This window comes from uncultured Clostridium sp., assembly GCF_963515715.1.
In the GTDB taxonomy this organism is placed as follows: domain Bacteria; phylum Bacillota; class Clostridia; order Clostridiales; family Clostridiaceae; genus Clostridium_AW.
Map to the genome: position 1 here is coordinate 1 of NZ_CAUPZS010000016.1, position 92,227 is coordinate 92,227.

Consider the following 92,227-nt stretch of genomic DNA (forward strand, 5'->3'; position numbering starts at 1 on the left):
AAAAACGTAGCATTTGTCAAGAAGACAGCTAACTGGAAAGACAATAAATATGGGAATCATGTATGGATATATGAAAAAGATAAGGGGCAATGTTACCCATTAACAACTAGGGATATAGAAAGTACGTACCCATTATGGTCTCCAAATTCTAGAGATATCGCATATCTTAGCCCAGTTGGTGACGAGGATAATAAGAAAAACCAGATATTTATTAAGTCAATAGATGGTTCTAGTGGGGTTCAAATTACTAATGAAAAAGAAGGGGTAAGTAAATTCAAATGGGATCCTACTGGCAAGGGTTTTTATTATGTTGCACAGTGTAAAGAATCTGAGGTGATAAAGAAACGCAAGGAACTATATGGAGATTTCCATCATATAGGTAAGGAATACCAGAATAATTGTTTATATTACATTGAAATAGAAAAAGTGATACAAAATGATAAAGATGAACACGAAAATAGTGTTGTTTGTCAACTAACTGATGGTAAAGACTTTCATATCTATGAATTTGATATTTCAAATGATGGGAAAAAGGTTGTATTTATGGCTACACCAAGCCCAGACGGGGAAGATTATATTAATGGAGATCTATATATACTATATATTAAAGCTGGAGAACTACAAAAGATGAATATAGACAAGTTGTTGGGAGGGAGCGTTTGCTTTTCTCCTGAAGGTAGTAAAATATGTTACTCAGCAAGCATAAGGGAGAAGGATTACTATAAGACCTATATAGAAGACAGTACACTAGAGATATATGATATTAACAGTAGAGAGCTAATTCAACCTTTAACGGATTTTGATAGTACGGTAATTCCATTACGGTGGACAGCTAAAGGAATTTTAATTAGATGGCAGAATAAAACTAATTATCTTATTGGGTTGCTATCTGAGAATGGCAATGTGGAAATGTTCAGCGAAAAAGTAAATAGCTTTATAATGGATGCTTCTATAACAAAGGATGGAAATCATATATCCTATAATAAGGCTATAATAAATGAAACCTTTGAAATCTATTTAGACGATAAAAAGATAACGAATGAAAATAGCTTTTTTAAAGGAAAGCTTAAAAGTAAAAAGGAGATAATTTCATGGCAAAGTAGTGATGGTCTTGAAATAGAGGGAGTTTTATCTACCCCAGTAGAGTTAGACGAAAATAAAAGATACCCCTTATTAGTGGTAATCCATGGTGGTCCGGCCTGGGCATCCTTTCCAATGTTTTTAGACTATTTTAATGAGAAATATCCTATTGAACAGTTTGTCGAAAAAGGATTTATAGTTTTAGAACCAAACTACAGGGGAAGTTCTGGTTATGGTAATGAATTCTTAAAAGCAAACTATAGAAAACTGGGAATTGGTGACTACAATGATGTTATATCTGGAGTGGATAAACTAGTTGACAAGGGGATTGCAGATAAGGATAGAGTAGGGGTTATGGGATGGAGCCAAGGAGGATATATATCAGCTTTCTGTTCTACATATAGTGATAGATTTAAGGCTATTTCAGTGGGAGGTGGAATTAGTGATTGGATTACCTATTATGTAAATACAGATATACCTCAATCTATTAGGATTTATTTAGGAGATAATCCATGGAATGATCCAGAGATATATACCAAAACTTCACCAATGACATACATTAAATCAGCCTGCACTCCCACTTTGATACAACATGGTGAAAAGGATGAAGGGGTTCCAGTTCCAAATGCATATGAGCTATATCAAGGCCTAAGGGATATGGAAGTTGATACAGAATTAATTATATTTAAAGGAATGGCATATAGTTCTGATCAGCCAGGAATTAATGTGGCTATTATGAAGCAGAATTTGATGTGGTTTTCACACTATATTCTTGGAGAAAGTATGAAAGATTTTAGGGTTTTATGATTAATAAATAGATATCTTCACAGGATACATAAGGATGAAACAGTCTTCATAAGGAAGCTCTTTTTTTCTTATTTAGCCTGTGATTGTAGCTCTATGATTTCCATGTGAATTTCCCCTGTATAATACTCTAGCAACTACATTGACTTATAATTTTATAGCAACGTTATGGCATTAAGCTCCCTTTACCTTTTTAGGGGTACGGAAACGATTCGTGTAAAAACTGCAATAGGATAAAAACGTGGCTCAGACATGGAAAATTACATATTTGCCACGTTTTCTTCTTATAAAAGATTAATTAGACCTAGAAGGCAAAGTAAAGATAAGAAATGGATACTTCAGTACAGCTGATTTATCTACGGGACAAAAAAAGATATATTAAATAAAATGATCAAACTTTTTAACACCTACAAAAAAATTTTATAGGTTTGTAAAAAAGTTAAACCCTTTAGAAGAAAATTGAATCAAAATAATAACTAGAGATATACTATGCTTAGAGAAGTATAGTATATAAATGATAAAAGAATATAAAAGCGTAAAGACTATACATTCTCATTTATTTAGAGAGTGTGTAGTCTTTATTTTTTAGTGATATATTAAATTACTCCCAAATAATAAACCCAATTCCAAAGCCACATAGTTGATTTAGGCATAATTCTGTATTCATGCGTGGTTTATTAATTCACAGAGTTTATTTGATACAAAAAATAAACAATATTTATAATATTACAAAAAACATTTATTTTTGTAGCGTATAATACAAAAATAAATTTTATATTTTGGTATTATATAATATAAAAATACAAAGGGGAGATTTGATAAAGTGATAAAGTTAATTGGTATTTTAATTATTTTGATAGGTTTTATTATGAAACTAGATACTATTGCAGTTGTTGTTTTTGCAGGAATTGCTACGGGGCTTGTATCTGGAATGTCATTTAATGATGTTATGACAACACTTGGAAGGGCATTTGTAGAAAATAGATATATGTCAATATTTATTATTTCTCTACCTGTTATAGGACTCTTAGAGAGATATGGTCTTCGTGAAAGAGCAGCTTATTTAATTAGTAAACTTAAGTCTGCAACTGTAGGAAGATTGACATCACTATATTTAGTAATAAGAACAGTTGCAGCAATGTTTGGTATAAGAATAGGAGGTCATGTTCAATTTATAAGACCACTTATATTACCAATGGCAATGGGTGCTGGAGAAAGTAGATATGGAAAAATTGACAAAGAAGATATTGAAACCATAAAGGGTCTTGAAGGTTCTGTTGAAAATTATGGTAATTTCTTTGGTCAGAATTTCTTTGTTGCATCTAGTGGAGTTCTTTTAATTGTTGGTGTTATGAAGGAGCAAGGATATATAGTTGAAGCAGTTGATGTTGCTAAAGCTTCATTGCCTATTGCACTAGCTATAATGGTTATAGGTACTATACAATTTCTATATTATGATAAGAAATTTGATAAAAAATATAAATCACAACCAAAATCTCAAGATGATAAACAATAGGTTAGGAGGGTGAAGTTATGTTAAAGGATTCGTTAACAGAGATAATGTATATTTTAATTGGTATGGTCTGCTTTTTTTCAGTATATGTAACTATAAAAGATAAAAACCACCCTTCAAAGCTTCCTACTGCACTTTTCTGGGGTATTCTAGCATTCATCTTCACATTTAGTAGGATTGGACTCATATGGGGGAATAAAGACATATTTATAAATGATACAATCATAGGATATCTTGTTTTACTAATGTCTATAATTTCAGCACTTAAACTTGTAAAATATAATAAATTTAGTGAATCATCTAAGGAATTTAAAGAAAAAAATGCTAATTTAATAGGAAATAAGATATTTATACCTGCAGTAGCCCTTGCAATAGTTGCTTTTATTGTGGCGCAATTTTGGACACAACAGATTGGTTCACTTGTAGCTTTGGGAGTTTCAGTTGTAGTAGCCTTAATACTTGCACTTGTAATTACCAGAGGAAAAGTTAGTGAAATGGCTGAAGATGGTAGGAGACTTCTTGAAATCGTAGGGCCTGTAAGTATTCTTCCACAACTTCTTGCAGCACTTGGTTCTGTTTTTGCAGTAGCTGGAGTTGGAGATGTAATTGCTAATGGAATAAAGACAGTTATTCCACAGGGAAATATACTTCTTGGAGTTATTGCATACTGTGTGGGAATGGCAGTATTCACTATGATTATGGGTAATGCATTTGCCGCATTTGCGGTTATAACTGCAGGTATTGGAGTACCATTTGTATTTGCTCAAGGTGCAAACCCAGCTATAGCTTCAACTCTTGCACTTAGTGCAGGATATTGTGGAACATTGTTAACTCCTATGGCTGCAAATTTCAATATAGTTCCAACAGCTATACTTGAAATAGAAGATAGAAAGTATGGACTTATTAAGTATCAAGCTCCAGTATCAATAGCAATACTTATTATTCATATTATTCTAATGTATTTTTGGGCTTTTTAAAATTATAGGAATTTAATTTCCTTTGGTTATATTTTCGGAGGTGAATGGAATGAAAGTATTAATAACAGGATTTGACCCATTTGGAGGAGAGAAAATAAATCCATCTTTTGAAGCGGTTAAAAAAATTGATGATAAAGTATCAGGTGCTGAAATTATAAAAGCGGAAATACCAACAGTATTTAAAAAATCCATTGAAGAAGTTGAAAGATTAATTACTAATCATAAACCTGATATAGTTATTTGTGTTGGTCAGGCAGGTGGAAGATTTGATATATCAGTTGAAAGAGTGGCAATAAATATTGATGATGCACGTATTGAAGATAATGAAGGAAACCAGCCTGTTGATAAAAAAGTTTTTGAAGATGGAGAGAATGCTTATTTTTCAAATCTACCTATAAAGGCAATGGTATCAGAGATGAGGAGTAATAACATTCCAGCATCTTTGTCTAATACAGCAGGGACTTTTGTTTGTAATCATACAATGTATGGATTACTTTATTTAATCAATAAAAAGTATCCAAATATAAAAGGTGGGTTTATTCATGTTCCTTATATTGCTGAACAGGTTATAACAAAACAAAACACACCATTTATGGATCTTGATAAAATTGGTGAAGGGTTAACTTTTGCAATAAAAGCAGCAGTGGAAAATAAGGAAGATTTAAATATTACATTAGGCAAAATATGTTAGGAGGCGATCGTATGACAAAAAAAGTTTTTGTTTATGGAAGCTTAATGGAGAATTTTTTTAACTATGATAAGTACCTTGTAGGAAAGGTATTAAAAAGGCAACCTGCAAGGGTAAAAGGTAAACTTTATCATTTAGTTAATAAAGGATACCCAGCTATGATAAAAGGAAACGACTTTGTATATGGCGAGCTAATTGAAGTTATGGATTGGGAAAATAATGTTAAGGACTTAGATGATTTAGAAAATTACTATGGAGAAGGAAATTCTAATAATGAGTATAACAGAGTATCAATTGAAGTAGAAATTTTAGAGGATAATTCTAAAGAAATTGCCCTCACATATATGTATAATTATAAAGAAGAACAGGAATTAAAAGATGAACTGTATCTTCCTAATGGAAATTGGAGATTATACAAAGAAGCGGCAGATAATTAATTTAGACTAAATTTAGGTAATTAACAAACCAAATAGTTTAAAGGAATATATTAATACAGTTGTAGAAGAATAAAGTTATGTAGTATAGTTATCCACATTGATTTAAAAAATTTATCCCCATTGTTGATAAAAAACAATCAGTAATGGGGATTATTTTTTAAACGTGAAACAAAAGCTAAATACACCATTATCGGAAAGAGGGTTAAAAGATACTAAACAAGTTATAAAGTTCCTAACCTATACAAAAGATAATGTTTAAGTTTTTTTGTCCTTCATTGGTTATGGTTAATGACCTTGAATTAGGATTTGGAGAAATCCATTCTTTTTCTAGAAAAAGTAGGTATAAGGCATTTCCTAAACTTCCAGACAAGTGATACTGTCTTTCACTCCAATCTATGCAAGAGGTACAAAAGTTTCTTTTTTTACATTTTAAACTATCTATATGAATCCCTAAGTTATTAAAAAAACCTTCTCCTTCTAACGTTAAAGTTAATTCTCCATTTTCATCTAGTATATATTTTTTCTGTATTAAGAAGTTAAAAATTTGTATACCTAGTTCACCAGCAATATGGTCGTAACAGGTTCTGGATCGTTTTAATTGTTTCATTTCACTATTTTGATTAAAAGATTTAATTTCTTTTCGAGGAGCAATAGACATAAAGTTTTCCATAATGGCTGCTATTTCTTTTTTCTTTAATCGATAATATTTAAATCTACCAGTTTTACTTGATTCTACCCAATCTAACTCTAAAAATTTAGCTAAATGATATGACGTAGTATTAGGTTTTACTTTAGCGTATTTAGAAATTTCATTTACTGTATGAAATCTTCCGTCCATTAGAACCGTTAATATATCCACCCTAGATTGGTCTGCTAAAATTTTTGTTGCTTTGACGATATCTGGTACTCCTGATGACATAAGTATCCCTCCTTGTGAGTTTATTATAATATGTCCATATCTCAATGACCATAGATATATTTAGAATATATAATAGCTTTTATAGAGATAGTAGAGGAGGAGTAAGGATGAAGAGAGAAAGTACAATGGTTTTACCATATGCTTGGGATGTAATGAGTGCTAGAATTTTTGAACGAAAAGGATTTTCACATATTGCTACAACTAGTGCAGGTATTGCATTATCTCGTGGCTATGAGGATGGCGAGAAAATTCCTGTAGATGATATGTTAGAGACAGTGAAAAGTATTATAAATGCTGTAAAAATTCCTGTTATTGTTGATATTGAATCAGGGTATGGTGATTCTGTTGAGAAAGTATTAGAAATAGTGAAAACACTTATTTCATTTGGGGCAGCAGGAATTAATATTGAAGATGGCACTAATAAATTAGAACAACCATTACACAGTATTGAATTTCAAGTAGAAAAAATTAAAGCGATAAGAAAGTATGTTAATCAGCAAAATATGTCATTTATCATAAATGGTAGAACGGATGTTTATTGGTTAGGGATCAATGATTATAAAGAAGCATTAAATCGATCTATTTTATATTATGAAGCAGGAGCAGATAATATATTTATCCCAGGCGCTTCAACTTATGAGTTGATTTTAAAATTAAAGAGGGATCTACCTTGTCCATTAAATATTTTAGTGGCAGAAGGAACACCTTCATTAGAAGAGTTATCTAATATAGGAGTGGAAGTATTAAGTTTAGGTTCAGCCCAATATAGGGCAACTGTTTCTAATTTAGAAAATACTTGTGACGATATAGTAAAGCACCAAAGTTTAAAAACAATTACGGAAGAAGTTATTTCCTATAAGGCTATTTCAGACTATGTAAAGGTAGGTAAATAAGGAATAATATCAAGTGATTCTTAGCTTCAGCTGGAGTTTGCTTAAAAGGAATACTTACTCCAACTGAAGCTTAGAAGAACTTATCCAGGGACGTAGCATCCGTTATGCACAGCATAAGAACTCTAAATCGCTGAAGCTCAAGAGTTCTAATATCTCCCACTTGTAGAAAAGCGATGGGAGTATTACGGATGGTAGTCATCGGATAAAAGAACTAATACTGTTCATATAGTTTTTCCAAAACCATTCATTGCATAAACTGCACCATAAAGTTTTTCTTTAAATATATTTCCTTCATGAAGTATTATAGAAGTTACACCAGTATTAACATCCTCAGATTTTAATGTAGCATGTCCAATTTTTAGTGAATAATAGGAAATGCATATTAAATTTGGTTAATTTTATGTAATTAGATATGATACAATAATAATTGTAAATTGATAATATACTTACATTCATATCAGTATTATATGATAAATAATTAATTAATGCTGGGCATTGAAGGTAATTATAGAAATTATTTATCATCAAGGATAGAGAGGAGAGACAAGATATGAACGATACAACTATTTGGGCTATCATAATGGGACTAGCAGCATTAATGATAGGTATATCAAGCAATGTTAGTCAATTGCGAAAGGATATTGCACGTATAAATATAACCTTAGATAAGATTGCTAAAGAAATTGGAGTGCCTGATACAGTTAAAGAGAATATAGATATTGAATTAAAAAGTCTTATTTCACAAGGCAAAAAGATTGAAGCAATTAAAAGGTATAGAATAGTTACTGGCGTTGGCTTAAAAGAAGCGAAAGAATATGTTGATTCTTTAGTTGAACATCAATTTAAATTATAGGACATGAAATGGAACGGAAAGAGATTATTGAAATAAAGAGAGAAAATCAGGAGAAAAAACCTGACCTTCTCTCTTGTTTTTAAGAGAATAACTATATATTATTATCCGAAAAGAGCTAAAAGTACTCCAGCAGCAACTGCTGAGCCTATAACCCCTGCCACATTAGGACCCATTGCATGCATAAGAAGATAATTTGAAGTATTTTCCTTTTGACCTTCAATTTGAGAAACTCTTGCAGCCATTGGAACTGCTGAAACTCCGGCAGAACCTATAAGAGGATTGATTTTTCCACCAGATAAAAAGTACATAAGCTTTCCTAAAAGCAAACCACCTATTGTACTGAATGCAAATGCAAGAAGTCCAAGAGCTATAATTTTTAAGGTCTCCGGTGTTAAGAATGTCTCTGCTTTAGCAGTGGCTCCTACTGTAGTGCCAAGAAAAATGGTAACTATATTGATCAATTCGTTTTGTGCTGTAGTAGAAAGTCTTTCAACAACCCCAGACTCCCTAAATAGATTTCCCATCATCAACATTCCTATAAGAGGCGCTACAGAAGGAAGCAATAAGACTGTAAGTACCGTTACAACTATAGGAAATACTATCTTCTCAACTTTGGATACTTCTCTAAGTTGTTCCATTTTCACTTCTCTCTCCTTCTTTGTAGTGAGTAATCTCATTAAAGGAGGTTGTATAAGTGGTATTAGAGCCATATAAGAATAGGCGGCAATTGCTATTGCTGGAAGTAACTCTGGAGCGAGTCTTGTTGTTAAATATATTGCAGTAGGGCCATCTGCACCGCCAATAATACCTATTGAAGATGCAGCTTGAGGGGAGAAACCTAGTGCAATTGCGATAATAAAAGCCGCAACAACACCGAATTGGGCAGCCGCACCTAAAAACAAACTCGAAGGTCTAGCGATAAGAGGACCAAAGTCTGTCATTGTACCAATTCCTAGAAATATTAAAGAAGGATAAATTCCTAATTTAACACCTGAATATAAATAATAAAGTAATCCCCCTGGTTCCGAAGAATTTGCTAGTGGACTAGACATTATCCCTGTAGAAGGTAAATTAGCTAGGAGAACCCCAAAAGATATAGGCAAAAGTAAAAGGGGTTCAAACTCTTTTTTGATTGCTAGATATATCAAGACAAAAGCAATAATAATCATTACTAATTGTCGCCATGTTAGTGCTGCAAAACCAGATTCATTTAACAATTTTATAATTGTATCTCTAAATGAAAAAGACATATATATCCTCCTCCCTACTATTCAATCACGGCAAGAACATCATTTGTATCAACAGAGGCTCCCTTTATAACTCGAATTTCTTTAATAATTCCGCCCTTAGGGGCTGTAATTTCATTTTCCATTTTCATAGCTTCAAGTATAAATAAAGTATCACCTTTTTTAGCACTATCTCCTGGATTTACTTTTATATCTATAATTGTGCCAGGCATTGGAGATTTTAATAATTCACTTATTATGCTTGTATCTTTAACTGGCTGTTGTGCATTATTAACAGTGACTTCTTCTCCAGTACTGCCTATTACCTCAACTTCATATCTTTTGTTATCAACAGTAATGATATATTTCATTTCAGTGTTACCTCCCTATAAAATAATAATGTAATTTATAAATCAAGTGGTTTTATAGATTTGATTTTAAGTGAATTTAAAGGAGTATTAGAGGCATAGCTTATTGAAGCTATAATAATTGCAACAGTTTTTTCATCAACATTTGAAAAATCAGTTCCAGTAGTTGATAATTCTAGAGTATTTTCATCTGGAGTAATGATATTTAAGGCTTTTTTATCTTTAAGAGAATTAAAGAAACTGGATTGTAAACTTAAAAAAAGACTTAATGCTATAAGAACAATAAAAACTATAGCCATAACAAATAAAGCCACTAATATGCTCTCATGTATTGACATAAGAATCCCCCTTTCCATATATAAACTTTCAAATTATTAATCTGATTTAAATAATGAACCATCGGTTTAATATATTTATATGCTCGCAGATGGAAAATATATTGCTTATATGAAAATAAGATAATTAAATATATTTACATAATTCGGCATTAGCGTATTAGTGTAAAGTAAAGCGTGGGTTTATTACATGGATAGGAATTGTAAATTTTTCCATATTGGAGTAAACTATCATATAACGGGATTTTTAAGATAAGATATGTGCAAATTAAAGGGGGAATAAAGAAGGCAATGTCAAAAGAACAGAATAATATCAATAACAGTTTAGATAAAGCATTGGAGCTTTTAGAGTATTTTACTAGAGAATGTCCTATTAGGGGATTAAGTGAAATTAGTAGAGATTCATCTATTCCTAAGGCTACAGTGTATAGATTGCTTAGTACCTTTGAGAAAAATGGATTTTTACAAAAAGTTGATATTCAGGGACAACAAAATCAATATAAACTAGGTATGAAATTTTTTGAACTAGGAATGCTTGTATCTGAATCAATAGAGTTGAAAGAAGTTGCACTTCAGTTAATGAAAAAATTAAGAGATTTACTTAATGAAGATGTCCAATTAATTATGCGAGATGAAAATCATGCCATTTATATTGAGAAATTAAACTGTACTCATCCTGTAAGGCTATTTACAAGGATAGGAAGAACGGCACCTTTAAGTGGTGGAGCTTGTGCAAGAGCCATATTATCTTTTTTAGATGATGAGGATATAAATGAAATTTTAAATAAGGAGCCTTTAGTAAAGTATACGGAAACCACTATTGTTGATAAAGAAGAACTATGGAAGAAGATAGAGGAAAGTAGAAGTCAAGGCTATACTATTAGCTTCGGAGAATTAGAACCCCAGACCGTTTCAGTAGGAGTACCCATATTTGATTATTATGGAAAAGTTGCGGCTTCTATTAGTGTTGCAGGGCCGGAGCAACGATTTAATGATAATTCATTACCTTTGATTATAAAAGAAACACAAAAAACTGCTCAAGAAATATCTAAGATTTTAGGATATAATCCCAAATAAAAGTTTAACAAATAATTTGTAATTTTAAAATATCTAAAGAGCTAAAAAAATACTTTAGCTCTTTTTATATATAAATTATTAAAATTTAGTGAATATTTCCCTGTTGTAATATCATAAGCATAAATAAACCATCGGTTTAATATTTAAAAAGGTGATTATTAAGGGGGAGGTTAAAATGCTTAAGGTTGATTTGAACAGTGATTTAGGAGAAAGTTTTGGAAATTACAAGATAGGATTAGATGAAGAAGTGATAAAATATGTTACCTCAGTGAATATTGCTTGCGGATGGCATGCTGGAGATCCTGAGGTTATGGAAAAGACTATTGAAATAGCGAAAGAAAATGGAGTGGCAGTAGGAGCTCATCCTGGTTTTCTAGATTTAATGGGATTTGGGAGGAGAAATATTTCAGTAAATCCACGTGAGATGAAAGCTTATATAAAATATCAATTAGGAGCACTTATGGCATTTGCAAAAGCTAAAGGAGAGAAAATACAACATGTAAAGCCTCATGGAGCTATGTATAATATGGCTGCAAAAGATTCAGCACTGGCAATAGCAACAGCTGAAGCTATATATGAAGTGGACGAGGATATTATTTTATTAGGGCTTGCTAATAGTGAGCTAATTAAAGCAGGAAAACATGTAGGCTTAAAGGTTGCTAACGAAGTGTTTGCTGATAGGGCATATAACGCTGATGGAACATTAGTAGCAAGATCACAAAAAGGTGCTGTTATTCATGATGCTGATATTGCTATATCTAGGGTTATAAGAATGGTAAAGGAGAAAAAGGTTACATCAATAACTGGTGAGGATGTTGAGATAAATGCTCAGTCAATATGTGTACATGGGGATAATCCGGAAGCTGTGAAATTTGTTAAAAAAATTAAAACAAAGCTTCAAGAAGAAGGCATTGAAGTGACAGCAATTTCAAACTTTATAGAATAGAAGGAGGTAACCATGGACACAAAAAGAGAGGAAGTAGCAAAGAATTCAAAGATAAAGTTTACTAATATAAATGCTCTTATAGGTGCTGCAACTATTATGGCAACTTCGGCTATAGGACCAGGGTTTTTAACTCAAACGGCTCAATTTACAGGTGAATTTGCTGCAAGTTTTGCATTTGTAATATTATTATCTATTATTCTTGATATTGGCGCTCAAGTAAATGTGTGGAGAGTTATTGGTGTGTCCGGTATGAGAGGACAAGATATTGCAAATAAGGTTGTACCTGGGCTTGGCTATTTTGTTGCTTTTATAGTTGCACTAGGAGGGTTAGCCTTTAATATTGGGAATGTTGGTGGTGCAGCTTTAGGATTAAATGTTCTTTGTGGACTTAATGTAAAATATGGTGCTATTATTTGTGGACTGATAGGGAGTATGATTTTTTTATCTAAAGAAGCAGGCGCGCTAGTAGATAAATTGACAAGAACTTTAGTTATATTAATGATTATCATTGTAGCTTATGTGGCAATTAAGACACAGCCTCCTGTTGGAGAAGCACTTTTTAGAAGTGTTGCCCCTAAAAATCCTAAAGGCTTGTTACTGCCGATTGTTACCTTACTTGGAGGAACAGTAGGTGGATATATTACCTTTTCAGGTGGACATAAATTAATTGATTCTGGTATTACAGGAATAGATAATGTTAAAAAAATTACAAATGCTGCTGTTCTTGGTATTGTTATTGCATCAATTATGAGGGTTTTAGTATTTTTAGCAGTGTTAGGTGTCGTAAGCAAAGGAATTGCATTGGATCCTTCGAATCCTGCAGCTTCTGCCTTTAAAAGTGGAGCAGGAATGGTAGGTTATAAACTATTTGGTGTTGTATTATTATCAGCAAGCATTAATACGGTAATAGGAGCGGCTTATACATCCGTTTCTTTTTTAAAGACACTTCACCCATTTATAGAGAAATATGAAAAATACTTTATTGTAGGATTTATTGTTTTTTCCACAATGATTGTGGCATTCGTAGGAAAACCTGCAAATCTACTTATTTTAGCAGGAGCTCTTAATGGATTAATATTGCCAATTACTATAGGTGTAATGTTAGTAGCTTCTAGAAGGAAGGATATTATGGGAGAGTATGAACATCCTACTTGGCTGTTATTGTTTGGTATATTGATAGTTGTTATTGCTGGATATGCAGGAGTAATGTCTTTATCAAATATATTTTAGAAAATAAATATTTAGGAGGCAATAAAATGTATACGGAAACAAAGTATTTAACAGCTGGAGATAAAGCTTTAACCATCGAATATGGTAATGAAATATCTGAAGATATAAGTAATAAGGTAAGATCAATGATGGTTGCCTTGGAATCAAACGAAATAGAAGGAATAATAGAAGTTGTTCCTACCTATCGTTCTTTAATGATTCATTACGATGCTTTAATTATAGGATATGATGATTTAATAAAGGAATTAAAGTTATTGGAAGACAAACTTGAGGATATTTCTTTACCAGAGCCTGAAGTTATTGAAATACCTACAGTGTATGGAGGAGAATATGGACCGGATATTGAAAATGTTGCCAAGCATAATGGAATAACTGTAGAGGAAGTAATAAAAATACACAGTTCTAAAGAATATCTTATTTATATGTTAGGTTTTACACCTGGATTTCCTTACCTTGGAGGGATGGATGAAAAGATTGCTACACCAAGATTAAAGGAACCAAGAACAAAAATTGATAAAGGATCTGTAGGAATTGCAGGAAGCCAAACGGGAATATATCCTATTGATAGCCCAGGGGGATGGCAATTGATCGGTAGAACACCCTTAAAACTTTATGAACCTAATAGAGAAGTTCCAATACTTTTAAAAGCAGGTAACTATATTAAATTTGTACCTATTTCTAAAAATCAGTATAAAACTATAGAGAAAGCTGTAAATAATGGAACTTATAAATATAAGACTTATATCAAAGAAAGGGGGAAGAGGGCATAATGGGAGAGATAAAAATTAAAAATCATGGACTCTTAACATTGATACAAGACAATGGAAGATATGGTTATCAGCAATTTGGTGTCCCTGTTTCAGGAGTTATGGATAGTTTTTCTCATAGAATAGCTAATATTTTATTAGGAAATAATGAAAATGAGGCCCTCTTAGAAGCGACTATATTAGGACCTGAAATAGAATTTATGGACGACTCTTTAATTGCTATTACAGGGGGAGATTTAGACCCGGTTTTAAACGGTGAACCCATATCTATGTGGGAAAGTGTATATGTAAAAAAAGGAGATATATTAGCTTTTAATGGTATTAAAAATGGGTGTAGAAGTTATATAGGATTTGCAGGTGGTATACAAGTTGAAAAAGTTATGGGAAGTAGGTCTACTTATGTTAAAGCTAAGATTGGAGGACTTCATGGAAAGAGCTTAAAATCAGGAGATGTTTTTAAAATAGGTGATTTAAAAGAGGGCTTAACTTCTATTGAGTATAGAAAATTGCCTGATGAATATATTCCTACCTATCCAAAAGATTTTGAGGTAAGGGTTGTTTTAGGACCTCAAGATGATTATTTTACACAAAAGGGATTGGATAAATTTTTATCTACTGCATATAAGGTTACTAATGAATGTGATCGTATGGGATATAGACTAGAAGGAGAAGCAATTGAACATATCAATGGTGGAGATATTATATCTGATGGTATTAATTTTGGTGCTATTCAAATTCCAAGCCATGGACAGCCAATTATTATGATGGTAGACAGACAAACTATTGGTGGATATACAAAAATTGCAAATGTTATTTCTATAGATCTTCCTAAAATAGCACAAGCAAAACCTGGCGACTCTATTAGATTTAAAAAGATAAGCATTTATGAAGCTCAGGAATTACTTAAAAAAATGGAAGAAAGTATTACTACTATTAAAAAAACTTGCATTAATAAAAATATTGTTAAAACTAGTAAACTTCTATTAAAGGTAAGTGGTGAAGAATATAATGTAAAAGTAGAAGAATTAGGGTAAATATTAATGAGGGTAGAGTTTAGATAAACAAAATCTAAACTCTACCCTTTTTTATTATTTTGCATTAAGTACTTCATTTGAAATGTATAAGAGTATTTTAAAATTATTTATTTTGAATATTGAAAACGACACTGATATCGTTTATAATGGTATATAATACATCTAAAGAATTATATTATGGTTTATTTTGAGATTGAATAAAATAAGTTAATATTTTCAGCTTTAGCCTTTAGTAAAAGTATATAAAAAAGGAGGTGAAGGCAATTATGTCACCAAAAGTAAGTGATGAGTATAAAAAGGAAAAGAAAATTCAATTATTGCAAGCGGCCAGAGGAGTATTTATTAAAAAAGGATATATACATGCTACAATGCAAGATATTATGGATGAAGCTGGAGTATCAAGAGGTGCACTTTATGCCTATTTTAATAATATTGATCATGTTTTTATGGAGGCTCTTAGATTTGATGATGAGGAAATGTTATATTTTTTTGAACCAGATGATAAATCTTTGATGTGGAGTCAATTAACTAAATGGATAAAAAAACAGGAAAAAAGTATAGAGGCAATTAATAACTCTCTTTTACTTGCTAGAGCAGAGTTTTTTCTTTCATCAAATTACATAAAAGATAAGGATAATTTTCCCTATATAAAAGAGCGTTATGAGATAACTGTGAGGGCAATAAGTGCTGTTATTCAAAAGGGAACAGATAAAGGTGAGTTTCAGCCTCGCATACCTCCAGAATCTATAGCACGTTATTTTATATCCTCTTTGAATGGCTTAATGTTAGATACGTTTCAACTAGGTTCAAAGGTAACAAATGTTCAGGAACAGCTTACAACTTTGATTTTTTCATTAGAAAAAATGCTTTGTCCTATAAAAGAAGAATAATTATATAAAGGAGTGATTGATATGCTATTTGAATCTTCAAAAATTAAGCTTAGAAAAATGACTTCAGATGATGCAGAACTTTATCATAAGTGGAGAAATGATATGGAAGTCATGGTGTCTACCAATCCTTTTTTAGATATGTATCATATGGAAGAGACAAAGGAATTTGTAAATCAGGTGATATTAGGTTCTGACTCTTCTAAAAGTTACATAATTCTTGAAAAGAAAATAGAAATACCAATAGGGATCATCTCATTAACAAACATTGATTATAAAAATCGTAATGCTGAATGTATAGTTGATATTGGAGAGAAGGATTACTGGGGAAAGGGTTATGCTACGGAGTCAATGAGATTGTTACTTGATTATGGGTTTCTTGAAATGAACCTACGCAGGGTATACCTTAGAGTGTTTTCTTTTAATGAAAAAGCCATAAAATTGTATGAAAAAATAGGATTTCAATACGAGGGAAAGTCTCGACAGAGTTTATTTAGAAAAGGTATTTGGCATGATATTATTCATATGGGTATTCTAAAGGAGGAATATATAGATGAATCTATCAGATATTCAAGACAAGATAAATAAATTTACTGAGGATAAACTTATAAATTCAAGAGTTGATGTTAGAATAATCTTCTAACTAATAATAATTAGCCATTGACAACTAATCTTGACTATTTTGGTTTTTTTTGTTAGTGTATAGTTAGTAAGGTATATTGAATTAATTATAAAAATATATCTGTAACTAAAGTCTGGAGGATGAGTATTATGGGGATTTTAGCTAATGAAATAAATTTTGATAGTCTAATAACAAACTTGGGAAATTGTTGTTTAACGGAAGAAAAGTGTAAGAGTTGTAGTAAAGATGGATGTTTAATAGCCTATTCAAAAGAGGGTGTGAAGAACTGCTTGAAGAATAGTGTTAGTTATGTGGAAAATGGATGTGAAAACATTCCCTTAGTGGACACTAAAGTATATGATGAAAATAATTTAATTATTGCTATAGCAGATATTCTTAATCAATGTAGAAGTTGTAGAGAAAATCATTTTGATAATTGTGTAATAAATGTTTTAAGAAATTGTTATGAGGTAGCTTTGGTTGGGGAAGTTCAAAGGTATAAAGGGAGCACATTGATTTATTTAAGTGATATAAAGAATCTTAATCCAGAGATAGGAGCCAAGATAATGGATAAATATAATATGCTTAAATAATTATAGTAACATAATAACAATCCACACTGTTGATAAAAAAATATCGACAATGTGGATTGTTTTATTTAAAATATAATATTAAGTAGTGATTGAAGGTGAAATAGATGAGAGTAAAGAAAGTAGGTATTATTTCAGATACCCATGGACTTTTAAGAGGGGAATTTCTTGAAGAACTTAAAGATGTTCAATTGATAATCCATGCTGGGGATATTGATAAAGAAGAAGTGTTATCAGAGTTAAACAAGATTTGTTCTGTGGTGGCTGTAAGGGGTAATTGCGATAAGGGTAAGCTAAAAAAAGAGTTGCCTTTCTCAGATATAGTAGAGGTAGAAGGTAAATATATATATGTTGTCCATGATATTAACACTATGGACATTGACCCTAAAACTGCGGGTATTGATATAGTCATATTTGGACATTCTCATAAAGCCTATGAAGGAGAAAAGGATAATATACTATATATAAATCCAGGGGGAGCGGGACCTAGAAGATTTAAATTACCTATAAGTATGGCAATTTTAACTTTTGAGAATGATAAACATACAGTTAATTTTAAATATTTATAAAGCATATGTATTATTTTAGTATTTACTATGCCTATACATTTCCTTATAGTAAAACTATAATAGATATATAGGAGGAATAATACATGGAGTTTAAGTTAAAAAGATTTAAAGATTTAAATGTAGATGAAATATACAAGATACTAGAAATACGAAATAAAGTTTTTATTGTAGAGCAGAATTGCCCTTATCAAGATTGTGATGGCAAAGATAAAAGTTCATATCATTTATTTCTAGAAGAAAAGGGAGAAATAATTGCATATTTAAGAATATTAGATAAAGGTGTTTCCTATGATCAGATATCAATAGGGAGGGTATTGGTCAATGAAAGCTATCGTGGAAGTGGAATAGCAAGAGAGTTAGTATTAAAAGCTATTAATTTTATAGAAGAAAGCTTAAAGGAAAAGGAAATCAAGATTTATGCTCAAAGCTATTTAATTAATTTCTATAAAAGTCTTGGGTTTAAAGAAGTGTCGAAGGAATATTTAGAGGGTGATATTCCTCATATAGATATGTTATATAGAAAATAAGGCAATACTTAAAAATAATAGTTAACTTATGAAGGAGGAATTGTTTAGACTATGATAAAAAATATAAAAAAAGCAAACATAGTAAGTAGTAAAATTAAAAATACAAATATAAAATCAAAACCACATATTCATGGTGGCAATTATGTGGGAGAGAAGAAAGATGGTAAAATGCATGGAGAAGGTACTTATTTCTATAATGATGGAAGTAAATATGTAGGACAGTGGAAAGATGATAAGATGCATGGACAAGGAACACATACTTGGACATATGGGGAAAAATATATTGGTGAATGGGCAAATGACATAAAACATGGCCATGGTATATACACTTGGGATGACGGAGAAAGTTATGTAGGTCATTGGGAAAATGACATGAAATGTGGATATGGTATATATACTTGGGAAAATGGTGAAATTTACATAGGCGAGTGGAAAAACGACCAAAGACATGGAGAGGGTACTTTTATTTGGAATGATGGTGGAAAGTATATAGGTCAATGGGAGAATGATGAAAGACAAGGAAAAGGTATGCTTATAGAACCTAATGGAGAAACCTTCATGGGAGAATTTAAGAATGGACGTATGATATAAACTCAATATTTTAAAGTAAAGGTCGTAAATGAGATGCAAGATTATACATTTTATTTACGGCTTTTGTATATACAGTATGGAAAAGGAGTAAAATTTATATGGAGAAAAGAATTGTGGTGGTTGTAAAAGGTATAATTAAATTTAAAAATAAATTATTAATCGTAAAACGTTCAGACAATGATGATGTGTGCCCTGGAGAATGGGAGTTCCCAGGTGGTAAAATAGATTTTGGTGAAAGACCAGAAGATGCACTCATAAGAGAAATAGGCGAAGAAGTAGGATTAGCTATAAAAATTGAAGGTATATTATATACTTGGACTACCATGCTTAATAAATACAAACAATATATAGGATTAAACTATTTTTGTATTAGTGAGAGTGACCATGTTACAATTTCCTTTGAGCATTCCGATTATAAATGGGTAGATGAAAAAGAAATTAAGGAATATATAAAGGATGAAGACATATTAAACAAGTTAAGAAAAATAGATTTAGATAACAATAAAATTTAATATCAATGAAAAAAGTGTTGACATTTGCAAGCTATAAGCATAAAATGTTAATGTAATTAAATAGAGCCTCGGTAGGTGAGGTTACTACAAGGATATGGGTTGCTGCCGTAAAAGGATGGAAACATTCTGAACTGGTTAGCAGGTTTGGCCGAAGAAAGAAGGCTTAATCTAATGCAACTACACTGCCTTGCAGAGCCAAAGCTTGAACGGGAAAGTGTGTTTTTAATGCCTTCGTCATGTTCGAGCTTGATGGAGGCTTTTTATATTTTAAAGATAATCGGAGGTGAAAAGAATGGAGCCTGACGCCAGTAGTATTGGCAGTGAAGGGAAATATATATGTTATATAAAAAATAAAATATTTAATATTAAACTCTGTTCTTTTTTTCTAAGGGTTTAATCAAAGCTATTATATACAACTTATTTTCATTTTATATATAACTTTTCTTAGTTTTCAAATCTATATTACCTTCACTGTTTCTTTGGTAAATTAATTCTCAAATTAATTTAAATTAAATAGTTATTTAGTTTAAAAGGTTAAAAAATATATTGAATAACCTTTAGTTTCCTGTTGCCATTTTTAAATACATGTATCTTACAAGGGTTAATAGGAAATAAATATACTAGATAGTATTAAGTGAAATAATTTGCAGTATTAATGTCTTTATTTTAAAAGAAAATGGAGGTGTAGTTATGGTATTAAAGAAATTAACTAATTCAATTGATAATAGAATTATTGATCCTATATTAAGAAAATTAAATACTTCTCTTAATGGTTTAACTGAAGAAGAAGTAGAAAATAGAATAGATAAATATGGATATAATGAGGTAGGTAGTGAAGCAAAAGAGTCAACATTTATTAAGTTGCTTGAAAATTTAAAGAATCCTCTAGTTATATTATTAGCTGTACTTGCCTTAGTATCATATATAACAGGAGATTCAATAGCTGCAGCAGTGATGGCTTTTATGGTTATCTTAGGGGTAGTGTTAAAATTTGTTCAAGAAGTAAGAGCAGATAATTCAATAGAAAAATTAAAATCTATGGTCAGCACAACAGCTACTGTTATAAGAGATGGAGTTCAAAAGGAAGTTCCTCTTAGAATGATTGTCCCTGGTGATATTATCCATTTAGCATCGGGAGATATGATACCTGCTGATGTACAGCTTATAACATCAAAGGATTTGTTTGTTAACCAATCAGCACTTACAGGAGAATCTCTTCCTGTAGAAAAAAATATTGTAGATGGCAAATGGAATACTCCACTGGAAAATCCTAATCTATGCTTCATGGGTACTAATGTAGAAAGTGGAACAGCTATTGCAGTAGTGTTAACTACAGGAGGGCAAACATATTTTGGTCAATTAAGTAGCAAGATGACTAATGAAAGAACTATGACAAGCTTTGATAAAGGGGTAAATGAATATACATGGCTCATGATAAGATTTATATTCATCATGGTACCAGTAGTATTTATTATTAATGGTATTACAAAAGGAAATTGGTTTGAAGCATTCCTATTTGGTATTGCAGTAGCCGTAGGACTTACACCAGAAATGCTTCCTATGATTGTTACAGTCAACTTATCTAAAGGTGCTTTAGCTATGGCTAAAAAGAAAGTAGTAGTAAAAAAATTAAATGCAATACAAAATTTTGGAGCCATGGATATTCTTTGTACAGATAAGACAGGAACAATAACTTGTGGAAAAGTTGTGCTCCAAAAGCATGTAAATATTTATGGTAGCGACTCAGAAAGAGTTTTAAAATACGGTTATATTAATAGTTTTTATCAAACAGGTTTAAGAAATGTTATGGATACAGCTATTCTTCAACATAAGGGCAGAGGAGAAGATTATTTTAATATTGAAGAAAAATATGAAAAATTAGATGAGATTCCATTTGATTTCATAAGAAAGAGAATGTCAGTTGTAGTAAGAAATAAAAGAATGGAAGATGTATTAATTTGCAAGGGTGCTGTAGAAGAAGTATTGAGTTTGTGTAATAAGTATGAAACTAAAGAAGGTACTGAGCCTTTTATGGGTAAAATGACAGATAAAATTGAGAATATGATAAAAGAATTAAATTCAGAAGGTTTTAGAGTTATTGCGGTAGCCTATAGATTATTTGATGATATAAAAAGAGAATACTCTGTAGCTGACGAAAGTAACCTAACATTACTTGGGTTTATGGCTTTCTTGGATCCACCAAAAGAGACATCAGCAGAAGCTATTGATAAATTTCATCAATATAACGTAGAAGTGAAAGTGCTTACTGGAGATAATGAAATAGTAACTAAAAAGATTTGTGAAGAAGTTAATCTACCTGTAGATGAAATACTTCTTGGAAGTAAAATAGATGAAATGTCTGATGAGGAATTAAGTGAAGCAGCAGAAAAAACTTCTGTATTTGCAAAGCTTTCTCCTATGCATAAAGAAAGAATAATAAAAGCATTGCAGAGTAGAGAACATGTAGTTGGATTCATGGGTGATGGTATAAATGATGCACCAGCACTTAAAGTATCAGATATAGGGATCTCTGTAGATACAGCGGTTGATATTGCTAAAGAATCTTCAGATATCATACTTCTAGAAAATAACCTACTTGTTCTTGAAGAAGGGGTATTAGAAGGAAGAAAGGTATTTGGCAATATAGTAAAATATATAAAGATGACTGCAAGTTCAAATTTTGGAAATATGTTTAGTGTTCTTGGAGCAAGTATATTCGTTCCATTTTTGCCTATGATGCCAATTCAAGTTTTAACTAATAATTTACTATATGATGTTTCACAAATTGCAATACCTACGGATTCGGTAGATGAGGAATGGATAGCTAAGCCAAGAAAATGGGCAGTAGATGAAATAAAAAGATATATTATTCATATAGGACCAATTAGTTCTATATTTGATTACACCACATATTTTATAATGCTATATGTGTTTAACGCTTGGAGTAATCCTGCTTTATTTCAAACAGGGTGGTTTTTAGAATCACTATTTACTCAAACATTGATAATTCATGTAATAAGGACAAATAAAATACCATTTATTCAAAGTAAGGCTAGCAAACCTCTTATGATAACATCCTTATTAGTAGTTTTATTAGGTACGCTCTTAGTTAATTCTCCAATTGCAAGTGCTTTTGGGTTTACTAAATTACCGATATTATATTACCCATTATTAGCACTCACATTGTTTTGCTATATACTTTTAACACAGATAGTAAAAATGTGGTATATAAAAAAATATAATATTGAATAAATTAAAAGTGAATTTAAATAATTTTAGAGAAATTTTAATGAAATCCTTTATTAAAATTTCTCTTTTCTATTGTAATCTCCACACAATATTCATAAAGAAGTTATAAAATAACTTATGACAACTGAAGATAAACATTTATATTCTAGACTTAAAGAATCAAAGGATTCATTTTTAAGAAAAATAACATTCATTTAAGAAGGATACTACTAGCATAATTGATGCTATAGTAAAGAGAATAAATAAAGAAGACGATGAATTATGTAATCTAATAAGCCTATAAAGAATAAAAAAAACCTTCTTTCGACATAAAAAGAAGTTTTTTTTACTTTAATTTAATAATTATGCAAATTATTATTAATATACAAGTTATGATATAATTTATATATTAATAATTAGTGGCTACCCTTTAAAAATGCATATATATTGATACAAAGAGGTAAAATCTTATATATTAGGGTATGTAATACTAGCTTAGTATATAATTTTCACATTAAATCATGTTGGAGGGATACTATGGATAAAAAGATTAAGATAGGCATTGTTGGATATGGAAATATCGGCAAAGGCGTGGAAAAAGCTATAGCACAAAATCCAGATATGGAACTAGAAGCTATTTTTACAAGAAGAGATGTAAATACTATTGATGGCAATAATTCAAAACTAGTTCATATATCAAGACTTGAAGTTTATAAAGAAGTAATAGATGTAATGATATTGTGTGGAGGTTCTGCCACAGACTTAAAAGAGCAAGGACCAATGTTAGCATCTCAATTTAATACTGTGGATAGTTTTGACACTCATGCTAAAATTCCTGAATATTTTTCTATGATAGATAATGTATCAAAAGAAGCTAGTACATTAAGCCTTATATCAGTAGGCTGGGATCCGGGATTATTTTCATTAAATCGACTTCTAGGAGAAGTTGTACTGCCTAATGGAAAAGATTACACTTTCTGGGGTAAAGGTGTGAGTCAAGGGCATTCAGATGCTATTAGAAGACTTGAGGGAGTAAAAAATGGAATACAGTACACCATTCCTATAGAAGAAACATTAGAAAAAGTTAGATCAGGTGAAAACTATGAGTTTACAACAAGAGAAAAGCACCAACGTGTATGTTATGTAGTTCCTAAGGAAGGTGCAGATTTACATAAGATAGAAGAAGACATAAAAAATATGCCTAATTATTTTGCAGACTATGATACAACAGTACACTTTATATCAGAGGATGAACTAAAAACTAATCACTCAGGCATGCCACATGGTGGATTTGTTATACGTACAGGGAATACTGGAAATGGAACAAAGCAAATTATGGAGTTCGGTTTAAAATTAGATAGCAATGCAGAATTTACATCTAGTGTATTAGTGGCTTATGCTAGAGCTGTTTATAAAATGGCTAAGGAAGGAAGAAAGGGAGCTCTTACTGTTTTAGATATTCCTTTCACATATCTATCACCAAAATCTCCAGAGCAATTAAGAAAAGAATTATTATAAAAAAAGTTACAAAGGTTATATTATTAACCTTTGTAACTTTTTTGATTTGAGGTGAAGCATCATGAAAAAATTTATTTGTAATATTGTAGTTGAGTGTTTTATAGCTTTTGTCCTTCAAGCTATTATTGTAATTTAAATTTTGAATTTCAATACTATATCTTCTAACATTTTTGCGTACTCCATATTTGTAGCAACATTTTTGTCTACTTCTAATACTTTGTGCACTATATCTTCATTTTTTTCTACTATGTCAGAAATTCCTTTAGCTCCTTCATTAACTGTTGATGCTACTCCATTAATGGCAGTAATGATATTATGCATTGAACTATTAAGATATTGTACAGAAGAATTTATTTTTTCCATTAATTCATTTACTGTACTTGCATCGGTATTATATTGTTCACTAACATTTAAGAAGTTTTTATAATCATTATTGGCACTAGTTTCAATGAAGTTCAAGGTCTTTTCTGCGTTAACAGTCATATTTTTAAAAGCCATATGAACCATATTTACAACTTCATGTATTTTACCTACAGTATTAGAAGATTGTTCAGCAAGTTTCTTTATTTCATCGGCAACTACTGCAAATCCACGACCAGCTTCTCCAGCTCTAGCAGCTTCTATAGAAGCATTAAGTGCCAATAGATTGGTTTGCTCTGTTATTTCTAATATTGTAGATGTTAATAAGTTTATTTGATCTACTGTTTTAGCTTGCTCAATAGCTTTTTCAAAATCAACTTTTATTTCATCATATATGGCGTTAGCGCTATCTATAGATTTTATGGTTTCTTGCTTTAGGGAAGTTGCCCTGTTTATTATATTATTAGATAAATTAGCTCCTTCCATAGACCTTGCTGAAATTTCTTCAATATTACTACTAATTTCATCCATGGATGCATTTATTTCCTCAGTGGAGGCAGCGGTCTCTTCCATACCAGCAGATAATTGTTCAGTAGTAGCTGAATTCTCACCAGCGGCATCTTGTACTGAACTAGTAAGAATTTTTATAATTCCAGCACTTTCATTTATATCTTTAGATGATTTTAACAACAATAACACCATATCTTTTAATGCTTCACGCATTTTATTCATGGATTTTGCCATTACACCAGTCTCATCTTTGCTTAAAGATAATTTTTTATATTCGGGTTTTTCGGTAAAATCAAAATTAGCTGTAGCTTCAACTAAATTCGTAATGTTTTCTATAGGTTTAGATATTCTTAAAGAAAGTAAATATGAACCTATGATTGATATTACAGATAATACAATACCACATATAACTAAAAGAGTAATCATTCTATCAATAGGAGCTTTTATTTCACCTAAGTCCGCAGACATGACTACTAACCATTTTGTTTTTGGTATAAGAGAATAGGAAGATATCTTTTCTTTTCCTTCAAATTCATAATTAAGAGTTTTAAACTCTAGACTTTCACCTTTTGATAATTTCTCTAAAACCGAGTTTATAGCAATGTTCTCAATAGGTGTTCCTATTTTTGTACTGTCAGGATGATAAATAATAGAGCCTTTTGAATCCGTTAAATATGCGTAGCTAGACGCTGAACCTGCTAATCTGGCATCAGATAAATATTTGGTTAATTCATCACAAAATACAGGTGATGCAATAAGGCCTATAGCTTGTCCATTCTTTACTATGGGATAAGTAAATACAAGAATATTTTTGTTTGTAGTTCTAGAAGTTAATATCTCACTTATGTAGCTAGTATTTTGTTCGAGAGTGATCTTTGTATATTCTCTATCCTTCAAATCTGTGCCTATAGTTTTAGAATCGCTATCTGAAACTATAAGACCATTTTTACCAACAACAAATACATGCTCTAATTCATCCATGCCATCAGCATATTTTTTTAGCGCTTCATTAGATTTTTGTGGAGTTTTCTCTTCCCCTATAAGGAGGTTTATAATATCTGAATTAGTAGAAAGGGCTTTTAGTCCTAATTCATATTGTTCTATTATGTCGATCATATTATTTGCTTGATAATGAGCAGTATGAATTATGGAAGTATTAGATTGTTTTTGTATAATATCATTAGAGACATAATAGCTTATGGAGCTAGTAATAGATATAACAATTAATATAATAAATATAAAGTAAGTTGTAATTTTCTTTTTAATATTCAAGTCTAGTCCCTCCCGGATAAAATAGTTAGTTATCTAATTTTAACATTTCCAACAATTGGTGTCCATGAAAAGGCTTATAATTTTAAAAGTTATGGTAATCGTATATTTAAAATTGACAATATTAAATATATTCTTTAAAATGAAATTACTGGAATAGAAAAAATAGGAAATTATTATATTTAAAGGGGCGATTTCTTTGATTTGGGTTTTGGGGGAGGATGTACAGACAGATGCTGTAACCGATTTACCAAATTTTTTTCAATTTATTTTAGCAGATACGAAGAAATTATTTGGGGATAATGGATCAATAGTTATATTAGAGATTGAAAGTTTTACTATGATAAATAAAAAATTTGGAAGAGAAATAGGGGATTGTTGTTTAAAAGAGTTATCTAATATAATAAAAGCAACTTTGGGAAATAACCATTTTGTATATAGAACAGATGGGGATGAATTTACAATAGTACTGCCTAACATGTCTAATAGTGAAGCAGCAGAAATATCTTATTTAATAAAATCCAATTTTATTGATTATATGAGCACATATAAGATTTCTAATCTTGATTTAAGTGTATTATTGCTAAATTATACAGAAAGTATTTGTTCTATCAATGAAATTTATCATATGATATTGGCTAAGTATATGGATATTATTAAAAGCAGTGAAAACAGAGACACTACCCAGATAAAATGGATTAAGCATTTAATTGATAGCTTTAGTAGGCGTATAATTGAGAGCTTAAATTTAGCATTTACAGATGATATAACTGGGTTAGCTAATCATAGGTCAGCTAAATCATATTTAGCAAATTTAATAAAGGAAAGCGAATGTACCGGAGAAATTTTTAGCATACTTTTTATTGATGGAGATAACTTAAAGCGCTACAACAAAATAAGTTATCAGCATGGAAACGAAATGATATATAAATTATCAAGGATTATTGTAGATGCTTTAGGGAGCCAACATAAAGTATTTAGATGGCTCACAGGGGATGAGTTTTTAGTAATTTTAAGAGGAGTAGATAGAATAAATATTAGTAAATATGCGGAGAAAATTAGATTTGAAGTGGAGCACCAAACTAGGGGATGGATTTACCCTATAACCGTGTCTATAGGAATTTCCTCCTATCCATATCATGGAGATAATATTAAAGATATAGTTGGAAAGGCTGAAAAAGCAAATCTTACTGCAAAAAATTTAGGGAAAAATACTGTAGTTGAATGGAAAGTTGAAAATATTAATTTGAATTTATAAAAGAAGATAACAATAAACTTCCTCTTTCTATGACATATATCGGTATGAGGAAAAGGTAGCTTTTTCTTTTTACAAATTATTATGTTTTATGATAAAATGAATTAAAAATACTTTAGAAGGAGGAGAAATTTTGAATATAAAAGATAGAATACTAGGTATATTTACTAGTACATACGGATTAAAAATTATAGAACTATTAGTAGTATTATTTATAGGAAGCTGGATAATTAGAGTATTTTTAAACATTATAGATAAAGCATTGAAAAAGAGTAAAATAGATATATCATTGCATTCCTTTATAAAATCCATTGTAAATATAAGTTTAAGAATTATATTGTTCTTAACTATTGCATCCATGCTAGGTGTACCAATAACTACCTTTTTAGCTGTATTAAGTGCTGCAGGGTTAGCAGTAGGACTTGCTTTAAAAGATAGTTTAACTAACTTTGCAGGGGGAATATTATTATTAATATTTAGACCTTTTAGTGTGGGCGATTATATTGAAACTCAAGGATATTCTGGAACAGTTAATGATATACAGCTTTTATATACATATATGAATACTGCTGATAATAAAAAAATCATAATACCCAATGGGGAGTTAGCAAATGGAAAAATAATTAATTACTCTTCTGAGGAGCATAGGAGAGTGGATTTGAAATTTGGCATAAGTTATCATGATGATATTCTTAAAGCTAAAAGTATACTAAAAGAAGTTATAAATAGTAACCCTCTTATATTTAAAGATCCAGAGCCTTTTGTAGCAGTTGGAGAGTATGGAGATAGATCTATTAATTTAATAATTAAAGTTTGGTGCAATAATAGTGATTATTGGAACATATATCACTATCTTCAAGAAGAAGTCAAACTAGCCTTTGATAGAGAAGGAATTACTATTCCGTTCCCTCAAATGGATGTTCATATGTATAATAAATAATTATTTTAAAATATAAAATTCTAAAAACTCCTACTGATTAAAGATGAGTAGGAGTTTTTATAGTATTTAAAAGTGACTAATTGTGATAAAATGTTCCATAAATATCTATTTTAAAATAAAAGGGGGAGAATTATGGAAAAAAGGGACAAGGTATCATATTTTAAAGAGGGTATTAGACTAGCAATGCCTATTGCAATAGGATATGTACCAATTGCAATTACCTTTGGGTTGATAACTAAATCTTCTGGTGTTTCTAATGAAGTGGGTATAATGATGTCCATTATGGTGTTTGCAGGAGCAAGCCAATTTATTGGGGTAAATTTAATGGCTTTAGGTTCAGCACCATTAGAAATTATAGTTACTACCTTCATTATAAATTTTCGTCACTTTTTAATGTCATCGTCTTTATCACAGAAGGTAAAAGAGAATACGGATAAAAAACTTTTATATTTAATCTCTTTTGGTATAACAGATGAAACTTTTGCAGTAGCATCTTTGAAAGAGGAAGGGAAATTAAACCCTTATGTTATTTTAGGATTAAATTTTACCTCTTATTTATCTTGGGTTTTTGGTACAATTTTTGGAGTGGCTTTAGGAAATGTTATTCCAGAAGTTATTAAGAATAGTATGGGGATAGCGCTATATGCCATGTTTATTGGGCTATTAGTTCCTGCCTTAAAAAAATCAAAACCAATTTTAGTAATTTCTTTATTATCCATAGGAATTAATACATTAATTATGTATATACCTATATTTGCGTTTATATCAAAGGGATGGTCTATAGTAATTTCCACCATGATTTCTTCATTAGTTGGAGCATTAATGTTTAAGGAGGGAATGTAATATGGAAAATATAATTATTGTCATATTCATGGCTTTAGTCACTTATATACCCCGACTAATACCTATGGTGTTTTTAAATAATAAGCAACTATCACCATTTTGGAAGAGGTTTCTATATTTTATTCCCTTTGCGGCATTATCAGCTTTAATATTTCCAGATATTTTATATAGCACAGGTGATATTAACAGCGGCATAATAGGTGGAATAATAGCAGTAGTACTATCTTTTTTAGATTTAAATGTTGTTTTTGTAGTTTTTGGGGGGATTATAGCAGCACTATTATTTAAAATAATTTAAATAACAAATTTAATTGAATTATATTAAAAACTATATTTGTAATATAAGTAATAATATATTATAAAAAGAAAAATTATGTAAATAAAATAGATAATTTAGGTTAACTATGATAAAATATTTAGTGAAATTGTTAAAAGGTGGTTTTATCATGAACTATAATATGGAAAGTAGCAAAAAAGCAGAAATTAATATGAAATTTTGTGAGTTTGAGATGCCTCCAATGCAAGATGCCTTGCTTGTAGGTAAAAAATCGCCTCTTGGACCTGAATCAGCAAGGAGAATGGTAAATATTTTATCTCCTGATCAATATGAAATAATTAAAATAGAACATGAATGCATAGAAGCAATTGTTATAAGGAAATCATTGATTAATATATTACCAAAAGAGACACTTGTGAATTTAATTATGGAGGAAGGGGGAAAGATTGCTAACGAGCATATGATAATAAAAGCCGTGATAAATATTACTTTAAAAGTTAGCAAATCAATAGAATTATGATAAGAAAAGTTGATGATATAATGCTAAAAGATTTTATTGTAATAGATGCGTTATTATGTGTTAGAAATATAGGCGAGAGTATATTAAATAAAGGAATAGTTTGTTTTTTAGTTGAAGAAAAGGGCAAAACGATTGGAGTAATAACTCAAAAGGATTTAATTAACTGCCATCCTAATAGATTAGCGGTTGATGCTATGACAGACAAATATGAATATATAGAGGACAATATGTTTTTGTGGGAAGCAAAATGTATATTGGACAAAGGAATAGATCTACTCTTAGTGCTAAAAGAGAATAGAGTTGTAGGAGTAATTGATAAATTTATTATAGATTCTGAACTTGGAAAACACTTTGATTTATTGACCGGACTTTATAAAAATGACTACATATACTATAATGCTTTAAAATTAATCCATACAAATAACCATATTTCTTTTGCATTTATAGATATAAATAATTTTGGATATATAGATAAAAAATATGGACATGTTACTGGAGATGTTATCTTACAGCAATTATCAAAATTAATTGAAGGTAATATAACAGATGAGGAGGTTTTTCTTTCGAGATTTGGAGGAGATGAATTTCTTATATTAACTCCATATACCGTAGAAAAATGTGAAGTTCTAGCTAAAAAGTTGGTAAATATAATATCTAATTATACTTTTGTTAATAATATAGATGTCACTATATCAATAGGTATATCTTATATTGAAAGATGTAAAGAAAAAAATGAATTATTTAAATATATTTTGCAAACTATAAATTTTGCTAGCATAGCCTCTACAAAAGCTAAAGAGGAAAAATGTGGTGTATTTGTTTATTCAAATGACATTGCGGAAGTGATATAATAAAGCTAAACAAAAACATGGATGTTTAAAATCAAGAGCATCCATGTTTTTGTTTAAATAAATACTTATATATGCTAATTAAATAGAGGAGTATAAACATGTTAGATTTTAGAATAATTAGTTTTATTGTTGTTGGGAGAGTTGGAAATATCACTAAAGCTGCCGACATATTAAATATTACTCAACCAGCAGTATCTCAACATTTAAAATGGTTAGAAGAATATTATAATGTTAAGTTATTTGCTAAAAAGAATAAAAAGATGGTATTAACTGAAGAGGGAAAATATCTTTTTGATAATGCAGTTAAAATGGAATCTATGAGCAAAAATATACTGTATGAACTGAAAAATAGAAGGTCTATCATTAAGAAATATAGAATAGGAGCAACCCTTACTATTGGAGGATATGTGCTTCCAAATATAATTGGGGAATATAAGAAAGCTTATAATAATATAGATATCATAATGAAGGTGGAAAATACCGAAACTGTAGTTAAATTACTACGTGGAGGGGAGATAGACTTAGGTATAGTAGAGGGTGCTTTTAATAAGTCTAATTTAAAATATAAAAAGTTTAGAGAGGACGAACTAGCCTTAATAGTATCTCCTGAGCATAAATTTGCAAATATGGAGGAGGTAACTATAGAGGAAGTATTGAATAATAAGCTTATATTAAGAGAAAAAGGATCTGGTACTAGGCAAGCATTTCAAGATTATGTGATAGAGGGAGGGCTAGAAGAACATGATATAAGTCCATATATGGAAATAGGAAATATAACTGCTATATTATCATTAGTAAGATCTAATCTGGGATGCACGATTTTATCTAGAGAATCGGTAAAAGATGATGAAAAAAGAGGCTTATTAAAGGCTATTCCTATTAAAAATTTTCATATGACTAGGGAATTTAATTTTATTTATCTTGATAATTTTAATGAAGAATTTATTGATCACTTTTTAAAATTTTGTATTGAAAATGATTTAAAGTAATTTTTTACTATAATTATAATTTATAATATTATAATAAATTATAATTGGACTTAATATTGCCCTCATAGTAACATGAAAATAATGATATTAATAATCTAGTTAATATGGGAGGCTGAAATGATAAATATAAGTGAGGAAAAGATAAAAGAGCTAAAAGGACAAGGTTTTATATTACAAAACAATAAAGAAAATTTTATTTGTAGAGTAATAACTGTAGATGGTACATTAAAAGAGAAAGAAATCTCTAAAATAGGGGAAATTGCAGAAAAATATGGTTATGGACATGTTAATTTCACAGTAAGGTTAACTGTTGAAATACCAGGAATCAAATATGAAAATATTGAAAAAGTGAAAAGAGAATTAAAAGAGGCAGGTTTGTATTCAGGGGGGACGGGCAATAGAGTAAGACCTATTGTACCTTGTAAAGGAACGGTTTGTACCCATGGATTAATAGACACGCAAAAGATTGGAAGAGAGGTTCATGAAAGATTCTATTTAGGATTTTATGATATGAAGCTTCCTCATAAATTTAAAATAGGTATAGGGGGATGCCCTAATAATTGCATAAAACCAGAATTAAATGATTTTGGAATTGTGGGACAAAGAAAGCCTAAGATTGAAAATGAAAAATGCATTGCTTGTAATAATTGCGTTATTGAGGCTAAATGTAAGGTTGGAGCAGCAAAAATTATAGAAGAAAAGATTAATATAGATTTTGATAAATGTAATAACTGTGGAAAATGTATAGATAGTTGCCATTTTGGAGCAGTATCTCTTGATAAAGAAGGAGTTAAAATATTTCTAGGGGGCAAATGGGGAAAAGAACCTAAAATTGGAGAGGACTTAGGAGAGATATATACAGTAGAAGAGGCTTTAAATATTATTGAAAAATCAATTTATATTTATAAAAATGAGGGAAGACCAGGAGAAAGATTTGGTAGTTTAATAGATAGAATAGGTACTGACAGTTTTAAATAAAATATTGGTAATATTTTATAATTTATATTAATATGGTATAATACATTGTAGAGATTACGAAAATCTCTTTTAATCTATACAGTTATTAAAAAGTACTAAATTAGTTATTCTGTACCACGAAGGTAGGGTAAATTATCCCTACCTTTTTTATTTTTAAGGAGGGTTTTGTTATGAATACTAAATCTTTAGTAAAGGGAAGTGTATTTTTAGCTTTAGGTATAATTATACCTTACATATTCCATACAACTGGTATTCCAGGAACAATATTTCTACCTATGCATATATCAGTTTTACTATGTGGATTTATCCTAGGAAAAAAATATGGACTAGCAATTGGATTTATTACGCCTTTTTTAAATTCATTAATATCAGGAATGCCGCCAATATATCCTGTAGCTATAGCGATGGCTTTTGAATTAGCTACTTATGGATTTTTAGCTGGATACCTTTTTAAGGAAAAAAATTATAATATGTATGTGTCATTAATCTCTGCTATGCTTATAGGAAGAGTTGTTTCGGGCATTTCAAATTATCTCTTATTAACTTTAGGAGGAAAACCTTATGCCTTAGCAATGTTTTTAGGAGGTTCCTTTATTAAACCTATTTGGGGAATACTAATTCAATTAGTTTTAATTCCAGTTATAGTAAATGGAATAGAGAAAAATAATAGGATGGTAAACATAAATGAATGATAGGGAGTTTTTTAATAATTTAGCGAGCAAATGGGATGAAATATGTAATCATGATGATAAAAAATTAAGAGAAATAATGAAATTATCTAAGATGAGAGAAAATTCTAAGGTTTTAGATGTTGGAACGGGTACTGGTGTATTAGTAAAATATTTATTAGAATATTCACCCATAGCTATAAAGGCAGTAGATTTGTCTGAAAACATGATAGAGGTGGCAAGGAATAAATATAATAATGATAATGTAGAATTTATAGTGAAGGATATTATGGATTTCCAAGAAGGAAATTTCAATTATATATTTCTATATTCAGTGTATCCTCATTTTATGGATAAAGATGAATTATTTGGCCATCTCTATAAATTATTGAAGGTTGATGGAAAAATTGTAATAGCTCACTCAGAAAGCAAGGAGAAAATAAACAACATTCATAAAAAAAGTGATACGGTAAAAGAGCATATGCTTCCAGCAGTAGAAGTTACATCTAATATTATGAGTAAATATTTTAAAGTTGAAGAAGCTATAGATAATGAAAATATGTACTATATTTCTGGTATTAAAATTAAAGGTGGAGAGTTGAAAGTTGAGAGCTGAGAACAACTCTCCTCTCTCTATTATATATGAGATTTTATATCCTCAACTATTTCATTAATTATTTCCTTAATTTGTAGATTCCTTGTGCCTGGTATATAAATACCATGTTTTTGCAATGGAAGAAGATATTTTGTACATTCTATTTGAAAAATTATATTAGATATTTTAGAGGTAATTTCTCCGTTTATTCCACCGGTACAAATAATTCCGATTGGACCTATTAAGCAATCTATATCTTCATTGCTTAGATAATCACATATATTGTCTTCTCCATAGAGTCCTATATCAGCTCCACTTTTAACCATATTGTCCATGGCTAAACTGCTTGTACCAAGGGCGGTGATATGTATATATGGGTGTATATCTTTTTTTAATTTTTTTACTATAGCTTTTCCTAATCCAGCTCCTTGTCCATCAATTACAGCAACTCTCATCAATACTACCTCCTAATAGCTAAAGTATTATTCTTAGATAATTATATAAGATTTTTACAGTATATGCATAATAATTTGTGTAGATTTTCCTAAATACCCTTTTTATATTATAATTATATGCTTCCTTTATAGTATAATAATTATAAGTAAATGTTTGGGAGAGTGAATATTATTGTTTAAAAAGATAGTAATTAACGCAAAATCATTAATAAAAAGAATATTAGATGATGAGGTTCCCGCATTAGCTTCTCAGCTATCCTATAGTCTTTTATTATCTTTTTTTCCTTTTTTAATATTTTTAATTACTTTAATAGGGTATGCCCCTGTAGATAGTGAATTTATTTTAATTGAAATGGGCAAGGTGCTTCCGACTACTGCCTATGAGTTAGTTCACTCCACCATAAATGAAATATTTAATACTAGAAATACAAATTTAATGTCCTTTAGTATTATTTTTACTATATGGACTGCATCTAGTGGATTTAGAAGTGTTATAAAAGGTATTAATAAAGCCTATGATGAAGAAGAAAAGAGATCTTTATTAAGAGTTTCCATCCTCTCTATTATAAGTACCTTAGGGTTAGGATTTTTGATAATTATAACAATGTTACTATTAGTTTTTGGCCAAGTGTTAGGTGCTTTTCTAATATATAAGCTTGGACTGAGTAAATTTTATAATTCTATATGGAATATAATTAGATATTCTATAATTTTGGTTTCTATGATATTTATATTTGCTTTAATTTATAGATATACACCTAGCAGAAAATTAAGCTGGAAAGAAGTGATACCTGGGGCTATATTTACTACATTAGGATGGATAATAACTTCTTTTGGATTTGCTTTTTATGTGAATAATTTTGCTAATTATTCCAGGCTATACGGCAGTATTGGAGCGGTGATAATATTATTAACTTGGTTGTACATAACTTCAATAATAATAATAATTGGTGGAGAGATTAATGCCCTCATTGCTTTTGATAGAAGTAAATAATATTTAATTATTGAAAGTAAAACTTTTAAAAAGAAGAAAGGATAGTAGCTTACATAAACCCAAGTACTATCCCTTACTTTTTTAAAGAAGAGAATATTTATATCAAGTGATTCTTAGCTTCAGATAAAACCTGTTCTTTTGTGTATTCTTTTTTAATCCAATTATTTATTTTAGATGAAAGAGTTATATTCCCTAAAAGCATTGCCCCACATAATTTATTATCTTTAAAAAAGTATTTATAATAAGTTCCTTTTTCGGGATTTTCATACGAAAATTGTTCAAAATTATCATTGCAGGTACCACAGGAAAACACTCTAGCATTCATTGAAGTAAATGCAAGGGTTGGGACAAAATCTTCAAATACTTCATTTCCACCAGTAGCATTTTCACCTGCTACTTTACCCATTTTTACAGCCGCAGGCCAGGTACCATAAATTCTACCATTTAGCTCTGCTACATCTCCACAAGCATATACATCCTTTATATTAGTTTCCATTTTATCATTTACAATTACACCATTATTTGTTGAAATACATGATTTTGAAGCCAACTCCTTATTAGGTCTAATGCCTACGGAGAACAATAGAAGATCCGCATCTAAAATTTTATTACTTTTAAGTTTAGCGCCTGTAATTTTCCCATCTCCCATAATCTCTTGAAGAGAGTCACCTAAGATAAATTCTACACCGCTTTTTTCAACAGAACTTTTAAATAATTCAGAACCTCTTTCGTCCAGCTGTTTTGGTAATAATCTTTCAAAGAATTCTACTACTGTGACTTTTAGTCCGGATTTTTGTAAATCCCAAGCAGCTTCAAGACCTAAAAGTCCTCCACCTATAACGATTGCTTTTTTACAATCTTTAGCATAAGATTTTATTTCCTCCGCATCACAAAGAGATTTTAACGAGAAAACACCTTTCTTATCTTTGTCAGGTATTGGGGGAATAAAATTATGACTTCCATTTGCCAGTATTAGCTTATTATAAAAAATAAATTCTTCATCTTCAAAAACTATCTTTTTATTTTCTGTATCAATAAATTCTACAGATCTCCCAAGCATAAGATCAATATTATTTTCTTTGTACCAGTTTTCTTTAGCTAAGTAAAAGGTATCTTCTAATCTATCTTTAGATAAATATGATGAAAGTGATGGTCTGTAATAGCTAATTTCTTTTTCTGTAGATATAATAGTTATACTACAGTTTTTGTTTTTTTCTCTTACTCTATCTGCAGCGTAAAATCCTGCAGCTCCATTTCCGATTATAATATAGCTTTCTTTATTCATAATTTAACACCTCTTTATATTAATTGGCATCTATATATAATTTTAATCTATTCCATCAAATTACACAATTGATTGATTATGGATTAAATCATGCCCTGGTGATATATTGACGTAATATTATTTATTATGCTAAAATAACGAAGTGCTTCTTGTATTTTGTGCAAGAAGTTTTTTATTATGTAGAAGAATATAGAAATATTAACTATTTATGGAGGGGAATAAATGAAAGAAAGTAAAGGTAATGCAATAGCCTTGTTACCACTGATATTATTTATAGTATTATATTTATCAATTTCACTAGTATATAAGGACTTTTATGCTATGCCTGTTAGTGTTCCATTTTTAATTTCAGGCATCACCGCATTAATGATTAATAGAAAAGAGAGCATATCGAAGAAATTAGAAGTGTTTTGTAAAGGTGCAGGAGATGAAAATATTATACTTATGTGTGTAATATTTATTTTAGCAGGTGCCTTTGCACAAGTGGCAAAAGATATTGGTGCAGTAGAATCTACTGTAAACCTAGGACTTTCGATTTTACCTAGCAATTTATTGGTATCAGGAATATTTATAATTGCTTGTTTTATATCATTATCTATAGGAACTTCAGTAGGTACAATTGTAGCTTTATCTCCAATGGCTATTGGAATAAGTGATAAGACTGGAATTTCTTTAGCTTTGATTTTGGGTGCGGTAGTTGGAGGAGCTATGTTTGGAGATAATTTATCTATGATATCGGATACCACAATAGCTGCGGCAAAAACACAGGGATGTGATTTAAAAGATAAGTTTAAAACTAATTTTTTTATAGTACTACCAGCAGCGATAATTACAGCTATTATATTTGCAATAATTACAGCAGGAAATAACGTTGTTGCAACTTCAAGTGAAAGTTTTAGCATAATTAAAGTTTTACCCTATTTATCTGTATTGATAGCTGCACTAATGGGTGTTAATGTAATTATGGTTTTAGTAGGCGGAATAACTTTTTCAGGAATTATTGGACTAGTAACTGGAGAGATGACTTTTATTGGGATACTTCAATCTATGGCTAAAGGGATTAATGGGATGTCAGAACTTGTGATTATATCTCTTATAATCGGTGGTACTGTTGAAGTAATTAAGTATAATGGAGGAATAGATTATCTATTAGGTTTTATTAATAAAAAGGTTAAGTCAAAACGAGGTGCTGAATTTGGAATAGCCTTACTTGTGTCAATTGTAGATATATGTACAGCAAATAATACTATAGCAATAGTAATGGCAGGACCTTTAGCTAAGAACATATCTACCGAATATGGGATAGAACCACGAAGATCAGCTAGTATATTGGATACATTCTCTTGTTTTTGTCAAGGAATAATACCATATGGGGCCCAATTATTAGCAGCAGCAAGTTTGGCAAATATATCTCCTATTTTAATAATGAGATATTTATACTATCCATATTTGATGGGAATATCTGCAATTATAGTTATTATATTAGGAGTCAATAAAATTAATATTAGGTCGAAAGCTTAAAGACCTTATTAATTTAAATTTATATTTATATTGAAAGTAGTTAAAATATGTTATTATAATGTATTAAGGGGAAACCTTAATGTTTATTGGATATAAGGAGAGAAAAATGGACAATCTTATAGTGTTTTTTATGTCAGCAGTACCTATTATAGAACAAAGAGGAGCTATACCATATGGAATATTTGTAGCTAATATGGATCCGTCCCTAGCATTTTTGATTAGCTTTTTAGGAAGCTTACTTCCAGTGCCGTTTATATTATTATTATTCAATGTAATTTTTAAATGGATGAAAAAATATAAATTTTTTGATCCTCTAAATAATATAATAGAAAATAAAATAAGAAAAAATACTGGCAAAATGGAAAAATATAAGGAGATAGGCCTTATTGCGTTTATTGCAATACCATTACCTACTACAGGTTTATGGACAGGAAGTGCCATAGCGGCATTTTTAGGATTAGATTTTAAAAAATCTTTTCTATGTGCAGCTTTAGGTGGAATAATATCTGCAACATTAATAACTTTAGGATGTGTAATTTTCCCGAATATGTTTTAATTAAAAGTAAAAACATATACAAATTAATATTAAAAAAATATGGACAAAATATTCTGAATTCGACAAGAAATATTAGATGTATTTCCACATAATAGAAAATAACCTGCATAATATTATTTTTTAAAATATTTGAAAGGTTTTAATGTCAAATTGTTGACATAACTTATTTTACTTGCTTTTCAAGATGTGACAACTTTTTTTATTTTATAATGTTAGTATTATATAAAAGATGTTCTACACATTTTGGGGGGTTAGTTATGGTAATAGTGGAAAGTATGATGAGAAGTGTTAAGACTGATGAAATGGAGCGTAGTTATCATTATAGAATGCTAAAGAGTAATATAAGTCTAGATTATTCTAATCAATCAGTTGAAGTTCAGGCTTATGGAATAGAAGTTGAAAGACAGGATATTAAAGATGGAAAAGTAATAAATATTGAAAGAAATTATGTGAGAGGGATTAGCCCTCAAAGACATAAAGTACATAAGCTTTTAAAACTTCTTTATGACAACAGTGTGTCGCCAATTCATTTAATAGATATTTTGGGAGATTATATAGACGAATATATAGTAGACTTTGATAAGGAACTAATGGATATAGCAATGAATTAAAATTTTTTAATAGAGGTGAAAACCTCTATTTTCTTTATATAATAAATATATATATGTAGAGAGGTGAGGGTTTTGATTATAGGAATTGGTACTGATATTATCGAAATAGAAAGAATAAAAACAGCTATTGAAAGAAATTCTAAGTTTTTAGAAAAGATATTTACAGAAAAAGAAAGAGAATATTTTAAATCAGTAGGTTTTAGGATAAATAGTATAGCAGGTAACTTTGCTGGAAAAGAAGCAGTATCAAAAGCCTTAGGGACTGGATTTAGAAATTTTTCTATGAAAGACATTGAAATATTAAGGGATGAATTGGGAAAACCAATAGTTAACTTGTATGGTAATGCAGGAAAAATGGTAATTGAAAATAAAAATTATAATTTGCATATAAGTATATCCCATAGTAGAGAAAATGCCATAGCTTATGCTGTTCTGGAGGTGTGTTGATTGAAAATAGGTACTTCTGAAATCATAAAAAATATAGATAAATATTGCATAGAAAATATGGGGATTCCAGGGATTGTTCTAATGGAAAATGCCGCTATTAAGGTTATAAAAAATATTCCTCTAGAAAAATTCAATAATTTTGTAGTAGTTTGCGGAAGAGGTAACAATGGTGGAGATGGTTTTGCAGTATGCAGGCATCTATATAGTTTAGGAAAAAAAGTAGATGTATTTTTAATAGGTGAAGAAAAAAATATGAGTAAGGATTGCTATATAAACTACTCAATTCTTAAAAATATGGGACTAAAAATACATACTATTAGCAATATAGAAGATATAAATGATTTAAGAGAAACATTAAAAAGAAGTCATATGACTATTGATAGTATATTTGGAACCGGATTAAATAATAAAGTTAAGGATATATATTCTACTGTAATATCAGTAATGAACGAAAATAGTTCTTACATATTATCTATTGACATACCATCAGGATTGGATAGTAATAATGGTAATGTATTAGGCAATTGTATAAGGGCCAATAAAACTGTGACTTTTCAGCTATATAAAAGAGGATTTTTAAATTATGAAATTCATAATTTACTTGGTGAAGTAATAGTTGAGGATATAGGTATACCTGAACATATTGAAGATAAGTTTCACCAAAAAGAATTCATATTAGATGAAGATATGATAAAGAATAAAATAGCCATAAGAGATAGACATTCTCACAAGGGTGATTATGGGAGAGTTGCAATCGTTGCAGGAACTAAAGGGTATACAGGAGCGGCCTATATATGCACAGAGGGAGCAGTAAGAAGTGGAGCAGGTTTAGTTACACTATGCACCAGAGAAAATATTTTACAAAGTTTAACTTCTAAGGTTTCTGAAGCTATGTTAATTTCAATTGAAGATGAAGAAGAGTTTAATAAGATAATTAGGAAAAGTAATAGTATAGCTATAGGGCCAGGGATGGGGAATAGTGATGATACCTTTAAGATATTATCAAATGTCATGGGAAATGCAGATTGTCCCGTAGTAATAGATGCAGACGGACTAAATGTGCTAAAGAATAATATGAACATACTCAAAGAGAAAAAAAGCAATTTAATATTAACTCCTCATTTAGGTGAAATGTCTAGACTTGTGGATAAACCTATAGATTATATAAAGAAAAACAGGATAGAAATAGCTAAAGATTTTGCTGAAAAATATGGAGTAGTATTGCTATTAAAGGGATATCATACCTTTATTACAGATGGGGAAAGCCTTATAGTGAACTCAACAGGCAACAGTGCAATGGCTTCAGGGGGAATGGGGGATTGCCTTACGGGTATTATAGCTTCCTTATTAGCACAAGGATATAACCCACTTAGAGCAGCAGCATTAGGTGCATATATTCATGGTTATTGTGGAGATGCGCTTTCAAAGAAAATGTTTTGCGTAAATGCTAGTCATATACTCAAATATCTGCCTTATGGAATGAAAGAAATTCAAAATTTATAGAATAAATGAATAACAGGGATAGTATTAATAATATAAACTGAATTTTATGGGGAGGAAAATAATGAAGAAGTGGTTGTGGATAATTCCTGTTATTATTTTTATAGTTTCTATTCCTTTGCTATTTTATAGTAAAGTTTCACATAAAGAAGAAAAAGCCATAGATTATATTAAAAATTTAAAGAGCTATAGCTGTGAGAGTAATATAATATTAGTAAATGATAAACAAGCTGTAGAGTATAATTGTAAACAGTATTATGATAGGAAAATCGGCGGAAGAATAGAGATAGGCGATAGTAGAGTCATTATATATAAAGACAATAAGGCATATGTTAGCGATTTAAAATCAAATATGAAGTATACTGTAGATAGAGATTTTGATATAATATTTAATATCAGTATGGTTAGTGAATATATAAAATTAATGTATACTAATGAAGAAATTAAGATATCTTCTAAAAGTATAGAGGGAATTGAATATACTATAGTGGAACTTCATATGCCATATATGAATAGAAATTTAGTTAAAGGCAGAGTTTATTTAAATAAAGACAATTATTTGCCGGAAAGATTAGAAATACTAGATAGTGGCAATAGGATTAAAGTAAGGGTCAATTATAAAAACTTTATTCCTAATGAAGATATGGATCAAAGTTTATTTAATTTATAGTTAAAGAAGGTGAAAGACTTGTTTAGGCACTTAAGACCTGTATGGGTAGAAGTAAATTTGGATAATTTGTCTCACAATATGAATGAAATTAAAAGAATTTCAAAGAGTAAAGAAATAATAGCAGCAGTAAAGGCTGATGCTTATGGTCATGGTGCATTAGATATTGTATCTACTTTATTACGAAATGGAGCTACAAGGCTTGCTGTAGCTGTTGTTAATGAAGCTGTGGAGTTAAGAAGAGGAGGGGTAACCTGTCCTATAATGATACTGGGTTTTACTCCTGATAGGCTAATAGAAAGCCTTTTAAGATACGATATTGAACAAACGGTATACAATTATGATTTAGCTGAAAGAATAAGCAGTATGGCAGTTGAAAACAACAAAATTGCAAAGATTCATATAGCACTTGACACAGGTATGGGTAGAATAGGATTTAAATGTGATTTAGATGGAATAGAGCAGGTATATAAAATAAGCAAATTGCCAAATATAATACTTGAAGGTTTATTTTCACATTTTTCCTCAGCAGATGAAGAGGATAAGAGTTATACAAACATGCAGTTTGAAAAGTTTAACTGGTTTTATAATAGTCTAAAAGAAAAAGGTGTTAATGTAAATATAAGACATATTGCTAATAGCGCAGCAATTATAGATTTGCCAGAAACACATTTAGAGGCTATAAGGCCTGGAATAATAATGTTTGGATATTACCCTTCGGAGGAGATAAATAAAGAGAAAATCAAATTAAAGCCTGTTATGTCATTGAAAACTAATATAGTGCATATAAAGAAAATGGATGCAGGAGAATATATAAGCTATGGTAGAGCTTTTAAAACTGAAAGAAAGAGTGTTATAGCTACATTACCAGTAGGTTATGCAGATGGATACACTAGATCCTTGTTCGGCAAAGCTAAAGTTATAGTAAATGGCAAATATGCCCCTGTAATTGGGAAAATATGCATGGATCAATGTATGATAGATATAACAGAGGTTCCTAATGTTAATATAGGTGATGAAGTTATACTAATGGGAGAAGGGGAAGGTCTAAATATTAATGCAGAACAAATAGCAGAGGAAATAGGAACTATAAATTATGAGGTAATATGTATGATTAGTAAAAGAGTTCCTAGGGTATACTTAAAAAATAATGAGATAGTAAAAATAAGGAACTATGTATAAGCTGGATAAAAAATGAAAAACTAAAATTGTTTTGACATTGTATTAAATAAAGGATTATAATTGTTTTGTACATATCTATGCATAGGTTAATAGGAGGTATTAAAATTCAATGTCAAGCTCAAAGAGATTAGTTGTAAACCTCTCAGAAACACTAAATAATGAATTTAATGATGCACTAAAAGAAGATTCTAAAAAAAGAAGTGAATTTATAAGGGAAGCTATAATATTATATATAGAAGAGAAAAAACAATATAGAGAAATAGAACAAATGAAAAAAGGTTATATAGATATGGCCAATATAAATTTGGAAATTGCAGAGATGGGCTTTGCAAGTGACGCTAATGAATTAAAAGAATATGAAGCGAAGCTTTCGGGGTGTGATTTGTCCGATGACGACGATAGTGAAAAGAGGAGATATATTTTATGCTGATTTGAGCCCTGTGGTTGGATCAGAGCAAGGGGGCGTACGGCCTGTTATAATTATACAAAATGATGTTGGAAATAAATATAGTCCAACTGTAATTGTAGCAGCGATTACTTCACAGATAAATAAAGCAAAACTACCTACACATGTAGAAATATCCTCTGAAGAATATGGATTAAATAAAGATTCAGTTGTTTTGCTTGAGCAGATACGAACCCTGGATAAAAGAAGATTGAAAGAAAAAATTGGACACATGACTGATGAAGATATGATAAAAGTTGATGATTCACTTTTAATAAGTATTGGGTTAAAACAATGAGGGCTTTTTAAGCCCTTACTTTTATGTAATAATATAGATATATTTTAAAACAGGAGGGTAAAAGATGAGTAGAAGTTTAGAAGAACTTAAAGGCGTAGCTAAGGAAATTAGAAAAGACATCGTAACTATGCTTACAGAGTCTCGTTCAGGACATCCAGGAGGCTCTTTATCAGCAGTTGAAATTTTAACTACTTTATATTTTAGAGAAATGAATATTAACCCAGAAGATCCAAGGGATTTAAATAGGGACAGATTTGTACTTTCCAAAGGACATGGAGCTCCAGTTTTATATAGTACTTTAGCTAGAAGAGGATTTTTTAATATAGATGAATTAAGTACTTTGAGAAAAATTGGATCAATTTTACAGGGACACCCTAATATGAAAGAAACTCCAGGAGTGGATATGTCTACTGGATCTTTAGGACAGGGAATTTCTGCTGCTGTAGGAATGGCATTGGCAGGAAGATTAGATAAAAAAGGTTATAGAGTGTATACACTACTTGGAGATGGAGAATTAGAAGAAGGTCAAGTGTGGGAAGCATCTATGTCCGCTGCACACTATAAATTAGGCAATTTAACTGCATTTATTGACTATAATGGTCTGCAGATAGATGGTCCATGTAAGGAAGTAATGTCACCAGAGCCAATTGCGGATAAGTTTGTGGCTTTTGGATGGAATGTAATAAGTATCGATGGACATAGCTTTGAAGAAATTATAAATGCTATTGAAGAAGCTAGAAAAGTAGAAGATAAGCCAACAGCAATTGTATGTAGAACAATTAAAGGTAAAGGAGTCTCCTTTATGGAAAACGAAGCTGGATGGCATGGAACAACTCCTAATTTAGAACAATGTGATAAGGCATTAAAAGAAATAGGAGGGGAAGAATAATGGCAGTTAAAATAGCTACAAGAGAAGCTTATGGTAAAGCTCTAGCAGAGCTTGGAAAAGAAAATGAAAAGATAGTAGTTTTAGATGCGGATTTATCTAAATCAACTAAAACAGCAGATTTCAAAAAAGTGTGCCCAGAAAGATTTTTTAATATGGGAATAGCTGAGGGGAATATGATGGCTGTAGCAGCAGGGATGTCAACTTGTGACAAAATACCTTTTGTAAGTACCTTTGCTATATTTGCTACTGGAAGGGCTTTTGAGCAAATTAGAAATTCAATATGTTATCCAAAACTTAACGTTAAAGTATGTGCAACTCACGCAGGATTAACAGTAGGAGAGGATGGAGCATCTCATCAGTCGGTAGAAGATATTTCTTTAATGAGAAGCATACCAAATATGATAGTAATCTCACCTTCAGATGGAGTAGAAACTGAAGCTGCTATAAAAGCTGTAGCAGAATATGATGGACCTTGTTATGTAAGACTTGGTAGATCAGCTGTACCAGTTATAAACGATTTTGAAGGATATAAATTCGAAATAGGTAAAGCTGTAAAACATAGAGAAGGAAAAGAAGCCACTATAATTGCAACAGGAATAATGGTAGATGCTGCTTTAGAAGCTTATAACATATTAGCTGAAGAAGGTATAAAAGTTAGGGTTTTAAATATGCATACTATAAAGCCTATAGATAAGGATGCTATAATTGATGCAGTAAGAGAAACGGGAGTAATTATAACCGCTGAAGAACATAGCATAATTGGAGGATTAGGTTCTGCAGTATGTGAAGTTGCAAGTGAATATAGTCCTGCACCAGTGGTAAGAGTAGGAGTAAAAGATACTTTTGGAGAAAGTGGAAAACCTGAAGAATTATTAAAAGCTTATGGATTAACAGCTGAAGATATTGTTAAAGCAGTTAAAAAGGGATTGAGCTTGAAGTAGTTACTATAATAGATTGCTTTAGAAGAAAAACTTCTAAAGCAATTTGTTATATTAAGATTATGAGAGTGAGGAATACTATGAAAGATTATATAAAGGATATACTATATAGTATTAAGATAGCTTCATTTATATTTTTAGGTGGATTTATATTAGGTGGAGTTATAACTTTAATGGTTACCAAAGGAAATGTTTTAAATTCCATTCTTTGGGGAGGTAGGGTTGCACAATATATATCTTTTTTAGGGTTATTTACAGCAGCTATATCCTTTACTAATGAGAACTCCATGAGGCCTTTAAACTATGATAGGGAATGGAGGACCTATTATAGTAAATTTAATTTAACCTTTGCTATATTTTTCATTTCATTGTTTATTCTAATATTTTCAATAATAATTCAAGATTTCATGTGGTATTCTATTAATTAATTCTAAGAAAAAAGAAGGGTGTTATTATGAAAAAATTTAGAGAGTATTTTCTTATCACTCTAGGTGTATTTATGGTTGCCTTGTCAACAAATTTATTATTAGCTCCAAATAAAATAGCAGCAGGTGGAGTAATAGGTATATCTATAATTGTTAATAATATTTTTCCGTTTTTAAGCATTGGACTTATATCATTAATTCTGAATGGAATACTTTTTATGGTTGCTTTTACTTTCATAGGTAGCAAGTTTGGTGGAAAAACTATTTACGCTAGTTTAAGTTTATCAGGATTTATATGGTTATTGGAAAATGTACTAAAAAGCACGGAGCCATTAACTGATAATTTATTTTTAGCTTTTGCTTTTGGTACTATAATATCTGGCATTGGTATGGGAATTACGTTTAATCAAAATGCTTCTACAGGTGGTACCGATATAATTGCTAAAATTGCTAGCAAATTTATGAATATACCTATCGGAAAATCACTTCTTGCTGTAGATTTCATAATAACAGTTTTTTCAGCAATTTCTTTCGGTATAGAAATAGGTATGTATTCATTGTTAAGTGTTCTATTCAATGGATTTGTAATTGATTTTATGATTGAAGGGCTAAACATATGCAAACAAATTATGATAATAAGTGATAAATGTGAAGAAATAAGCAAGTTTATAATAGATGAACTGGAGAGAGGATGTACATTTATCAATGGAATAGGAGCGTACACCCATAAAGAAACCTATATTTTATATACTGTACTTAGCAGGAGAGAATTTATTAGATTAAAAGAATATATAAAAGAAGTGGATGAAAAAGCATTCATAACTGTTGGAGACGTTCACGAAGTATTAGGTGAAGGATTTAAAGATATAGCTGGAGAAGAATAGAAAAAACTAGAATACAAAAAAGAGTTAAGTACTTAACTCTTTTTTTGTAGTTCAAATTATTTTTTGCATTTTTTGCATTTTATTTCTATAATTTATTTATACAAAAATAGACGTTTATTGTGTTATAATAACAATAATGAAATTTGTCTCACTAATTTTGTAAAAAAAAGAGGAGCGATTAACATATGATTGAATTTAAAAATGTAAGTAAGATATATGATGGTAACGTAGCGGCTCTATCTAATATAACTTTAACTATTGAAAAAGGAGAGTTTGTATTTTTGGTTGGTCCTAGTGGAGCAGGTAAGTCAACTTTTATAAAAGCATTGCTTAAAGAGGTAGAACCAACTAATGGAAGCATCTTTATAAATGATGTTAATATCGGTGAACTTAAGAGAAAAGATGTACCTTATTACAGAAGAAAAATAGGTATGGTATTCCAAGATTTTAGGCTTATACCTACACTGAATGTTTATGAGAATGTTGCTTTTGCTATGAGGGTTATAGAGATGCCCTTAAAAGAAATAAGAAAAAGAGTACCCGCTGTCCTATCCATGGTTGGACTATCTTCAAAGCAGAAAGTCTTTCCGGATCAACTATCAGGAGGGGAGCAACAAAGAGTTGCATTAGCAAGAGCTATTGTTAATAATCCCTCTCTACTAATTGCGGACGAGCCTACAGGAAACCTTGATCCAGAGACTGCTGCAGAGATAATGGATATACTCAATGATATTAACCATGCAGGGACCACTATACTTATGGCTACCCACGCTAAAGATATAGTTAACTCAATGAGAAAGAGAGTAATTGCCATAGAAAAAGGCGTTATAGTAAGAGATGAACAGAGAGGTGCATACGAATATGAAGATTAACACATTTAAAAACTTTATAGGAGATGCTTTTAAGAGTTTGAAGAGAAATAGGACAATAAGCTTAGCATCTGCTGCTACAGTAGCTGCAACCTTATTTATATTAGGAGTTTTTCTACTAGCTGCTTTAGATGTGCAGCAAGTTATAAAAGATGTAGAATCTAAGGTGGAAATTAAAGTATTTTTAAATAATGATATAACCATAGGAGAAGAAAAGGAACTAAAAGCGAAGATTGAGGGCATAGAGGAAATAACAGAAGTAAAGTATGAAAATAAAGAAGAAGCTATGAAGAAATTTAAAGAACAACTAGGTGAAGATAATGCTTCATTAGTAGATGGATTAGAAAAAGAAAATCCCCTTCCAAATTCCTATATTATTAAGGTAAAAGCACCAGAGGCAGTTACAAAGGTTGTAGATGAAATAAAGGATATGGAAGGCATACAGGAAATTAGAGAGGGAAGAAAAATAGTAGATACCATTATAAAAATTACTAATACTATAAAATGGATAGGCATAGCTTTGTTTATAGTGTTGATTGGAGTTTCATTATTCTTGATTGGGAACACAATAAAACTAACTGTTTATTCAAGAAGAAAAGAAATAAGTATAATGAAATTTATAGGCGCTACAGACTGGTTTATAAGATGGCCTTTTATCATTGAAGGAATGATTATTGGATTGGGCGGTTCGATTATTGGATGTGTAATGTTATATTATGCTTATACATTCCTTTATAATAAAATAAATGCAACTATGTTTATGATAAAATTTATAGAACCTTTCTTTGTTGTACAAACCATGTCTTGGCAATTTATAATTTTAGGAATGATTATAGGAGCTTTGGGAAGTATATTATCCATAAGGAAATTCCTTGCAGTTTAAAAATAAAATTTTAGAAAATAATATATTTAACACCCTACTTTGTAAGGTAGGGTGTTAAATGTTATAATTATTTATTATGTGCATATACTTAAGTAGTTTTTATTATTAGGAGTGTGAGAGATGAATAAGAAGAAGTGGATAGGATGGACTGTTGCGGCAGTAATATTTACCAATGCTCTAACTTTTATAGGCCTTACTACATTCCCATTATTATTACCTAATGGAAAGGTAATAGTGAATAAACAAGATTTTAATAGACTGGAACAGTTTTATAGACTGTTGGTTGTAAATGAAATTATACATGAGAGATATGTTGGTGAAATAGAGAACTCTCATTTACAAGAGGGTGCTATTAAGGGATTGGCGGCATCATTGAAAGATCCTTATACAGTTTACATGAATAAAGAGGAATACAAAGAATTCAATGAACATTCGGCAGGCAACTATAGTGGCGTTGGGCTAGTAGTTCAAGCTAAAGAAGATAAAATTAAGATTATAGATGTGTTTGAAGGCTCACCGGCTATAAAAGCTGGAATAATGGCAGGGGACGAAATACAGAAGGTAGAAGGAACAAATGTAGATGCTAGTGACCTTGATAAGGCTGTTAGAATGATGAAAGGGGAAGAGGGTACTGAAGTAACTATAACCCTTTATAGAGAAGGAAAAGGAAGTTTTGATGTTAAATTAAAGAGAGCAAAAGTAAATATATCTATGGCAAAAGGTGATATGTTATCCGATGGTGTAGGATATTTGCAGCTTTCTGGCTTTGATGAAGATTCAGCAAAAACCTTTAAAAAAGAATTAGATAAGTTAAAAGGAAATGGAATGAAAGGATTAGTTCTTGATTTAAGAGATAATCCAGGAGGATACCTAGACGAGTGTGTAGATATTGTTTCAAATTTTGTTCCTAAAGGAGAAGTTGTAGTTTCCACTATAGATAAATACGGTAGTAAAAAGGAATATAAGTCTAAGGGAGGAAATTACATAGGATTACCTCTTGTAGTGCTTACAAATGAAAACTCCGCCAGCGCATCGGAAATTTTTGCAGGAGCAATAAGAGATTATAGCGCAGGTACTCTTATTGGAGAAAAAACCTATGGAAAAGGAGTAGTGCAGACTATATTCGAAACAGGTGAGGGAACTGCACTAAAGGTTACTATATCTAAGTATTATACACCAAAAGGTGAAGATATAAATAAAAAAGGAATAGTTCCTAATGTTGAAGTTAAATATCCAGAGGAGTTAATGAAGAAACCTTATGAGAGAGAAAATGATCCTCAATTTAAAAAAGCTTTAGAAGTAGTTAAAGAAAAAATTGGAGAGGGGAAATAAGTGATGAATATTGCGCTTTATACCCTAAAAACTATTTCTTATGCTTTAACAAGTCCCTATTCTATGTTGTTTTTACTTATACTAGGAATTTATTTATATAGACAAAACAGGAAAACATCGCTGATGCAAAAAATGGTTATAGGGGAGCAAATAAACTCCCCTTTTGAATTGACTATTTCTCAGATTGTAATGGGGATCTTTGCAGGGGTATTAGGGAGTTTACTTATGTCCTATTTAGGACTAATGTTTTTTCAAAATTCTGTTATAGAAATTTTATTTTTGACTTCTATATTTTTGATGATGATTAATCCAAGGTTTATCTGTTTCTCTTACTCTGGAGCTATTTTAGGAGGAATAAGCATTCTTAATTCTCTTATAATTGCAAATGGCGGTAAAGGAATGGATGTCTTTAAATTTGACATTACTTCTTTAATGTCTATGATAGCAATACTTCACTTTGTTGAAGGGCTTTTAATTATATTGGATGGAAGCAGAGGAGCTATACCTGTCTTTGCAAAAATGAAAGATAAAATAGCGGGTGGATTTGCGCTAAAAAGGTATTGGCCGCTGCCAATTGCTATATTTATCATACTGAATACTTCTACCATAGCCATTGCAGGAAATGGCATGCCAATGCCAGAGTGGTGGCCAATTATAAAGACTACTATATCAAAGGATCTTTTAAAAAATGCTATGGTAGCATTAGCGCCCTTTTATGCCATTTTAGGATATAATAGTGTAACTTTTTCAAAGAGCAAAGAAAAGAAAGCACTAACTTCTGGCTTGTATGTGATGTTATATAGCATAATATTATTCGCTTTAGCTCAATTAGCTTCTATAAATATAATCTTTCAAGTGTTTATAGTAATATTTGCTCCATTGGCCCATGAAGCTTTAATAAAACTTCAAAGATTTTCTGAAGAAAATGGAGAACCCAAATATGTAAGCGAAGAAGGGATGAAAATATTATATGTATCTTCTTATTCGCCAGCAGCCTCTATGAATATAAAAAGTGGTGATAGTTTAATAGAGATAAATGGAGAACCCATAGAAAGCGAAGATGATATTTTAAATATGTTGAAAGAAACCACAGGAGATTTGCTTTTTAAGATAAAGAAAGAAAGCGGAAAAATAAAAGAAATATTATATGGAAGAGAAAATAGGGGTAGTATGTTAGGGATTGTATTTGTTCCTAAATACATACGAAAAGATAGGGTTGTAGTAAAATTCAACAACGAGGATTTTTCGGATGTGCTGAACAACATTAGAAATAAAAATAAAGATGGTGATGAATAGTATATGGGAGAACTTAGAATTCACTCCAAATTTAAACCCACAGGAGATCAACCTAAGGCTATTGACAGTTTAGTTCAAGGAATAAATAGGGGAGAAAAATTTCAGACTCTTTTAGGGGTTACTGGGTCTGGTAAAACTTTTACAATGGCAAATATAATAGAGAGGGTGCAAAAACCTACTCTTATTCTAGCCCATAATAAAACATTAGCGGCACAGTTATGTTCAGAATTTAGAGAATTCTTTCCAGAAAATTGTGTTGAGTACTTTGTCTCATATTACGATTATTATCAACCTGAGGCATATCTACCTCAGACGGATACTTATATTGAAAAGGATGCATCAATAAATGATGAAATAGATAAACTTAGACACTCAGCAACATCGGCATTGCTTGAAAGAAGAGATGTAATTATTGTAGCTTCTGTTTCTTGTATTTATGGATTAGGTAATCCTGATGAATATAAAAATCTTACTATATCTCTTCGAGAAGGTATGATAAAAGATAGAGATGAGATATTAAAAAAACTTGTAGAAATACAATACGAAAGAAATGAAATTAATTTTGTTAGAGGTACATTCAGAGTGAGAGGAGATGTATTAGATATATTTCCTGCTGCTTCTACAAATAAAGGTATAAGGGTTCAGTTTTTTGGAGATGAAATTGAGAAAATAAAGGAATTTGACGTGCTGACAGGTGACACCATTGGAGTGAGAAAACATGTATCTATATTTCCAGCCTCTCACTTTGCTACTTCAATGGATAGGCTTCAATTAGCAATTGGAAAAATAGAAGGGGAACTAGAAGAAAGAGTAAAGGAATTGGTGGCTGCTGATAAATTATTAGAAGCTCAAAGGCTTAAACAAAGAACTAATTTTGATATAGAAATGATGAGGGAAATGGGATATTGCAGTGGAATAGAAAACTACTCTAGAATATTAGATGGTAGGGCAGCAGGATCTCCTCCTCAGACTTTAATAGATTATTTCCCAGAGGATTTTTTATTTTTTATAGATGAGAGTCACGTTACTCTCCCACAGGTAAGAGGAATGTATGCTGGGGACAGATCAAGAAAAGACACTTTAGTGGGTTATGGATTTAGATTACCTTCTGCATATGATAATAGACCATTACAGTTTCATGAATTTGAGAATAAATTGAATCAAGTTGTTTTTGTTAGTGCCACTCCTGGGAACTATGAACTAGAGAATTCCTCTAATATAGCAGAGCAAATTATAAGGCCGACGGGACTATTGGATCCAGAAATCGTATTAAAACCTGTAAAGGGTCAAATTGATGATTTGTATTCAAGAATTATAGAAACTATAGACAAAGGATATAGGGTTTTGGTTACAACTTTGACCAAGAAGATGGCGGAGGATTTAACTCAATATTTTAAAGAAATGAATATTAAGACAAACTATCTACATTCTGATATAGATACCATTGAAAGAATGAAAATAATAAGGGATTTAAGAAAGGGAGAATTTGATGTATTAGTGGGAATTAACCTATTAAGAGAGGGATTAGATATACCAGAGGTAGCTTTGGTAGCAATACTAGATGCGGATAAAGAAGGATTCTTAAGGTCGGATAGATCCCTTATTCAGATAATAGGAAGGGCAGCTAGAAACTCAGAAAGTAAGGTAGTAATGTATGGGGATAAAATAACTCCTTCTATGGATAGAGCTATTAAGGAAACAACTAGAAGAAGAGGCATACAAACGCAATATAATGAGGAGCATAACATTACTCCTACAACAATAATCAAAGATATTAGAGAAGTTATTGAGGCTACAAAAGTTGGGGAAGAAAGCGTTGAATATGATAGTTTAGAAGACGCAATAAAGGCTAATAATGATAATATAGAAGAGCTTATTAAGCAGTATGAGGTTGACATGAAAACAGCTGCCAAGGATTTGCAGTTTGAAAGGGCGGCAAAATTAAGGGATTTAGTACTGGAATTAAAAAAGAAGTTGAAAAAATCTAAAGGAAAATAGAGGAGTGTGTAAATTTTACGTTTATGATAAATAAAATTGTTATAAAAGGAGCAAAGGTAAATAATTTAAAGAATGTAGATTTAGAAATACCTAGAGATAAATTTGTGGTGTTCACAGGTCTATCTGGGTCGGGAAAATCATCATTAGCTTTTGACACACTATATGCAGAGGGACAAAGAAGATATGTAGAATCCCTATCCGCTTATGCTAGACAATTTTTAGGACAGATGGATAAACCAGACGTAGAATATATCGAAGGATTATCTCCAGCTATATCAATAGATCAAAAGACTACGGGAAGAAATCCTCGTTCTACAGTAGGAACTGTTACTGAAATATATGACTATTTAAGATTGCTTTATGCCAGAATAGGAATTCCACATTGTCCTAAATGTGGTAAGGAAATAAAGCAACAGACAGTAGATCAGATGGTAGATAAAATATTAGAATTACCGGAGAGAACTAGAATACAGATATTATCTCCAATAATAAGTGGAAGAAAAGGAGAACACACAAAGGTAATTGAAAACATTAAAAAAAATGGATATATAAGAGCTAGAATAGATGGAGCTACAGTAGATTTAGAAGATGAAGAAATAAAATTAGAAAAGAATAAAAAGCATACTATCGAAGCGGTTATAGACAGATTGATAATTAAAGATGACATAAAAAGTAGACTGTCTGACTCCATAGAAACAGCGTTAAAACTATCAGAGGGTATTGTGGTTATTAACGTATTGGATGGAGAAGATATGCTATTTAGTGAAAATTTTGCTTGTGTAGAATGCGGCATAAGTATAGGAGAGATAGCTCCAAGATTATTTTCATTTAACTCTCCTTTTGGTAAATGTGATCATTGTGATGGATTAGGAACTCTTTTAGAAATAGATGAAGACTTAGTCATTCCAGATAGAAGTAAGAGTATAATGGAAGGTGCTGTATTGCCATGGGGAAATGGATCCTTAAAAGAGGATTCATGGACGTATAGTATACTAACAGCTCTATCAAAGGAATATAATTTTACCTTAGATGCTCCTATAAAGGATTTAGAACCTAAGATAGTAGATATTTTACTTTATGGATTAAAAGGAGATAGAATTAAGGTAAAATACGAAAAAGAAAATAGGATTTCAGAATTTAACCATGCATACGAAGGGGTTATAAATAATTTGAAGAGAAGATATTTTGAAACAAATTCAGATTATATAAAAGAAGAAGTGGAATCCTATATGAGCAATAATCCGTGTCCAAAATGTGGTGGAGCTAGACTAAAACCGGAAGCTTTAGCTGCAACAGTAGGAGATAAGAATATATATGAATTTTGCGCTTTGTCTATCAAGGAGGAATTAAAATTCATTAATAGCGTTAAACTCTCCGAAAAAGAACAAATAATAAGTAATCAAGTACTGAAGGAAATAAAGAGTAGGTTAAATTTTTTAATAGATGTAGGATTAGACTATTTAAATCTATCCAGAACAGCAGGAACTCTTTCTGGAGGAGAAGCTCAGAGAATTAGACTAGCTACTCAAATAGGCTCAAGCTTAGTAGGGGTTTTATATATACTAGATGAGCCAAGTATAGGACTTCATCAAAGGGATAATGATAGATTAATTGCTACTTTAAAGCATTTAAAAAGCTTAGGAAATACTTTAATAGTAGTAGAGCATGATGAAGATACTATAAGAGAGGCGGATTTTATAGTGGATATTGGCCCAGGAGCAGGAGAACATGGTGGAGAAGTAATAGCAGCTGGTCCTTTAGAGGAAGTTATTAATAATGAAAGGTCTATTACAGGGCAATATCTAAGTGGAAGAAAAAGAATTGAGATTCCAAAGGAAAGAAGAAAGTGTAATGGAAATTGGATTACTATAAAAGGAGCTAGGGAAAATAATTTAAAGAAAGTAGATGCTAAATTTCCTTTAGGAGTATTTACTTCCGTTACAGGGGTATCCGGTTCCGGGAAAAGTACCTTAGTTAACGAAATACTATATAAGGGATTAAACAAAAAATTAAATGGATCAAAGGATAACCCAGGTATGCACAAGGATATTTTGGGTGTAGAGAATATAGATAAGATAATTAATATTGATCAGAGCCCTATAGGTAGAACACCGAGATCAAATCCTGCCACCTACACAGGAGTGTTTGATATAATAAGAGATGTTTTTTCAAATACTTCAGAATCTAAAATAAGAGGATATAAACCAGGAAGATTTAGCTTCAATGTTAAAGGTGGAAGATGTGAAGCTTGTAAGGGTGACGGTATAATAAAAATAGAAATGCAATTTCTGTCAGATGTTTATGTTCCTTGTGAAGTATGTAAAGGTAAAAGGTATAATAGAGAAACACTAGAGGTAAAATATAAAGGAAAAAATATTGACAATATATTAAATATGACTGTGGAAGAAGCTTTAGAGTTTTTTGAGAATATACCTAGAATTAAAAATAAACTTCAAACTCTAATGGATGTAGGTCTTGGATATATAAGGTTGGGTCAGCCTTCTACTCAGTTATCTGGAGGAGAAGCCCAAAGAATTAAACTAGCTTACGAATTATCCAAAAGAAGCACAGGCAAAACTCTTTATATTCTCGATGAACCAACTACTGGCCTTCATATAGACGATGTGAATAGACTTATTTCTATATTGCATAGATTGGTAGATAGTGGAAATTCTATAGTGGTTATAGAACATAACTTAGATGTGATAAAGTGTGCTGATTATATAATTGACTTAGGACCTGAAGGAGGAGATAAGGGGGGCACTATAATAGCTTATGGCACCCCAGAAGAAGTAAGTGATAATGTAAATTCTTACACAGGACATTACCTAAAAAAGATGTTATAATTTAATGTAGACTAGCATACAAACTATGCTAGTCTTTTCAATACATATCAATCCTAAAGTAAAGAAGGTGTTTCTATGTTAATGGATAAAATAAGTTATGCATTTACCATATTCATTATAGCCATAATATATTTAATAATATGGACTTCTTTAAAGATAATGAATAAGGATATGAAATCAACTGGAAGAAAAAATTCAGTTGGTAAGAATGCAGGGTTTGAGATAATTGAACCAGGAAATAGTTCTAATTTGAAAAAGGGTGGAGTTATTCCAATAAAAAGTGAAATAACCATAGGAAGAAAAGAAGGAAATACCTTCATATTAGATGATCCTTATATATCTTCATTCCATGCTAGAGTATATATTAAAAATGATGATTATATAATTGAAGATTTGGATAGTACCAATGGGATACTTATAAATGGAGTTAGAATAGAAGAAAGAACTAGACTAAAAACTGGTGATATAATTAAGATTGGTAATACAATATTAAAATTTATATGATAAGGGTAGGAGGTTTAGATATTTTGCGTAGATTTAGAGAAGAAATTAAACTACTCCTTTATACATTTTTATTGTGTATTGCTGGATTTTTAAATTTAGCAATGTTAAAAGAACCCTTTGACAAAGGTGCTATAATTATGGCTATAATTATATGTGTTTTAGTAGGATACTCCTACTTTGTGGTGAGGAAGTTCTTTCCAAGGGGAGATAAATATATATTTATATATTCCAGTATATTGGCTGTTATAGGTTTAATTGTGTTGTATAGAATAGATACTTCTGATGCCATAAAACAAATAATATGGTTTTCAATAGGAGTAATTTCGTTTATATTCATTGTGGTATTATTGCCTGATTTGAAAAGATATAGCGGCTATAAGTATGTTTATATGGGAGCTACTATTTTTCTTATGTCATTAGGTACACTTTTTGGAAAGGAAGTATTCGGAGCAAAAAACTGGATATCCATAGGAGGAATTTCCTTTCAACCTTCGGAGTTTGGTAAATTGTTTTTAGTAGCATATCTGGCTTCAGCTCTTAAGGACTATGAAAATTTTAAAGATTTAATTGAACCAGCGGTTATAGTTGCAATATCTTTAGGCTTTATGGTGCTTCAAAGAGATTTGGGAAGTGCCCTTATATTTTTCGGTATATCCGTAACTATGCTTTATATAACCACTTCTAAAATAAAATATGTAATTACATGTTTAGTGCTTTTTTTAGGAGGAGGATATATAAGTTATCTATTATTTGATCACGTAAGATTAAGATTTCTAATATGGCAAAATCCTTGGCCTTATGCTACAGACAAGAGCTACCAAGTAGTTCAATCTATGTTAGCTATAGCAACGGGAGGATTAACAGGAGTAGGTTTAGGAAACGGGTACCCTAAATATATTCCTGTTAATACTACGGATTTTATATTTTCAGTAATATGCGAGGAATTAGGCATACTCACTGGATTTGCCTTAGTGCTTTTAAATTTTTTATTATTCTATAGGTGCATGAGAGCAGCTATTTATGCAGAGGATAAGTTTTCACAACTTGTTACGGTGGGTTTAAGTTCCATGATAGCTTGTCAGGTATTGGTTATTGTAGGTGGAGTAATGAACGCCATACCACTAACAGGAATTACGTTACCATTAGTAAGTTATGGAGGTAGCTCCATGTTGAGCACTTTCTTTGCACTTGGGGTAATTCAAAAAGTATCAGAAGAGGGTAGATATTAATGAAAAATATTTCGAATAATATTAAAAAAGTTACAATGGTTTTTCTAGTATGTTTTATAGCTCTTATATCATATATAACATACTTTGAAATAATTGTTGCTCCTAAAATTGTAGGGAGTCAATATAATCAAAGAAGAATATGGGCTAAGAAAAATGAGGTTTTAAGAGGAAGCATATTTGATAGAAATATGAAGGTTTTAGCTAAAAGTACTAGAGTAGATAAAGACCATCAAAAAAGAGAATATACTGAAGGGGCAATGTTTGCTCATCCTATAGGATATATAGATATCAGCTACGGACTTTCAGGAATAGAAAGAAGATATGATAAAGAATTATCTAGCGTAAGCATAAAAGATACCATATTTAAATTAATTGATATAAATAAAAATGATAAGGAAAAGTACGGAAGCAGTATTAAGACAACTTTGGATTATAACCTTCAAAAGTTAGGGTGGGATTTGTTAGGAGATAGAAAAGGATCTATAGTAGCAATGGACCCTAAGAGTGGCGAAATATTAGCACTTATTTCTAAACCTTCATTTAACCCTAACAACTTAGAAAGCACGTGGAAAGATATCGTAAATGATAAAAATAATCCGTTATTAAATAGAGCTACTTCAGGATTATATCCTCCAGGTTCTATATTTAAAGTGGTAACTGCGGTGAGTGCTCTTGAGAACATTACAGATGTGAATAATAGAGTTTTTGAGGACAGAGGTGTTTTGGTATTTAATCCAAAAGAGTCCTTAAGAAATTATAATGGCGTAGTGTTAGGAGATATAAACTTGAAAGAAGCTACGGTTAACTCAAGTAATGTAGTTTATGGTACATTAGGAATGGAGCTTGGCAATGACAAGCTAAAAAGTATAGCGGAAAAATTTTATTTTAATAAAAATATTCCTAGCGATGGGATAGTAATAGAAAATAGTAAATTTCCATCTATAAAGGATTATGAGGTAGGAAATTTAGCTCAAAGTGCTATAGGACAGTCATCTATACTTGCAACACCAATTCAGATGGCATTAGTTGCTAGTGCTATAGCCAATGATGGCGTTATGATGAAACCACATGTAGTTAAAGAAGTTTTAAATAACAAAGGAGACGTATTAGAAAAAATTAAGATGGACTCCATTGGAAAGGTTACTTCAAAAGAAAATGCATCAATAATTAAAGATCATATGAAGGCAGTAGTGGAAAGAGGTACAGGAAAAGCAGCAGGAGTATATGGAATAGATGTGTGTGGTAAAACTGGTACGGCGGAACATTCAACAGGAGGAAGCAATAAAGAGCCTCATTCTTGGTTTATAGGCTTTGCTCCTCATGATAACCCACAGATAGCTATAGCTGTTATAGTGGAAGAAGGCGGAGTAGGTGGTGGAATTGCATCAAGCATCGCCTCATCTATGTTCAAAGAGGCATTAGTTAAATAATTTCTAGAAGGTAGGGATTGTGTTGAAAATTAAAGATATAGAAGATTTAAAGAATGGAGAAAAGGTTCAATTTTACGCTCTTTTAAGTGATAAAAGAACTGGGTGGAAAAAGGATGGAAGCCCTTATTTGTTGATAATAATTCAAGACAGTACAGGAACTTTAGCTTTCCCAATATGGGATAATTATGAAAAATACAATTCGCTACTAGAGGTGAATTCTATAATAGAAGTGAAAGGTATTGTAACTAGATATAATGGAAGCATACAAATTAGAAATCCTATAATAGAAGGTACTGATGAAGAAATAGACTATTCAGAGTTTGTACCTGTGTATACTATTCCAGAGGAGCTAATACAATATTTCAATGATGTAATAAGTAATTTGGAAGAGAAATATAAAAAAATAGCCATAGGTGCTACGGGAGCATTTGGGTACAATAAAGAGAGATGGGACGCCTTTTCAAGCTGTGTAGCAGCAGAAAAATTTCATGGAAATAAAAGAGGGGGGCTGTTTCTTCATACTATAGGAGTCATGAAGGCAATAGAGGATATAACAACAAACTATATAACAAATCCATTTTATATGAGTGCTAAAGATGTAATAAGTAAAGATAGATTAATGCTTAAAGCTATAGTGCATGACATTATGAAAACAAAAGAATATGATTATAAAGGTATAATCAGAAGAAAAGAAATGAAATTAGATCATATAGTACTAGGCGCTTCTTACATTAGGGAAATTAATATGGAGATGGGTAATCCTTTAGATGAAGAAGAGTTAGATGATATATGTTATTCAATATTAGCTCACCATGGAGAATTTGGAAATTTTGAACCAAAGGGTATAGAAGATATTTTACTAAATGTAGCGGATATTATAGACAGTCAAGTGGTAAATGCTATAGAAAACAAAATATAGTGGGGAGCTTATATGAAAGGTAAAACCCACATGGGAGTTGGATTATTAGCTGTAGTAGCTTTATATAATAAGCCCCTAATAGAGTCGAATTTATGGGGGTTAGGAATAGTAACATTAGCCTCTCTATTACCAGATATAGATCATCCTAAAAGTGTAATAAACAAATATATACTTCCATTTAAGAATAAAATGGCTAAAGCCACTTTATATATATGCTTAGGTATAGTTATAATGTGGTATAGCTATTTATATCAAGGAGGCTCATTTTTAACCTCTCTTGGAATAATATCCATATTAATCGGACTTTCCTCCCACAGAAATGGATTAACACATAGTTTAACAGGGATGATTATGTTTTCGTTTGTTGCAGCTTATCTAGGGAATATTTATAATATTGATGATGTAATTTATTATTTTATGATTGGATATGGACTACATTTACTTTGTGATATGGGGACAAACAGAGGAATACCTCTTTTCTATCCGTTTAAGACAAAAAATGTAAAGTTCCCATTTACGTTTAAAACTAATTCTAAAGTAGGAAATACAATAGAAGAACTTGTATTAATAATGGGATTAATATATACAGTATTTAAATTACCTAAATTGTTTTAGGCATCTTAAATAGTAGAGATTAGAATGAGGAGAAGCTATGTTTGATTTTGAATATCAATTAAAAGTACTTCCAGATAAACCTGGAGTCTACATAATGAAGAATGCTTTAGGAGAAATAATATATGTAGGTAAGGCAAAAGTTCTAAAGAATAGAGTTAGGCAGTATTTTCAAAATTCAAGGAATCATTCTGAAAAAGTAAAGGCTATGGTAAAAAATATAAGTGAATTTGAGTATATTATAACTGACTCTGAAATAGAAGCATTAATATTAGAGTGCAATCTTATTAAAAAATATAGACCTAGATATAATATACTTTTAAAAGATGATAAAGGATATCCACATATAAAAATAACAGTGAATGAAGATTTTCCGAGAGTTTTTGTTACTAGAGTGGTAGCAAAAGATGGAGGTAAGTATTTCGGACCTTATACTGATGCTACAGCAGTATATGAAACCATAGAGCTTATAAAAAAAATATTTCCTGTTAGGACATGTAAAAAAAACATAAAGGAAGATGGAGTTAAAACAAGACCTTGTTTAAATTATCATATAGGACTCTGTAAAGCTCCTTGTGGCGGAAATATATCAAAAGAAGATTATAATAAAATAATAGAAGATATAATAGATTTATTATCAGGAAAAGATAAGAATATAACTCAAAATATGAAGAAAGAAATGGAGGAAGCGGCTGAAGATTTAGAGTTTGAAAAAGCTGCTTCTCTAAGAGATAAGATATCCTCCGTAGAAAAGATAAGGGAGAAACAAAAAATAATCACTGGAAATTACGAGAATGAAGATTTTATAAATGTTTTTAGTGATGAGAAAGATAGTTGTGTTCAAATATTTTTTTTAAGGGAAGGTAAAATAGTAGGTAGGGAGCACTTCATGCTTGAAAATACGTCAGGTATGGAAAATGGAGAAATCCTTCTAAACTTTGTAAAGAGTTTCTATGGAGGGACTGCTTTTGTACCGAAAAGTATATATATTACGAGTCTAGAAGACAAAGATTTGATTGAAGAATGGCTCACTATTAAAAGAGGTTCTAAAGTTTGGGTTAAAATTCCTCAAAAGGGAGAGAAGAAAAACATATTAGAATTAGTAGGGAAAAATGCTAAATTCACATTAGAACAATTTAAATTAAAAATATTACAAGATAAAGAAATACACCACAATGCATTAAAAGAGTTAAAGGCTTTATTAGAATTAGAGGAAGTACCTATGAGGATAGAAGCCTATGATATATCAAACATACAAGGAGTAGATTCTGTAGGTAGCATGGTGGTATTTGAAAATGGAAAGAGTAAAAATAGTGACTATAGAAGATTTAAAATAAATACTGTTATAGGCCCAAATGACTATGATAGTATGAGAGAAGTGTTGACTCGTAGATTTGAGCATGGTTTAAAGGAAATAAAAGAAATTCAAGAAAGAAACATCGAATTAAGTTCGAGTAAGTTTTGTGTATTCCCAGATTTAATATTGATGGATGGAGGAAAGGGTCAAGTAAACATTGCATTAGAAGTTTTAGAAAAGCTAAACATACAAATACCTGTATGTGGAATGGTAAAAGATGATAATCACAATACTAAAGGTCTAATATATAATAATAATGAGTTTATTTTAAAAGAAGGGTCTAATTTAAAGAAATTAATAGCTAGAATACAAGATGAAGTTCACAGATTCGCTATAACTTATCATAGAACTTTAAGAGATAAAAGAGTTTTAAGATCTATATTAGACGAAATCCCTAATATAGGAGAGAAGAGAAGAAAAGAATTACTTAAGAAATTTGGTGGTGTAGAAAATATAAAAACAGCCAGCTATGATGAACTAGTAAGTACTCCTTCTATAGATAAAAAAGCAGCTCAAAGTATATTGGATTTTTTTAGAAAAGATGGATAACCGCTGAATATATGAGGTAAAAAATGACTAGAATATAAATATTGATAAAGAAATTTTTATACATTATACTTATTAATGATACATAATAATCATTTCAAGGAGATAATAATATGAATCAGTACAAAGATTTTGCAATCCTATTAGAAAAAATCTTAGGAACAGACAATGTTAAAATAGATGAGCCTATGAAAAACCACACATCTTTTAGAATAGGGGGACCAGTAGATATATTAGTCACTCCTGAATCTTACGATCAAGTTAAAGAAGTAATTGAAGTTTGTAAAAAAAGTAACATGCCTCTTTTAATTCTTGGAAATGGATCAAATCTCTTAGTAAGAGACGGAGGAGTAAGGGGCGTAATAATGAAACTCTGTAAGTTAAGCGATATTAAAGTTGAAGGTAATAGAATAATTGCTCAAAGTGGAGCATTACTTTCAAAGGTTTCTAGCATAGCTGCCCAAAATTGTTTAGCTGGATTTGAGTTCGCTAGCGGAATACCTGGAAGTATTGGAGGGGCTCTTACTATGAATGCAGGCGCTTATAATGGAGAAATTTCTCAAGTAATAGAAAGTGCCTATGTAATTGATAATAATGGAGAGTTTAAAAGGTTAGCTAAAGAAGAATTAGAACTAGATTATAGAATGAGTTCTATAATGAAACATGGATATACAGTATTAGAGGCTGTACTAAACTTAAATAATGGAGAAAAAGAGAAAATATACGGAAGAATACAAGACTTATCACAGCGAAGAAGGGAGAAGCAGCCCTTAGAGTATCCTTCAGCAGGAAGTACATTTAAAAGACCACAAGGATATTTTGCTGCAAAATTGATAGAAGATAGTGGACTAAAGGGTGCAAATGTGGGAGATGCTGAAGTATCAAAAAAACACTCGGGTTTCATAATTAATAAAGGAAATGCAACGGCAAAAGATATAATTGAGTTAATAGAAGTGGTTCAAAAAACAGTAAGAGAAAAATATGATATCGACCTTCATACAGAGGTTATGATAGTAGGTGAAGATAACTAAAGGGTAATAAAAGTTAAGGATAAAAGTGAATAGTTTGTCCTTAACTTTTATTTTTAAATTTGTCCTGTTATTAAATATTATGGTATTCTATAATAAAGTAAGTGTTATAGAAATTTGGTGAACTATACAAGGAGGAAGAATATGAGATTTGTCATAGTTACTGGTTTATCAGGCGCAGGAAAAACTCAAGCAATAAGAAGTTTAGAGGACTTAGGTTATTTTTGTGTTGATAATTTACCCCCAACCCTAATTCCTAAGTTTGCTGAAGCTTGTTACCAAACAGATGGAAGAATAAATAAAATTGCTGTAGTTATAGATATCAGAGGGGGAGAATTCTTTGATGATCTATTCGAAAGCTTAAAATATATTAAGGACCAAAACTATAGATATGAAATACTATTTTTAAATGCTTCTGATGAAGTGTTAGTTAAAAGATTTAAAGAATCTAGAAGGAAGCATCCACTAGCTCCAGATGGTAGAATATTAAATGGTATTCTAATGGAGAGGAATAGATTAAGAGAAGTAAAGGATAGAGCAAGCAATATAATTGACACTTCAAATTTTTCAACTATGAAATTAAGAGAAGAAATCACAAAAATATATGGAGAAGAGGGGCAGATGGAAACTCAACTCATAATTACAGTGGTTTCTTTTGGATTCAAATATGGCATACCATTAGATTCAGATTTAGTATTCGATGTAAGATTCCTTCCAAACCCATATTATATTCCTGAGCTAAAGGAATACTCAGGAAATGATGAGCAAGTGAAAAATTATGTAATGGGTTATGATGTAACTATAAAGTTTATAGAAAAGTTAAAGGACATGATGGAATTCTTGATTCCTAATTATGTTAAAGAAGGTAAAAGGCAGCTGATAATATCTATTGGATGTACTGGAGGAAGACATCGTTCTGTAGCTATAGCTAACTCTATTTATGAAATATTAAAAAATAAAAATTACAGAGTTAATAGAGATCATAGGGATATTCAACAAGATATTAGTAGGGATGGTAAAAAGTCATGAAAATAATTGATTGGCTAAGGCCAGGCATTAAAGTTAAGAGATGGATGTTATTTTTATGCACAGGGGTACTTTTTATAGCTTTTGCACTTATTGAATTTGTTAGAAATCGTCTGTATAGCTACTATTATATAGCTTTTTATATATTTTTATTTACAACAGGTATATTTATGATATATATATCTGTCACTCAGGGAATGAAATCTATAATTGCACTTATAAATAAGGGATATCTAAATGTTTCCATAGACTCTAAAAAGCTAGAAACATTAATATACGAAAAAAGACTTTTGGTTAAAGGACCTAAAATAGTAGTTATAGGCGGCGGAACAGGTTTATCTACTATGCTCAGAGGATTAAAGCATTATACTTCCAACATAACAGCTATAGTCACTGTAGCGGATGATGGAGGAGGATCTGGAGATTTAAGAGAAGATTTAGGAATACTTCCACCGGGGGATATTAGAAACTGTATATTGGCGTTATCGGACACAGAACCGTTGATGGAAGAGCTCCTTCAATATAGATTTAAAGATGGTAGATTAAAGAATCAGAGTTTTGGTAATTTATTTTTAGCAGCTATGGACGGTATTTCAAGCAATTTTGAGGAAGCTGTGCAAAAGATGAGTTCAGTATTGGCGGTGACAGGGAAGGTTATTCCTGTTACTTTAGACGATATGGTATTAATGGCGAGACTTCAAAATGGTTCAATTGTAAAAGGAGAATCAAGCATACCAGAGGAGGCTATTAAACAAAATAGTAAAATAGATAGAATTTTTATTGAGCCTCATGACGCTAAAGCATTAAGTGAAGCTGTTAATTCTATCTTAGAGGCGGATGCTATAATATTGGGACCAGGTAGTTTATATACTAGCGTCATTCCAAATTTATTAGTAAAAGAAATAGGTCTTGCACTACACAAAACTGAGGCTTTAAAAATATATGTCTCAAATATTATGACCCAACCAGGTGAGACAGATGGATATACGGTTTCTGACCATATTAAAGCTTTATATAAACATAGTGGTAATGGAATTGTAAATTATGTAGTGGTCAATGAAGGAAAAATTGAAAAAGATATGGAAGGCAAGTACAAAGAAGAAGCTTCTCATATTGTAGAGATAGACGGAGAAAATATAAAAAATCTTAATGTAAGAATAATAGAAGGAGATTTTGTAACTGTTAAAAATGGGCTAATAAGACATAATTCCGAGAAGTTAGCTTCAATATTAATAGAAACAATAATGGAAAAGAAATTACTTTTTGATAGGAAAAAAATAATTGAGTACTTCTATTTATCAGAAAGATTAAAAGATAGGAATAAAAAAAATAAATAGGGAGAAAAAGACATGTCATTTTCAGCTAAAGTTAAGAATGAAGTTTGTAGATATACTAATCTCACAAGAGAGGAAGCATTAGCGCAACTATCAGCAATCATGAGAGTAAGCGGTACTTTGATTTTTAGTGGGAACAAACAGTTAGGATTTAAAATAACCACAGAAAACCCAGCTATTGCTAGGCTGGTATTTAAAATATTAAAAGAATATTTTAATATTCACACTAAGATAATGGTGAAAAGAAGTAACTCCTTTAAGAAAAATAATGTGTATATTATCGTTATTGGAGAGGACATAGATGTAAAAGGATTTTTAAAAGAGACAGAGGTGCTAAAAGGAGAAGAAGGAATATTAGTATTAAATTATGATATTTCAAGCAACATGATAAAAGATGATAAAACTCGTAGGGCCTATATAAGAGGAGCTTTTCTAGGGGGAGGGAGCATAAGTAACCCTGAGAAGACGTACCATTTAGAGTTCGTCACTAATAATAATAATTATGCTGAGAATTTAAGTAAAGTTATAAATACTTATGGGTTAAATGCTAAGGTTATACAAAGAAAAAATAGTTATATAGTATATTTAAAAGAGGGGGAGCAGATTATAGATTTGTTGAATATAATAGGTGCCCACTCATCTCTTTTAGAATTAGAGAATGTAAGAATTATGAAAGAAATGAGAAATAACGTAAATAGATTAGTAAATTGTGAAACAGCAAATTTAAGTAAGACTGTAAATGCAGCAGTAAGGCAAGCAGAAAGCATAAAGCTTATAAAACAAGAAATAGGTCTTAAACGTCTTCCTCAAAACTTAAGGGAGATTGCAGAATTGAGATTAAAGTTCCCTGATGAGTCTTTAAAAGAATTAGGGGAAATGCTTAATCCTCCTGTTGGAAAATCAGGCGTAAATCACAGACTTAGAAAAATTGAAAAGATTGCAGAGGAACTGAGAAAGGAAGGAAGGTAAAAATGGCTTATGTCTAAGCATGAAGAGGTTATAAGATATATTAGCAGTTTATCCGTTGGATCAAAAATATCTGTAAGAACTATAGCTAGCCTGTTAAACATCAGTGAAGGAACTGCGTATAGGGCAATAAAAGAATGTGAGGAAAGAGGCATAGTAACTACAATACCAAGGATAGGTACTATAAGAATAGAAAAAGTAGAAAAAAGGAATAAAGAGGTATTAACTTTTGGTGAAATAGTTGGGATTGTAGATGGAAATATTGCTGCAGGTAAAGGCGGAATATATAAAAAATTAGAACATTTTATAATAGGAGCAATGACTCCTGAAGCCATTGAAGAATATATTACCCCAGGTTCTCTCTTCATAGTTGGCAACAGAGAAGAAGTGCAAGAATTAGCCTTAGTAAATGATTGTGGAATAATAATAACCGGCGGATTTAAATGTAGCGAAAAGATAAAGAGGCTAGCAGATTATAATGAAATGCCTGTAATCTGCACTCTATATGATACTTTCACTGTAGCTAGCATGATAAATAGGGCTATATGGGAAAACACTGTTAAGAAAGAAATAATACTCATAGAGGACATAATGGATTATAACCCACCATATTTGAAAGTGGATGATAATGTGTCTTCTTGGAGAAAGTTAATAGAAGATGCCTCACAGGTGGAATTTCCAGTAGTTAATGATGAGATGAGGTTTATGGGATTAGTTACCCTAAGGGAATTAAAATCTAATTTGAGTGAAGATATGCAGATTGAAAAATTGATGATAAAAAATGTAACTACTTTGGAGCCTACAACCACTGTAGCCTATGCTGCTCATGTAATTGAAGGGGAAGGAACTCAGTTTTGTCCCGTTGTAGATAACAAAAGATTTGTTGGCAGTGTTAAAAGAGGAGATATAATTAAAGCATTAAAACATGCAGCAAGGCAACCGAAGATAGAGGAAAATATAGAAAATATAGTATTAAAGAAGTTTAAGTATGCATGGGAAGGAGAACAAATGCACTTTTGTGGAAGAGTTACTTCTGAAATGCTAGATCCTATAGGTACCGCTTCATGGAGTGCTTTAAATATGCTAATTTCTACCATGGCGTTGATTTGTCTAAATGAAGATGATAGTATTAGTTTATTTGTGGATAATATATCTACATATTTTATGAAACCTGTTCAGATAGATACAAACATAGATGCATATGTAAATATAATTGATAGAGGAAAAACCTTTTGCAAGGTTATGGGAAGAAGCTTTTGTAAAGTAGAGATAGCCATGTATGATGGTAAAAAAGATTTAATAGCTAAATCCTTTGTCTCTGCACAGGTTACGAGAAAATGATAGTGAGAGGAAGGTGCGTATGAATAATAATTCTGCTGTAAAGTGGGTTAGTTTACATCAACATACGGAGTATTCTCTACTTGACTCTTCGGCTAAAATCAAGGAATTAGTAAAAAGAGCTAAAGAATTAGGAATGGATAGCTTAGCTATAACAGACCATGGAGTTTTATATGGATGTGTAGAATTCTATAAGGCTGCAATGAAAGAGGGAATTAAACCCATAATAGGTTGTGAGATATATGTTGTACCTAAATCTATGGATATAAAAGTAAATGATAGGGATAATGGAATATATCATTTGGTTTTGCTTGTTAAAAATGAAACAGGATATGAAAATTTAATGAAGATAGCAAGCAAAGCTTCTATTGATGGATTTTATTATAAGCCAAGGGTAGACCACCATTACTTGAAGGAACATAGTGAGGGATTAATAGCTTTAAGTGCATGTCTTGGTGGAGAAATACAAAGTTATATACTAGAAGGTAGGATAAATAAAGCTGAGGAAACAGCGTTAATTTATAAGGATATATTTAAAGAAGGATTTTATTTAGAACTTCAATATCATGGTCAAAAGGATCAGTTAAAGGTTAATAATGAATTAATCAATATGTCTAAGAGACTAAACATTCCTTTGGTTGCAACTAATGATGTTCATTATATCTACAAGGAAGATTATAAACCGCATGATGTATTATTATGTATACAGACAAATAAAACTGTGGATGAAGAGGAGAGGATGAGATACCCTTCTGATGAATTTTATCTGAAATCTCCAGAAGAGATGTACAAACTATTCTCCCATGTGCCAGAGGCACTTGAAAACACGGTAAAAATAGCAGAACAGTGCAATTTTAATTATCAATTTGGTGAATCTAAATTACCTGTATTCCCCCTTCCTGATGGAGTTAAGCATAGTGAGTATTTAAAGGAAATATGCTACAAGGGATTAAGAGAAAGATATGAAGAAATAACAAAAGACATAGAAGAAAGATTACTTTATGAATTGAAGATTATAGAGGATATGGGGTATATAGACTATTTTCTAATAGTGTGGGATTTTATAAGATTTGCTAGAGAAAAAGGAATAATGACCGGGCCAGGAAGAGGAAGTGGAGCGGGATCAATGGTGGCCTACACCCTAGGTATCACTAAAATAGATCCTATAAAATATGGTCTTTTATTTGAAAGATTTTTAAATCCTGAAAGAGTATCTATGCCTGATATTGATAGCGATTTTTGTTATGAAAGACGTGGAGAAGTTATCGACTATGTAGTTAGTAAGTATGGTGCTGACAATGTATCACAGATAATAACTTTTGGTACAATGGCAGCTAGGGCATGTATTAGGGACGTAGGGAGAGCTATGAATTATTCCTATGCAGAAGTAGATAAGATAGCTAAAATGATACCTAGTGTTTTAAATATTACAATAGATAAGGCTCTTGAATTAAACGTAGAATTAAAAGAAATATATGAAGAAGATCAACGAATTAAAGAATTAATTGATATAGCTAAAAAGTTAGAAGGATTACCTAGGCATACCTCAACCCATGCAGCAGGGGTTGTTATAGCATCAAAGCCTTTAGTTCAATATGTACCATTACAAAAGAATGAAGGTTCTATAGTAGCTCAATTTACTATGGGTACGTTAGAAGAATTAGGATTACTTAAAATGGACTTCTTAGGATTAAGAACACTTACAGTAATAAGAGATGCAGTTGAGATGATAAAGGAAAATAGAGGTATTTCTATAGATTTAGATAAAGTAGGATTTGAAGATAAAGAAGTTTATAAAATGATAAGTGAAGGTAAAACTGTAGGCGTATTTCAATTAGAATCACCAGGTATGACAAGTTTCATGAAGGACTTAAAACCAGATTCTCTCGAGGATATTATTGCGGGAATAAGTCTTTATAGACCAGGACCTATGGCAGAAATACCAAAATATATTTCAAATAAAAAAAATCCAGATAAAATAGAATATCTAACAGAAGGGTTACATGATATACTTTCAGTTACTTATGGGTGTATGGTTTACCAAGAACAGGTAATGGAGATTGTTAGAAAATTAGCTGGTTATTCCATAGGGAGAAGTGACCTTGTAAGAAGAGCTATGTCAAAAAAGAAGCATGACGTAATGGAGGAAGAGAGAAAAAATTTCGTCTATGGAGTTATAGATAAAGAGGGTAATGTAGAGGTTTCTGGATGTGTAAGAAATGGTATAGATGAGAAGATAGGAAATAAGATATTTGACTCCATGATGGATTTTGCCTCCTATGCATATAATAAATCTCACGCCGCTGCCTATGCAGTAGTTGCTTATCATACAGGATACTTAATGAGATATTATCCTGTTGAATTTACTGCAGCAATGCTAAACAGTGTAATGGGAAATAATGAGAAAGTGTCTTACTATGTAAGATTTGCAAAAGAAAGAGGTATTGAGGTGTTAGCACCAGATATCAATGAAAGTTATAGCAAGTTTACGGTGGATGGAAGCAAAATAAGATTTGGGTTAGCTGCTGTAAAAAATTCTGGAATTAATGTAATTGAGAGCATAGTAAAATCTAGAGAAGATAAAGGTAAGTTTAAAGATCTTTTAGATTTTTGTAATAAAGCAGATTTAAACTTTGTAAATAAAAGAGCTTTAGAGAGTTTAATCAAAGCTGGAGCTTTTGATAACTTTGATTCTTATAGATCACAAATGATAGCAGTGTATGAGAAAATATTAGAAGGCACTAACAATGACAGGAAGAAAAATATAAATGGTCAAATAGATTTATTTTCACAGTTTAAGGATACACCTATGGAAATACAATATCCAAATATCAATGAGTTCCCTAAAAAGTACCTCTTAGCTATGGAAAAGGAGATGACTGGGTTATATATATCTGGTCATCCGCTAGAAGAATTCAATGAAATACTAAACCAGAGATATATAACAAAAATATCTGATATTGTAAGCTCGGAAGGGTTAGAAGAAGAACTAATTGAGATTGAAAAAAAGGTTTTTGACAATCAGGCGGTAAGAATTGGAGGAATAGTTACCCATATAAGCAAGAAGATAACTAGAAGTAATGAGATGATGGCATTTTTAGAGATGGAAGACCTTTATGGAGCTATTGAGGTAATAGTATTTCCTAAAATATTAGAAAAAAATAAAGATATAATAAAGGAAGATTCTACAATACTAATCAAAGGTAGAATAAGTATGAGAGAAAGCGAACAGCCTAAAATCATATGTGAGGAAGCTGAACTTTTATCTAAGGAAAATATAGATGATAAAACATATGAAAAAGTATATATAAGAATAGCAAAAGAAGAAAAGTTAGGAGAAACTTTAGAATTGATAAAATCTATGTGCACTCAATATAGAGGTAATGTACCTGTCTATATTTACATAGAAGAAAATAAAAAGAAATATCAATTAAATAAAGAGTTATGTATAAATTGTGGTGAAGACATAATTAGATTAATAAAATTTAATTTTGGGGCAGAAAATGTAAAATTTATTTAGTTGAATATTAAATAAAAAAATAAACAAAATACTATAAGGAGAATAATTATTTCCTATATATTTTGTTTATTTTTTATTATCATAATATATCATTGCATATTTTACATACTTTTATTAAAATTAGTAGTATACAGATATTTATATCTTTGTAAAAGATGTGGGACAAAAAATGTCCATGCGGTCAAAATGAGGAGGAGGTATAATATGAAGAAAATTGGAGTTTTAACCAGTGGTGGCGATGCTCCAGGTATGAATGCAGCCATAAGAGCGGTAGTTAGGACAGGTTTGGATAAAGATTTAGATGTAATGGGAATACAAAGAGGATTTAGTGGACTCATAAATGGTGAAGTATTTCAAATGGAAAGAAGAAGTGTAGCTGATATTATTCAAAGGGGCGGCACAATATTGAGAACTGCTAGAAGTGAAGAATTCAAAACTGAGGCGGGACAGAAAAAGGCTGCCAATATTTTATCAGCTTTTGGTATAGATGGACTGGTTGTAATAGGGGGAGATGGTTCCTTTCATGGAGCTCAAGCACTAGCTAAATATGGAATAAAAACAGTTGGTATACCAGGGACAATAGATAATGACTTAGCATACACAGAATACACCATAGGTTTTGATACTGCAGTAAATACTGTATTGGACGCCATAAATAAATTAAGAGATACATCAACCTCTCATGAAAGGGTTAGTATTGTAGAAGTTATGGGGAGAAACTGTGGAGATATAGCTTTATATGCAGGATTGGCTGGTGGAGCTGAGAGTATAATAGTACCAGAAAAAGGGTATGATGTAAATGCGCTCTGTAGAACAATTTTAGAAGGAAAATTAAGAGGGAAAATGCATAATTTAATTATAGTTGCTGAAGGTGTTGGTGGAGCAAATGAAATAGCTAAAAAAGTTGAAGAAGTTACAGGAATTGGTGCCAGAGCAACGATATTAGGACATATTCAAAGGGGAGGAAGTCCTACAGCAAATGACAGAATTTTAGCTTCTAGATTAGGATATAGAGCTGTAGAGCTATTGTTAGAAGGCAAGACTTCTACAGTAGTAGGAGTTAAAGGGGGAAAAGTAATAGATATGGATATAAATGAAGCTTTAACTATAAAATCAAATTTTAATGAAGACTTGTATATGATGGGAGAATCATTATCTTATTAATAAGTATAAAATTTTGGAGGTTTTATTATGCAAAAAACAAAGATGGTCTTTACTATAGGTCCTTCAAGTGAAAAAGAAGATGTTTTAGGCGAGTTAATTAAAGCTGGAATGAATGTAGCTAGATTAAACTTTTCTCATGGATCCCATGAGGAACATAAAAAAAGGATAGATTTAATAAAAGAATTAAGTAATAAATTTAATAAACATATTGCAATTATATTAGATACTAAAGGACCAGAAATAAGAACTGGAAACTTTAAAGATGAAAAGGTTGAATTAATTGAAGGAAATAAGTTTACTATTTACTGTGGAGAAGAAGTTTTAGGTGATGAAAGTAAATGTTCTATAACCTATGATAGTTTACACGAAGATGTACAATCAGGAGATATGATATTAATAGATGATGGATTGGTAGGACTGGAAGTAGAAAATATAGAAGATAATAAAATTCACTGCGTAGTAAAAAATAATGGATTTATATCAAATCATAAAGGGGTAAATGTTCCTGGAGTTGCTACATCATTGCCATCCTTGACAGAAAAAGATAAAGAGGATTTAAAATTTGGATGTAAAAATGAAGTAGATATAATTGCAGCTTCATTTATAAGAAGAGCTTCAGACGTTTTAGCCATAAGAAAAATAATTGAAGAGAATAATGGGAAAGACATTCAGATATGCTCAAAAATAGAAAACCACCAAGGTGTTGAAAATATAGACGAAATAATACAATTTTCTGATGCAATAATGGTAGCTAGAGGAGATATGGGAGTAGAAATTCCAATTGAGCAAGTTCCAATTGTTCAAAAGATGATAATTGAAAAATGTAATAAAGCAGGAAAACCAGTAATTACTGCAACACAAATGCTTGATTCTATGATAAGAAACCCAAGACCAACTAGGGCGGAAGCTTCAGACATAGCTAATGCTATATTTGATGGTACAGATGCCATAATGCTTAGCGGAGAAACCGCTGGAGGAAAATATCCAATAGAGGCTGCTAATACAATGGCGAAAATAGCTAAAACAGCAGAAGAAAGAATAGATTATGAGTCTTTATTATCTAGAAAAAGAGAGGCTCATGTACTAAATGTAGCGAATGCTATAAGTATAGCTACATGCACTACTGCAGCTGAGTTAAATGCATCAGCCATAATAACAGCTACCCAAAGCGGATATACAGCTAGAATGGTATCGAAATATAGACCAGCGTGTCCTATAATTGCAGTTACTCCAAATGCTAGTGTAGCTAAAAAGCTGGCATTGAATTGGGGAGTATTCCCGATACTTACTGAACAGTTTAGTTCTACTGACGAACTTATAGAAAAATCCGTAGAAATATCATTAAAATCAGAGTATGTAAATAAAGGAGATTTAGTTGTAATAGCAGCAGGTATTCCAGCAAGCTACTCCGGAACTACAAATATGTTAAAAGTTCATGTAGTAGGAGATATTTTAGTTCAGGGTAGAGGTACTGGAGTTAAACATGGAGCAGGAACAGTAAAATTAGTTAGTAATTATGCTGAGGCTAAAGATTCAATAGAAAAAGGGGATATATTAGTAATTAAGGATTCAGATATAGAATATGTATCAGTATTAGATAGAGTTGGAGGAGTTATATCTGAAACAGGAGGGCTCACTTCACACTTGGCCATAGAATGTATCACTCGTGAGATACCTTTTATATGCAGTGCAGGTGGAGCGATGAAAATATTAAAGAGTGGATCCTATGTAACTATGGATGTGAGAAGAGGAATTGTTTATAACGGCAAGGTATCCATATCCTAATGTATGATTGTAATAAAAAGAATATTTTGAGTATACCATTGTTTGATAATTTACATGATAAGCATATTGATAAACTAGCCATTCCATCCAAACTAATAGAATTAAAAAAAGGGAAAATGTTATTTAGTGAAAGAGATGTAATCAATAATATCTATATAATAGTAAATGGAAAAGTAACTCTCTATAGATTAACAGAAACAGGACAGAAAAGAATAATATACATTCTAGATAAGAGTGAAATAATAAATGAGGTTATATTTGATGATTTACCTGCATCTATAAGTTGCGATGCCTTTGAAGACAGTACTATATTATCTCTTAATAAAAATGATTTAATTGAAGTTATGGAAGAGGATTTTGAACTTACTAAAAAAATAATGTACTCTATGGGTAAAAAAATAAGAAGATTATATAGACAACTGAAAAACACGGTACCAATAAAAATAGATAAAAAACTTGCCGCCAAGCTTTGGAAATTAAGCAGAGATTACGGAGTAGAAGTAGACGGAGGAACTTTAATTAATTTAGATATTAGTATAACCTATCTGGCAGATATGCTAGGAAATACAAGGGAAGCTGTATCTAGATGTATAAACAACTTCGAGAAGGATGGTCTTGTAGAATTTAAAGAGAGAAAAATTATTATAAAAGATAGAGAAAGTCTTTCAACATATTTTAGAGGAATGTGATATAGGTCACATTCCTTTTTTTCTATCTATGATATCTTGATATTGTAGAATTCTAATTATGACATTAAGAGAGAGTGTGGAATATTTAGTTAAGAAATTAACAAACTAGCATTTCTTTTAGAGAAAAAACTAGGATTATTAAATAATATGATATCTGTAACTCTAGGAAATATTCTTGGAGGAGATATAGGAATAGATTGGACATATTGGTATATATTTAAAAAGAGAAATTAAAGGGGGAACAAAATTGGGATTTTCACTATCGACAGAAAAATTCAATAATATAATGAAGGAATTAGAGAGTAATTATAAAATATATGCACCAAAGCTTTTGAAGAATAAGGGTACTTTTTCAGATACAGACATGGTAAGGTATGGAGAAATAAGTAAAATAGAGGAGATAGAATTTAATAAAAAATCCTTATTTTCTCCAAAAGAAGTAATACTTCCAATAACTCAAACTTTATTTTATTTCACAGAAGATGAGGTTATGGAACCTAAAACAGAAGAAAAAGATATACTTATCTTTTTAAGAAGTTGTGATATACATGCTACAAAGAGACTAGATCAGATTTATTTAAAAAATGGTGTTAAAGATCCATATTATAAAAAATTAAGAGAAAGAGTAAAGTTTATTTTGATGGAATGTGAAAATAGCTTTGAAAACTGTTTTTGTGTAAGCATGGGCTCAAATAAAACTGAAGATTATTCAATGTTTATAAAAAGACGAGAGGATAAAGTTTTTGTAGAATGCAAAGATGAAGAGTTTTCTCAAATATTTGAAGGATTAGAGGAAGAAATAGCAGTACCTAAATTTATAGAGAAGAATGAAGTAGAAGTAAAAATTCCCAAAGGATTAAATATAGAAATATTTAAATCAAATATATGGGAAGAATATTCGTCAAGATGCATTGCTTGCGGAAGATGTAATACCGTATGTGGTACATGTGCATGTTTTACAACGCAAGATATATTCTACAAGGATAATAGTAATGTAGGAGAAAGAAGAAGGGTATGGGCATCTTGTCAAGTGGATGGCTTTACTAAAATGGCAGGAGGACATGAATTTAGAAAAGACAAGGGAGATAAAATGAGATTTAAGGTGATGCATAAAGTATATGATTTTAATAAAAGATTTGGATACCATATGTGCGTAGGATGTGGTAGATGTGACGATGCATGTCCAGAGTATATCTCATTTTCACATTGTGCAAATAAATTAAATGACGTAGTTAAGGAGGGAAAATAATTGGAGAAAAATGTGTATTTACCATTTAAGTCAAAAATATTGAGCATAAAACCTCATACTGATATAGATTATACTTTTAGAATGGAATACAAGGGAGAGGTAAAACCAGGACAGTTTTTTGAAGTATCTATTCCAAAGTATGGTGAGGCTCCTATTTCTGTTTGTGAAATTGGGGAAGATTATGTGGATTTAACCATAAGAAGAGTAGGTAAGGTAACGGATGTTATACACACTTTTTTTCCAGGACAACATCTTTTTATGAGAGGTCCTTATGGTAATGGATTTAATATAGATTTATACAAAGGAAAAGAAGTAGTTGTAGCAGCGGGAGGAACGGGTCTTGCTCCTGTGAAGGGTGTAGTAGATTATTTTTCAAAATATGTGGATGAAGTGGAAGGCTTTACTTTGATCTGTGGATTTAAATCTCCAGAAGATATGTTGTTTAAAGATGATTTTAAAAAGTGGAATGAAAATATAAAGACCATAATCACAGTAGATAAAGCTCATGAAGGATATGAAGGTAATGTAGGTCTTATAACAAATTATGTAGGAAATATAGATATAAAAAATACAAAAGAAGCTAATGTAATAATTGTAGGGCCTCCTATTATGATGAAGTTTACAGTAGGAGAATTTATAAAAAGAGGAATAAAAGAAGAAAATATATGGGTTTCCTATGAAAGAAAGATGTGTTGCGGTGTAGGTAAATGTGGACATTGTAAAATAGATGATACTTATATTTGCCTTGATGGACCTGTGTTTAACTATAATAAAGCTAAAGAGCTTATAGATTAGGAGGTGGATAGAAGATGGATATAAATACTAAAGCTTTAAAGAAAAATGCCTTCAGAGTAACCAAAGAAAGAGGGAAAACTGCGGCGAGAGTAAGGGTACCGGGAGGGCATTTAGAAGCAAAATACTTAATTACCCTACAAGAGGTAGCAGAAAAGTATGGTAACGGAACCCTTCATATAACTACAAGACAAGGCTTTGAAATCCCAGGCATTCCAATGAAATATATACCAGATGTAAATAAAGCTCTTCAACCTATCATAGAAGGGTTAGAAATAAACCAAGAAAATCCTAATGGCGGTTATTCAGCTGCGGGAACTAGAAATGTATCCGCATGCATAGGGAATTTAGTATGCCCTTTTGCCAACTATAATACAAGTGACTTTGCTAAAAGAATAGAAAAGGCAATTTTCCCAAATGATTATCATGTTAAGGTAGCATTAACAGGTTGTTCTAATGATTGCATTAAGGCGAGGATGCATGATTTTGGTATAATCGGTATGACTGAACCACAATATGACAGTTATAGATGTATAGGATGTGAAGCTTGTGTAACTAATTGTAAAAAGAGAGCTACAGGGGCATTGAGCTTTGAAAACTATAAAGTTGTAAGAGACCATAGTAAATGCATAGGTTGTGGTGAATGCGTAGGAAAATGTCCAACTTCTGCTTGGTCTAGAAGTGAGGAGAAATATTTTAAATTAGTTATTATGGGAAGAACGGGAAAGAAAAATCCAAGAATAGCTAGAGAATTTATAACTTGGGTTGACGAAGATAGCATTATTAAGATAATATTAAACACTTACAAATATATAAATGAATATATAGATAAAGAGGCACCAGGAGGAAAAGAGCATATAGGCTATATAGTAGATAGGACAGGCTATCGGGAGTTTAAAAAATGGGCCCTGAAAGATGTAAAGTTATCTGAAAGAGCCAAAGTAGAAGATAATATTAATTGGTATTAAAATAGTTTTGAGCATCTCTTAGATGCTCTTTTTTTATGTATCAAAGGATTAAGGTACTCTAAGATTTGACAATGAAAATTTAAGAAGTTAGAATTAAGTTGGGAATATATTTTAAGGGGTGTTATATGTGGAATATAAAGTACTTGGAAAGTCAAATTTAAGGGTATCTACCATAGGTTTTGGTGGGATTCCAATACAAAAAACTAATGAAGAAGAAGTAAAAAAGTTGCTTATAAGATGTGAAGAGCTGGGAATAAATTTTATAGATACAGCTAGAGGGTATACTGTTTCAGAAGAGTACTTAGGATATGCCATGGAGGGCAGAAGAGATAAATGGATAGTTGCCACTAAATCTATGGCAAGGGACAAGACTTCTATGTTAAAGGATGTAGAAATAAGTCTAAATAACTTAAGGACTGATTATATTGACTTATATCAATTACATAATGTAAAGACAGAAGAGGAATATAATCAAGTTTTAAGTGATGAGGGTGCTTATAATGCTCTTATTCAAATGAAGGAAGAAGGTAAAATAGGACATATAGGTATTACATCTCATAGCTTAGATATTTTGAAAATTGCAGTAGAAAGTGGAAAGTTTGAAACCATAATGTATCCATATAATATAGTAGAAAAACAGGGAGAAGAATTGTTCCAAAGATCAAAGGAATTAAATATAGGAGTTATAGCAATGAAGCCCATGGCAGGAGGAGCCCTACAGGATGGAAGTTTAGCATTAAGGTTTATACTAAACAATGATAATATTACAACAGCCATACCGGGAATGGCTACTTTTGAAGAAATTGAAGAGAATGCATCTGTTGGGAATAATATAACTCCATTATCTAGTAAGGAAGAGGGAAAAATACAAGAAATTTCAAAAGAGTTAGGAACTGAATTCTGTAGAAGATGTGGGTATTGTGGACCATGTCCGCAGAATATAGATATTCCAAGTATATTTGTTTTAAAAGCATATAAAGAGAGATATGGACTTCCAGGTTGGGCAGAAACAAGATATGCTTCAATGAAGTATAGAGCTAAAGATTGTGTGGCTTGTAAAAGTTGTGAAAAGAAGTGTCCGTACGATCTACCTATAGTAAAAATGCTGAAAGATGTAAGAAATTGCTTTAATGAATAATTAATCTTTTACAAATGTAAATTATACTGTATAATATAAAGATATTTGGATAGAAATAAGATAACATTTAAAATTAGGACAACTGATTCTCTCGCACCTATAAGGTGCAATTTTTTTAATTTAAATACCTTATTTAGGGGGAAATATAGTTTTGGGGGGATATTCTTGTTAGGTGTATTAGTAAATGGGGCAGCGGTAGCTATAGGAAGTCTTATAGGGTTGTTCTTCAGTAAAGGCATAAAAGAGAAAGTGAGAATAACCGTAATGAATGGACTAGCTCTCTGTGTAGTGCTAATCGGATTATCCGGTTCTCAAAAAGGGAAGGATATATCTTTTATAATAATAAGCATGGTAATTGGAGCTATAGTTGGAGAAATAATAGATATCGATGATAGGCTTAAAAAATTAGGAGACAAGCTTCAACATCAGTTTAAAGATAAGGGTGGAAAATTCTCAGAAGGATTTGTAGCTTCTACTTTGCTTATGTGTGTGGGAGCAATGGGTATAGTAGGATCCTTGGAAAGTGGACTTACAGGAAATCATTCTACCTTATATGCTAAGGCTATTTTAGATGGATTTGCAGCAATAATATTTGCATCAGCCTATGGAATTGGAGTGTTGTTTGCATCCATATCCATAATATTATATCAAGGACTGATTGTACTATCTGCTTCCTTGGTAAAGGGAATACTTATAGCCAGTGTAGTAGATAATATAACAGCAGTAGGAAGTCTATTGATTTTAGCATTAGGATTTAATATGCTAGGAATGACAAAAATTAAAGTAGCTAATTTGATCCCTTCAATGTTAGTTCCTTTTCTATATCAATTAATAATAAACTTAATTAGATAATAGATGATTGGATTCCTATATGATAGATAGTGGATTTTAAATAATAGATGATTTAGATTTTTAGATAATAGATTTTTTGCATAATGAATGATTAGATTTTTAGAAATAGATTATAGTAGTGGTTAGTGGAAAGGTGGTTTATATGGCGAAAATAGTACCTGTAGAGAAAAATAAAGATTATATAGTAGATATAACGGGATTTGCTAGCGAAGGACAGGGAGTGGCGAAAGTTCAGGATTTTACAATTTTTATTTCCGGGGCAATAAAAGGGGAAAAGTGTAAAATTAAAGTAGTGAAAGTAAATAAAAACTATGCTTTTGGAAAAATTGTTGAAATTATAGAATCCTCACCTTATAGAAAAGAGCCTATTTGTCATATATATAATCAGTGTGGAGGGTGCCAAATGCAGCATCTATCCTATGAAGGGCAACTAGAATTTAAAAGACAAAAGGTGCAAGATGTAATAAAAAGAATAGGGAAAATAGACGTAGAAGTAGAACCGGTAATGGGAATGAAAGAGCCTTATAGATACAGAAATAAGATGCAGTTACCTGTTGGCAGAGAAAATGAAGAAATACATATTGGTTTTTATGCTCAAAGAAGTCACAAAATAATAAATATGAATAATTGTCATATACAAGATGAAATTGGTGACAAGGCAGTGCAACTTATAAGAGAGTGGATTGTGAAGTACAACATAGAAACCTATGATGAAGAAAAACATAAGGGAATCATAAGACATGTTATGATAAGAAAAGCGTTTAAAACAGGGGAAGTAATGGTAGTTCTTGTTACAAGAGGAAAGGAACTTCCATACAAGAATGAATTTATAGATATTATGATTAAAAACATACCTGGATTAGTGAGCATAGTTCAAAATGTAAATAAAGATAAAACCAATGTAGTATTGGGACTAAAAAATAAAACTCTATGGGGAAAAGACAATATTGTAGATTATATAGGAAAGTATAAATTCAATATATCCCCACTATCTTTCTTTCAAGTTAATCCTGTGCAAACAGAAATACTATATGAAAAAGCTTTAGAGTATGCAGAGCTTAAAGGAGAAGAAGTAGTATTTGATGCTTATTGTGGTACAGGAACTATATCTCTTTTCCTGTCTGAAAAAGCTAAAAAGGTATATGGAGTTGAAATAATACCAGAGGCTATAGAAAATGCAAAGATAAATGCAAGAGAAAATGATGTAAATAATGCAGAATTTATTGTAGGAAAATCTGAAGAGGTAATACCTGAGCTGATACAAAGGGGAGTTAAAGCGGATGTAGTAGTGGTGGATCCACCAAGAAAGGGATGTGAAAAGTCTCTTTTAGAAGCTATGGCGAAAATGTCGCCACAAAGAATAGTTTATGTTTCTTGTGATCCAGCTACCCTTGCAAGAGATTTAGGAATTTTAGAGGAATTAGGATATAAAACTGAAAAGGTGCAGCCGGTGGATATGTTTCCGCAGACAGCGCATGTTGAAGTCGTAACACTGCTTGTGAAAGAGTAAAACGACTGAAGAAGCAGATGTACGTCTCATGTCAGGAATGTCCAAGAACATGAGCAGAGCGAAGTGTGATTGGGAACATTCTACGACGGAGAGTATAATTCTGATGACGTATTGTGGTTCAGAGGAGAAATGATAGGGTTTAACCACAACATGTAGTGGTTATAGGACAAAAATTGGGTCAAAAATCGTAGAAAAAACACCGTTTTTTGACCCTTAAAGGATACAGAAGCAGCATTTTTAGCAGGTATTGATATTAAAAATGAAGGAATATCATTGGAAGAAGGATATGGATTAATAGATAGATTAAGAGAATTAGGTTCTAAATCTATTGTAGTTACAAGTGTAAATCTTAAGGATAATACTGAATAAGGACAATGTAGATAAATTCAAAGGGATACCAATAGAAGCTTGGCTTGATAAAATGGATATATAAATAATCTGATTCCTTAAAGAATGAATAGTAAAAAGGAGTTGATATATATGAGAAGAAAAGATAGGGAAATGGATAGGGACTTTGGATACTATGTAATAGATAAGGCTAGATACGGAATACTCTCAATGATAGATGATAATGAACCATATGGGATACCTCTGTCCATAGTAAGGCATGAAGAAAGTCTTTACTTTCATTCAGCTAAGGATGGAAAAAAGGTGGGTACATTGGCAAACAATCCAAGTGTCAGTGTAGCATTTGTAGGAGAGATAAGGATTCCGGATAACTTTACTGAAGAGGAATTAAAAGAAATAGCATCTGATGAATCTAAAACTATATTATTGATCAGCAGTGTATTTACTACTGAATATGAATCAGCAGTAATAAAAGGCAAGGTAGAAATAGTTGAAGATGAGGAAGAAAGAATCAAAGCCATGAGGCTTATATGTGAAAAATACACTCCAACAAAGATGAAGTATTTTGATATGGCAATTAAGGCTGGATTAAAAAGAACGAATATATATAGAATCTCTATGGATGAAATAAAGGCTAAAAGAAAGAGATATGACAAACAAGGCAAAGAGATGAAATATGGGAGAATGGAATAAGATTTGGAGTTCTTTGATGAAGTAACTTTGGCATAGGACATGGATAATTCATGTTCACGTAGGTGCACGTTATAGCGATAAAGTATTTATGGATTATTTCCAGCGCACTTAATGAGGTATATATAAAATGAGCGAAAGCAAATTAGGTTTTGAAACATTACAAGTACATGCAGGTTATGAGGCATTTATGAAGAAAAAGGCATTGATAAAAAACTGCTAAGACTAAAATCCTTAATATACTGAGGATTTTAGTCTTAGCAGTTCTGATTTTTCCTAATTAAACATTGAAAAATGGGAGTTGTCATATTTTAATAAACAAAATGATTTTACCCAAAAGAATAAGTTGAATGACGGAACTTTGAAAATATACCCTTACACCAAGAGGGTACTAGATACTTATGACATCTTTATTGTCTCCTCAACCCATGTGGAGACTATTGTGTTGATGCAACGAGCAGATATGTAGAAATCCTTTGTTTTAGGCACTTTTTCAAACATATTGTCTTCACAGGTGAGGGTGATAAAATCAGAAATAAGGTCATTAAAAACTATATCAATGTTTCTGTGGTAGTTGATATAGAGTGTTGGGATACAAGAAAATAAAGGTGGAGAATTAAAGGGGTACCGTTAAAATGATCCCCCTTCTTCTCTTGTTTAGACGTTCAGAAATGAGCGTCTTTTTTCTTGCTCAAAAATCAGAAGGGAAGTGATAGCCATGCCGCAATCAAAATAACCGGAGCGTCCACCGCCCAAATTACATTTTGAAAGTCAGCCAGATAAAAACTGGCAGGAATACTCCTTATTCTGCTTAATTACCCGTTACCTGTCTGAATGGGATTTGTCACATTAAAAAACATTGATTTTCAGAAAGGAAAGGTAAAAACATATGGAATTGAAATTTATTATCCCAAACATGGAAAAGACATTCGAAAATCTTGAATTTGCCGGAGAGAACAAAACAGAACAGCGAAGAATCAACGGAAAAATGACCCTGTTATCACGTAGCTTTAACCTGTACTCGGATATGAGTACACACATCATATTGTTGACTGTAATAGAGCATATTATATAAATACACTTGCAAGTCAAGACCACTGGCTAAGCCGGTGGCCTTGACGTTGTTTTATACCTCAGCTTGTATATTTCCGTCAAAAGAAATATAATAAAATTATGGAGGTGTTATGCGTGGATTATATAACGACAAAAGAAGCAGCGAAAAATTGGGGAATCACAGACAGAATGGTAGTATACCATTGCTCTGCCGGGCGGATTAAGGGAGCTAAAAAAATGGGAAATACATGGCTTGTTCCTGCTGACGCTGAAAAACCGGCTGACGGACGATATAGGAGCAGTAAAGTAAAGGATGGTGAAAATAAATGAAACGGATATTTTTGGTTGAGGACGATAAGGCAATCGCCAAAAACCTTGTGCTTTTGCTCCGCGCGGAGGGATTTACAGTTACTCACGCCACCACGCAGAAAGAGGCTCTTTCTGTGGTTGGCGAGAATAAATTTGACTTGGCGCTTGTTGATATTTCCTTGCCTGACGGAAATGGTTTTACGGTTTGCACGGAAATCAAAGAAACAGGGGATATTCCCGTTATCTTTCTGACGGCTTCCGGCGATGAGGCGAGTGTTGTTACCGGGCTGAACATGGGCGCAGACGACTATATCACCAAGCCTTTTCGTCCGCGTGAATTGATTGCGCGAATTGGAACCGCCCTGCGAAAAAGCGGACGTTCTCCATCGGCTTTTGAAATCTGCGGGCTTCATGTCGATATGGCAAGCGGCGTCGTGAAAAAGGACGGCAACGAGGTTTTCCTTTCACCTCTAGAATACCGCTTGCTGTTGGTGTTTATTAGCAACCCAAAAAGTATTATCACAAGGGGCAGGCTGCTTGACGAATTGTGGGACGCTACGGGCGAGTTTGTCAATGACAATACATTGACCGTGTACATCAAACGCCTGCGGGAGAAGATAGAGAACAACCCCGCAAGCCCGCAAATCATTCTGACCGTTCGCGGGACGGGATATAGATTGGGGGACGGGTATGCTTCGTAATAGAGAGTTTCGGCAGCTTGCAATTTTGTTTTCCTTAATAGCCGCCACCACTGTAACGCTGGGATTTGCAATCAATAGGTTGGCTGGAATCCTTGCCATTGCTTCTGTCGCCGCCTTTGGAACAGCGTTTTTTGCGTTTACCAAAGCCCGATATAAAAGCATTGCGCAGATTTCAGATCAAATCGATCTTGTGCTTCATAATGCTGACCATCTGTATATTGGTGAATCGGACGAGGGCGAACTTTCCATTTTGCAAAGCGAGATAACAAAAATGACGCTGCGTATTCGGGAGCAAAACGACGCACTGAAAAAAGAAAAAGAACATCTTGCTGATTCGCTGGCTGACATAGCCCACCAACTCCGCACCCCTCTCACATCCGTGAACCTTATTCTGTCATTGTTAGAGAATAACCCTGATGAAAATGAGCGGAAAGCATTTGTGCGGGAAACAGAGGAATTGCTTGTACAGATGGATTGGCTGCTTACTTCCCTGTTGAAATTATCCCGCTTGGACGCGGGCATTGTGGTGTTCCAAAGCGAGCAGATAGATGTAAACAACTTGATATGCGCCGCGCTTCGCCCGTTCCTAATCCCAATGGAACTGCACGATATTGATTTGCAAATAGATGCACCGAAAGGGATGATTATTCAGGGTGATTTAGGTTGGCTTTCGGAAGCAATTCAAAACATCCTCAAAAATTGCATGGAAAGCGCAGGCGAGAACGGGAAGATTGAGATTGTCTGCACGGACAACTCACTGTTTACCGAGATTGCCATCCACGACAGCGGCGCGGGCTTTGAAAAAGAAGATTTACCCTGCCTGTTTGACAGGTTCCATCGTGGGAAAAACGCAGGCGCGACAGGATACGGGATTGGATTGGCTCTCTGTAAGATGATTATAACACGGCAGGGAGGGACGATTACCGCAAAAAATCACACGCAGGGCGGCGCGATATTTGCCATTCGTTTCCCAAAGTGACTAATCTCTCACCGAAAAGTCACAGAGATGTAAGTTGAATGTTCTATAATATGGGTGAAACATAGGAAAGGAGGCTCACATAATGGAGTTCTTAAAAATTGAAAATTTATGCAAGGTCTACGGCAAGGGCGAAAATCAAGTTACCGCGCTTGACCATGTTTCGCTTACAATCGAAAAGGGAGAGTTTACCGCAATCATCGGCTCCTCCGGCTCCGGCAAATCCACATTGCTTCACATCATCGGAGGCGTGGACGTGCCGACAAGCGGAAAGGTGTATTTGGACGGGCAGGATGTATATGCCCAAAGCAATGAAAAACTCGCCATTTTCCGCAGGCGGCAGGTTGGGCTGATTTACCAGTTTCACAACCTCATTCCCACTCTGAATGTGGTGGAAAACATCACCTTGCCTATACTGATGGACAAGCGCAAGGTCAACGAGGAGCGGTTGAATGACCTGCTCGAAATGATTGGATTAAAAGACCGCAAAATGCATTTACCCAATCAGCTTTCGGGCGGTCAGCAACAGCGTGTTTCCATAGGACGCGCTTTGATGAACGCCCCGGCGGTCATACTTGCCGACGAACCCACAGGCAGCTTGGACAGCCGAAATGGACATGAAATCATCAAACTGCTGAAAGAAAGCAATAAAAAATATGGGCAGACCCTGATCCTCGTCACCCATGACGAAAATATTGCCCTGCAAGCAGACCGCATTATCGGCATATCAGACGGCAAAGTAGCGAGAGACGAGAGGGTGCGACCATGAATATTTTTAACAAAGTCACCCTGCAAAGCTTGAAAAAAAGCCGCACCCGAACAATTGTAACGGTGATCGGAGTGGCTCTGTCCGCCGCCATGATTACGGCAGTCGCTACCTTTACCGTGTCCCTGCAAAGCTATATGATAAACGGTGCTGCTGCCAAATATGGTGATTGGCATATTGAAATCCCGGACGCAGATTCCTCCATTGCGCAGGAACAGGCAGAGGACAGCCGAGTGGCAAATGTGGTAGCGCTACAGAACATCGGCTATGCCACACTGGAAGGCGGACAAAATCCAGACAAGCCATATCTTTTTGTTACCGGATGGAACGAGGAAGCCTTGGATGCTCTGCCCATCAAGCTGCTTTCCGGCAGACTGCCGGGGAACAGCAGCGAGGTCGTGATACCAGCTCATATTTCGGCAAACGGCGGAGTGAAAATTTCGGTGGGCGACACACTCACCCTCTCGGTCGGCAACCGCATGAGCGTCGATCAGAAGCTCAGCCAGCACGATTCTTATTGTGCCGGGGAAGAAACGCTTGTACCTACGACAGAGAAAACATATACGGTTGTCGGCATCTGCCAACGACCGGCAATCGAGGAGTATGCTGCACCCGGATACACTTTAATCACAACAGAGGATACAGCCGCAGCGGACAGTCTTACCGTATTTATCACGCTTAAGAACCCATATCAGGTCCATTCTTATGCAGACAATAACAGTTACGTTTTGAATGATGATGTACTGCGTTTTATGGGACTTTCAGGGGAAAAGATGCTTACAGTTCTCCTGTACTCGATTGGCGGCATTTTGATTGCGCTGGTTATGCTCGGCTCGGTGTTCCTGATTCATAATTCATTCAACATCTCATTGAATGAACGCACGCACCAGTTTGGAATTCTCATGTCGGTAGGTGCCACGGAAAAACAGCTGCGCAATTCTGTGCTGTTTGAGGGACTTTGCATCGGTACAATCGGCATTCCGATCGGCATTTTGATCGGGATACCAAGCATCAAGCTTGTACTTTCTCTTGTGGCAAGGAATTTCGCAAATGTTATGTATGACAATGTACCGTTGACTTTGGTGGTGTCTGTTCCTGCTCTTGTTGCTGCGGCGGCTATCAGTATGATCACCATTCTAATTTCGGCCTATATTCCGGCAAAGAAGGCCGCGAGTACGCCTGTGATGGAGTGTATCCGCCAGACAAACGAGGTCAAGGTGGAAGCCAAAGCGATAAGAACCTCAAAGCTCGCGAAACGCCTTTACGGTTTAGAGGAAACACTTGCGTTAAAAAACTTTAAGAGAAACAGGCGGCGTTACCGCAGCATTATCCTGTCGCTTACGTTAAGCGTCGTGTTGTTTGTGTCGGCAAGCTCTTTCGGAACCTATCTGAATCAGATTGCGGAGAATTCATCTGTGGTAGTTGAAGAATATGACATCTGTTTCTATACGCGAGACATGGAGGAAAGCGATCTGTTCCAGCTTTATGATAAGCTGAAACCCGCCGACGGCGTTACCGAAAGCTCTTATCAGGCACTTTCGACCTATTCCTGCGTACTCAATACAAGTGATTTGTCAAGTCATTTTTTTGACGAGTACGGCGAGTCCATCGGTTATGATGGGGCAAGTGAAACGGTGGAAGTGCAGTTGGATATTCAGTTTGTTGAGGACAGCGTCTATCAGAACCTGCTCGAAGGCCTCGGCCTGTCCTCAGAGGAATACACCGGGCAGGACAAAAAAATGATTATGGCAGGAATACTGCCCGAGCGTTGGTATACGCAGGAACAGCCTATGGAATTTACGCTCCGCTCCAAGACCGGGGAGCAGACGAAAACGATCCGTGCAACCTTTGTAAAAGACTATCCGGATCTGCTGCCCGCGGAGCCGAGTGAGTGGCCCGGATACACTCTTATGGTGATGGCCCCTTACGAGGTAAAGCCGCAGTTTGACGCACTAGGTGCGACTGTAAAGCCTACAAAGCTGGGCATGACCTTCAAGTCAGAAAATCCCGGTCAGTCTACAGCTGAGATGCAGACGATGATTGATGGAGCCGGCATTACCGCCGATTATAATCTGTACAATGTCTATGAGATACTGGAGCAAAACCGTAATATCACATTCATTGTCAATCTGTTCTCGGTTGTTTTTATCATGATGATTTCGCTGATCGCGGTTGCGAACGTCTTCAACACAATTTCCACCAATATCAAGCTGCGCAGACGTGAATTTGCCATGCTCCGTTCTGTGGGGATGTCCGACCGAGATTTTAATAAGATGATGCGCTTTGAATGCACTCTTTATGGAGCGCGGACGATGCTTTGGGGGCTGCCCCTTTCAGGAATCCTTTCCTGTCTGATTTATAAGGGTATGGTCGTCGGCGGGGCGGACAATATCGGTTTTGTGTTCCCGTGGGGCAGTATGGCAATCAGCGTGTTCAGCGTGCTCCTTGTGGTGTTCATTACAATGCTGTATGCCATTAGCAAGATAAAAAGAGAAAATATTATTGATGCGCTTCGGGATGATATGACTTGATTCAAAACTGATATTAACTTGATAGAAAATCAAAAAACATCTAGTCAAGTGATTATCTAGTCAAGTGATTCGCAATCGTCCCGAAAGGCGATTTAGACATTGAAAATACAGAATCCATCTTACAGAAGTAATGTAAATTACAAAGGAATGCTACCCTGCGGTAATAAAAAAAACCGCAGTTGTGGCAGATGATGTTTTGCGGCCCCAATGTGGCCATGCGGCGGTTTTGAAATAACAATCAAAACCGCCGTTTTCCTTTTCGAAAATTGGAAATTCGGAGGGTGTATTAAAGGCGCCCATTTTTTAGGACATGACGGTATTAAGGAGGTATCGGCATGTCCGTTTTTTATTATCATTCATACCCTAATTTCTGTTACTCATTAAAAAAAGTTTATACTCATAAATAGGATATTCTGGCTATAAATATGAACACACACATCATTATGTAATTGTTAATAATTCCCTTATGCCCGGTTGCGCTATGCCGCCGGGCTTTTTTGCGTTTTTATCGAAAAATTTTTTTCTCGTAATGCAACTGGGAGCCCTTTCGTGTCGGGACTTAGTGCGAAAGGGGGACAAAACGAGCGATTCATGTCAGCGTTTCGTAAGTGACCTTTGGCAAGGTTATTAAACAACTGAATATAGTGCCCGCAGCGAGGTAGAACCTGAAAGAAGGCGGCAACCCCTTCCCCTGACGAACAGAAATTATATCAGGAGGAAGTGGGGGGAGTCAAACTTAATGATGAAATATGCAAGCTGAAAAACATTACATAAAATTAACCGTTATTTTGTTGATCCAGATTACTGTGTTTAAGATGTTCTATTCCCCATCTATTCATTTCATCCAAAATCGGTTTTAAAGATTTTCCAAGCACCGTAAGAGAATATTCTACCTTTGGTGGTACCTCTGGATAAACTTTTCTATAAATTATCCCATCGGCCTCCAACTGCCGAAGCTGTTGTGTCAGCATCTTCTGGCTTATTCCGTTGATTCCTTTACTGAGTTCACTAAACCTTTGTGTACCGTTATTGAATAGATTTCTCAGAATAAGCACCTTCCATTTGTGCCCGATCAAGTTGACGGTATGCTCAATAGGGCATAATTTATCGCACGGCATTATTATCACCCCTATCATTTATTGTGCTATACTTACTATTTGGTTAGTATAGCACAAAATAGTGCCTTCTTGCAAAAAGTTTGTATTGATATTATAGTAATTTTACAGCAGTACCTTTTAAATCAGTTGGTTTAGATTTAAATTGTTAATGATAGCTGAATACTATTTCAAATAGATAGGAGTAATAAGTAATGAAAAAAATTAATATTGGCGATATTCTTGATTTTGCAACTGAAAAAAGTACGCGTAAGGCAATCTTCAAAGAAGGCCAGTTGGATACAGGACTTTTGCTTTATGCCCCAGGACAAACAACACCTGATCATAAGCATTCTGATATCGATGAAGTCTTTTATGTAATTTCTGGTGAAGGTACAATTACAATAAACAATGAAGAAATGCTTCTGAAAGAAAAGGATATAATTTTTTCATCTAATGGTGAGACACATGGATTCAATAATACCAGTTCTAACAATTGGGTTGTGTTGCAGATTAAAATTGACACTTCCAAAAAGGATTAAACCATATTTATAAAAATTCAAGATTGAGTACAGGAGGTATTGATTAATGTTTACACGAATAGACCATATTGCATTTTCTGTAAAAGACAGACAAAAGTCAATTGACTTTTATGAAAAAAACTTTGGATTTAAAAAATATTTTGAACACGATGTTCCCGGGGTACCGAACCTTGAAAAGGTTGTTTATCTTCAGTTGGGCAATACCGTGTTAGAGTTTGAACATTGGACACATGAAAAAGAGAATAAGGGGTATCATTTCTGTCTCATTAGCGATGATTTTGATTTAGATTATCAAAAGCTTAAAAATGCAGGGATCCCGGTCGTAACTGAGCCACATATTCCCGAGCCCAGAACGCCTCAGGAAACAGGCTGGAAAAGAGTTGTTTTTCAAGGCCCTGACGGCGAATTAATTGAGTTTCGAGGATAAAAAAAGGTAATAATTTTATCTATGTAAATTGTTAACAGTTATATTAGGCAATTGCTATTTTCCACCTTAATTATAATATGTAAAATTTAAAATATTAACTATTTGACCCCATTTAATAGTGTTATACTGCAACAATAGAATAATGGATTTGTTGGAGAGGTATTATTAGCAGTAGAAAGCTACAAATTATAGATTTGTAATATTAGTAATTGATTTGCATAAATTCCCCTACAATATACAAAGCAAATTGAGAGATCCGGACATGGG

The 92,227-nt window shown here is 32.2% G+C and carries 89 protein-coding genes, 1 pseudogene and 1 riboswitch; of the genes and pseudogenes, 81 read left to right on the forward strand and 9 right to left on the reverse strand.

Annotated elements, in window-relative coordinates; genetic code table 11:
* The 5 genes from RYO54_RS11840 to RYO54_RS11860 form a co-directional block, all read left to right on the forward strand.
* A partial coding sequence (locus tag RYO54_RS11840; protein WP_315118876.1) for a S9 family peptidase occupies nt 1-1,887 on the forward strand: 1,887 nt, incomplete at its 5' end.
* Between the two features lie 820 nt (nt 1,888-2,707).
* Nucleotides 2,708-3,400 carry a DUF969 domain-containing protein gene (locus tag RYO54_RS11845; RefSeq protein WP_315118877.1) on the forward strand — a complete coding sequence of 231 codons (693 nt, stop codon included), beginning with the start codon at nt 2,708-2,710 and terminating at the stop codon, nt 3,398-3,400.
* A 17-nt stretch (nt 3,401-3,417) separates the two neighbouring features.
* Nucleotides 3,418-4,374 (forward strand): DUF979 domain-containing protein, encoded by a 957-nt coding sequence (locus RYO54_RS11850; protein WP_315118879.1) that lies wholly within the window; start codon nt 3,418-3,420, stop codon nt 4,372-4,374.
* A 49-nt stretch (nt 4,375-4,423) separates the two neighbouring features.
* Nucleotides 4,424-5,065: a pyroglutamyl-peptidase I gene (gene pcp / locus RYO54_RS11855; protein WP_315118881.1), complete on the forward strand. Its 642-nt coding sequence runs from the start codon at nt 4,424-4,426 to the stop codon at nt 5,063-5,065.
* Nucleotides 5,066-5,076: 11 nt separating this feature from the next.
* On the forward strand, nt 5,077-5,499 hold the full coding sequence (locus tag RYO54_RS11860) for a gamma-glutamylcyclotransferase family protein (protein ID WP_315118884.1): 423 nt from the start codon (nt 5,077-5,079) through the stop codon (nt 5,497-5,499).
* A 232-nt stretch (nt 5,500-5,731) separates the two neighbouring features.
* On the opposite strand, the gene RYO54_RS11865 is transcribed toward RYO54_RS11860, so the two are convergent.
* Complete coding sequence (locus tag RYO54_RS11865) at nt 5,732-6,418, reverse strand: winged helix-turn-helix domain-containing protein (protein ID WP_315118886.1); 687 nt, start codon at nt 6,416-6,418, stop codon at nt 5,732-5,734.
* Between the two features lie 107 nt (nt 6,419-6,525).
* Here RYO54_RS11865 and RYO54_RS11870 point away from each other — a divergent pair, with 107 nt between their 5' ends.
* Nucleotides 6,526-7,311 carry an isocitrate lyase/phosphoenolpyruvate mutase family protein gene (locus RYO54_RS11870; protein WP_315118889.1) on the forward strand — a complete coding sequence of 262 codons (786 nt, stop codon included), beginning with the start codon at nt 6,526-6,528 and terminating at the stop codon, nt 7,309-7,311.
* A 221-nt stretch (nt 7,312-7,532) separates the two neighbouring features.
* Here the strand turns inward: RYO54_RS11870 and RYO54_RS20205 are convergent, their stop codons facing one another.
* Complete coding sequence (locus RYO54_RS20205) at nt 7,533-7,694, reverse strand: P1 family peptidase (protein ID WP_399549448.1); 162 nt, start codon at nt 7,692-7,694, stop codon at nt 7,533-7,535.
* Between the two features lie 167 nt (nt 7,695-7,861).
* Between RYO54_RS20205 and RYO54_RS11875 the strand changes: the two genes are divergently transcribed.
* On the forward strand, nt 7,862-8,164 hold the full coding sequence (locus RYO54_RS11875) for a ribosomal protein L7/L12 (protein ID WP_315118891.1): 303 nt from the start codon (nt 7,862-7,864) through the stop codon (nt 8,162-8,164).
* 101 nt (nt 8,165-8,265) lie between these two features.
* Here the strand turns inward: RYO54_RS11875 and RYO54_RS11880 are convergent, their stop codons facing one another.
* From RYO54_RS11880 to RYO54_RS11890, 3 genes are read right to left on the reverse strand one after another with little or no spacing between them, the layout of a single operon-like run.
* On the reverse strand, nt 8,266-9,414 hold the full coding sequence (locus RYO54_RS11880; RefSeq protein ID WP_315118893.1) for a sodium ion-translocating decarboxylase subunit beta: 1,149 nt from the start codon (nt 9,412-9,414) through the stop codon (nt 8,266-8,268).
* Between the two features lie 17 nt (nt 9,415-9,431).
* On the reverse strand, nt 9,432-9,761 hold the full coding sequence (locus tag RYO54_RS11885; RefSeq protein ID WP_315118896.1) for a biotin/lipoyl-containing protein: 330 nt from the start codon (nt 9,759-9,761) through the stop codon (nt 9,432-9,434).
* 35 nt (nt 9,762-9,796) lie between these two features.
* A complete protein-coding gene (locus tag RYO54_RS11890; protein WP_315118898.1) occupies nt 9,797-10,096 on the reverse strand; it encodes an OadG family transporter subunit in 300 nt (99 codons plus the stop codon).
* A 288-nt stretch (nt 10,097-10,384) separates the two neighbouring features.
* Between RYO54_RS11890 and RYO54_RS11895 the strand changes: the two genes are divergently transcribed.
* From RYO54_RS11895 to RYO54_RS11960, 14 genes are all read left to right on the forward strand, one after another.
* Nucleotides 10,385-11,170, forward strand: coding sequence for an IclR family transcriptional regulator (locus tag RYO54_RS11895; RefSeq protein WP_315118901.1), 786 nt, complete (start codon nt 10,385-10,387; stop codon nt 11,168-11,170).
* Between the two features lie 175 nt (nt 11,171-11,345).
* Complete coding sequence (locus RYO54_RS11900) at nt 11,346-12,116, forward strand: 5-oxoprolinase subunit PxpA (protein WP_315118904.1); 771 nt, start codon at nt 11,346-11,348, stop codon at nt 12,114-12,116.
* A gap of 12 nt (nt 12,117-12,128) precedes the next feature.
* Nucleotides 12,129-13,346 (forward strand): NRAMP family divalent metal transporter, encoded by a 1,218-nt coding sequence (locus tag RYO54_RS11905; RefSeq protein ID WP_315118906.1) that lies wholly within the window; start codon nt 12,129-12,131, stop codon nt 13,344-13,346.
* A gap of 26 nt (nt 13,347-13,372) precedes the next feature.
* Entirely contained in the window at nt 13,373-14,116 is a 744-nt protein-coding gene (gene pxpB / locus RYO54_RS11910; protein WP_315118909.1) for a 5-oxoprolinase subunit PxpB, read from the forward strand.
* Nucleotides 14,116-15,147, forward strand: a complete 1,032-nt coding sequence (locus RYO54_RS11915; protein ID WP_315118912.1) for a biotin-dependent carboxyltransferase family protein — start codon at nt 14,116-14,118, stop codon at nt 15,145-15,147. Before pxpB ends, RYO54_RS11915 begins: the two co-directional genes overlap by 1 nt.
* 266 nt (nt 15,148-15,413) lie before the next feature.
* Complete coding sequence (locus tag RYO54_RS11920; protein WP_315118914.1) at nt 15,414-16,037, forward strand: TetR family transcriptional regulator; 624 nt, start codon at nt 15,414-15,416, stop codon at nt 16,035-16,037.
* A gap of 21 nt (nt 16,038-16,058) precedes the next feature.
* On the forward strand, nt 16,059-16,622 hold the full coding sequence (locus RYO54_RS11925; protein WP_315118916.1) for a GNAT family protein: 564 nt from the start codon (nt 16,059-16,061) through the stop codon (nt 16,620-16,622).
* A 183-nt stretch (nt 16,623-16,805) separates the two neighbouring features.
* Nucleotides 16,806-17,249, forward strand: a complete 444-nt coding sequence (locus RYO54_RS11930) for a hypothetical protein (RefSeq protein WP_315118919.1) — start codon at nt 16,806-16,808, stop codon at nt 17,247-17,249.
* A 104-nt stretch (nt 17,250-17,353) separates the two neighbouring features.
* Complete coding sequence (locus RYO54_RS11935) at nt 17,354-17,815, forward strand: metallophosphoesterase family protein (RefSeq protein ID WP_315118921.1); 462 nt, start codon at nt 17,354-17,356, stop codon at nt 17,813-17,815.
* An 83-nt stretch (nt 17,816-17,898) separates the two neighbouring features.
* Complete coding sequence (locus tag RYO54_RS11940; protein ID WP_315118924.1) at nt 17,899-18,342, forward strand: GNAT family N-acetyltransferase; 444 nt, start codon at nt 17,899-17,901, stop codon at nt 18,340-18,342.
* A 51-nt stretch (nt 18,343-18,393) separates the two neighbouring features.
* A complete protein-coding gene (locus RYO54_RS11945) occupies nt 18,394-18,933 on the forward strand; it encodes a phosphatidylinositol kinase (RefSeq protein WP_315118927.1) in 540 nt (179 codons plus the stop codon).
* 98 nt (nt 18,934-19,031) lie between these two features.
* On the forward strand, nt 19,032-19,445 hold the full coding sequence (locus tag RYO54_RS11950) for an NUDIX domain-containing protein (RefSeq protein WP_315118929.1): 414 nt from the start codon (nt 19,032-19,034) through the stop codon (nt 19,443-19,445).
* A gap of 60 nt (nt 19,446-19,505) precedes the next feature.
* Nucleotides 19,506-19,667: riboswitch (M-box (ykoK) riboswitch) on the forward strand.
* A gap of 468 nt (nt 19,668-20,135) precedes the next feature.
* Complete coding sequence (mgtA, locus tag RYO54_RS11955; RefSeq protein ID WP_315118931.1) at nt 20,136-22,697, forward strand: magnesium-translocating P-type ATPase; 2,562 nt, start codon at nt 20,136-20,138, stop codon at nt 22,695-22,697.
* A gap of 513 nt (nt 22,698-23,210) precedes the next feature.
* Nucleotides 23,211-24,191, forward strand: a complete 981-nt coding sequence (locus RYO54_RS11960; protein WP_315118933.1) for a diaminopimelate dehydrogenase — start codon at nt 23,211-23,213, stop codon at nt 24,189-24,191.
* A 132-nt stretch (nt 24,192-24,323) separates the two neighbouring features.
* Here the strand turns inward: RYO54_RS11960 and RYO54_RS11965 are convergent, their stop codons facing one another.
* The gene (locus tag RYO54_RS11965) at nt 24,324-26,333 is read right to left on the reverse strand and encodes a methyl-accepting chemotaxis protein (protein ID WP_315118934.1); all 2,010 of its coding nucleotides are present in this window, start codon (nt 26,331-26,333) and stop codon (nt 24,324-24,326) included.
* A gap of 196 nt (nt 26,334-26,529) precedes the next feature.
* Between RYO54_RS11965 and RYO54_RS11970 the strand changes: the two genes are divergently transcribed.
* The 10 genes from RYO54_RS11970 to RYO54_RS12015 all read left to right on the forward strand — a co-directional run bounded on the left by RYO54_RS11970 (nt 26,530) and on the right by RYO54_RS12015 (nt 34,267).
* On the forward strand, nt 26,530-27,588 hold the full coding sequence (locus RYO54_RS11970) for a diguanylate cyclase domain-containing protein (protein WP_315118936.1): 1,059 nt from the start codon (nt 26,530-26,532) through the stop codon (nt 27,586-27,588).
* A 130-nt stretch (nt 27,589-27,718) separates the two neighbouring features.
* Complete coding sequence (locus RYO54_RS11975) at nt 27,719-28,525, forward strand: mechanosensitive ion channel domain-containing protein (protein ID WP_315118939.1); 807 nt, start codon at nt 27,719-27,721, stop codon at nt 28,523-28,525.
* A 132-nt stretch (nt 28,526-28,657) separates the two neighbouring features.
* Nucleotides 28,658-29,368: an AzlC family ABC transporter permease gene (locus RYO54_RS11980; RefSeq protein WP_315118941.1), complete on the forward strand. Its 711-nt coding sequence runs from the start codon at nt 28,658-28,660 to the stop codon at nt 29,366-29,368.
* A gap of 1 nt (nt 29,369) precedes the next feature.
* On the forward strand, nt 29,370-29,666 hold the full coding sequence (locus RYO54_RS11985; protein WP_315118944.1) for an AzlD domain-containing protein: 297 nt from the start codon (nt 29,370-29,372) through the stop codon (nt 29,664-29,666).
* Between the two features lie 148 nt (nt 29,667-29,814).
* Nucleotides 29,815-30,165 carry a hypothetical protein gene (locus RYO54_RS11990; protein ID WP_315118947.1) on the forward strand — a complete coding sequence of 117 codons (351 nt, stop codon included), beginning with the start codon at nt 29,815-29,817 and terminating at the stop codon, nt 30,163-30,165.
* Nucleotides 30,162-31,016: a GGDEF domain-containing protein gene (locus RYO54_RS11995; RefSeq protein ID WP_315118950.1), complete on the forward strand. Its 855-nt coding sequence runs from the start codon at nt 30,162-30,164 to the stop codon at nt 31,014-31,016. The genes RYO54_RS11990 and RYO54_RS11995 overlap by 4 nt, the downstream gene beginning before the upstream one ends.
* A 98-nt stretch (nt 31,017-31,114) precedes the next feature.
* Nucleotides 31,115-32,005: a LysR family transcriptional regulator gene (locus RYO54_RS12000; RefSeq protein WP_315118953.1), complete on the forward strand. Its 891-nt coding sequence runs from the start codon at nt 31,115-31,117 to the stop codon at nt 32,003-32,005.
* 117 nt (nt 32,006-32,122) lie between these two features.
* Nucleotides 32,123-32,983: a 4Fe-4S binding protein gene (locus RYO54_RS12005; RefSeq protein ID WP_315118956.1), complete on the forward strand. Its 861-nt coding sequence runs from the start codon at nt 32,123-32,125 to the stop codon at nt 32,981-32,983.
* A 170-nt stretch (nt 32,984-33,153) separates the two neighbouring features.
* Nucleotides 33,154-33,675, forward strand: a complete 522-nt coding sequence (locus RYO54_RS12010; RefSeq protein WP_315118958.1) for an ECF transporter S component — start codon at nt 33,154-33,156, stop codon at nt 33,673-33,675.
* On the forward strand, nt 33,668-34,267 hold the full coding sequence (locus RYO54_RS12015; protein ID WP_315118961.1) for a class I SAM-dependent methyltransferase: 600 nt from the start codon (nt 33,668-33,670) through the stop codon (nt 34,265-34,267). The genes RYO54_RS12010 and RYO54_RS12015 overlap by 8 nt, the downstream gene beginning before the upstream one ends.
* Before the next feature lie 20 nt (nt 34,268-34,287).
* On the opposite strand, the gene RYO54_RS12020 is transcribed toward RYO54_RS12015, so the two are convergent.
* On the reverse strand, nt 34,288-34,701 hold the full coding sequence (locus RYO54_RS12020) for a DUF3842 family protein (RefSeq protein WP_315118963.1): 414 nt from the start codon (nt 34,699-34,701) through the stop codon (nt 34,288-34,290).
* Nucleotides 34,702-34,873: 172 nt separating this feature from the next.
* Here RYO54_RS12020 and RYO54_RS12025 point away from each other — a divergent pair, with 172 nt between their 5' ends.
* Nucleotides 34,874-35,695 carry a YihY/virulence factor BrkB family protein gene (locus RYO54_RS12025; RefSeq protein ID WP_315118965.1) on the forward strand — a complete coding sequence of 274 codons (822 nt, stop codon included), beginning with the start codon at nt 34,874-34,876 and terminating at the stop codon, nt 35,693-35,695.
* A gap of 97 nt (nt 35,696-35,792) precedes the next feature.
* Here the strand turns inward: RYO54_RS12025 and RYO54_RS12030 are convergent, their stop codons facing one another.
* Nucleotides 35,793-36,980, reverse strand: coding sequence for an FAD-dependent oxidoreductase (locus RYO54_RS12030; protein WP_315118968.1), 1,188 nt, complete (start codon nt 36,978-36,980; stop codon nt 35,793-35,795).
* Between the two features lie 222 nt (nt 36,981-37,202).
* On the opposite strand from RYO54_RS12030, the gene RYO54_RS12035 reads away from it, so the two are divergent.
* From RYO54_RS12035 to RYO54_RS12265, 47 genes and pseudogenes are all read left to right on the forward strand, one after another.
* Entirely contained in the window at nt 37,203-38,501 is a 1,299-nt protein-coding gene (locus RYO54_RS12035; protein ID WP_315118970.1) for a Na+/H+ antiporter NhaC family protein, read from the forward strand.
* Between the two features lie 79 nt (nt 38,502-38,580).
* Nucleotides 38,581-39,057: a small multi-drug export protein gene (locus RYO54_RS12040; RefSeq protein WP_315118972.1), complete on the forward strand. Its 477-nt coding sequence runs from the start codon at nt 38,581-38,583 to the stop codon at nt 39,055-39,057.
* A gap of 257 nt (nt 39,058-39,314) precedes the next feature.
* On the forward strand, nt 39,315-39,668 hold the full coding sequence (locus RYO54_RS12045) for a DUF6514 family protein (protein WP_315118975.1): 354 nt from the start codon (nt 39,315-39,317) through the stop codon (nt 39,666-39,668).
* Nucleotides 39,669-39,740: 72 nt separating this feature from the next.
* Nucleotides 39,741-40,115 carry a holo-ACP synthase gene (acpS, locus tag RYO54_RS12050; protein ID WP_315118976.1) on the forward strand — a complete coding sequence of 125 codons (375 nt, stop codon included), beginning with the start codon at nt 39,741-39,743 and terminating at the stop codon, nt 40,113-40,115.
* Nucleotides 40,116-41,618: an NAD(P)H-hydrate dehydratase gene (locus RYO54_RS12055; protein ID WP_315118977.1), complete on the forward strand. Its 1,503-nt coding sequence runs from the start codon at nt 40,116-40,118 to the stop codon at nt 41,616-41,618. It begins immediately after the preceding gene.
* Nucleotides 41,619-41,679: 61 nt separating this feature from the next.
* On the forward strand, nt 41,680-42,285 hold the full coding sequence (locus RYO54_RS12060) for a germination lipoprotein GerS-related protein (RefSeq protein ID WP_315118980.1): 606 nt from the start codon (nt 41,680-41,682) through the stop codon (nt 42,283-42,285).
* Between the two features lie 18 nt (nt 42,286-42,303).
* Nucleotides 42,304-43,464, forward strand: coding sequence for an alanine racemase (alr, locus tag RYO54_RS12065; RefSeq protein ID WP_315118982.1), 1,161 nt, complete (start codon nt 42,304-42,306; stop codon nt 43,462-43,464).
* Between the two features lie 109 nt (nt 43,465-43,573).
* Nucleotides 43,574-43,894 carry a CopG family transcriptional regulator gene (locus tag RYO54_RS12070; RefSeq protein WP_315118985.1) on the forward strand — a complete coding sequence of 107 codons (321 nt, stop codon included), beginning with the start codon at nt 43,574-43,576 and terminating at the stop codon, nt 43,892-43,894.
* Nucleotides 43,854-44,207: a type II toxin-antitoxin system PemK/MazF family toxin gene (locus RYO54_RS12075; protein WP_315118988.1), complete on the forward strand. Its 354-nt coding sequence runs from the start codon at nt 43,854-43,856 to the stop codon at nt 44,205-44,207. Before RYO54_RS12070 ends, RYO54_RS12075 begins: the two co-directional genes overlap by 41 nt.
* 64 nt (nt 44,208-44,271) lie before the next feature.
* Complete coding sequence (locus RYO54_RS12080) at nt 44,272-45,096, forward strand: transketolase (protein ID WP_315118991.1); 825 nt, start codon at nt 44,272-44,274, stop codon at nt 45,094-45,096.
* Nucleotides 45,096-46,037 (forward strand): transketolase family protein, encoded by a 942-nt coding sequence (locus RYO54_RS12085; RefSeq protein WP_315118994.1) that lies wholly within the window; start codon nt 45,096-45,098, stop codon nt 46,035-46,037. The genes RYO54_RS12080 and RYO54_RS12085 overlap by 1 nt, the downstream gene beginning before the upstream one ends.
* Nucleotides 46,038-46,114: 77 nt before the next feature.
* The gene (locus RYO54_RS12090) at nt 46,115-46,462 is read left to right on the forward strand and encodes a hypothetical protein (RefSeq protein WP_315118995.1); all 348 of its coding nucleotides are present in this window, start codon (nt 46,115-46,117) and stop codon (nt 46,460-46,462) included.
* A gap of 26 nt (nt 46,463-46,488) precedes the next feature.
* A complete protein-coding gene (locus tag RYO54_RS12095) occupies nt 46,489-47,343 on the forward strand; it encodes a YitT family protein (protein ID WP_315118997.1) in 855 nt (284 codons plus the stop codon).
* 185 nt (nt 47,344-47,528) lie between these two features.
* Nucleotides 47,529-48,215, forward strand: coding sequence for a cell division ATP-binding protein FtsE (gene ftsE, locus RYO54_RS12100; RefSeq protein ID WP_315119000.1), 687 nt, complete (start codon nt 47,529-47,531; stop codon nt 48,213-48,215).
* Nucleotides 48,205-49,095, forward strand: coding sequence for a permease-like cell division protein FtsX (gene ftsX, locus RYO54_RS12105; protein ID WP_315119003.1), 891 nt, complete (start codon nt 48,205-48,207; stop codon nt 49,093-49,095). Before ftsE ends, ftsX begins: the two co-directional genes overlap by 11 nt.
* A 120-nt stretch (nt 49,096-49,215) precedes the next feature.
* Nucleotides 49,216-50,427, forward strand: a complete 1,212-nt coding sequence (locus RYO54_RS12110) for a S41 family peptidase (RefSeq protein ID WP_315119006.1) — start codon at nt 49,216-49,218, stop codon at nt 50,425-50,427.
* A gap of 3 nt (nt 50,428-50,430) precedes the next feature.
* Entirely contained in the window at nt 50,431-51,723 is a 1,293-nt protein-coding gene (locus tag RYO54_RS12115; protein WP_315119009.1) for a PDZ domain-containing protein, read from the forward strand.
* A 3-nt stretch (nt 51,724-51,726) separates the two neighbouring features.
* Nucleotides 51,727-53,721, forward strand: a complete 1,995-nt coding sequence (gene uvrB / locus RYO54_RS12120; RefSeq protein ID WP_315119012.1) for an excinuclease ABC subunit UvrB — start codon at nt 51,727-51,729, stop codon at nt 53,719-53,721.
* 23 nt (nt 53,722-53,744) lie between these two features.
* A complete protein-coding gene (gene uvrA, locus RYO54_RS12125; RefSeq protein WP_315119015.1) occupies nt 53,745-56,567 on the forward strand; it encodes an excinuclease ABC subunit UvrA in 2,823 nt (940 codons plus the stop codon).
* A 75-nt stretch (nt 56,568-56,642) separates the two neighbouring features.
* Complete coding sequence (locus RYO54_RS12130) at nt 56,643-57,071, forward strand: FHA domain-containing protein (RefSeq protein WP_315119017.1); 429 nt, start codon at nt 56,643-56,645, stop codon at nt 57,069-57,071.
* A complete protein-coding gene (locus RYO54_RS12135) occupies nt 57,068-58,300 on the forward strand; it encodes an FtsW/RodA/SpoVE family cell cycle protein (protein ID WP_399549440.1) in 1,233 nt (410 codons plus the stop codon). The genes RYO54_RS12130 and RYO54_RS12135 overlap by 4 nt, the downstream gene beginning before the upstream one ends.
* A complete protein-coding gene (locus RYO54_RS12140; RefSeq protein WP_315119021.1) occupies nt 58,300-59,730 on the forward strand; it encodes a penicillin-binding protein 2 in 1,431 nt (476 codons plus the stop codon). The genes RYO54_RS12135 and RYO54_RS12140 overlap by 1 nt, the downstream gene beginning before the upstream one ends.
* Nucleotides 59,731-59,752: 22 nt before the next feature.
* Nucleotides 59,753-60,649 (forward strand): OB-fold nucleic acid binding domain-containing protein, encoded by an 897-nt coding sequence (locus tag RYO54_RS12145; RefSeq protein ID WP_315119099.1) that lies wholly within the window; start codon nt 59,753-59,755, stop codon nt 60,647-60,649.
* Between the two features lie 12 nt (nt 60,650-60,661).
* Nucleotides 60,662-61,264, forward strand: coding sequence for a metal-dependent hydrolase (locus RYO54_RS12150; RefSeq protein WP_315119024.1), 603 nt, complete (start codon nt 60,662-60,664; stop codon nt 61,262-61,264).
* A 37-nt stretch (nt 61,265-61,301) separates the two neighbouring features.
* Complete coding sequence (gene uvrC / locus RYO54_RS12155) at nt 61,302-63,167, forward strand: excinuclease ABC subunit UvrC (RefSeq protein WP_315119028.1); 1,866 nt, start codon at nt 61,302-61,304, stop codon at nt 63,165-63,167.
* Between the two features lie 110 nt (nt 63,168-63,277).
* A complete protein-coding gene (murB, locus tag RYO54_RS12160; RefSeq protein WP_315119031.1) occupies nt 63,278-64,195 on the forward strand; it encodes a UDP-N-acetylmuramate dehydrogenase in 918 nt (305 codons plus the stop codon).
* A gap of 141 nt (nt 64,196-64,336) precedes the next feature.
* Nucleotides 64,337-65,221 carry an RNase adapter RapZ gene (gene rapZ / locus RYO54_RS12165; RefSeq protein WP_315119034.1) on the forward strand — a complete coding sequence of 295 codons (885 nt, stop codon included), beginning with the start codon at nt 64,337-64,339 and terminating at the stop codon, nt 65,219-65,221.
* On the forward strand, nt 65,218-66,555 hold the full coding sequence (locus RYO54_RS12170) for a YvcK family protein (RefSeq protein ID WP_315119037.1): 1,338 nt from the start codon (nt 65,218-65,220) through the stop codon (nt 66,553-66,555). The genes rapZ and RYO54_RS12170 overlap by 4 nt, the downstream gene beginning before the upstream one ends.
* 12 nt (nt 66,556-66,567) lie before the next feature.
* A complete protein-coding gene (gene whiA / locus RYO54_RS12175) occupies nt 66,568-67,521 on the forward strand; it encodes a DNA-binding protein WhiA (RefSeq protein ID WP_315119040.1) in 954 nt (317 codons plus the stop codon).
* Nucleotides 67,522-67,530: 9 nt separating this feature from the next.
* Nucleotides 67,531-68,859 (forward strand): DRTGG domain-containing protein, encoded by a 1,329-nt coding sequence (locus RYO54_RS12180; RefSeq protein ID WP_315119043.1) that lies wholly within the window; start codon nt 67,531-67,533, stop codon nt 68,857-68,859.
* 19 nt (nt 68,860-68,878) lie between these two features.
* Nucleotides 68,879-72,376, forward strand: a complete 3,498-nt coding sequence (locus tag RYO54_RS12185; protein WP_315119045.1) for a DNA polymerase III subunit alpha — start codon at nt 68,879-68,881, stop codon at nt 72,374-72,376.
* A 204-nt stretch (nt 72,377-72,580) separates the two neighbouring features.
* Entirely contained in the window at nt 72,581-73,540 is a 960-nt protein-coding gene (gene pfkA, locus RYO54_RS12190; protein WP_315119048.1) for a 6-phosphofructokinase, read from the forward strand.
* Nucleotides 73,541-73,567: 27 nt separating this feature from the next.
* Nucleotides 73,568-75,325: a pyruvate kinase gene (pyk, locus tag RYO54_RS12195; protein ID WP_315119050.1), complete on the forward strand. Its 1,758-nt coding sequence runs from the start codon at nt 73,568-73,570 to the stop codon at nt 75,323-75,325.
* Nucleotides 75,325-76,014, forward strand: a complete 690-nt coding sequence (locus tag RYO54_RS12200) for a Crp/Fnr family transcriptional regulator (protein WP_315119052.1) — start codon at nt 75,325-75,327, stop codon at nt 76,012-76,014. Before pyk ends, RYO54_RS12200 begins: the two co-directional genes overlap by 1 nt.
* Before the next feature lie 247 nt (nt 76,015-76,261).
* Nucleotides 76,262-77,263 (forward strand): anaerobic sulfite reductase subunit AsrA, encoded by a 1,002-nt coding sequence (asrA, locus tag RYO54_RS12205; protein ID WP_315119055.1) that lies wholly within the window; start codon nt 76,262-76,264, stop codon nt 77,261-77,263.
* Nucleotides 77,264-78,058, forward strand: coding sequence for an anaerobic sulfite reductase subunit AsrB (gene asrB, locus RYO54_RS12210; protein WP_315119058.1), 795 nt, complete (start codon nt 77,264-77,266; stop codon nt 78,056-78,058).
* A gap of 14 nt (nt 78,059-78,072) precedes the next feature.
* On the forward strand, nt 78,073-79,023 hold the full coding sequence (gene asrC, locus RYO54_RS12215) for a sulfite reductase subunit C (RefSeq protein ID WP_315119061.1): 951 nt from the start codon (nt 78,073-78,075) through the stop codon (nt 79,021-79,023).
* Nucleotides 79,024-79,150: 127 nt separating this feature from the next.
* A complete protein-coding gene (locus tag RYO54_RS12220) occupies nt 79,151-80,161 on the forward strand; it encodes an aldo/keto reductase (RefSeq protein WP_315119064.1) in 1,011 nt (336 codons plus the stop codon).
* Nucleotides 80,162-80,326: 165 nt separating this feature from the next.
* Nucleotides 80,327-81,013 carry a DUF554 domain-containing protein gene (locus RYO54_RS12225; protein WP_315119067.1) on the forward strand — a complete coding sequence of 229 codons (687 nt, stop codon included), beginning with the start codon at nt 80,327-80,329 and terminating at the stop codon, nt 81,011-81,013.
* A gap of 142 nt (nt 81,014-81,155) precedes the next feature.
* The gene (rlmD, locus tag RYO54_RS12230; RefSeq protein WP_315119068.1) at nt 81,156-82,523 is read left to right on the forward strand and encodes a 23S rRNA (uracil(1939)-C(5))-methyltransferase RlmD; all 1,368 of its coding nucleotides are present in this window, start codon (nt 81,156-81,158) and stop codon (nt 82,521-82,523) included.
* 480 nt (nt 82,524-83,003) lie between these two features.
* Nucleotides 83,004-83,564 carry a pyridoxamine 5'-phosphate oxidase family protein gene (locus RYO54_RS12235; RefSeq protein ID WP_315119070.1) on the forward strand — a complete coding sequence of 187 codons (561 nt, stop codon included), beginning with the start codon at nt 83,004-83,006 and terminating at the stop codon, nt 83,562-83,564.
* An 886-nt stretch (nt 83,565-84,450) separates the two neighbouring features.
* A pseudogene (locus tag RYO54_RS12240) lies at nt 84,451-84,621 on the forward strand (DUF961 family protein); the annotation flags it as partial.
* Nucleotides 84,622-84,749: 128 nt separating this feature from the next.
* On the forward strand, nt 84,750-84,944 hold the full coding sequence (locus RYO54_RS12245) for a helix-turn-helix domain-containing protein (protein ID WP_045897797.1): 195 nt from the start codon (nt 84,750-84,752) through the stop codon (nt 84,942-84,944).
* Nucleotides 84,941-85,624, forward strand: a complete 684-nt coding sequence (locus RYO54_RS12250) for a response regulator transcription factor (RefSeq protein ID WP_315119081.1) — start codon at nt 84,941-84,943, stop codon at nt 85,622-85,624. The genes RYO54_RS12245 and RYO54_RS12250 overlap by 4 nt, the downstream gene beginning before the upstream one ends.
* On the forward strand, nt 85,614-86,603 hold the full coding sequence (locus RYO54_RS12255) for a HAMP domain-containing sensor histidine kinase (RefSeq protein WP_315119084.1): 990 nt from the start codon (nt 85,614-85,616) through the stop codon (nt 86,601-86,603). The genes RYO54_RS12250 and RYO54_RS12255 overlap by 11 nt, the downstream gene beginning before the upstream one ends.
* A gap of 82 nt (nt 86,604-86,685) precedes the next feature.
* A complete protein-coding gene (locus RYO54_RS12260; protein WP_315119087.1) occupies nt 86,686-87,369 on the forward strand; it encodes an ABC transporter ATP-binding protein in 684 nt (227 codons plus the stop codon).
* Complete coding sequence (locus RYO54_RS12265; RefSeq protein ID WP_315119090.1) at nt 87,366-89,897, forward strand: ABC transporter permease; 2,532 nt, start codon at nt 87,366-87,368, stop codon at nt 89,895-89,897. The genes RYO54_RS12260 and RYO54_RS12265 overlap by 4 nt, the downstream gene beginning before the upstream one ends.
* A 776-nt stretch (nt 89,898-90,673) precedes the next feature.
* On the opposite strand, the gene RYO54_RS12270 is transcribed toward RYO54_RS12265, so the two are convergent.
* Nucleotides 90,674-91,015, reverse strand: coding sequence for a helix-turn-helix domain-containing protein (locus RYO54_RS12270; RefSeq protein ID WP_315119092.1), 342 nt, complete (start codon nt 91,013-91,015; stop codon nt 90,674-90,676).
* 191 nt (nt 91,016-91,206) lie between these two features.
* On the opposite strand from RYO54_RS12270, the gene RYO54_RS12275 reads away from it, so the two are divergent.
* The gene (locus RYO54_RS12275) at nt 91,207-91,533 is read left to right on the forward strand and encodes a dimethylsulfonioproprionate lyase family protein (protein WP_315119093.1); all 327 of its coding nucleotides are present in this window, start codon (nt 91,207-91,209) and stop codon (nt 91,531-91,533) included.
* A 46-nt stretch (nt 91,534-91,579) separates the two neighbouring features.
* Nucleotides 91,580-91,960 carry a VOC family protein gene (locus RYO54_RS12280; RefSeq protein ID WP_315119096.1) on the forward strand — a complete coding sequence of 127 codons (381 nt, stop codon included), beginning with the start codon at nt 91,580-91,582 and terminating at the stop codon, nt 91,958-91,960.
* The last annotated feature ends 267 nt before the right edge of the window (nt 91,961-92,227 follow it).

Excerpts from the sequence above, each read along its gene's own strand:
- RYO54_RS12150 (WP_315119024.1), top strand. The coding sequence starts at position 60,662 with ATGAAAGGTAAAACCCACATGGGAGTTGGATTATTAGCTGTAGTAGCT.
- RYO54_RS11890 (WP_315118898.1), bottom strand. The coding sequence starts at position 10,096 with ATGTCAATACATGAGAGCATATTAGTGGCTTTATTTGTTATGGCTATA.
- mgtA (WP_315118931.1), top strand. The coding sequence starts at position 20,136 with ATGGTATTAAAGAAATTAACTAATTCAATTGATAATAGAATTATTGAT.
- RYO54_RS11850 (WP_315118879.1), top strand. The coding sequence starts at position 3,418 with ATGTTAAAGGATTCGTTAACAGAGATAATGTATATTTTAATTGGTATG.
- RYO54_RS11960 (WP_315118933.1), top strand. The coding sequence starts at position 23,211 with ATGGATAAAAAGATTAAGATAGGCATTGTTGGATATGGAAATATCGGC.
- RYO54_RS12095 (WP_315118997.1), top strand. The coding sequence starts at position 46,489 with ATGAAAAAATTTAGAGAGTATTTTCTTATCACTCTAGGTGTATTTATG.
- RYO54_RS12090 (WP_315118995.1), top strand. The coding sequence starts at position 46,115 with ATGAAAGATTATATAAAGGATATACTATATAGTATTAAGATAGCTTCA.
- rapZ (WP_315119034.1), top strand. The coding sequence starts at position 64,337 with ATGAGATTTGTCATAGTTACTGGTTTATCAGGCGCAGGAAAAACTCAA.
- RYO54_RS12270 (WP_315119092.1), bottom strand. The coding sequence starts at position 91,015 with ATGCCGTGCGATAAATTATGCCCTATTGAGCATACCGTCAACTTGATC.
- RYO54_RS12040 (WP_315118972.1), top strand. The coding sequence starts at position 38,581 with ATGTTTATTGGATATAAGGAGAGAAAAATGGACAATCTTATAGTGTTT.
- RYO54_RS12020 (WP_315118963.1), bottom strand. The coding sequence starts at position 34,701 with ATGAGAGTTGCTGTAATTGATGGACAAGGAGCTGGATTAGGAAAAGCT.
- RYO54_RS12030 (WP_315118968.1), bottom strand. The coding sequence starts at position 36,980 with ATGAATAAAGAAAGCTATATTATAATCGGAAATGGAGCTGCAGGATTT.
- RYO54_RS11950 (WP_315118929.1), top strand. The coding sequence starts at position 19,032 with ATGGAGAAAAGAATTGTGGTGGTTGTAAAAGGTATAATTAAATTTAAA.
- pfkA (WP_315119048.1), top strand. The coding sequence starts at position 72,581 with ATGAAGAAAATTGGAGTTTTAACCAGTGGTGGCGATGCTCCAGGTATG.
- RYO54_RS11915 (WP_315118912.1), top strand. The coding sequence starts at position 14,116 with ATGGGAGAGATAAAAATTAAAAATCATGGACTCTTAACATTGATACAA.
- RYO54_RS12235 (WP_315119070.1), top strand. The coding sequence starts at position 83,004 with ATGAGAAGAAAAGATAGGGAAATGGATAGGGACTTTGGATACTATGTA.
- RYO54_RS11995 (WP_315118950.1), top strand. The coding sequence starts at position 30,162 with ATGATAAGAAAAGTTGATGATATAATGCTAAAAGATTTTATTGTAATA.
- RYO54_RS12250 (WP_315119081.1), top strand. The coding sequence starts at position 84,941 with ATGAAACGGATATTTTTGGTTGAGGACGATAAGGCAATCGCCAAAAAC.
- RYO54_RS11905 (WP_315118906.1), top strand. The coding sequence starts at position 12,129 with ATGGACACAAAAAGAGAGGAAGTAGCAAAGAATTCAAAGATAAAGTTT.
- RYO54_RS12080 (WP_315118991.1), top strand. The coding sequence starts at position 44,272 with ATGAGTAGAAGTTTAGAAGAACTTAAAGGCGTAGCTAAGGAAATTAGA.
- pxpB (WP_315118909.1), top strand. The coding sequence starts at position 13,373 with ATGTATACGGAAACAAAGTATTTAACAGCTGGAGATAAAGCTTTAACC.
- RYO54_RS11880 (WP_315118893.1), bottom strand. The coding sequence starts at position 9,414 with ATGTCTTTTTCATTTAGAGATACAATTATAAAATTGTTAAATGAATCT.
- RYO54_RS12005 (WP_315118956.1), top strand. The coding sequence starts at position 32,123 with ATGATAAATATAAGTGAGGAAAAGATAAAAGAGCTAAAAGGACAAGGT.
- RYO54_RS11990 (WP_315118947.1), top strand. The coding sequence starts at position 29,815 with ATGAACTATAATATGGAAAGTAGCAAAAAAGCAGAAATTAATATGAAA.
- RYO54_RS11945 (WP_315118927.1), top strand. The coding sequence starts at position 18,394 with ATGATAAAAAATATAAAAAAAGCAAACATAGTAAGTAGTAAAATTAAA.
- RYO54_RS12255 (WP_315119084.1), top strand. The coding sequence starts at position 85,614 with ATGCTTCGTAATAGAGAGTTTCGGCAGCTTGCAATTTTGTTTTCCTTA.
- RYO54_RS12280 (WP_315119096.1), top strand. The coding sequence starts at position 91,580 with ATGTTTACACGAATAGACCATATTGCATTTTCTGTAAAAGACAGACAA.
- ftsX (WP_315119003.1), top strand. The coding sequence starts at position 48,205 with ATGAAGATTAACACATTTAAAAACTTTATAGGAGATGCTTTTAAGAGT.
- RYO54_RS12130 (WP_315119017.1), top strand. The coding sequence starts at position 56,643 with ATGTTAATGGATAAAATAAGTTATGCATTTACCATATTCATTATAGCC.
- uvrB (WP_315119012.1), top strand. The coding sequence starts at position 51,727 with ATGGGAGAACTTAGAATTCACTCCAAATTTAAACCCACAGGAGATCAA.
- rlmD (WP_315119068.1), top strand. The coding sequence starts at position 81,156 with ATGGCGAAAATAGTACCTGTAGAGAAAAATAAAGATTATATAGTAGAT.
- RYO54_RS11935 (WP_315118921.1), top strand. The coding sequence starts at position 17,354 with ATGAGAGTAAAGAAAGTAGGTATTATTTCAGATACCCATGGACTTTTA.
- murB (WP_315119031.1), top strand. The coding sequence starts at position 63,278 with ATGAATCAGTACAAAGATTTTGCAATCCTATTAGAAAAAATCTTAGGA.
- whiA (WP_315119040.1), top strand. The coding sequence starts at position 66,568 with ATGTCATTTTCAGCTAAAGTTAAGAATGAAGTTTGTAGATATACTAAT.
- RYO54_RS12140 (WP_315119021.1), top strand. The coding sequence starts at position 58,300 with ATGAAAAATATTTCGAATAATATTAAAAAAGTTACAATGGTTTTTCTA.
- uvrC (WP_315119028.1), top strand. The coding sequence starts at position 61,302 with ATGTTTGATTTTGAATATCAATTAAAAGTACTTCCAGATAAACCTGGA.
- uvrA (WP_315119015.1), top strand. The coding sequence starts at position 53,745 with ATGATAAATAAAATTGTTATAAAAGGAGCAAAGGTAAATAATTTAAAG.
- RYO54_RS11875 (WP_315118891.1), top strand. The coding sequence starts at position 7,862 with ATGAACGATACAACTATTTGGGCTATCATAATGGGACTAGCAGCATTA.
- RYO54_RS12045 (WP_315118975.1), top strand. The coding sequence starts at position 39,315 with ATGGTAATAGTGGAAAGTATGATGAGAAGTGTTAAGACTGATGAAATG.
- RYO54_RS12180 (WP_315119043.1), top strand. The coding sequence starts at position 67,531 with ATGTCTAAGCATGAAGAGGTTATAAGATATATTAGCAGTTTATCCGTT.
- RYO54_RS11985 (WP_315118944.1), top strand. The coding sequence starts at position 29,370 with ATGGAAAATATAATTATTGTCATATTCATGGCTTTAGTCACTTATATA.
- RYO54_RS11980 (WP_315118941.1), top strand. The coding sequence starts at position 28,658 with ATGGAAAAAAGGGACAAGGTATCATATTTTAAAGAGGGTATTAGACTA.
- RYO54_RS12085 (WP_315118994.1), top strand. The coding sequence starts at position 45,096 with ATGGCAGTTAAAATAGCTACAAGAGAAGCTTATGGTAAAGCTCTAGCA.
- RYO54_RS12260 (WP_315119087.1), top strand. The coding sequence starts at position 86,686 with ATGGAGTTCTTAAAAATTGAAAATTTATGCAAGGTCTACGGCAAGGGC.
- RYO54_RS12015 (WP_315118961.1), top strand. The coding sequence starts at position 33,668 with ATGAATGATAGGGAGTTTTTTAATAATTTAGCGAGCAAATGGGATGAA.
- RYO54_RS12265 (WP_315119090.1), top strand. The coding sequence starts at position 87,366 with ATGAATATTTTTAACAAAGTCACCCTGCAAAGCTTGAAAAAAAGCCGC.
- RYO54_RS11860 (WP_315118884.1), top strand. The coding sequence starts at position 5,077 with ATGACAAAAAAAGTTTTTGTTTATGGAAGCTTAATGGAGAATTTTTTT.
- RYO54_RS12070 (WP_315118985.1), top strand. The coding sequence starts at position 43,574 with ATGTCAAGCTCAAAGAGATTAGTTGTAAACCTCTCAGAAACACTAAAT.
- pcp (WP_315118881.1), top strand. The coding sequence starts at position 4,424 with ATGAAAGTATTAATAACAGGATTTGACCCATTTGGAGGAGAGAAAATA.
- RYO54_RS11930 (WP_315118919.1), top strand. The coding sequence starts at position 16,806 with ATGGGGATTTTAGCTAATGAAATAAATTTTGATAGTCTAATAACAAAC.
- RYO54_RS12110 (WP_315119006.1), top strand. The coding sequence starts at position 49,216 with ATGAATAAGAAGAAGTGGATAGGATGGACTGTTGCGGCAGTAATATTT.
- RYO54_RS12060 (WP_315118980.1), top strand. The coding sequence starts at position 41,680 with ATGAAGAAGTGGTTGTGGATAATTCCTGTTATTATTTTTATAGTTTCT.
- RYO54_RS11900 (WP_315118904.1), top strand. The coding sequence starts at position 11,346 with ATGCTTAAGGTTGATTTGAACAGTGATTTAGGAGAAAGTTTTGGAAAT.
- ftsE (WP_315119000.1), top strand. The coding sequence starts at position 47,529 with ATGATTGAATTTAAAAATGTAAGTAAGATATATGATGGTAACGTAGCG.
- RYO54_RS12275 (WP_315119093.1), top strand. The coding sequence starts at position 91,207 with ATGAAAAAAATTAATATTGGCGATATTCTTGATTTTGCAACTGAAAAA.
- RYO54_RS12035 (WP_315118970.1), top strand. The coding sequence starts at position 37,203 with ATGAAAGAAAGTAAAGGTAATGCAATAGCCTTGTTACCACTGATATTA.
- RYO54_RS12010 (WP_315118958.1), top strand. The coding sequence starts at position 33,154 with ATGAATACTAAATCTTTAGTAAAGGGAAGTGTATTTTTAGCTTTAGGT.
- pyk (WP_315119050.1), top strand. The coding sequence starts at position 73,568 with ATGCAAAAAACAAAGATGGTCTTTACTATAGGTCCTTCAAGTGAAAAA.
- RYO54_RS11865 (WP_315118886.1), bottom strand. The coding sequence starts at position 6,418 with ATGTCATCAGGAGTACCAGATATCGTCAAAGCAACAAAAATTTTAGCA.
- RYO54_RS11940 (WP_315118924.1), top strand. The coding sequence starts at position 17,899 with ATGGAGTTTAAGTTAAAAAGATTTAAAGATTTAAATGTAGATGAAATA.
- RYO54_RS12135 (WP_399549440.1), top strand. The coding sequence starts at position 57,068 with ATGATAAGGGTAGGAGGTTTAGATATTTTGCGTAGATTTAGAGAAGAA.
- RYO54_RS11925 (WP_315118916.1), top strand. The coding sequence starts at position 16,059 with ATGCTATTTGAATCTTCAAAAATTAAGCTTAGAAAAATGACTTCAGAT.
- RYO54_RS12000 (WP_315118953.1), top strand. The coding sequence starts at position 31,115 with ATGTTAGATTTTAGAATAATTAGTTTTATTGTTGTTGGGAGAGTTGGA.
- RYO54_RS12170 (WP_315119037.1), top strand. The coding sequence starts at position 65,218 with ATGAAAATAATTGATTGGCTAAGGCCAGGCATTAAAGTTAAGAGATGG.
- asrC (WP_315119061.1), top strand. The coding sequence starts at position 78,073 with ATGGATATAAATACTAAAGCTTTAAAGAAAAATGCCTTCAGAGTAACC.
- RYO54_RS12185 (WP_315119045.1), top strand. The coding sequence starts at position 68,879 with ATGAATAATAATTCTGCTGTAAAGTGGGTTAGTTTACATCAACATACG.
- RYO54_RS11920 (WP_315118914.1), top strand. The coding sequence starts at position 15,414 with ATGTCACCAAAAGTAAGTGATGAGTATAAAAAGGAAAAGAAAATTCAA.
- RYO54_RS12115 (WP_315119009.1), top strand. The coding sequence starts at position 50,431 with ATGAATATTGCGCTTTATACCCTAAAAACTATTTCTTATGCTTTAACA.
- RYO54_RS11885 (WP_315118896.1), bottom strand. The coding sequence starts at position 9,761 with ATGAAATATATCATTACTGTTGATAACAAAAGATATGAAGTTGAGGTA.
- RYO54_RS12200 (WP_315119052.1), top strand. The coding sequence starts at position 75,325 with ATGTATGATTGTAATAAAAAGAATATTTTGAGTATACCATTGTTTGAT.
- RYO54_RS11895 (WP_315118901.1), top strand. The coding sequence starts at position 10,385 with ATGTCAAAAGAACAGAATAATATCAATAACAGTTTAGATAAAGCATTG.
- RYO54_RS11870 (WP_315118889.1), top strand. The coding sequence starts at position 6,526 with ATGAAGAGAGAAAGTACAATGGTTTTACCATATGCTTGGGATGTAATG.
- RYO54_RS12075 (WP_315118988.1), top strand. The coding sequence starts at position 43,854 with ATGACGACGATAGTGAAAAGAGGAGATATATTTTATGCTGATTTGAGC.